This window comes from Rhodovulum strictum (assembly GCF_009649175.1).
GTDB lineage: Bacteria > Pseudomonadota > Alphaproteobacteria > Rhodobacterales > Rhodobacteraceae > Rhodovulum > Rhodovulum strictum.
This window is the reverse complement of record NZ_WJPO01000001.1, coordinates 56118-166792: the sequence shown is the minus strand read 5'-3', so window position 1 is coordinate 166792 and position 110675 is coordinate 56118. Positions and strand designations below refer to the sequence as shown.

The 110675-nt window shown below is 67.7% G+C and carries 113 protein-coding genes, 1 tRNA gene and 3 pseudogenes (1 of these 117 only partly in view); 59 read left to right on the top strand and 58 right to left on the bottom strand.

Annotated features, from left to right (window positions below; genetic code table 11):
- From GH815_RS00835 to GH815_RS00795, 9 genes are all read left to right on the top strand, one after another.
- On the top strand, positions 1-1088 hold the 3' portion of the coding sequence (locus GH815_RS00835) for a cobyric acid synthase (RefSeq protein ID WP_153746989.1). The gene continues 373 nt to the left of window position 1, outside the view; the window shows 1088 of its 1461 coding nt (coding positions 374-1461); its start codon lies beyond the left edge, outside the window; its stop codon occupies positions 1086-1088.
- Positions 1089-1140: 52 nt separating this feature from the next.
- Positions 1141-2196: a glycosyltransferase family 2 protein gene (locus tag GH815_RS00830; RefSeq protein WP_343030594.1), complete on the top strand. Its 1056-nt coding sequence runs from the start codon at positions 1141-1143 to the stop codon at positions 2194-2196.
- A complete protein-coding gene (locus tag GH815_RS00825) occupies positions 2193-4358 on the top strand; it encodes a glycosyltransferase family 2 protein (RefSeq protein WP_153746836.1) in 2166 nt (721 codons plus the stop codon). Before GH815_RS00830 ends, GH815_RS00825 begins: the two co-directional genes overlap by 4 nt.
- Positions 4359-4418: 60 nt before the next feature.
- Entirely contained in the window at positions 4419-5276 is an 858-nt protein-coding gene (locus GH815_RS00820) for a hypothetical protein (protein WP_153746835.1), read from the top strand.
- Between the two features lie 116 nt (positions 5277-5392).
- A complete protein-coding gene (locus tag GH815_RS00815; protein ID WP_211365025.1) occupies positions 5393-6535 on the top strand; it encodes an ABC transporter substrate-binding protein in 1143 nt (380 codons plus the stop codon).
- Positions 6536-6584: 49 nt separating this feature from the next.
- The gene (locus GH815_RS00810) at positions 6585-7502 is read left to right on the top strand and encodes a branched-chain amino acid ABC transporter permease (protein WP_153746834.1); all 918 of its coding nucleotides are present in this window, start codon (positions 6585-6587) and stop codon (positions 7500-7502) included.
- Position 7503: 1 nt separating this feature from the next.
- Positions 7504-8487, top strand: a complete 984-nt coding sequence (locus GH815_RS00805; protein WP_153746833.1) for a branched-chain amino acid ABC transporter permease — start codon at positions 7504-7506, stop codon at positions 8485-8487.
- Positions 8480-9235, top strand: a complete 756-nt coding sequence (locus tag GH815_RS00800) for an ABC transporter ATP-binding protein (RefSeq protein ID WP_153746832.1) — start codon at positions 8480-8482, stop codon at positions 9233-9235. The genes GH815_RS00805 and GH815_RS00800 overlap by 8 nt, the downstream gene beginning before the upstream one ends.
- Before the next feature lie 14 nt (positions 9236-9249).
- Positions 9250-9924: an ABC transporter ATP-binding protein gene (locus GH815_RS00795; RefSeq protein ID WP_153746986.1), complete on the top strand. Its 675-nt coding sequence runs from the start codon at positions 9250-9252 to the stop codon at positions 9922-9924.
- A gap of 38 nt (positions 9925-9962) precedes the next feature.
- On the opposite strand, the gene cydX is transcribed toward GH815_RS00795, so the two are convergent.
- From cydX to cydD, 5 genes are all read right to left on the bottom strand, one after another.
- Positions 9963-10082: a cytochrome bd-I oxidase subunit CydX gene (gene cydX / locus GH815_RS00790; protein WP_153746831.1), complete on the bottom strand. Its 120-nt coding sequence runs from the start codon at positions 10080-10082 to the stop codon at positions 9963-9965.
- Between the two features lie 15 nt (positions 10083-10097).
- Complete coding sequence (gene cydB, locus GH815_RS00785; RefSeq protein WP_153746830.1) at positions 10098-11249, bottom strand: cytochrome d ubiquinol oxidase subunit II; 1152 nt, start codon at positions 11247-11249, stop codon at positions 10098-10100.
- Positions 11250-11254: 5 nt separating this feature from the next.
- Positions 11255-12853 (bottom strand): cytochrome ubiquinol oxidase subunit I, encoded by a 1599-nt coding sequence (locus tag GH815_RS00780; protein ID WP_153746829.1) that lies wholly within the window; start codon positions 12851-12853, stop codon positions 11255-11257.
- 133 nt (positions 12854-12986) lie between these two features.
- A complete protein-coding gene (cydC, locus tag GH815_RS00775; protein ID WP_153746828.1) occupies positions 12987-14645 on the bottom strand; it encodes a thiol reductant ABC exporter subunit CydC in 1659 nt (552 codons plus the stop codon).
- Positions 14642-16345, bottom strand: a complete 1704-nt coding sequence (gene cydD / locus GH815_RS00770; RefSeq protein WP_246176237.1) for a thiol reductant ABC exporter subunit CydD — start codon at positions 16343-16345, stop codon at positions 14642-14644. The genes cydC and cydD overlap by 4 nt, the downstream gene beginning before the upstream one ends.
- 140 nt (positions 16346-16485) lie before the next feature.
- Here cydD and GH815_RS00765 point away from each other — a divergent pair, with 140 nt between their 5' ends.
- Together GH815_RS00765 and GH815_RS00760 are read left to right on the top strand one after the other, a co-directional pair.
- Positions 16486-16935: an RrF2 family transcriptional regulator gene (locus GH815_RS00765; protein WP_153746827.1), complete on the top strand. Its 450-nt coding sequence runs from the start codon at positions 16486-16488 to the stop codon at positions 16933-16935.
- Positions 16936-17089: 154 nt separating this feature from the next.
- Positions 17090-18289, top strand: coding sequence for a glycerate kinase type-2 family protein (locus tag GH815_RS00760; RefSeq protein ID WP_246176254.1), 1200 nt, complete (start codon positions 17090-17092; stop codon positions 18287-18289).
- 13 nt (positions 18290-18302) lie between these two features.
- On the opposite strand, the gene GH815_RS00755 is transcribed toward GH815_RS00760, so the two are convergent.
- The 4 genes from GH815_RS00755 to GH815_RS19100 all read right to left on the bottom strand — a co-directional run bounded on the left by GH815_RS00755 (position 18303) and on the right by GH815_RS19100 (position 20601).
- A complete protein-coding gene (locus GH815_RS00755) occupies positions 18303-18818 on the bottom strand; it encodes a periplasmic heavy metal sensor (protein WP_153746825.1) in 516 nt (171 codons plus the stop codon).
- A 2-nt stretch (positions 18819-18820) separates the two neighbouring features.
- Complete coding sequence (locus GH815_RS00750) at positions 18821-19174, bottom strand: dihydroorotate dehydrogenase (RefSeq protein WP_153746824.1); 354 nt, start codon at positions 19172-19174, stop codon at positions 18821-18823.
- A gap of 7 nt (positions 19175-19181) precedes the next feature.
- The gene (locus tag GH815_RS00745) at positions 19182-19766 is read right to left on the bottom strand and encodes an RNA polymerase sigma factor (protein ID WP_153746823.1); all 585 of its coding nucleotides are present in this window, start codon (positions 19764-19766) and stop codon (positions 19182-19184) included.
- A gap of 76 nt (positions 19767-19842) precedes the next feature.
- Positions 19843-20601 (bottom strand): EF-hand domain-containing protein, encoded by a 759-nt coding sequence (locus GH815_RS19100; protein WP_153746822.1) that lies wholly within the window; start codon positions 20599-20601, stop codon positions 19843-19845.
- Between the two features lie 206 nt (positions 20602-20807).
- Here GH815_RS19100 and GH815_RS00735 point away from each other — a divergent pair, with 206 nt between their 5' ends.
- Both GH815_RS00735 and GH815_RS00730 read left to right on the top strand, forming a co-directional pair.
- Entirely contained in the window at positions 20808-21206 is a 399-nt protein-coding gene (locus GH815_RS00735; protein WP_153746821.1) for a DUF983 domain-containing protein, read from the top strand.
- Positions 21167-21874, top strand: coding sequence for an NUDIX hydrolase (locus GH815_RS00730; RefSeq protein ID WP_153746820.1), 708 nt, complete (start codon positions 21167-21169; stop codon positions 21872-21874). Before GH815_RS00735 ends, GH815_RS00730 begins: the two co-directional genes overlap by 40 nt.
- On the opposite strand, the gene GH815_RS00725 is transcribed toward GH815_RS00730, so the two are convergent.
- Complete coding sequence (locus GH815_RS00725) at positions 21871-22254, bottom strand: hypothetical protein (RefSeq protein ID WP_211365024.1); 384 nt, start codon at positions 22252-22254, stop codon at positions 21871-21873. The genes GH815_RS00730 and GH815_RS00725 overlap by 4 nt on opposite strands.
- Positions 22254-22673, bottom strand: coding sequence for a tellurite resistance TerB family protein (locus GH815_RS00720; protein WP_153746819.1), 420 nt, complete (start codon positions 22671-22673; stop codon positions 22254-22256). Before GH815_RS00720 ends, GH815_RS00725 begins: the two co-directional genes overlap by 1 nt.
- A 115-nt stretch (positions 22674-22788) precedes the next feature.
- Here GH815_RS00720 and GH815_RS00715 point away from each other — a divergent pair, with 115 nt between their 5' ends.
- The 8 genes from GH815_RS00715 (at position 22789) to GH815_RS00680 (ending at position 30278) form a co-directional block, all read left to right on the top strand.
- Positions 22789-24360: a lysine--tRNA ligase gene (locus GH815_RS00715; protein WP_153746818.1), complete on the top strand. Its 1572-nt coding sequence runs from the start codon at positions 22789-22791 to the stop codon at positions 24358-24360.
- A 335-nt stretch (positions 24361-24695) separates the two neighbouring features.
- Complete coding sequence (locus GH815_RS00710) at positions 24696-25871, top strand: ABC transporter substrate-binding protein (protein WP_153746817.1); 1176 nt, start codon at positions 24696-24698, stop codon at positions 25869-25871.
- Positions 25872-25973: 102 nt separating this feature from the next.
- Positions 25974-26837, top strand: a complete 864-nt coding sequence (locus tag GH815_RS00705; protein WP_153746816.1) for a branched-chain amino acid ABC transporter permease — start codon at positions 25974-25976, stop codon at positions 26835-26837.
- A gap of 36 nt (positions 26838-26873) precedes the next feature.
- Positions 26874-27836 (top strand): branched-chain amino acid ABC transporter permease, encoded by a 963-nt coding sequence (locus GH815_RS00700; protein ID WP_246176235.1) that lies wholly within the window; start codon positions 26874-26876, stop codon positions 27834-27836.
- On the top strand, positions 27829-28572 hold the full coding sequence (locus tag GH815_RS00695) for an ABC transporter ATP-binding protein (RefSeq protein ID WP_153746814.1): 744 nt from the start codon (positions 27829-27831) through the stop codon (positions 28570-28572). Before GH815_RS00700 ends, GH815_RS00695 begins: the two co-directional genes overlap by 8 nt.
- Positions 28565-29257: an ABC transporter ATP-binding protein gene (locus GH815_RS00690; protein ID WP_153746813.1), complete on the top strand. Its 693-nt coding sequence runs from the start codon at positions 28565-28567 to the stop codon at positions 29255-29257. Before GH815_RS00695 ends, GH815_RS00690 begins: the two co-directional genes overlap by 8 nt.
- A 98-nt stretch (positions 29258-29355) precedes the next feature.
- Positions 29356-29826, top strand: coding sequence for a GNAT family N-acetyltransferase (locus GH815_RS00685; RefSeq protein ID WP_153746812.1), 471 nt, complete (start codon positions 29356-29358; stop codon positions 29824-29826).
- The gene (locus GH815_RS00680) at positions 29823-30278 is read left to right on the top strand and encodes an Rrf2 family transcriptional regulator (protein WP_153746811.1); all 456 of its coding nucleotides are present in this window, start codon (positions 29823-29825) and stop codon (positions 30276-30278) included. Before GH815_RS00685 ends, GH815_RS00680 begins: the two co-directional genes overlap by 4 nt.
- A gap of 9 nt (positions 30279-30287) precedes the next feature.
- Here GH815_RS00680 and cueR read toward each other — a convergent pair whose 3' ends face one another.
- The 3 genes from cueR to GH815_RS00665 all read right to left on the bottom strand — a co-directional run bounded on the left by cueR (position 30288) and on the right by GH815_RS00665 (position 34152).
- Complete coding sequence (cueR, locus tag GH815_RS00675; protein WP_153746810.1) at positions 30288-30680, bottom strand: Cu(I)-responsive transcriptional regulator; 393 nt, start codon at positions 30678-30680, stop codon at positions 30288-30290.
- Positions 30677-33130 (bottom strand): heavy metal translocating P-type ATPase, encoded by a 2454-nt coding sequence (locus GH815_RS00670; RefSeq protein WP_153746809.1) that lies wholly within the window; start codon positions 33128-33130, stop codon positions 30677-30679. Before GH815_RS00670 ends, cueR begins: the two co-directional genes overlap by 4 nt.
- A gap of 101 nt (positions 33131-33231) precedes the next feature.
- Positions 33232-34152 carry a LysR family transcriptional regulator gene (locus GH815_RS00665; RefSeq protein WP_153746808.1) on the bottom strand — a complete coding sequence of 307 codons (921 nt, stop codon included), beginning with the start codon at positions 34150-34152 and terminating at the stop codon, positions 33232-33234.
- A gap of 104 nt (positions 34153-34256) precedes the next feature.
- Here GH815_RS00665 and GH815_RS00660 point away from each other — a divergent pair, with 104 nt between their 5' ends.
- The 8 genes from GH815_RS00660 (at position 34257) to rpe (ending at position 43695) form a co-directional block, all read left to right on the top strand.
- Positions 34257-35264 carry a class 1 fructose-bisphosphatase gene (locus tag GH815_RS00660; RefSeq protein WP_153746807.1) on the top strand — a complete coding sequence of 336 codons (1008 nt, stop codon included), beginning with the start codon at positions 34257-34259 and terminating at the stop codon, positions 35262-35264.
- Positions 35265-35283: 19 nt separating this feature from the next.
- Positions 35284-36156, top strand: coding sequence for a phosphoribulokinase (locus tag GH815_RS00655; protein WP_153746806.1), 873 nt, complete (start codon positions 35284-35286; stop codon positions 36154-36156).
- 11 nt (positions 36157-36167) lie between these two features.
- The gene (gene tkt, locus GH815_RS00650; protein ID WP_153746805.1) at positions 36168-38159 is read left to right on the top strand and encodes a transketolase; all 1992 of its coding nucleotides are present in this window, start codon (positions 36168-36170) and stop codon (positions 38157-38159) included.
- 13 nt (positions 38160-38172) lie between these two features.
- Entirely contained in the window at positions 38173-39174 is a 1002-nt protein-coding gene (gene gap / locus GH815_RS00645; RefSeq protein ID WP_153746804.1) for a type I glyceraldehyde-3-phosphate dehydrogenase, read from the top strand.
- Complete coding sequence (locus GH815_RS00640; protein WP_153746803.1) at positions 39174-40382, top strand: phosphoglycerate kinase; 1209 nt, start codon at positions 39174-39176, stop codon at positions 40380-40382. Before gap ends, GH815_RS00640 begins: the two co-directional genes overlap by 1 nt.
- A gap of 12 nt (positions 40383-40394) precedes the next feature.
- Positions 40395-41459 carry a class II fructose-bisphosphate aldolase gene (gene fba / locus GH815_RS00635; RefSeq protein WP_153746802.1) on the top strand — a complete coding sequence of 355 codons (1065 nt, stop codon included), beginning with the start codon at positions 40395-40397 and terminating at the stop codon, positions 41457-41459.
- Positions 41460-41548: 89 nt separating this feature from the next.
- Positions 41549-42940 (top strand): ribulose-bisphosphate carboxylase, encoded by a 1392-nt coding sequence (locus GH815_RS00630; protein WP_153746801.1) that lies wholly within the window; start codon positions 41549-41551, stop codon positions 42938-42940.
- A gap of 59 nt (positions 42941-42999) precedes the next feature.
- A complete protein-coding gene (rpe, locus tag GH815_RS00625; RefSeq protein ID WP_153746800.1) occupies positions 43000-43695 on the top strand; it encodes a ribulose-phosphate 3-epimerase in 696 nt (231 codons plus the stop codon).
- 9 nt (positions 43696-43704) lie between these two features.
- On the opposite strand, the gene GH815_RS00620 is transcribed toward rpe, so the two are convergent.
- The gene (locus GH815_RS00620) at positions 43705-45174 is read right to left on the bottom strand and encodes a leucyl aminopeptidase (protein WP_153746799.1); all 1470 of its coding nucleotides are present in this window, start codon (positions 45172-45174) and stop codon (positions 43705-43707) included.
- A 129-nt stretch (positions 45175-45303) separates the two neighbouring features.
- On the opposite strand from GH815_RS00620, the gene lptF reads away from it, so the two are divergent.
- Genes lptF through rsmA form a run of 7 tightly spaced genes read left to right on the top strand, consistent with a single transcriptional unit; the run spans position 45304 to position 53310 of the window.
- Complete coding sequence (gene lptF, locus GH815_RS00615; RefSeq protein WP_343030592.1) at positions 45304-46428, top strand: LPS export ABC transporter permease LptF; 1125 nt, start codon at positions 45304-45306, stop codon at positions 46426-46428.
- The gene (lptG, locus tag GH815_RS00610) at positions 46425-47525 is read left to right on the top strand and encodes an LPS export ABC transporter permease LptG (RefSeq protein WP_153746798.1); all 1101 of its coding nucleotides are present in this window, start codon (positions 46425-46427) and stop codon (positions 47523-47525) included. The genes lptF and lptG overlap by 4 nt, the downstream gene beginning before the upstream one ends.
- A complete protein-coding gene (locus tag GH815_RS00605) occupies positions 47525-49690 on the top strand; it encodes an LPS-assembly protein LptD (RefSeq protein WP_153746797.1) in 2166 nt (721 codons plus the stop codon). Before lptG ends, GH815_RS00605 begins: the two co-directional genes overlap by 1 nt.
- Positions 49691-49716: 26 nt before the next feature.
- Positions 49717-50937, top strand: a complete 1221-nt coding sequence (locus tag GH815_RS00600) for a peptidylprolyl isomerase (protein ID WP_153746796.1) — start codon at positions 49717-49719, stop codon at positions 50935-50937.
- A complete protein-coding gene (pdxA, locus tag GH815_RS00595) occupies positions 50934-51908 on the top strand; it encodes a 4-hydroxythreonine-4-phosphate dehydrogenase PdxA (protein WP_153746795.1) in 975 nt (324 codons plus the stop codon). Before GH815_RS00600 ends, pdxA begins: the two co-directional genes overlap by 4 nt.
- 33 nt (positions 51909-51941) lie before the next feature.
- On the top strand, positions 51942-52466 hold the full coding sequence (locus GH815_RS00590; protein ID WP_153746794.1) for an HXXEE domain-containing protein: 525 nt from the start codon (positions 51942-51944) through the stop codon (positions 52464-52466).
- Positions 52467-52470: 4 nt separating this feature from the next.
- Positions 52471-53310, top strand: a complete 840-nt coding sequence (rsmA, locus tag GH815_RS00585; RefSeq protein WP_153746793.1) for a 16S rRNA (adenine(1518)-N(6)/adenine(1519)-N(6))-dimethyltransferase RsmA — start codon at positions 52471-52473, stop codon at positions 53308-53310.
- 37 nt (positions 53311-53347) lie between these two features.
- On the opposite strand, the gene GH815_RS00580 is transcribed toward rsmA, so the two are convergent.
- The 5 genes from GH815_RS00580 to speB form a co-directional block, all read right to left on the bottom strand.
- Positions 53348-53944, bottom strand: a complete 597-nt coding sequence (locus GH815_RS00580) for a DUF4167 domain-containing protein (RefSeq protein ID WP_153746792.1) — start codon at positions 53942-53944, stop codon at positions 53348-53350.
- Between the two features lie 257 nt (positions 53945-54201).
- A complete protein-coding gene (prmC, locus tag GH815_RS00575; RefSeq protein ID WP_153746791.1) occupies positions 54202-55038 on the bottom strand; it encodes a peptide chain release factor N(5)-glutamine methyltransferase in 837 nt (278 codons plus the stop codon).
- A complete protein-coding gene (gene prfA / locus GH815_RS00570) occupies positions 55035-56087 on the bottom strand; it encodes a peptide chain release factor 1 (RefSeq protein WP_153746790.1) in 1053 nt (350 codons plus the stop codon). Before prfA ends, prmC begins: the two co-directional genes overlap by 4 nt.
- Positions 56088-56117: 30 nt before the next feature.
- Positions 56118-56588 (bottom strand): DUF1499 domain-containing protein, encoded by a 471-nt coding sequence (locus tag GH815_RS00565; protein ID WP_153746789.1) that lies wholly within the window; start codon positions 56586-56588, stop codon positions 56118-56120.
- Complete coding sequence (gene speB, locus GH815_RS00560) at positions 56585-57565, bottom strand: agmatinase (RefSeq protein ID WP_153746788.1); 981 nt, start codon at positions 57563-57565, stop codon at positions 56585-56587. The genes GH815_RS00565 and speB overlap by 4 nt, the downstream gene beginning before the upstream one ends.
- A gap of 116 nt (positions 57566-57681) precedes the next feature.
- Here speB and mazG point away from each other — a divergent pair, with 116 nt between their 5' ends.
- The 4 genes from mazG (at position 57682) to GH815_RS00540 (ending at position 62175) form a co-directional block, all read left to right on the top strand.
- On the top strand, positions 57682-58509 hold the full coding sequence (gene mazG / locus GH815_RS00555) for a nucleoside triphosphate pyrophosphohydrolase (RefSeq protein ID WP_153746787.1): 828 nt from the start codon (positions 57682-57684) through the stop codon (positions 58507-58509).
- 125 nt (positions 58510-58634) lie between these two features.
- Positions 58635-59621, top strand: a complete 987-nt coding sequence (locus tag GH815_RS00550) for a Fe(3+) ABC transporter substrate-binding protein (protein WP_407072150.1) — start codon at positions 58635-58637, stop codon at positions 59619-59621.
- Positions 59622-59738: 117 nt separating this feature from the next.
- Positions 59739-60677, top strand: coding sequence for a nucleoside hydrolase (locus GH815_RS00545; RefSeq protein WP_153746785.1), 939 nt, complete (start codon positions 59739-59741; stop codon positions 60675-60677).
- A gap of 61 nt (positions 60678-60738) precedes the next feature.
- On the top strand, positions 60739-62175 hold the full coding sequence (locus GH815_RS00540; protein WP_153746784.1) for a protein adenylyltransferase SelO: 1437 nt from the start codon (positions 60739-60741) through the stop codon (positions 62173-62175).
- Here the strand turns inward: GH815_RS00540 and GH815_RS00535 are convergent.
- Positions 62154-63063: pseudogene (locus GH815_RS00535) on the bottom strand (DMT family transporter). The gene GH815_RS00540 and the pseudogene GH815_RS00535 sit on opposite strands and share 22 nt — an antisense overlap.
- Positions 63064-63221: 158 nt before the next feature.
- On the opposite strand from GH815_RS00535, the gene GH815_RS00530 reads away from it, so the two are divergent.
- The 3 genes from GH815_RS00530 to eno all read left to right on the top strand — a co-directional run bounded on the left by GH815_RS00530 (position 63222) and on the right by eno (position 65897).
- Complete coding sequence (locus GH815_RS00530) at positions 63222-63635, top strand: Fur family transcriptional regulator (RefSeq protein WP_153746783.1); 414 nt, start codon at positions 63222-63224, stop codon at positions 63633-63635.
- Between the two features lie 66 nt (positions 63636-63701).
- Entirely contained in the window at positions 63702-64577 is an 876-nt protein-coding gene (locus tag GH815_RS00525) for a DMT family transporter (RefSeq protein ID WP_153746782.1), read from the top strand.
- Between the two features lie 45 nt (positions 64578-64622).
- Complete coding sequence (gene eno / locus GH815_RS00520) at positions 64623-65897, top strand: phosphopyruvate hydratase (protein ID WP_153746781.1); 1275 nt, start codon at positions 64623-64625, stop codon at positions 65895-65897.
- A gap of 37 nt (positions 65898-65934) precedes the next feature.
- Here eno and GH815_RS00515 read toward each other — a convergent pair whose 3' ends face one another.
- The gene (locus tag GH815_RS00515) at positions 65935-66204 is read right to left on the bottom strand and encodes a hypothetical protein (RefSeq protein ID WP_153746780.1); all 270 of its coding nucleotides are present in this window, start codon (positions 66202-66204) and stop codon (positions 65935-65937) included.
- Positions 66205-66438: 234 nt separating this feature from the next.
- On the opposite strand from GH815_RS00515, the gene GH815_RS00510 reads away from it, so the two are divergent.
- The gene (locus GH815_RS00510; RefSeq protein WP_153746779.1) at positions 66439-66873 is read left to right on the top strand and encodes a cupin domain-containing protein; all 435 of its coding nucleotides are present in this window, start codon (positions 66439-66441) and stop codon (positions 66871-66873) included.
- A gap of 3 nt (positions 66874-66876) precedes the next feature.
- On the opposite strand, the gene GH815_RS00505 is transcribed toward GH815_RS00510, so the two are convergent.
- On the bottom strand, positions 66877-67983 hold the full coding sequence (locus GH815_RS00505) for an anhydro-N-acetylmuramic acid kinase (protein WP_153746778.1): 1107 nt from the start codon (positions 67981-67983) through the stop codon (positions 66877-66879).
- 66 nt (positions 67984-68049) lie between these two features.
- Between GH815_RS00505 and tyrS the strand changes: the two genes are divergently transcribed.
- Entirely contained in the window at positions 68050-69303 is a 1254-nt protein-coding gene (gene tyrS / locus GH815_RS00500) for a tyrosine--tRNA ligase (RefSeq protein ID WP_153746777.1), read from the top strand.
- A gap of 133 nt (positions 69304-69436) precedes the next feature.
- Here the strand turns inward: tyrS and GH815_RS00495 are convergent, their stop codons facing one another.
- The gene (locus tag GH815_RS00495) at positions 69437-69586 is read right to left on the bottom strand and encodes a hypothetical protein (RefSeq protein WP_170290266.1); all 150 of its coding nucleotides are present in this window, start codon (positions 69584-69586) and stop codon (positions 69437-69439) included.
- Between the two features lie 45 nt (positions 69587-69631).
- Here GH815_RS00495 and GH815_RS00490 point away from each other — a divergent pair, with 45 nt between their 5' ends.
- The gene (locus GH815_RS00490; RefSeq protein WP_153746775.1) at positions 69632-70600 is read left to right on the top strand and encodes a GNAT family N-acetyltransferase; all 969 of its coding nucleotides are present in this window, start codon (positions 69632-69634) and stop codon (positions 70598-70600) included.
- Here the strand turns inward: GH815_RS00490 and GH815_RS00485 are convergent.
- Both GH815_RS00485 and GH815_RS00480 read right to left on the bottom strand, forming a co-directional pair.
- Positions 70590-71138 (bottom strand): peptidylprolyl isomerase, encoded by a 549-nt coding sequence (locus GH815_RS00485; protein ID WP_153746774.1) that lies wholly within the window; start codon positions 71136-71138, stop codon positions 70590-70592. The two genes, GH815_RS00490 and GH815_RS00485, sit on opposite strands and share 11 nt — an antisense overlap.
- Positions 71131-71637, bottom strand: a complete 507-nt coding sequence (locus GH815_RS00480) for a peptidylprolyl isomerase (protein WP_153746773.1) — start codon at positions 71635-71637, stop codon at positions 71131-71133. The genes GH815_RS00485 and GH815_RS00480 overlap by 8 nt, the downstream gene beginning before the upstream one ends.
- A gap of 145 nt (positions 71638-71782) precedes the next feature.
- Between GH815_RS00480 and GH815_RS00475 the strand changes: the two genes are divergently transcribed.
- The 5 genes from GH815_RS00475 to GH815_RS00455 all read left to right on the top strand — a co-directional run bounded on the left by GH815_RS00475 (position 71783) and on the right by GH815_RS00455 (position 77238).
- Complete coding sequence (locus GH815_RS00475) at positions 71783-72973, top strand: phosphoglycerate kinase (RefSeq protein WP_153746772.1); 1191 nt, start codon at positions 71783-71785, stop codon at positions 72971-72973.
- A gap of 92 nt (positions 72974-73065) precedes the next feature.
- Positions 73066-73368, top strand: a complete 303-nt coding sequence (locus GH815_RS00470; RefSeq protein WP_153746771.1) for an FtsB family cell division protein — start codon at positions 73066-73068, stop codon at positions 73366-73368.
- Between the two features lie 134 nt (positions 73369-73502).
- Complete coding sequence (pdhA, locus tag GH815_RS00465) at positions 73503-74519, top strand: pyruvate dehydrogenase (acetyl-transferring) E1 component subunit alpha (protein WP_153746770.1); 1017 nt, start codon at positions 73503-73505, stop codon at positions 74517-74519.
- Between the two features lie 15 nt (positions 74520-74534).
- A complete protein-coding gene (locus tag GH815_RS00460; RefSeq protein ID WP_153746769.1) occupies positions 74535-75899 on the top strand; it encodes a pyruvate dehydrogenase complex E1 component subunit beta in 1365 nt (454 codons plus the stop codon).
- A 10-nt stretch (positions 75900-75909) separates the two neighbouring features.
- Entirely contained in the window at positions 75910-77238 is a 1329-nt protein-coding gene (locus GH815_RS00455) for a pyruvate dehydrogenase complex dihydrolipoamide acetyltransferase (protein ID WP_153746768.1), read from the top strand.
- Positions 77239-77271: 33 nt separating this feature from the next.
- Here the strand turns inward: GH815_RS00455 and cysE are convergent, their stop codons facing one another.
- The 27 genes and pseudogenes from cysE to GH815_RS00330 all read right to left on the bottom strand — a co-directional run bounded on the left by cysE (position 77272) and on the right by GH815_RS00330 (position 99397).
- Positions 77272-78084 carry a serine O-acetyltransferase gene (gene cysE, locus GH815_RS00450; RefSeq protein ID WP_153746767.1) on the bottom strand — a complete coding sequence of 271 codons (813 nt, stop codon included), beginning with the start codon at positions 78082-78084 and terminating at the stop codon, positions 77272-77274.
- A gap of 103 nt (positions 78085-78187) precedes the next feature.
- On the bottom strand, positions 78188-78496 hold the full coding sequence (locus GH815_RS00445; protein WP_153746766.1) for a DUF7742 family protein: 309 nt from the start codon (positions 78494-78496) through the stop codon (positions 78188-78190).
- A gap of 4 nt (positions 78497-78500) precedes the next feature.
- A complete protein-coding gene (locus tag GH815_RS00440; protein ID WP_153746765.1) occupies positions 78501-79220 on the bottom strand; it encodes a DUF2793 domain-containing protein in 720 nt (239 codons plus the stop codon).
- Positions 79213-81297: pseudogene (locus tag GH815_RS19570) on the bottom strand (baseplate multidomain protein megatron); the annotation flags it as partial. The pseudogene GH815_RS19570 and the gene GH815_RS00440, both read right to left, overlap by 8 nt.
- A 567-nt stretch (positions 81298-81864) precedes the next feature.
- Positions 81865-83670 (bottom strand): annotated as a pseudogene (locus GH815_RS19565) (baseplate multidomain protein megatron); the annotation flags it as partial.
- Between the two features lie 3 nt (positions 83671-83673).
- Positions 83674-84117 carry a C40 family peptidase gene (locus GH815_RS00430; protein ID WP_153746763.1) on the bottom strand — a complete coding sequence of 148 codons (444 nt, stop codon included), beginning with the start codon at positions 84115-84117 and terminating at the stop codon, positions 83674-83676.
- Positions 84114-85001 carry a DUF2163 domain-containing protein gene (locus GH815_RS00425; RefSeq protein WP_153746762.1) on the bottom strand — a complete coding sequence of 296 codons (888 nt, stop codon included), beginning with the start codon at positions 84999-85001 and terminating at the stop codon, positions 84114-84116. Before GH815_RS00425 ends, GH815_RS00430 begins: the two co-directional genes overlap by 4 nt.
- Positions 85001-85645 (bottom strand): DUF2460 domain-containing protein, encoded by a 645-nt coding sequence (locus GH815_RS00420; protein ID WP_153746761.1) that lies wholly within the window; start codon positions 85643-85645, stop codon positions 85001-85003. The genes GH815_RS00425 and GH815_RS00420 overlap by 1 nt, the downstream gene beginning before the upstream one ends.
- Before the next feature lie 15 nt (positions 85646-85660).
- The gene (locus tag GH815_RS00415) at positions 85661-86314 is read right to left on the bottom strand and encodes a phage tail tape measure protein (RefSeq protein ID WP_153746760.1); all 654 of its coding nucleotides are present in this window, start codon (positions 86312-86314) and stop codon (positions 85661-85663) included.
- Between the two features lie 3 nt (positions 86315-86317).
- Complete coding sequence (locus tag GH815_RS00410) at positions 86318-86515, bottom strand: rcc01693 family protein (RefSeq protein WP_153746759.1); 198 nt, start codon at positions 86513-86515, stop codon at positions 86318-86320.
- Positions 86502-86834, bottom strand: coding sequence for a gene transfer agent family protein (locus GH815_RS00405; RefSeq protein ID WP_153746758.1), 333 nt, complete (start codon positions 86832-86834; stop codon positions 86502-86504). The genes GH815_RS00410 and GH815_RS00405 overlap by 14 nt, the downstream gene beginning before the upstream one ends.
- A 2-nt stretch (positions 86835-86836) precedes the next feature.
- Entirely contained in the window at positions 86837-87250 is a 414-nt protein-coding gene (locus GH815_RS00400) for a phage major tail protein, TP901-1 family (protein WP_153746983.1), read from the bottom strand.
- 23 nt (positions 87251-87273) lie between these two features.
- Positions 87274-87684, bottom strand: a complete 411-nt coding sequence (locus GH815_RS00395; protein ID WP_153746757.1) for a DUF3168 domain-containing protein — start codon at positions 87682-87684, stop codon at positions 87274-87276.
- On the bottom strand, positions 87681-88022 hold the full coding sequence (locus GH815_RS00390; protein WP_153746756.1) for a head-tail adaptor protein: 342 nt from the start codon (positions 88020-88022) through the stop codon (positions 87681-87683). Before GH815_RS00390 ends, GH815_RS00395 begins: the two co-directional genes overlap by 4 nt.
- A complete protein-coding gene (locus tag GH815_RS00385; protein WP_153746755.1) occupies positions 88019-88618 on the bottom strand; it encodes a head-tail connector protein in 600 nt (199 codons plus the stop codon). The genes GH815_RS00390 and GH815_RS00385 overlap by 4 nt, the downstream gene beginning before the upstream one ends.
- A gap of 150 nt (positions 88619-88768) precedes the next feature.
- Positions 88769-90043, bottom strand: coding sequence for a phage major capsid protein (locus GH815_RS00380; RefSeq protein WP_153746754.1), 1275 nt, complete (start codon positions 90041-90043; stop codon positions 88769-88771).
- Positions 90003-90566 carry an HK97 family phage prohead protease gene (locus tag GH815_RS00375; protein ID WP_153746753.1) on the bottom strand — a complete coding sequence of 188 codons (564 nt, stop codon included), beginning with the start codon at positions 90564-90566 and terminating at the stop codon, positions 90003-90005. Before GH815_RS00375 ends, GH815_RS00380 begins: the two co-directional genes overlap by 41 nt.
- A 14-nt stretch (positions 90567-90580) precedes the next feature.
- Positions 90581-90823, bottom strand: a complete 243-nt coding sequence (locus GH815_RS00370) for a GTA head formation protein, RCAP_rcc01685 family (protein WP_153746752.1) — start codon at positions 90821-90823, stop codon at positions 90581-90583.
- On the bottom strand, positions 90820-91995 hold the full coding sequence (locus GH815_RS00365; protein WP_153746751.1) for a phage portal protein: 1176 nt from the start codon (positions 91993-91995) through the stop codon (positions 90820-90822). The genes GH815_RS00370 and GH815_RS00365 overlap by 4 nt, the downstream gene beginning before the upstream one ends.
- Positions 91996-92121: 126 nt before the next feature.
- Positions 92122-93492 carry a terminase large subunit domain-containing protein gene (locus GH815_RS00360; RefSeq protein WP_153746982.1) on the bottom strand — a complete coding sequence of 457 codons (1371 nt, stop codon included), beginning with the start codon at positions 93490-93492 and terminating at the stop codon, positions 92122-92124.
- Positions 93395-93745, bottom strand: coding sequence for a hypothetical protein (locus GH815_RS18790; protein ID WP_170290262.1), 351 nt, complete (start codon positions 93743-93745; stop codon positions 93395-93397). Before GH815_RS18790 ends, GH815_RS00360 begins: the two co-directional genes overlap by 98 nt.
- Positions 93746-93918: 173 nt before the next feature.
- Complete coding sequence (gene mltG, locus GH815_RS00355) at positions 93919-95079, bottom strand: endolytic transglycosylase MltG (RefSeq protein ID WP_153746750.1); 1161 nt, start codon at positions 95077-95079, stop codon at positions 93919-93921.
- A complete protein-coding gene (gene fabF, locus GH815_RS00350) occupies positions 95079-96341 on the bottom strand; it encodes a beta-ketoacyl-ACP synthase II (protein ID WP_153746749.1) in 1263 nt (420 codons plus the stop codon). Before fabF ends, mltG begins: the two co-directional genes overlap by 1 nt.
- A gap of 167 nt (positions 96342-96508) precedes the next feature.
- Complete coding sequence (locus GH815_RS00345) at positions 96509-96742, bottom strand: acyl carrier protein (RefSeq protein ID WP_153746748.1); 234 nt, start codon at positions 96740-96742, stop codon at positions 96509-96511.
- Positions 96743-96949: 207 nt separating this feature from the next.
- Entirely contained in the window at positions 96950-97687 is a 738-nt protein-coding gene (fabG, locus tag GH815_RS00340; RefSeq protein WP_153746747.1) for a 3-oxoacyl-[acyl-carrier-protein] reductase, read from the bottom strand.
- Positions 97688-97697: 10 nt separating this feature from the next.
- Positions 97698-98633 (bottom strand): ACP S-malonyltransferase, encoded by a 936-nt coding sequence (gene fabD / locus GH815_RS00335; RefSeq protein ID WP_153746746.1) that lies wholly within the window; start codon positions 98631-98633, stop codon positions 97698-97700.
- 125 nt (positions 98634-98758) lie between these two features.
- Entirely contained in the window at positions 98759-99397 is a 639-nt protein-coding gene (locus GH815_RS00330; RefSeq protein WP_170290265.1) for a hypothetical protein, read from the bottom strand.
- Positions 99398-99657: 260 nt separating this feature from the next.
- Here GH815_RS00330 and rpsF point away from each other — a divergent pair, with 260 nt between their 5' ends.
- The 3 genes from rpsF to rplI are packed head-to-tail and all read left to right on the top strand — an operon-like array spanning position 99658 to position 100906.
- Positions 99658-100020 (top strand): 30S ribosomal protein S6, encoded by a 363-nt coding sequence (gene rpsF / locus GH815_RS00325; RefSeq protein ID WP_153746744.1) that lies wholly within the window; start codon positions 99658-99660, stop codon positions 100018-100020.
- Between the two features lie 28 nt (positions 100021-100048).
- A complete protein-coding gene (gene rpsR, locus GH815_RS00320; RefSeq protein WP_153746743.1) occupies positions 100049-100276 on the top strand; it encodes a 30S ribosomal protein S18 in 228 nt (75 codons plus the stop codon).
- A gap of 12 nt (positions 100277-100288) precedes the next feature.
- Positions 100289-100906 (top strand): 50S ribosomal protein L9, encoded by a 618-nt coding sequence (gene rplI, locus GH815_RS00315; RefSeq protein WP_153746742.1) that lies wholly within the window; start codon positions 100289-100291, stop codon positions 100904-100906.
- 186 nt (positions 100907-101092) lie between these two features.
- Here the strand turns inward: rplI and tig are convergent, their stop codons facing one another.
- The 3 genes from tig to GH815_RS00300 all read right to left on the bottom strand — a co-directional run bounded on the left by tig (position 101093) and on the right by GH815_RS00300 (position 104307).
- Positions 101093-102424 carry a trigger factor gene (tig, locus tag GH815_RS00310; RefSeq protein WP_153746741.1) on the bottom strand — a complete coding sequence of 444 codons (1332 nt, stop codon included), beginning with the start codon at positions 102422-102424 and terminating at the stop codon, positions 101093-101095.
- A 24-nt stretch (positions 102425-102448) separates the two neighbouring features.
- Positions 102449-102533, bottom strand: a tRNA-Leu gene (locus GH815_RS00305).
- A 184-nt stretch (positions 102534-102717) separates the two neighbouring features.
- Positions 102718-104307, bottom strand: coding sequence for an NAD(P)H-hydrate dehydratase (locus GH815_RS00300; RefSeq protein WP_153746740.1), 1590 nt, complete (start codon positions 104305-104307; stop codon positions 102718-102720).
- 175 nt (positions 104308-104482) lie between these two features.
- Between GH815_RS00300 and GH815_RS00295 the strand changes: the two genes are divergently transcribed.
- Both GH815_RS00295 and glnA read left to right on the top strand, forming a co-directional pair.
- A complete protein-coding gene (locus GH815_RS00295) occupies positions 104483-104821 on the top strand; it encodes a P-II family nitrogen regulator (RefSeq protein ID WP_343030590.1) in 339 nt (112 codons plus the stop codon).
- A 73-nt stretch (positions 104822-104894) separates the two neighbouring features.
- Complete coding sequence (gene glnA / locus GH815_RS00290; protein WP_153746739.1) at positions 104895-106301, top strand: type I glutamate--ammonia ligase; 1407 nt, start codon at positions 104895-104897, stop codon at positions 106299-106301.
- A gap of 398 nt (positions 106302-106699) precedes the next feature.
- Here glnA and GH815_RS00285 read toward each other — a convergent pair whose 3' ends face one another.
- Together GH815_RS00285 and GH815_RS00280 are read right to left on the bottom strand one after the other, a co-directional pair.
- A complete protein-coding gene (locus GH815_RS00285) occupies positions 106700-107299 on the bottom strand; it encodes a biotin transporter BioY (RefSeq protein WP_153746738.1) in 600 nt (199 codons plus the stop codon).
- Positions 107300-107331: 32 nt separating this feature from the next.
- The gene (locus tag GH815_RS00280) at positions 107332-107781 is read right to left on the bottom strand and encodes a DUF6314 family protein (protein WP_153746737.1); all 450 of its coding nucleotides are present in this window, start codon (positions 107779-107781) and stop codon (positions 107332-107334) included.
- A 74-nt stretch (positions 107782-107855) separates the two neighbouring features.
- On the opposite strand from GH815_RS00280, the gene purB reads away from it, so the two are divergent.
- The 3 genes from purB (at position 107856) to GH815_RS00270 (ending at position 110607) form a co-directional block, all read left to right on the top strand.
- The gene (gene purB / locus GH815_RS00275; RefSeq protein WP_153746736.1) at positions 107856-109166 is read left to right on the top strand and encodes an adenylosuccinate lyase; all 1311 of its coding nucleotides are present in this window, start codon (positions 107856-107858) and stop codon (positions 109164-109166) included.
- Between the two features lie 82 nt (positions 109167-109248).
- Positions 109249-109416: a hypothetical protein gene (locus GH815_RS18785; RefSeq protein ID WP_170290264.1), complete on the top strand. Its 168-nt coding sequence runs from the start codon at positions 109249-109251 to the stop codon at positions 109414-109416.
- A gap of 153 nt (positions 109417-109569) precedes the next feature.
- On the top strand, positions 109570-110607 hold the full coding sequence (locus GH815_RS00270; RefSeq protein ID WP_343030589.1) for a FliG C-terminal domain-containing protein: 1038 nt from the start codon (positions 109570-109572) through the stop codon (positions 110605-110607).
- Positions 110608-110675 lie beyond the last annotated feature (68 nt).

The window sequence follows — 110675 nt, the reverse complement described above, 5'->3', positions numbered from 1 at the left end:
TGGTCGAGGGCGCGGGCAGCCCGGCCGAAATCAACCTGCGCCGCGGCGATATCGCGAATATGGGCTTTGCGCGGGCGGCGGGCGTGCCGGTCGTTCTGGTCGGCGATATCGACCGGGGCGGGGTGATCGCGCAGATCGTCGGCACGCAGGCGGTGCTGGATCCGGCGGATGCCGCGATGATCCGGGGCTTTGCCGTCAACAAGTTCCGCGGCGATCCGCGGCTTTTCGAGGATGGCTATGCAGCGATCGAACGGGCGACCGGCTGGCGCGGCTTCGGCCTTGTGCCGTGGTTCCCGCTGGCCCATCGGCTGCCCGCCGAGGATGCGGTCGATCTGGGTGCGCCGGGGGGCGACGGAACATTCCGCATCGTCTGCCCGATGCTGTCGAGGATCGCGAATTTCGACGATCTGGACCCGCTGAAACTGGAACCCTCGATCCGGCTCGACATGATCCCGCCCGGCAACCCCTTGCCCGGCGATGCCGATCTGGTGATCCTGCCCGGCACGAAATCGACCCGGGGCGATCTGGATTTCCTGCGCGCGCAGGGCTGGGATATCGACCTCATGGCCCATGTCCGGCGCGGCGGGCGGGTGCTGGGGCTGTGCGGCGGATACCAGATGCTGGGGCGGCGGATCCTCGACCCCGAGGGGCGCGAGGGTCCGGCGGGCGAAACCGCGGGGCTGGGTCTTCTGGATGTCGAGACGGTGATGGCGGCGGACAAGACGCTGACCCGCGTCGCCGCCATCCATGAGGCGACGGGCACGCCGCTGGACGGCTACGAGATCCATATCGGCCGCACCGAGGGCCCCGACCGCGCCCGCCCCTTTGCCCGGATCGAGGGTCGGCCCGAGGGCGCGGTGTCGCCCGATGGGCGGATCGTGGGCACCTATCTGCACGGGCTGTTCACCGGGGACGGGTTCCGCCGGGCCTGGCTTGACCGGCTGGGCCTTGCGCCCGGTGCGCTGTCCCATGCGGCGGCGGTCGACACGGCGCTGGACGCGCTGGCCGAGCATCTGGAACGGCATCTCGACATTGAGGCGCTGTTAACCGTCGCAGATGTAGTTCCGTCCGGACAGGCCCCCGTCTAGGGCCGGGACATCCGGTTCCGGTCGCAGGGGGCGGCCGCGAAAAGGCATCCCGGTGACGCAGCGTCTTCTGATCGTCACGACCGCGCGCAACGAGGGTCCGTTCCTGCTGGAATGGCTGGCCCATCACATTGGCGCGGGGGCCAGCGATTTCCTGGTCTATTCGAACGATTGCGACGACGGGACCGATGCGCTGCTCGATGCACTGGCCGCGGCGGGGGTGCTGTGCCATGTCGCGCATGACGCGCCTGCGGGCAAAAGCGTGCAATGGCAGGCGCTGCGCGCCGCCTGGGCGCATCCGCTGCGCAAGGCCGCCGATTGGGTGCTGGGTATCGACCTTGACGAGTTCACAAACATCCACGTCCCCGGCCACCGCTTTGCCGACCTGATCGCCGCGCTGCCCGAGGGCACGGATGCCATCGCCCTGCCCTGGCGGTTCTTCGGCGACAATGGCGTGGCCGCGTTCCATGACCGGCCGGTGACTGGACAGTTCACCGCCGCGATGCCGCCCGATTGCGGCTATCCGGTCTCGGCCACCTTCTTCAAGACGCTGTTCCGCAGCGCGGGGCCGTTCAACCGGCTGGGCGTGCACCGCCCGCGCCAGAAACCCGATGCGCGCCCGGTCTGGGTCGACGGATCGGGCACACCGCTGCCCGCGGCCATTGCGGCCCATCCCGAACGGCTGTCGCTGATCGGCCGAGAGGGCGCGCGCGGGCTGGCCGAGATCAATCACTACGCGGTGAAATCGGCCGAAAGCTTCATGCTGAAACGCGCGCGCGGCCTGCCGAACCGGGGCTCGAAGCCCATCGACCTGGCCTATTGGGTCGAGCGCAATTTCAATACTGTCGAGGACCGCTCGATTGCCGCGATGGCGCCTGCGACCGCGGCCGCACTGGCGCAGCTTCGGGCGATCCCGGGCGTGGCCGCGCTGCATGGGGCGGCGGTCGACTGGCACCGGGCGGCATTCCGGCGGATCGTGGCGCAGCCCGAGGAACACGCGCTTTACGCGCATCTGCTGTTGGCGGGCGGCAGCCGGGTGATCGGCCCCGACCTGCGCGCCCAGGTCTTTGCGGGCTATCACCGCGCCCAGGCTGCGGAGGCTGCCGGATGACCCTGCGCGCCCCGCCCCCCGGTCAGCTCGTGCGTCGGCATCTGCGGGCGCGGCCGCTTGGGGCGCGGCTTTGCCTTGATGCCATTGCCCGCGAGACGGCTGGCGGGCGCATGATCTGGCTGGTCTTCCCCACCGGCACCCCGCCCGAGGCGGTCGCGGCCAGCGGGCGAACGACAATCCGCGCGGTTGGCGGCGGGCTGGTTGTCGGGTTGGCCGATGCCGATGGCGGGGCGCTGATCCTTGACGGGCAGCCGGTCCGGATAGCGCCGCGTCCGGCCGAAACCATGCTGTTTGCCGGGCTGAACACGCTGGTTGCGGTGCGCAATGGCGAAAGCGCGGCCCAGATCGCCGAATGGCTGGACTATCATGTGCAGGACCACGGTGCCGAGGCGGCGCTGATCCTTGATCGCAGCCCGGGTGACAACGATTTCGACGCGGCGCTGGCGCGCAAGACCGCCGCGATCCCAGGTTTGCGGCGGCTGGTCCTTGTCGATCCCGACCGCCCCCCGCCCGATCCCCAAGGCGCTACGCCCGACGAGGGGCCGGTCTACGAATGGTTGCGCCACGCCTTTCTGGACGAGGCCCGCGCGGTGGCCAATCTGGACCTTTGCGACCTGCTGGCCCCTGCCCCCGGCGCGTCGATCTTCGACCGGGCCGCCGCCGCGCCCGCAGGCATGATCCTGCTGACGGGGCGCCATGCCTTTCCCTGGCGGCCGCGCGACCCCGCCAAGCCGGGCTTTGCCGATCATGTCTGCGTGGCCTTCGACCGGCCGCAGGACGCGCGGCGCTGGTGCGTGGCGCCCGTCAAGTGCGGCCCCGACACCATCTGGCGCGTGAACCGCATCGCCGGCACCGCGCCCCGGGCGCAGGATGTGGCGCATTTCTACCGCTGCATGGCGCTGCGCCATCCCGGCCAGCCGGTTTCACGTCTTGCGCCGCGCGCAAGCCTGGTCGAGGAACCCGCGCTGATCGCGCTGGCCGAAACCCGGTTCGGGCAGACGCCGTTGCGCATGCCGCAGATCGCCCCGCCCCGCATCGACCCCACCGCCAACCGCACCGCGATCGTGACCACGATGAAGAACGAAGGCCCCTTCATCCTGGACTGGCTGGCCTATCACCGCGCCATCGGGGTGCAGGATTTCCTGATCTACACCAATGATTGCAGCGACGGCACCGACCGGCTGCTGACGCTGTTGCAGGCGCGCGGGATCGTGCAGCACCGCGACAACCCCTATCGCGCCATGGGTCTGAAACCCCAGCATGCCGCCTTGCAGGTTGCGGCGGACGAGCCGGTTGTCCGGGCTGCGGACTGGCTGATCTGCATGGATGTGGACGAGTATCTGAACATCAAGGCGGGTGACGGGACGCTGGCCGCGCTGTTCGCGGCGACGGGCGGGGCGAACATGATTTCCTGCACCTGGCGGCTTTTTGGAAATGGCGACATCCACTGCTTCGACGATGCCCCGGTGATCGCCCAGTTCACCCGCTGCGCCGCCGAGATGACGCGCAAGCCGCATCAGGCCTGGGGCTTCAAGACGCTGTTCCGCAATGTGGGGCTCTTTCGCAAGCTGGGCGTTCACCGGCCCAAGGGGCTGACGCCGCAGCATCTGGACCGGATCGCCTGGGTGAACGGCTCGGGCCAGCCGATCCCGCGCGGGATGTATCGCAGTGCCTGGCGCTCGACCGCCGAGACGGTGGGCTATGATCTGGTACAGCTCAACCATTACGCGGTGCGCTCGGCCGAAAGCTTTCTGGTCAAGCGCGACCGCGGCCGGGTCAACCATGTCGAGCGCGACCAGGGGCTCGCCTACTGGTTCCGGATGAACCACAACGCCGAGGAGGATCGCTCGATCCAGCGCATGATCCCGGCGATGGAGACCGAACGCGCGGGCCTGTTGGCCGACCCCGCGATCGCTGCGGCCCATGCGGACTGTGTCGCCGCGCATCGCGCGAAGATCGCGGAACTCAGGGCGCGGCCCGATCAGGCGGCCTTTCATGCCGCGCTGACCGGCCCGCGGATGCAGCTTCTGTCGCGGATGCTGGGCCATTTCGGGACGAATGTCTTCCTCGCCGGTCCCGAATCGATCCCCGACGCGGTGGTGCAGACCGACCCCGCGCCGGGCTTCTTCTTTACCGTCGAGCGTGCGGAAACCCGGCATTAACCGCGTCGTGCCAAGACGGGGCAAACGGCCGGAAAACCCGCGCCGGAAAGGGGATGGCGGATGGGCCTGCCAAGGATTGCCGCGCTCTGGCTTGAGGGGCCGCTCAGCTTTCTGGAACAGCTTTGCCTGACATCCTTTGTCGATGCCGGGCATGAGGTGGTGCTTTTCCATTACGGTCCGCTCGAGAATGTCCCCGGCGGGATCGCGCTTGAGGACGCGGCCACGATCCTGCCGCGCACCGATTTCCTGACGCACAGGCGCACCGGCAGCCCGGCGCTGCATTCCGACCTGTTCCGCTACCGGATGCTTGAACGAAGCCGTAACACCATCTGGGCCGATACCGATGCCTATTGCCTGCGCCCGTTCGAAACCGGGACCGGGCATTTCTACGGCTGGGAATCGCGCCGCCACATCAATGGCGGCGTCCTTGGCCTGCCTGCCGACAGCCCCGCATTGTCGGCGCTGCTGGCCTTCACCGCGGACGAGTACGGTATTCCGCCATGGTTCGCACCGGACGAGCGGGCGGAGCTGGAAGCGCAGCGCAAGGCGGGCAGCCCGGTGCATGCCAGCGACCTGCCCTGGGGGGTCTGGGGGCCGCATGCACTGACCCATTTCCTGCACGAAACCGGCGAGGCCGCCCATGCCTTTGCGCAGGAGGTGCTGTATCCCTTCAGCTTCCGGGATCGGGGCAAGATGCTGCGACGTCGGCTGGACACCTCGCCTTGGGTGACCGGGCAGACGCGGTCGGTCCACCTCTATGGGCGGCGGATGCGGGCGCGGCTTGTCAGGAAGGAGGGCGGCGCACCGCCGCCGAACAGCTTTCTCGGCCGGCTTCTGAAAAAGCACGGCATCGACCCGGACCGCGCGCCCCTGCCCCCCCTTCCCGCCGCCGCCGAGATCGAGGGCGACGAGGACTGAGCCCGCACCGGGGCGCGGATTCGCCGCTTGCCGCGCCGCGGCCGGGCGGCATAGATTGCCCCCGATCCGCGCGGGCCAGATGCGCCCGTCGGCACAAGAATGACGGGGAGAGGAAGATGAACCTGAAGGCAACGCTTGTGGCGGCGGCGGCCGCGTCGCTGGGGCTTGGCGGGCCTGCGCTGGCCGATCCGGTCAAGGTGGGCATGATCACCACGCTGTCGGGCGGCGGCGCGAGCCTGGGGATCGACACGCGCGACGGCTTCATGCTGGCGGTGAGCCGGGCGGGCAATCCCGATCTGAGCGTGGTGATCGAGGACGACCAGCAGAAACCCGACATCGCGGTGCAGATCGCCGACAAGATGATCCAGTCCGACAAGGTCGACGTGCTGACCGGCATCGTCTGGTCGAACCTTGCCATGGCGGTGGTGCCTGCCGCGACCGCACAGGGCAAGTTCTACCTTTCGACCAACGCCGCGCCCTCGCAACTGGCGGGCAAGGGCTGCAATCCGAACTATTTCTCGATCAGCTACCAGAACGACAACCTGCACGAGGCCGCCGGTGCCTATGCCGCCAAGGCAGGCATCACAAAGGCGTTCATCATGGCGCCGAACTACCCCGCCGGGCAGGATTCGCTGGCCGGTTTCAAGCGGTTCTACGAAGGCGAGGTGGTGGCCGAGGTCTATACCCAGCTTGGCCAGACCGATTACGCGGGCGAGATCGCGCAGATCCGCGCCTCGGGGGCCGATGGCGTGTTCATCTTCCTGCCCGGCGGCATGGGGATTTCCTTCGTCAAGCAATATGCGGATTCGGGCGTGGGGCTGAAGCTGATCGGCCCGGCCTTCAGCTTTGACCAGACGATCATCCAGGCGATGGGCGATGCGGCGCTGGGCGTTCTGAACGGCGCGAACTGGTCGCCCGATCTGGACAACGACGCCAATGCGGCGTTCGTTCAGGCGTTCCGCGCCGAATATGGCCGCCTGCCCTCGGTCTATGCGGCCTATGGCTACGACACGGCGAACCTGCTTCTGTCGGCGATGGACAAGGCCAGCATCAGCGATCCCGATGCCTTCCGCGCCGCGCTGCGCGAGGCCGATTTCGACAGCGTCCGGGGCAAGTTCTCGTTCAACGCCTCGCAGCACCCGGTGCAGGATCTGTTCATGCGCGAGGTGGTGCGCGACGGCGACATCCTGACCAACCGGATCGTGGGCGTTGCGATCGAGGATCGCGGCCACGCCTACGAGGACGAGTGCAAGATGTAACCGGCGCGGGCGGGTGCCCTGCGCACCCGCCCCAGCGAGGGACCGCCCCTTGTCCTTGATGCTTCTGATCGAGCAGGCGCTGAACGGCCTGCAATACGGCGTCATGCTGTTCCTGATGGCGGCGGGCCTGACGCTGGTCTTTGGCGTCATGGGGCTTATCAACCTTGCCCATGGCTCGCTTTACATGATCGGCGCCTTTGCCTGTGCCGCGGTGGCCGCCGCGACGGGCAATTTCTGGCTGGGGCTTGCCGCCAGCCTAGCTGCCGCGGCGGCGGCGGGCGCGCTGATGGAACTGACGGTGATCCGGCGGCTTTACGCGCGCGACCATCTGGACCAGGTGCTGGCCACCTTTGCGCTGATCCTCGTCTTCTCCGAAGGCACGCGCTGGGTGTTCGGCTCGTTCCCGCTTTACCTCGACATCCCGCGCGCGCTGGCAGGCCCCGTCCGGCTGCCCGGCGGCATCGACTATCCGCTGTACCGGCTGGTGCTGATCGGCGTGGGGCTGAGCGTGGCGGCGGGGCTGTTCTGGCTGATCGGGCGCACCCGGCTAGGCATCCGGATCCGCGCGGGCGAGGCGGATCGCGAGATGATCGGGGCGCTGGGTGTCGACATATCAAGGCTTTACACCATCGTCTTCGCCCTGGGCGCGGCGCTGGCGGGGCTGGCGGGGGCGCTGGTCGGCGCGCTGCAATCGGTGCAGGTGGGCATGGGCGAGCCGGTGCTGATCCTGGCCTTCGTGGTGATCGTGATCGGCGGCATCGGCTCGATCAAGGGGGCGCTGGTGGGCGCGATCCTGGTGGGAATGACCGACACGCTGGGCCGGTTCCTGCTGCCGATCGCGTTTTCCACCTTCATGGAACGCTCGCAGGCCATGTCGGTCGGGGCGGCGCTGGCCTCGATGCTGATCTACATCCTGATGGCGTTGGTGCTGGTGGTCCGCCCCGGCGGCCTGTTCGGGCGGGCCTGAGATGCGGCGCGAGACGGTTCTGAACATCGTTCTGGCGCTGGGCCTGCTGGCGGTGCCGCTGGCCGCGCAGGCGATGGGCGAGCCCTTCATCGTGACGCTGGCCACCAAGGTCGCGATCCTTGCGCTGGCGGGTGTGGGGCTGAACATCGCGCTGGGGCTGGGCGGCATGGTCTCGCTGGGTCATGCGGCGTTCTTCGGGATCGGCGGCTATACGATGGCGGTGCTGGCCGCACCGGTGCAGGCCTATGAGCCGCTGATGACCTGGCCGTTCGAGCTATCGGGCACCAAGTCGATGCCGGTGATCTGGCTGGCGGCGATGGTCGCGGGCGCGCTGGGGGCGCTGGCGATCGGGGCGCTGTCGCTTCGGACCAGCGGGGTCTATTTCATCATGATCACGCTGGCCTTCGGCCAGATGCTTTACTATTTCGCGATCTCCTGGCCTGCCTATGGCGGCGAGGACGGCATCTCGATCTATGTGCGCAACGGCTTTCCGGGGCTGAACACGCTGGACCCGATCCAGTTCTTTGCGCTGGCCTATGGGGTGCTGATGGCGGCGCTGATGGTGTCGTGGATGCTGGCGCGTTCTGGCTTCGGGCTGGCGCTGGCGGGGGCGCGGCAGAACCCGGCGCGCAGCGCGGCGCTGGGCATAAGGCCCTATTCGGTCAAGCTGACGGCATTCGTGATCTCGGGCGCGATGACGGCGCTGGCGGGGGCGCTGTTTGCCGATCTGAACCGCTTCGTCAGCCCCTCGATGCTGAATTGGCAGACCTCGGGCGAGATCATGGTCCTTGTCATCCTGGGCGGCGTGGCGCGGCTGTTCGGTCCGGTGGCGGGGGCGGCGCTTTTCATACTTCTCGAACATTGGCTGGGCGGTTTCAGCGAGTACTGGAAGCTTTTCCTTGGGCTTGCTCTTCTGGGAATTGTCCTTTTCGCACGCGGCGGGCTGATCGGCACGCTGGCCGGGCGCGAGGTGGCGCATGACTGAACCGGTGCTGGAGGTGCGCGATCTGCACCGCGCCTTTGGCGCCCTGAAGGCCACGGACGGGGTATCGCTGAGCTTGCGGCGATCCGAGATCCACGCGCTGATCGGGCCGAACGGGGCGGGCAAGTCCACGCTGATCGGGCTGATCGCGGGCAATCTGAAACCCGATGCCGGGCAGGTGCTGCTGAACGGGCGCGACGTGACGCAGGCGGATGTCGCCGCCCGCGCCCGGGCCGGGCTGGCGCGCAGCTTTCAGGTCTCGGCGGTGGCGGCGGATCTGACGGTGTTGCAGAATGTGGTGCTGGCGGTGCAGGGCGCGCGGGGGCAAAGCTTTCGGTTCTTTCGCCCGGCACTGGCCAATGCGGACCTGCGCGCGGCGGCCGAGGCGCATATCGCCCGCGCGGGCCTGTCCGGGCGGCGGGCGATACCGGCGGGCGATCTGGCGCATGGCGAACGGCGGCGGCTGGAACTGGCGATGGCCCTGGCACTGGCGCCGCGCGTCTTTGTTCTGGACGAGCCGATGGCGGGCATGGGGCCCGATGGCGCGCGCGAGATGACCGCGCTGCTGGACGATCTGCGCCACGAGGCGCCGATCCTGCTGGTCGAACATGACATGGACGCGGTCTTTGCACTGGCCGACCGGGTCAGCGTGCTGGTTTCCGGCCGGATCATCGCCAGCGGCACGGTGGCCGAGATCCGCGCCGACGCCGAGGTACAGCGCGCCTATCTGGGCGAGGAGCGGCTGGAGTGAGCGCGCTGTTGCAGATGCGCGGCGTGACCGCCTTTTATGGCCATTCGCAGGCGCTGTTCGGCGTCGATCTGGACATGGCCGAGGGCGAGGTCGTGGCGCTGATGGGGCGCAACGGCATGGGCAAGACCACGACGATCCGCACCCTGACCCGGCTGATGCCGCATCGCGAGGGTACGATCCGCCTTGCCGGGCAGCCGCTTGAGGGGATGGCCTCGCATCGCGCGGCGCGGCTGGGCCTTGGGCTGGTGCCCGAGGGGAGGCGGGCCTTTCGCGGGCTGAGCGTGACCGAGAACCTGATCGCCGCCGCGCGCCCCGGCCATTGGGATCTGGCGCGGGTCCATGCGCTGTTCCCGCGGCTGGCCGAGCGGGCCGGGCAGGATGCGGGCTCGCTGTCGGGGGGCGAACAGCAGATGCTGGTGATCGGCCGCGCGCTGATGACCAACCCGCGGCTGCTGATCCTTGACGAGGCGACCGAGGGGCTGGCGCCGCTGATCCGGGCCGAGATCTGGGCCGCGATCCGGGTGCTCAGGGCCGAAACGGGGCTGTCGATCCTGGTCGTGGACAAGTCGCTGAAGGAACTGGTGCAGATCGCCGACCGCGCGGTGATCCTGGAAAAGGGCCGTACGGTCTGGGCCGGGCCGATGGCCGACATGACGCAGGCGCTGGCCGACCGTTATCTGGGCGTCTGACGCCGGGGCGAGGGTCAAGCCCCCGCCCCGGCGAAGTCTCAGGCGTCGTCGACCTCGTCCATCAGGACGCTGTCGCCATGCAGTTCCAGCCAGATCGCGTTCACCACGGCGAAAAGCGCGGCAAGCGGCAGGCCGAGCATCCAGGCAAAATACCACATCTTGCGGCTCCTTTCTCAGTAGACGCTATCGCTATTGTCCATCACGTCGCGGGCCGTGACCTTGCCCCAGAGCACCTTGTAGACCCATGCCGTGTAGAGAAGGATGATCGGCATGAAGATGACCGCCGAGACCAGCATCACGAACAGCGTCAGATGCGAGGACGAACTGTCCCAGACCGTGAGCGACGAAGTCGGGTCGATGCTGGAGGGCAGGATGAAGGGAAACATCGTCAGCCCCACGGACGCGATGATGCCGGTGATCGACATCTTCGAAGCCAGCATCGTCCAGCCCTCGCGCCGCGCGCGGAACCCCAGCACGGCCATCGCCGCGCCGAGGAAGCCCATCACCGGGGCGACGATGATCCAGGGCCGCTCGGCATAGGCGGCCATCCACGACCCGCCCCGGACGACCTCGTTCATCAGCGGATTCGAGGGACCGTCATGCGCCACCGCGCCGGTGAAGGCATAGGCGTCGATGCCCGCCGCCAGCCACAGCCCGGCCAGCGCATAGGTCGCGAAGGTGGCCATCGCCGCATACATGCCAAACTCGCGCGCGCGGTCGGCCACCAGCCCTTCGGACTTGAACACCAGCCATGCCGCGCCGTGCATCACCAGCATCGACACCGACACCAGCCCCGCGAGCAGCGCATAGGGGTTCAGCAGGCCGAAGAAACCGCCCTCGTAGATCGGCATCAGGTCTTCGGTCAGCCGGAAGGGCACGCCCTGAAGCACATTGCCCACCGCCACGCCGAACACCAGCGCGGGCACGAAACCGCCGACGAACAGCGCCCAGTCCCAAGCGCTGCGCCAGGTTTCGGAGTCGCGTTTCGAGCGGTACTTGAACCCCACCGGCCGCAGGATCAGCGCAGCCAGGATCAGGAACATCGCCAGATAGAAGCCCGAGAAGCTGACCGCGTAAAGCGGCGGCCAGGCGGCGAAGATGGCGCCGCCGCCCAGGATGAACCAGACCTGGTTGCCTTCCCAGACGGGCCCCACGGTGTTGATCGCCACGCGGCGTTCCAGATCGGTCCGGGCGACGAAGGGCAGCAGCGTGCCCACGCCCAGATCGAACCCGTCGGCCAGCGCAAAGCCGATCAGCAGCACGCCCAGAAGCGCCCACCAGATCACGCGCAGAACCTCGAAATCCATGAATTCATGCAGGATCATTGGTCTTACTCCGCCGGTTGCTGGCTGGTGCGGCCCGACAGGCGGTCATTGTGCCGCCGGTTCCACGCCTCGGTTTCGGCCACGTCCATGAACGGGCCCTTGCGGATGTATTTCAGCATCAGCCCCATCTCGATGATGAACAGCACCGAGTAGAAGGTGACGAAGCCCGCCAGCGTCAGCGCGACCTGGCCCACGCTGAGATGGCTGACCGACAGCGCGGTGGGCAGCACGCCATCCACCGTCCAGGGCTGGCGGCCGAACTCGGCCACGAACCAGCCCGCCTCGGCCGCGATCCAGGGGGTGGGGATGGCGAAGACCGCCGCCCAGAGCGACCAGCGCGGAAAGCGCATGCCGTAGAAGTTCGCCCGGATGAAGAAGAACAGCATCACCCCGATGAACATGAAGCCAAGCCCCACCATCACCCGGAACGCCCAGAACAGCGGCAGGACACCGGGAATGGTATCCTCGGCCGCCTGGGCGATCTGTTCGGTCGTGGCCTCGCGCGGGTCATCGACATAGCGTTTCAGCAGGAAGGCATAGCCCAGATCGGCGCTGTGATCCTCGAACCGGGCGATCTGTTCGGGCGTGGCGGCGCCCTTGGCTGCGCGGATATCCATCAGCGCGTCATAGGCGAGGATGCCGTTCAGGATGCGGGCCTCGGCCTCGATCACCAGATCGTTGATGCCGCGCATCTCCTCGGTCAGTGACCGGGTTCCCAGAAGGCCCATCGCCACGGGGATCTGTACGGCATATTTCGTCTCGCGCGCCTCCTGATCGGGGATGCCGACCAGCTTGAAGGGTGCGGGCGCCTTGTAGGTGTCCCACATGCCCTCGACCGCGGCGAGCTTCATCTTCTGCGAATGGGTGGCCGAATAGCCCGACTCGTCGCCCAGCACCACGACCGACAGCGCCGAGGCAAGGCCGAAGCTGGCCGCCACCGCGATCGAGCGTTTCGCCAGTGCCTCGTGCCGGCCCTTGATCAGATACCAGGCCGAGACGCCGATGACGAAGATCGCAGCAGTGACGTAACCGGCCGAAACCGTGTGAACGAACTTGGCCTGGGCGACATGGTTGAACATCACCTCGAAGAACGAGGTCATCTCCATCCGCATGGTCACCGGGTTGAACACCGCGCCGACCGGATTCTGCATCCAGCCATTGGCGATCAGGATCCACAGCGCCGAGAAGTTCGACCCGATCGCCACCAGCCAGGTGACGATGCAATGCGCGACCTTCGACATCTTGTCCCAGCCGAAGAACATCAGCCCGACAAAGGTCGCCTCGAGGAAGAAGGCCATCAGCCCCTCGATGGCCAAGGGCGCGCCGAAGATGTCGCCGACATAGTGGCTGTAATAGGCCCAGTTCATGCCGAACTGGAATTCCATGGTGATGCCCGTCGCCACGCCCAGGACGAAGTTGATCCCGAAAAGCGTGGCCCAGAACTTGGTCATCTGCCGCCAGATGGGGCGGTTGGTCATGACATAGACCGTCTCCATGATCGCCACGATGACCGACAGGCCCAGCGTGAGCGGCACGAAGAGAAAGTGAAACATGGCTGTCAGGGCGAATTGAAGCCGGGACAGCTCGACGATGTCGAGTTCCATGGTGGCGGGCCTCCTTGGCCGTTACCCGTGCGATTCCCAAAGATACACCAATCGCGTACCTTTAGACCTGTTCTAGGTATACATTTGTGTGCGGACTTTGACCTGAATCAAAAGTCATGTCGCAGATATACCTTCAGGTCATGCGAATCAGCCGGTCCGCCCAGTCGCGTTCGGCCCGGCGATGCGACGCGGTCAGGATCGTCGCCTGCGGCAGCATTTCGCGGATGCCCGCGAGCACGCGGATCGCGGTGGGCCGGTCAAGCCCCTCGGTCGGTTCGTCAAGCAGCAGAAGGCGGGGCTTGCGCAGCAGCGCACGGGCCAGCGCAAGCCGGCGCTGTTCGCCCCCCGACAGCCCCGCGCCGTTCTCGGACAGGGTGGCATGCAGCCCGCCGCGGCCCGCAACCGTGCTGGACAGCGCCACCGCCTCGAGCGCGGCCAGCGCGTCGCGCTCGTCCAGCCCCGGCGCGCCCAGCGCCAGCATGTCGTGGAAGCTTGTGCCCAGCAGCATGCTGCGCTGGGGCAGATAGGTGATCTCGGCGCGCAACTGGCCTTCGGGCAGGTCGCCCAGCGCGCGGCCCGAAACCAGGATACGGCCCCGGTCGGGCGCGATCAGCCCCGCGGCCAGCGCCAGAACGGTGCTCTTGCCCCGGCCCGAGGCGCCGGTCAGCGCAACGCTTTCGCCCGGTGTCAGGTGCAGGTCGAAACCGTCGATCACCGGCGTCTCGGCGCCCGGATGGCGATAGGCGATGTCCGCCATCTCCAGCGCCGGGGCCTCGGGGCGCGGCGGCGCGGCAGGCTTGGCGGGAAGCGTGGCCGCGCCATTCGCGGGCAGCAGGCGGCGCACGCGGCGCGCGGCATCCAGCATCCGGCCCAGATCGGCAAGGCCGCGGCGCACCGGCTGCACCGTCTCGGACAGCGCCAGCGCCGCAAAGAAGCCCAGCGCCGCCTGAGCAGGGCTGATCGTGCCCCGTGCGACCAGCGCGCCGCCCAGCCACAGCGCAATCCCGGCCGAAACCGTGGTGGTCAGCGCCAGCATCAGCCCCGCGCGCCGTTCCAGCCGGTCGACCGCGCCCAGATTCTCGCGCAGGCGCATCTCGGCGGCGCCGACCGCGGCGGTCTGGTCGGGCAGGCGGCCATAGACCACCAGATCGTCGCGCGCCCGCAACAGGTCGATCAGCCGGATGCGGAACGCCTGCAACGCCTTTTCGGCCCGGCGCGAGGGCGCCATCGCGAAGCGCCCGGTCCAGACCAGCACGACCCCGGTGCCCAGCGTGAAACTGGCCACGATCCATATCGCCAGCACCAGATCGGTCAGCCACCACAGCGCCAGGAAACTGCCCAGATAGACCGTCACCGCCGCAATCGCGGGGATGAACAGGCGCAGCGATATCCCGTCCAGCGCATCGACATCGGCCACCAGCCGGTTCATCGTCTCGGCACCGCGCAACCGCGCAAGCCGCTGGAACGGCAGCCCCAGCACGCCGCGCAACAGGCCCACGCGGATATCGGTCAGGCTTTTCAGCGTCGCGTCATGGGTCAGAAGCCGTTCGCCATAGCGCGCCGCGGTGCGGGCAAGCGCCAGAAAGCGGACCCCGGCCGAGGGCTGGAACACGTTGAAGGCAATGCCGATCCCGGCCAGCCCCGCCGCGCCCGCCGCGGTGATGAACCAGCCCGACAGCCCCAGCAGCGCCACCCCCGCGACCAGCACAGCGACGGCCAGCACGGTGCCGCGGATCAGGGCGGCGGGCTGCGCGCGCCAGATCAGGCGCATGATGAACAGCAGATGGCTCATGCCGCCTCCTCTGCCCGCATGGCGATCTGGCGGTCCATCCGCGCGGCCAGCGCCGGGTCATGCGTCGCCACAAGCAGCGCCGAGCCGCTGGCAACAAGGCCCAGAAGCCCCTCGGTCACCAGCGCAGCGGTTTCCTCGTCCAGATCGGCGGTGGGTTCGTCGGCCAGCAGCAGATCGGGATGGGCATGGGCTGCGCGCGCTACGATCAGCCGCCGCGCCTCGCCGCCCGAGACGCCCATGCCGAACTCGCCCAACTGGGTGTTCAGCCCGCGCGGCAATGTCGTGACGATGCGATCAGCGGCGGCCAGTTCCAGCGCCGCGGGCAAGGGCAGCGCACGGCCCGGCCGCACCGCAAGCGTCAGGTTCTTGCGCAGGCTACCCGAGACGAAGCGCGGCTGTTGCGGCAGCCAGCCCAGCCGGCCGCGCCAGGCATCAGCATTCTCGGGGCAAAGCACGATGTCGCCCAGCCGGATCTCGCCCTCGGTCGGAACCGCCATTCCGGCAATCAGCCGCAACAGCGAGGACTTGCCGATCCCGCTGGGTCCGGTGATCGCCAGCGTCTCGCCGGGACCGAGGTCGAAATCGGGAAAGCGGATCAGCCGCCCGCCGGGCGGGCGATAGGCCAGTCCCCGGACCGACAGCGCGTCGGCGGTGTCGATCGGACGGGCCGCGGCACCGACACCCAGAAACGCGCTTTCGCCCCTGGACTCAAGGTCGTCCAGTTCGCGCGCAACCGCGCTGGCATCGGCCTTGTCATGCCAGGCCGCCGACAGATCGCGCAGCGGCTGGAAGTAATCCGGGGCCAGAAGCAGAAGAAAGACCCCCTGCGCCACCGTCATCGGCGTGCCCCAGGTGCCGAAACTCAACTCGCCCAGCAGCGTGAAGCCGACATAGACCGCCACCATCGCCACCCCGATCGCGGCGAACAGTTCCAGCACCGTCGAGGACAGGAAGGCGATGCGCAGCACCTCCATCGTGCGGCGGCGCAACCGGTCGGCGGCCTCGCGAAAGCTGGCCAGCGTGCGCTCGGAGGCGTCGAGGAGCCGGATATCGACCAGCGCCGTCAGCCGCTCCAGCAGCAGCACGTTCATGTTCGACAGCTCTTCCATCTGCCGCTCGCTTGCCTTCTTGGCGGCGATGCCGACCAGCGCCATGAAGACCGGGATCAAGGGCCCCGCGATCAGCAGAACCAGCCCCACCGCCCAGGAAAACCAGAACGACACCGCCAGGATCACCAGCGGCACCACATGGGCGCGGCGCTTTGCAATGGCATAGCGGGTCAGGAAAGGGGTCATCGCCGCCAGCTTTTCGGCGGCCAGCGTGGCGGTGCGCGCGGCGGGAGGGCGGGCGGCATCGTCGGTGGCGCGCCGTGCCTCGCGGGTGATGAGCCGTGCGCGTTCCAGCGCCAGCACCGTATCGGCAGCGCTGAAGGCCATGGCCCCCGCCCGGTGGTCGAGCAGCGCCCGCATCAGCCCCACCGCGATGAAGATCAGCGCATAGACCGCGACATGGCCGCCAACCCGGTCAGGTTCCAGCATGTGGCCGATTGCCAGCGCGACCGCGCCCGCCTGCACCAGCCACAGAAGCGAGGCACCCGTGGCAAGCGCCCCTGCCCGTTCGAGCCTGCTCATCACCGGGGCTGTCATCCGGGCCAGCCGCTTTGCCGCGGGATCGTCCTTCTTCGCGCGTTTCCGGCCCAAGCCCTGCCCCGCTCGTCTGTTCCCACCCGCCCCCGGCTTGCGCGCAAGAGGCTTGCCTGATCTTTAGCAGGCTCTATGCTCGATTGAACCCGTATGTGAGATAGATCATTATCCGCAGCGCTTTGCAAAGAGAACCGCCGATGAGGTTGACGACCCGCACCAATATCGCAATGCGCGCACTGATGTATTGCGCGGTGAATGGCGGGCGGACGGTGCGCAAGTCCGATATCGCGCTGTCGTGCAACACCTCCGAGAACCACATGGCGCAGGTCATCAACGCGCTGGCCCATCACGGACTGGTCAAGACGACGCGCGGGCGCAATGGCGGGCTGACGCTGAAACGCCCGCCCGAGCAGATCACCGTGGGCGAGGTGTTCCGCCATCTGGAATCGGGCGTGCCCTTTGCCGAGTGTTTCGACCCCGAGACCAACACCTGCCCGATCTCGTGCTGCTGCAAGTTGCAGGGTACGCTGCACAAGGCAATAGACGCCTTCTACGCCACGCTGGACGAGGTGACGCTGGCCGATCTGGTTTCGGACAACCATGCGCTGGCAAGGATGCTGCTGCTGGACGAGATCCGCGTCGCCTGAGCCCGGGCCGGGTGGGTCTGGCCAGCGCGTCGGCGCGCGGTTAGAACCGGTCCAGACACCGCAACCGGAGCGCCCGCCCGTGACCGCCGCCCTGCCCTTGCCTTCCGTCTTCCTGCGCAGCCTGTTCGATGCCGCGGTGGCCGCGGCCGATCCGATGCGCGCGGTGCCTGCGGCCTTGCCGCCGAAACCGGCGGGCCGGGTTGTGGTCGTGGGTGCTGGCAAGGCGTCTGCCCGGATGGCCGAGGCGGTCGAGGCCGCCTGGGGCCCCTGCGAGGGGCTGGTCATCACGCGCTATGGCTATGCACGGCCGACGCAGGGCATCGAGATCGTCGAGGCCGCCCATCCGGTGCCCGATGCGGCGGGCGTTGCGGCGACCGACCGGATGCTGGCGCTGCTGGACGGGGTTGGCGAGGGCGATTTCGTGCTGGCGCTGATCTCGGGCGGGGGCTCGGCGCTGCTGATCCGGCCCGCAGGCGCCATCACGCTGGCCGAGAAGCAGAAGGTCAATGCCGACCTTCTGGCCTCGGGCGCACCGATCGGGCAGATGAACCTGCTGCGCAAGCATCTTAGCCGGGTCAAGGGCGGCCAGCTTGCCGCCGCGGCCTATCCGGCGCGGATGCTGGCGCTGATGATCTCGGACGTGCCGGGCGACGATCCGGCCTTCATCGCCTCGGGGCCGACGGTGGGCGATGCCACCACACCCGCCGATGCCCGCGCCGTTCTGGCGCGCTGGAACATCGCCCCGCCCGCCGCGGTCGCCGAGGTGCTGGCGGGGGAAACGGGGGTGCTGCGCCCCGGGGATCCGCGGCTGGCGCGGGTCGAGAACAGGGTGATCGCCGCGCCCTCGCAATCGCTGGAGGCGGCGGCCGGGATTGCCCGCGCAGCCGGGTGCCGGGCCGAGATCCTGGGCGATGCGCTGGAAGGCGAGGCGCGCGAGTTGGCCGCCGGACATGCCGCGCTGGCGCTGGCCCGGCAGGCCGCGATGGCGCCGGGCGCGGCGCCGCTTGTGCTGCTGTCGGGCGGCGAATGCACGGTGACGCGCCGGGGCGACGGGGTGGGCGGGCCGAATGCGGAATATGCGCTGGCGATGGCCACGGCGCTGGATGGCGCGGCGGGGATCCATGCGATTGCCTGCGACACCGACGGGGTCGATGGCGCGGCCGAAGTCGCGGGCGCGGTGATCGGCCCCGACACGCCCGCCAGGGCACGCGCGGCAGGGCGCGACATGGCCGCGGCGCTGGCCATCAATGACAGCCACGGGTTCTTTGCCGCGCTGGGCGATCAGGTGATCCCTGGGCCCACCCTGACCAATGTCAACGATTTCCGCGCGATCCTGATCCTGCCGCGGGGATGATCGTTCCCTCGGCTCAGGGCCGCCCGCCCTGCCGCTCGCGCTCGTGCTCGCGCGGCGGGCCGCGGCGCAGCACCCGCTCCAGACGGTCGGCAAAGGCGGCGCGTTCTTCGGGGTTCATCGCCGCGACGCGGTCCAGCGTCAGTCCGCGCATCAGCGTTGCATGGTCCTGAACCCGGGCCTGCTGGGCCTCGACCAGGGCAACGACGCGGGCGTGATCGTAGGGCTCGGCCCGAAGCGCGGCCTGCAAGTCGCGAAAGCTCTGGCGCACGGCTTCGCGATTCTCGCGCAGGCGGGGTGCCTCGGCCCGGTAGGCGGCGCGCAGCGCCTCGCGGTCGGGCTCGCTCAGCGCGCGGCTGTAAGGGCCGTAATCGCCGGGCACGAACCCCGCGCGCGGCGGCATGTCGCGTTTCAGCACCGCGCCGCCCACGACCCCCAGCACCATCAGGTTCAGCGCAAGGCTTGCGACCAGCGCCACGCGCACCCAGACAGGCGTGCGGGGCGTGACGGCGGCCTTTTCGGTTCCGGCCATGCTCAACCCTCCGTCAGATAGGCGTCGAGGCCGGGCATCATGTCGGAGACATCGTAGCCGCTGCCCAGCATCGTTGCGGTCACCGCGTCAAACCCGCCCGGCGCGGCATAGCCGATCCAGACGCCCATCAGCCCGGCGGTCGCAAGCCCGCCCATCGCCGGCCAGCCGCCGATCAGGCCGAGGATCCGGGCAAGCCCGCCGCGCGTCGGCCGGGCACGCGGTGCGGGGGCCGGGGCGGCGCGCGCCTCGGCCTCGGCCATCGCGTCCGCCATCACCCGGGCCAGCAGCGCCGCCGACGGCTCGGGCCGGTCGGTGCGGGCCGCCGAGAACAGCGCCTCGAGTTCGGTGTCGTTCATCTGCCGGTCAGTCATCCTCGAACCCCAATTCGCTGCGCCGCCCCGCCAGTGCCAAGGCCAGCGCCCTCTTGCCCCGGGCGGTCAGGCTTTCCACCGCCTCGATGCCGATCTCCATGATCCCCGCGATCTCGGGGTTGGACAGCCCCTCGATATGACGCAGGATCACCGCCTGTCGCTGCCGCTCGGGCAACGCGGCCAGCGCCGCATCCAGCGCATCGGCCCGTGCCTGCGCGATCAGCCGCGCCTCGGCGCCCGGCGCATCGTCCTCGGGCTCGGGCACCTCGTCCAGCCCCTGCCCGCGCCGCCGCCGCAGCCGGTCGGTGCACAGGTTGGTGACGACGCGGTAAAGCCATGTCGTAACCTTCGCCTCGCCCGCGCGCCACTCGGGCGCGATCCGCCAGAGCCGCAGCATCGCCTCTTGCGCGACGTCCTCGGCCTCGGCCGTGTCGCGCAGGAGACGCGCGGCATAGCCCAGGGCGCGCGGCGTCAGCCGCAACGTCAGCACGCGCGCCGCCCGCGCGTCGCCCTGGCCATAGGCCAGCAGCAAATCCTCGTCGGACCCGCCGCTCTCGGCATCGAAAGGCATCAGCATCCTTCCCCCGGCCTAGCGCCACAGGCGGCGCAAGGCAATGGCGGCGGGGCGCGACATGGCCCCGCCGCAGCCCGTGTCAGCGATTGCCCCGACGGTTCCCGAAGCGATCCACCGCGGCGTCGAACTCTTCCTTGCTGATCACGCCATCGCCATCGGTGTCGATCCGGTCGAACATCATCTGCGGACCGGGCCGGACGGCCAGTTCCTCGGCGCTGAGCATGCCGTCGCCATCGGCATCCAGCATCTCGACCAGCGCCTGGGCTCGTTCGGCGCGCTGTTCGTCGGTCAGCCCGGGATCGCCGAACCCGCCATAGCCCATCGGCCCCGAACCATCCATGCCGCCGAACATGCCATAGCCGCCGCGCATCCCCGGCGCCTTGCCCTGGCCGGCGCCCATACCGTAGCCGCAGGCCGGGCCGGGCATGCAGCCCTGCATGCCCATGTATCCGCGGTCATGGCCGCGCCAGCCCTGCCCGCGCCCGTCGCGATAACCGCCGTCGCGATAGCCGCGGCCCCGGGTTTCGGACATCTCGCGCCGACGCGGTGCGGGGCCGAGTTTCTGCGCCTCCTCGGCCGAGATCATGCCGTCGCCATCGGTGTCGAGCTGTTCGAACCGGGCACGCGCGCGGGCGGTGAACTCGTCCAGACTGATCGCGCCATCCCCATCGGCGTCGAGCCGCTGGAACAATGCCGTGCCGGGGTTATTGGCGGGCGCTGCACCGGCTTCCGGTCCGGCACCGCCCTGCTGCGCGGCAGCCGGAACCGCGAAGGCCAGCATCGCCGCCGTGCCAAGTGCAAGCGCCAGCATCGAAACGCGCCCTTTTCCGTCCGTCATGGAACCTCTCCTTCTGTCTGTCTCTTGCCTGCGACCTTGGGGCGCTTTCGCCCGCTGTCGGACCTGTTACGCAGGACCCCGCCGGTTCCGTCGCAAGGGTCCACGACTTTTTTGCGACATCCCGCCGCAAGGACAGTCAGTCCTCTTTTAACCACTTGCGGATTCACTAGCTTGGAACTGCACGCGACGCCGGAGGCGTGCCCATCATGACCACGACTGACCATTCGATGTTCGACATGCACCCGAGGCCAATCGGCACAGCGATTCTGCGCGGCTGGTGCAAGCGTTGCCCCAATTGCGGCGCTGGCCCCATGATGTCGGGCTATCTGAGCGTGCGCGAGCATTGCCCGGTCTGCATGGAAGAACTGCACCACCATCATTCCGATGACGGCCCGGCCTATCTGACCGTGCTGATCGTGGCCTTCCTGGCCTCGCCGCTGGTGCTGTGGGCGCATCTGGTCTTTCGGCCCGATCCGCTGGTGCTGGCCTCGGTTTTCACCATTGGCTGCATCGGGCTGGCACTATACCTTCTGCCCCGACTGAAGGGTGTGATGGTGGCGTTGCAATGGGCCAGACGGATGCACGGATTCGGGAGCGGGAGCTGAGCGACCCGCCGATCCGCGACGCGGCAACGGTGATCGTGCTGCGCGACGCCCGCACGGCGCCCCGCGTGCTGATGGGCCAGCGCGGCGCCTCGGCCGCGTTCATGCCCAACAAGTTCGTCTTTCCCGGCGGTGCCGTCGATCCGGTGGATGCGACCGTTCCGCTGGCCCATCCGCTTGCGCCCGGCTGCGCGGAACGGCTATGCGCGGACGCGGATGCCGCGCTTGCCCCCGCGCTGGTCGCCGCCTGCATCCGCGAGTTGTGGGAAGAAACCGGCCTGATCCTGGGCCGACCCGGAGAATGGCAGACGCCCGCGCCGAAGGGCTGGCGCGGGTTTGCCGGAACCGGGCATCTGCCGGCCGCCGAGGGGCTGCATTTCATCTTTCGCGCGATCACCCCGCCCGGCCGCCCGCGCCGCTTCGACGCGCGCTTTTTCCTGGTCGAGGCCGAGGCGGTGGCAAACGATCTTGACGATTTCTCGCGCGCCGAGGACGAGCTGGGGCTTCTGCAATGGATCCCGCTGGCCGAGGTGCGCGGCTTCAACCTGCCTTTCATAACCGAGGTGGTGCTGGCCGAGGTTGCGGGATTGCTGAAAAACGGCCTGTCGCCCTCCAGTGTGCCGTTCTTCGACAACCGCAGCCCGCGATCCAGCTTCGCCCGGCTGCGCTAGACCCCGTCGGGCCGCAGGATCAGCGCACCCGCCACCCAGTCGGCCTGATTGTGGAACAGCCGGATCGTTTCCATCTCGTCTGCGGTGCAGCCGAGCAGCAGCTTCAACTCGCCATCCCGCCGCGTCAGGTCGAGCGAGGCCAGCACGCCCCCCACGCGCGCCCGGTCGCCCGAGCCGCACCACACATCGACCCCGCCGCCGTCGATGGCGCGGGTGCCTTCGAGATAGCCGTAATCCAGCGGATAGACGATCTGGGGAAAGCGCGGATGGGCGCTGCCGCGGGGCCGGTCGATCACCACCCGCGCCCCGGCCACGAAGCCGTCGGCAAAGGGCCAGAAGCGTTCGGGCCGATCAAGCGCGATCCTGCCTTGCGCAAACATCAAAGGACCATGTGCCGCGCCCGGGCGGCGCGTTCGATGGCTGCGCCCGCCAGCCGGTCGATATTCAGCTCGTAGCGGATTTCGGCCAGCAGGCGCAGTTCCTCTTCGCCGAGCTTGCCATCGGCGGCGGCCACGTCGCAGGCCAGCACATAGGCGGTTTCGTGCAGCTTTTCGGGCAGCGCATCGCGGACCAGCCCGAACAGCGCATCCAGCCCTTCGTATTCCTCGAACAGGTCGAACACGGTCTGCGCCACCACGCGGATGCGATCCTGATCGTATTCCGCGAAGATCGGCAGGTGGTTCACCATCCGCTCGATCGTGACCAGTTCGGCGGTGCGGATCGTCTCGTCCGAGGCCGAGATCGCCACCATGATGGCGATCAGCGCATCCTGCGCGGTCAGGGGCGTCTCGGTGCGCATTTGGGGTTCTCCTGGGTGGGTGTTGCGGCGCAGAATATTGACGCCAGAGAAGACGGGCAATAGGACACGAGGCTTGCCGGGCATGGGGTCCGGTCCTTCAGGAAGGCGACAAGAGATGTCCGAACTGCGCGACGCCGCGATGAGCGCGAAAGCCTGGCCCTTTGAAGAGGCCCGCCGGCTGGTCAAGCGCTACGAGAAGGCGCCGCCTAAGAAGGGTTACGTGCTGTTCGAGACGGGCTATGGCCCCTCGGGGCTGCCCCATATCGGTACCTTCGGCGAAGTGCTGCGCACCACGATGATCCGCCGCGCCTTTGAGGCGATCAGCGATATCCCGACGCGGCTGATCTGTTTCTCGGACGACATGGACGGGATGCGCAAGGTGCCCGGTAACGTGCCGAACCAGGATATGCTGCGCGAGCATCTGCAACGCCCGCTGACCGCCGTGCCCGACCCGTTCGAAGAATATGAAAGCTTCGGGCATCACAACAACGCGATGCTGCGCCGGTTCCTCGACACCTTCGGGTTCGAATACGAGTTCTATTCGGCGACCGAGTTCTACAAGGCGGGCCAGTTCGACGAGACGCTGCGGCTGGCGGCCGAGCGCTATGACGACCTGATGGCGGTCATGCTGAAATCGCTACGCGAGGAACGCCAGCAGACCTATTCGATCTTTCTGCCGATCCACCCGGAAACCGGCCGTGTGCTGTATGTGCCGCTGAAGAATGTCGATGCGGTGAACCACACGATCACCTTCGACGACGAGGACGGGCGGGAATGGACGCTTCCCGTGACGGGCGGGAACGTGAAACTTCAGTGGAAGCCCGATTTCGGCGCGCGCTGGGCCGCGCTGGATGTCGATTTCGAGATGTATGGCAAGGACCATTCCACCAACACCCCGATCTATGACCGCATCTGCGAGATCCTGGGCGGCCGCAAGCCCGAGCATTTCACCTATGAACTGTTCCTTGACGAGAATGGCGAGAAGATCTCCAAGTCGAAGGGCAACGGGCTGACCATCGACGAGTGGCTGGCCTATGCCGCGACCGAAAGCCTGTCCTATTTCATGTATCAGAAACCCAAGACGGCGAAACGGCTGTGGTGGGACGTGATCCCCAAGGCGGTCGACGAGTATCACCAGCAATTGCGCGCCTTCCCCGATCAGGATCTGAAGGCGCAACTGGAAAACCCGGTCTGGCACATCCATGGCGGCACGCCGCCCGAAAGCCGGATGGTGGTGCCGTTCTCGATGCTGCTGAACCTGGCCTCGGTCGCGGGGGCCGAGGACAAGGCGGGGCTGTGGGGCTTCATCCGCCGCTATGCGCCCGAGGCCAGCCCCGAGACCCACCCCGATCTTGATGCCGCGGCGGGGTTCGCGGTGCGCTATTTCCGCGATTTCGTCGCCCCGACGCGGGAATTCCGCGCCCCCGACGCGCAGGAACGCGCCGCGATGGAGGATCTGGTGGTACGGCTCAGGGGCTGGCAGGGCGGGCTGGACGCCGAAGAACTTCAAAGCCTGGTCTTTGCCGTCGGCCGCGAGCATGGGTTCGAGAACCTGCGCGACTGGTTCAAGGCGCTTTACGAGGTGATCCTGGGCGCCAGCCAGGGCCCCCGCTTTGGCGGTTTCATCGCGCTTTACGGCGTGGACGAGACCATCAAGCTGATCGAGGGCGCGCTGGCGCGGGGCTGACCGCCCGACATCGCAGGCGGCATAGGGGCGTCCGGGCCGAACCCGGGTGCCCTTTCCTTTTGCAGCCCGTCATCCGAACGGGCGGCGGCCTCGGCGGCTTGACATAAAGCAAATAGGTACGATAATGCTATATTAAGACTCGTCCAGACGACACACCGCCATGCCCCGGGCGCCAGGAACCGCGCAGGACCGGCCATGCGGGCAAGGATCGCGGCGCCTTGGCGCGTCGCGACAATGAATGATCTTTTGGCCGCGCCATCCCCGATGGCCGGACGCACGCATCCGGGACAGATCGACGACGTTACCCAGAAAAGACGATCCAGGGAGGAAAACACATGAAGGACAAGGCGATCGGGGCCCTTGCGGGGCTCTGCGCGGGCGCTCTGGCGCTGCCGGCTGCGGCCGACGAGATCAAGGTGGGGCTGCTTCTGCCCTATTCCGGGGTCTATGCCGCGCTTGGCAACGATATCGAGGCGGGCTTCCGGCTGGGGCTTGCGGCCTTTGCCGACGAAACCGAGGCCCGCTTTGCCATCGTGCGCGAGGATACCGAGGTCAAGCCGCCGGTCGGGCTGGCCAAGGCGCGCAAGCTGGTGCTGGACGATCAGGTGGACGTGATCGCCGGTGTGGTCAGCTCGGGCGTTCTGGGCGCGATCCGCGATTTCGTGCACAATAGCGGCGTGCCGCTGATCGTTGCCAATGCGGGCAATGACGAGGCGACGGGCGAGCAATGCAGCCCCTTCATCACCCGGATGTCGTTTTCGAACCGGCAGGTGAACAGGCCGATGGGCGAATGGCTGCATGCGCAGGGCGTGCAGAAGGTCTATACCATCGCGCCCGATTATGCCGCCGGCCGGCAGATGATCGGCGCCTTTGTCGACGGCTTCACCGCGGCGGGCGGAGAGGTGGTCGGGCAGGAATTCACGCCGTTCCAGACCACGCAGGATTTCGGCCCCTATCTTGCCAAGGCCCGGGCCAGCGGCGCCGAGGCGGTCTATGCCTTCTTCGCCGGGGGCGAGGCGATTTCCTTCGTCAAGCAATATGACAGTTTCGGGCTGAAGGAGGCGATGCCGCTTTACGGCGCGGGTTTCCTGACCTCGCCGCTTTATGTCGAGGCCGAAGGCCCCGCGGCCGAGGGCGTGATCGCGGCGCTGCATTACGTGCCCACCATCGAGAACGCGGCCAATGCGGCCTTTGTCGCGGCGTTTCAGGCCGAAACCGGGCGCGTCCCCTCGGAATACGCGGTGCAGGGCTATGACGCGGCCCGCGCGCTGGTGCAGGCAACCGCGACGGGCGCGGCCGACCGGGCAAGCCTGGCGCAGGCGCTGGCCAAGGTCTCGTTCGAGGGGCCGCGCGGGCCGACCGCCATCGACCCAGCAACAAACAACATCGTCCAGCCGATCTATGTCTACGAGACGGTGGCGGGCGAAACCGGGCTGACCCAGAAGGTTCTGGCGCAATTGCCGGCCGAGGCCGACCCGGCCAATGGCTGCACCCTGTCGGCCACCAACTGAGCCGCACCGGCCGGTCCCGGGCCACCCGCCCGGACCGGCCCCTTCGCCTGCGCATCCGCCCCGCCCGGGGCGGCCCCCTGCCCGCCCGCGACGGAGGACCGGATGGATTTCGGATTCTGGCTGTTCCAGACGCTGAACGCGCTGCAACTGTCGATGCTGCTTTTTCTGCTGTCGGTCGGGCTGACCGTGATCTTCGGCCTGATGCATTTCGTCAACCTCGCCCATGGCGCGCTGTACGCCGTGGGCGCCTATGTGGCGGCAACCGTCGCGGGCATGGTGGGCTACTGGGCGGGGCTGCTGGTCGCCCCGCTGATCGTGGCGGAACTGGGCCTGCTGCTTTACTGGCTGCTGATCCGGCGGATGCGGCAAAGCGGGCCGATGGCGCAGGTTCTGGTCACCTTCGGGCTGATCTTCGTGCTGCTCGACCTGACGCGGATCATCTGGGGCGACATCGCGCTGGGCATCGAGGTGCCCGACCTGCTGTCGGGCCGGATCGAGATCGGGGGCGTGACCTATCCGGTCTACCGGCTGTTCATCATCGCGCTGGGGGCGGCGATCTTTGCCGCGCTGGCGCTGGTGCTGGCACACACCCAGATCGGGGCGATGATCCGGGCGGGGGTGGACAACGACCAGATGGCCGCCTGTCTCGGGATCAATGTCGAGCGATTGTTCCTGCTGGTCTTCTGCATCGGCTGCGCGCTGGCGGGGCTGGCCGGGGCGGTCGCGGCGCCGGTCCTGTCGGTGACGCCCGACATGGGGCTGAAGATCCTGATCCCCACGCTGATCGTGGTGGTGATCGGGGGGCTGGGCAGCCTGTGGGGCGCGATGGCGGGCTCGCTGATCTTCGGCTTCGTGCAGACCTTTGGCGCGGTGCTGATGCCGGGGCTTGCCTCGGTGCTGATCTATGCGCTGCTTGCGGCGGTGCTGATCCTGCGGCCCGCCGGGCTGTTTCCGGCGCGGGGCTGAGCGATGTTCCACCTTTCGCCCCTTCGTCTTGGGACTTTGGCGCTGCTGTTCGCGGGCGCGCTCTTCTCGGCCTTTGCCAGCGGCTATGCCGGGCTCGAAATCCTGACCGAGATCCTGATCCTTGCCATTCTGGTGATCGCGCTGGACATGGTGGCGGGCTTCGGCGGCATGGTGTCGCTCTGCCATGGTGCGCTTATGGGCGCGGGGGCCTATGCCTTTGCCATGGCCGGCATGTCGCTTGGCCTGCCGGTCTGGGCGGCGATGCTGTTCGCGGTGCTGTTCACCGGCGCCGTGGGCTGGATCATCGGCGCGATCTGCGCGGGCAGCCACGGCATCTATTTCATCATGGTGACGCTGGCCTTCGGTCAGATGGGCTATGCGCTGGTGTTCGAAAGTCCGTTCTTCGGCGGCGATGACGGGCTGGCGGGGCTGGCGCGGCCGGACCTGTCGGCGCTGGGGATCGACCTGAACCGGTCGCGCGCCTTCGCGCTCTATTGCCTGGCGGCGCTGGTGCTGGTGGCGCTGGCCGCCGCGCAGATCCTGCGCTCGGGGCTGGGGCGGGCACTGGTGGGCATCCGCGACAACGAAAGGCGGATGCGCGCGCTGGGGCTGACCGTGTGGCGGACCAAGGCGCATCTGTTCGGACTGTCGGGGATGATTGCGGGGCTGGCGGGGGTGCTGGCGGCGCAGCATGTGATGTATATCTCGCCGGGGCTCATGGCCTGGACCGTCTCGGGCGAGGCGCTGGTGGTGGTGATCCTGGGCGGGCTTGGCACCTTTGTCGGGCCGATCCTTGGCGCCGCGGCCTTTGTGGTGCTGCGCCACGAAATCGGCGCGCTTACCCCCTACTGGCATCTTGTCGTCGGCCTGATCCTGATCGCGGTTGTGATGAGCCGGGCCAATGGCCTGTTCGGCTTTGTCGAGGGGAGGTTGGCCCGGCTGGCCGCGCGCCGCACGGCAAAGGCGGACGCCCCGCACCGGGAGCCCCGCGATGCTTGATGTGCGCAATCTCGACAAGAGCTTCGGTGCGATCCATGTCACCCGCGACGTGTCGTTCCGGCTGGACAAGGGCGAGCGGCGGGTGATCCTGGGCCCCAACGGTGCGGGCAAGACCACGCTGTTCAACCTGCTGGCCGGGGAGATTGCGCCCGATGCGGGCCGGATCCTGCTGGACGGGCGCGACATCACCGCCGCCCCCGTGGCCGAACGCGCGCGGCTGGGACTGGCCCGCAGCTATCAGAAGAACACCCTGTTCGACGGGCTCACCGTGGCCGAGAATCTGGGCCTTGCCGCCGCGGTCGCAAGCGGTGCCACCCGCTCGATCCTGCGCGATGCACTTGCCGCGCCCGCGGTGCGCGAGACGGTGAGCGAGGTCGCGGCCCGGCTACACCTGACCCCGCATCTGGGGGCGCAGGTCTCGGCCGTTTCCTACGGCGTGCGCCGCCAGCTTGAGGTGGGGCTGGCGCTGGCGACCCGCCCCCGGGTGATCCTGCTGGACGAGCCCACATCCGGCATCGGCCCGGAAATGGCGCATGGCTTTCATCACATGCTGTCCTCGTTGCCGCGCGATCTGACGCTGCTGATTGTCGAGCATGACATGGACCTTGCCTTTGACGTGGCCGACCGGATCACCGTGCTGAACTATGGCGAGGTCGTCTTTGACGGCGCCCCCGACGACGCGCGCAACTCGGCGCTGCTGCGGGACATCTATCTGGGATCGTGGGAAAATGCTTGAGCTTGACGGCGTCGATTCCGGCTATGGCGAGACGCAGGTTCTGCACGGCATGACGCTATGCGCACAGCCCGGCCGCGTGCTGGCGATCCTGGGCCGAAACGGCGCGGGCAAGACCACCACGCTGAAGACAGTGATGGGCCTGTTGCCGCTGAAGAAGGGCACGATCCGCTTTGCCGGGGCGCCGCTGGACCGGCGGCCCTATCACATCGCGCGCTTCGGCATCGGCTATGTGCCCGAAACGCGCGACATCTTCCCCTCGCTCAGCGTGCGCGAGAACCTGATGCTGGCCGCCCGCGTGGCCCGAAAGGGCGAGTGGACGCTCGAGCGGGTGATCGAGCTGTTCCCGCGGCTGGGCGAGCGGCTGGAAAACGGCGGCACCCAGCTTTCGGGCGGCGAACAGCAGATGCTGGCGATCGCGCGGGCGCTGCTGATGAACCCGCGCCTGCTGATCCTCGACGAACCGACAGAGGGGCTGGCGCCGATCATCGTCAAGCTGATCCATGACAAGCTGGCCGAACTGCGCGCGGCGGGCATGTCGATGATCCTGGTCGAACAGAATTTCGGCTTTGCCACCTCGCTGGCCGATGACGTGGCGGTGGTCGGCCGGGGCCGTGTCGTCTGGTCGGGCAGCCCCGCCGCGATCCGCGCCGATGCCGAATTGCAGCACCGCTGGCTGGGGGTGTGATACCGCCACCGGGGCGGTTGCCATTCCTGCATACCGGTACTAGTTTAGGATGAATCCAGAAAGGCGCGGCAAGGACCGGGCCGGAAATCGTGCAGGACATGGCAGAGCTTCAGACCCTTTCCGACACCGCCCAGGTCGTGATCGACCCGGTCGCCGAAGCCGATCTGGCCTGGATCGAGGCGCTGGACGCCCAGATCACCGGTCGGCCGAAACCCGACTACTGGCGCCGCCTGTTCGAGGGCGCGCGCAGCGAACCGGGCCGCAGCTTCTTTCTGGTCGCGCGCAACGGTAGCGGCCGGGTCGGCTTCATCGCGGGCGAGATCCGGGCCTGGGAATTCGGTTCAGAACCCTGCGGCTGGATATTTGCCATCGGGGTCGATCCCGACAACCGCCTGCGCTCGGTCGGCACGCAATTGTTCGACGCGGTCTGCGACCGCTTCCGGCAGGCGGGCGTGACCAAGGTGCGCACCATGATCGCGCGCGAGGCGCAGTTGATCCTGTCCTTCTTCCGCGCGCACGGGATGATGGCCGGCCCCTTCGTGGAACTGGAGAAGGACCTGGACGAATGAAACTCCAGCTTGCCACGCGCCACGCGCTGTTCGCCATCCTGGAACTGGCCTCGGAACCCGAACGCCAGCTTTCCGCCGCCGAGATCGCCGAGAAATACGACCTTTCGACCAACCATCTGGCCAAGGTGCTGCGCACGCTCGGCCGCGCCGGTCTGGTCGAAGCCTCGCGCGGGGTCGGTGGCGGCTATCGCTTCTGCGGCAATGCCAAGCGGCTGAACCTGCTGGACATCGTGCAATTGTTCGAACCGATCTGGCCGATCGGACAGGGCATGTCGGAACCCGGCGACCGCACCCGCAAGGGTCAGGCGCTGCGCCGCGTGCTGGGCGAGATCGAGGAGGCCACCCGCGCCACGCTGTCCTCGATTACGGTGGACACGATGCTGAAGATCGCCCGCCGCATTCCCGACGCCCCCGCCGAGGACATGATCCGCCGCGCCGCGGCCCTGCGCTAGGACAGAACCCTAGCCATCCTCGCCCGCCAGACCGCGCAGGATCGGGCAATCGGGCCGGTGATCGCCCGCGCAGGCCTCAACCAGATCGGCGAGCGTCGCGCGCATCTCGCGCAGTTCGGCGATCTTGGCGTCGATCTGGGCCAGATGTTCGCTTGCGACCCGTTTCACATCGGCGCTGGCCCGGCCCTGATCGGCGTAAAGCGCGAGCAGCACCCGGCATTCCTCGATGGTGAAGCCCAAGGAACGCGCCCGGCCGAGAAAGGCAAGGTTATGGGCGTCGCGTTCGGAGAAGTGGCGATAGCCGTTCTCGCCCCGCATCGGGCGGATCAGGCCGATCTCCTCGTAATAGCGGATGGTCTTGGCCGGAAGGCCGGTGCGCGCGGCCACCTGTCCGATATTCATGCGACCCTCCCGGTCACGGGGCGCAGGTGCCGCAGCCGCAGCGCGTTCGACAGCACGAAGAGGCTGGAGGCCGCCATCGCCCCCGCCGCCAGCATCGGCGAGAGCAGCATCCCCCAGAGCGGATAGAGGAGCCCCGCCGCCACCGGGATCAGCGCGGTGTTGTAGGCGAAGGCCCAGAACAGGTTCTGGCGGATGTTGCGCAGGGTGCGGCGGCTGAGGTTCAGCGCCTCGGCCACGCCCTGCGGATCGCCCGCCATCAGCACCACATCCGCCGCCTCGATCGCGACATCGGTGCCGGTGCCGATGGCGATGCCGATATCGGCGGCCGCCAGCGCAGGGGCGTCGTTCAGCCCGTCGCCGACAAAGGCCAGCGGGCCGTCGGCGCGCAACGCGTCCAGTGCCGCGACCTTGCCGCCGGGCAGAACGCCCGCCGTGACCCGGTCGATGCCCAGTTCGGCGGCGACGGCATGCGCGGTTGCCTCGGTATCGCCGGTGATCAGCGCGGTCCGCACGCCCATGCCATGCAGCGCGGCGATGGCGGCGCGTGCGGTGGGCTTGACCGGATCGGCCAGCGCGAGCACGGCAATCGCGCGGCCATCGCGGGCGACATGGACAGGCGTTGCGCCGCTGGCCGCGATGCGGGCGGCAGGGTCTGCCAGATCGCCGGGCGCGATGGCGTGCTGGTCCATCAGCCGGGCGGCGCCCACAAGGATTTCGGCACCCTCGACCCGGCCCCTGAGGCCGAAGCCCGGCAGCGCCTCGACGGCTTCGGCCGGGGGCGGGGCGCCGGGGGCGGCGTCAAGGATGGCCCGCGCGATGGGGTGTTCGGAGCGGGATTCGAGCGCGGCGGCAAGGCGCAGCGCCTCGTCCCGCGTGACGCCGGGGGCAAGTGCCACCTCGGTCACGGCGGGGTGCCCCTGGGTCAGCGTGCCGGTCTTGTCGAAGGCGACGGTCGCCACGCCCGCCAGCGCCTGCAAGGCCGCGCCCTTGCGAAACAGCACGCCCAGTTCGGCCGCGCGGCCGGTGCCGACCATGACCGAGGTGGGCGTGGCCAGCCCCATCGCGCAGGGGCAGGCGATGATCAGGACCGACACGCCCGCGACCAGCGCCAGCCCCAGCGCGGGGGCAGGACCAAGGGCCAGCCACAGCGCGACGGTGACGGCGGCGACGGCCAGAACCGCGGGGACGAAAACCGCGGTCACGCGGTCGGCCAGCGCCTGCACGGGCAGCTTGGCGCCCTGTGCGGCCTCGACCATGGCCACGATCCGGGCAAGCGCCGTGTCCGCCCCCACCGCCGTCGCGCGGAAACGCAGCGCAGCAGGGCCGTTCACGGTGCCGCCGGTGACCGGATCGCCCGGCGCCTTGTCCACCGGCATCGGCTCGCCCGTCAGCATGGATTCGTCGACCGGCCCCTGCCCCTCGACCAGCTCGCCATCGGTGGCGAAGCGTTCGCCGGGACGCACCTCGATCAGATCGCCGGGCACCAGCGCCTCGACCGGGCGTTCCTCGATACCCGCATCCGTCACCACGCGGGCGGTGTCGGGGCGCAGCGCCATCAGCCGCCGGATCGCGGCCCCGGTGCGGCCCTTGGCGCGGGCTTCGAGCATGCGGCCCAGCAGGACCAGCGTGACGATCACCGCCGCGGCCTCGAAATAGACATGCGCGGTGCCGGGGGGCAGCAGGCCGGGGGCGAAGGTCGCGATGGTGGAAAACCCCCAGGCGGCACCGGTGCCCAGCGCCACCAGCGCGTTCATGTCCGGCGCCCCCTTCAGCAGAAGCGGCAGGCCGCGGGCGAAAAAGACCCGGCCCGGCCCGGCCAGCAGCAGCGTGGTCAGCAGGAAGGACAGCATCCGCAGCGGCTGTTCGCCCACCGCCCCGGCCAGCGCGGCATGGAAGCCGGGGATCATGTGGCCGCCCATCTCGATCGCGAAGACCGGCAGGGCCAGAATAGCTGCAAGCGCGGTGCGCCGGGCCAGCGCGCGGGCCTCGGCGGCCTGCGCGGCGCCGGGGTCGCGGGTGCTACCGGCCAGCGGGGTGGCGGGATAGCCCGCATCGGCCAGCGCGCGGGCCAGTGTCGGGGCATCCGCCAGCCCCGCGATCACCTGCGCGCGCGCCTCGCCGGTGGCAAGGTTCATGCGGGCCGCGGTGACACCCGGTTGCGCCAGCAGCGCGCGTTCGATCCGGGCGACGCAGGAGGCGCAGGTTGCCCCCTCGACGGCCAGCGCGATCTCGGCGCGGGTGACGCCGAAACCGATGGATTCAACGGCTGCCACCAGGGGCGCGACCGGGCCGCGATGATCGACCTCGGCGGTGGCGGTCGCCAGGTTGACGCGGGCGGCGGCAACCCCGGGCTGGTCGGCCAGCGCGCGCTCGACCCGGCGCACGCAGCCTGCGCAATGCAGCCCCTCAAGCCGCAGCCGGGTGGTGGTGGTCGTGACGGTCGCGTCCATCGGCCTCTCCTGCATATGCATGCGCCCCAGATAGGGCTTCCAGCCGCTGGAAGGTCAAGGCCGGGGAAGGCGCGGGCGCCGGAACGCCCTGCCTGCGCGCATCATTTCGGCAGGAAAGCGCCCTGAAGCCCCACGATATGGCCATGCACGCGCCGCCCCGCCGCGCTGAGGGCGGTATCGGCGCGATGGACAAGGAACCATTGGCGCACCAGCGGCAGCGCCTCGGCCTCAAGCTCGACCAGACGGCCTGTGCGCAATTCCTCGATCACCGTATGGCGCGAGATCAGCGCGATCCCGAGCCCCGCCATGACCGCCTGTTTCATCGTCTCGTCGCCGTCGAACTCGATCACCCGGGCGGGCCGGCCGCGGCCCAGCCGTTCCAGATAGCGGTCCAGCAGGATGCGGGTGCCCGAGCCTTCCTCGCGGGTGACAAGCGGTTGGGTCAGGATCGCCTCGGGCGGCAGACGCCCCTGCCCCGCCAGCTTGTGGCCGGGCCGGGCGATCAGGATATAGGGGTGCGGACCCAGAACGGTGGCCTGCACCTCGGGATGGCGCGGCGGGCGGCCCATGATGGCAAGATCTACGCTGGCGCTGGCCAGCGCGTTGACGACGAAATCGCGGCTGCCCACGCGCAGGATCACGTCGATGGTGGGAAAGGCGCGCTGCAACCCGGCGACGATGCCGGGGGCGAAATACTTGGCGGTTCCGACAACGCCCAGGCTGACCATCCCCTCCATGCCTTCGTTCACCGCGCGGACGTGATCGGCGCAGGCTTCCAGCGCGGTCTCGATGGCGCGGGCGCCGACCAGAACCGCCTCGCCCTGGCGGGTAAGCCGGGCGCCGCCCTGGGGGCCGCGCTCGACAAGGCGGGCGTTGAAATTGGTCTCGAGCTGGCGCAACTGGCTGTGGACCGCGGGCGGGGTGAGGCGAATTGCCTCAGCCGCGGCGGTGATCGAGCCATGCTCGGCAAGGGCCTGCAAGGCCCTGAGTTGCTTGAGTGTGACGGCTTCGGGCTTGGGCATTAAATTTTATCTAATGCAGCTTCGGACTTTTTAAATTCTGTAGACCCCGTCTTCTCATCTAGCAACCGACAACGGCATCCCGCCGCCAGATTCGGGAGAAAATTATGCAGACGAAAAATCCGATCCGGGATTTGCAGCATATCCCCGCCGCGCTTCAGCCGCTGATGAACGCGCTTTGCGAGGTCGGCGCCGACCTTTCGAACACGATCCAGCGCGGACCGCTGGGCGGTGCGCTGGGCGCCGAGGTCGGCGAGAATACCGGCGGCGACACGCAGAAGGCGCTGGACGTGCTCGCCGACGAAGCATTCGCCCGGCGCCTGGCCACGGCGGATGTGCGCTGGTATGCGTCCGAGGAACAGGATGCGGTGGTCGAGCTTGACCCCAAGGGCCGCTTCGCGCTGGCCATCGACCCGCTGGACGGCTCGTCGAATATCGACGTGAACGTTTCGATCGGCACGATCTTCTCGATCTTCGACGCGAAGGAAGACGGCGATGCCAGCTTCCTGCGCCCGGCGAACGAACAAGTGGGCGGCGGCTACATCATCTTCGGGCCGCAGACCATGCTGGTCGTGACCTTCGGCAAGGGCACGCAGGAATACCTGCTGGACCCCGACAGCAAGCAGTTCGTGCTGGTGCAGGAGGCGGTCAGGGTGCCCACGACGGCGCGCGAGTTCGCGATCAACGCCTCGAACTACCGGCACTGGGCCAAGCCGATCCGCGCCTATATCGACGACTGCATCGCCGGCGACGAGGGGCCGCGCGCCCAGAATTTCAACATGCGCTGGGTGGCCTCTCTGGTGGCCGAGACGCACCGGATCATCAGCCGGGGCGGCGTGTTCCTCTACCCCGCCGACTCGCGCAAGGGCTATGAGAAGGGCCGGTTGCGCATGGTCTATGAATGCGCGCCCATCGCCTTTGTCATCGAACAGGCGGGCGGTCTGGCGACGGATGCGCAGGATCGCATCCTCGACAAGACCGCGACCGAACTGCATGCCCGCACGCCCTTTGTCTTCGGCTCGACCGACAAGGTCAGCCGGGTGGCGGCCTATCACGACCTTCCCGAACAGGAAGTCAACGCACTCTTCGGCAATCGCGGCCTGTTCCGCGTCTAACGCCCCAGGGAGAACAGACATGAGCAAGAAACACCCGATCATCTCGGTCATCGGCTCGTCGGGCGCCGGGACGTCCACGGTCAAGCACACCTTCGACCAGATCTTTCGCCGCGAAGGCGTGAAGGCGGTCTCGATCGAGGGCGACGCCTTTCACCGGTTCAACCGCAAGGACATGAAAACCGAACTCGACCGGCGCTATGCCGCGGGGGACTTCACCTTCAGCCATTTCAGCTACGAGGCCAACGAGCTGAAGCAGCTGGAGAATGTCTTCCGCCAGTATGGCGAGACCGGCACCGGCCGGACGCGCCACTATGTCCATGACAATGACGAGGCCGAGCTTTACGGCGTGCCGCCCGGCGAGTTCACCGAATGGGCCCCGTTCGAGGACGGCTCGGACCTGCTGTTCTACGAGGGGCTGCATGGCGCGGTCGTCAATGACGAGGTGAACCTTCCCCAGCATGCGGATCTGAAGATCGGTGTCGTGCCGGTCATCAACCTTGAATGGATCCAGAAGATCCACCGCGACAAGGAAAAGCGCGGCTACACCACCGAGGCCGTGACCGATGTCATCCTGCGCCGGATGCATGCCTATGTGCATTGCATCATCCCGCAATTCACCCAGACCGACATCAACTTCCAGCGCGTGCCCGTGGTCGACACCTCGAACCCACTGGTGGCCCGCTGGATCCCCACGCCCGACGAAAGCCTTGTGGTGATCCGCTTCAAGAACCCGCGCGGCATCGACTTTTCCTATCTGGTCTCGATGATCCAGGGCTCGTGGATGAGCCGGGCGAACTCGATCGTGATCCCGGGCGGCAAGCTCGACCTTGCGATGCAGCTGATCCTGACGCCGATGATCGAGCGTCTGGTCCTTGAATCGAAACGCGCCTGAGGAGGCAAGACATGAACGCCCCCACCAAGATCGACACCGGCGCCGAGGCGCTGATGGCCACGGCGATCCGTGTGCTGACCATGGACGCGGTGCAGGCCGCCAATTCCGGCCATCCGGGCATGCCGATGGGCATGGCCGATGTGGCGGCGGTGCTTTACAACCGTTTCCTGAATGTCGACCCGACCCGGCCCAACTGGCAGGACCGCGACCGCTTCGTGCTGTCGGCGGGCCATGGTTCGATGCTGATCTACGCGATCAACCACATGCTGGGCTATGCCGACATGGACATGGACCAGGTGCGGAACTTCCGCCAATGGGGCTATCGCACCGCCGGACACCCCGAATACGGCCATGCCGACGGGATCGAGACCACGACGGGCCCGTTGGGCCAGGGCATCACCACCGCGGTCGGCATGGCGCTGGCCGAGCGGATGCACAATGCCCGCTTCGGTGACGATCTGGTGGATCACTACACCCATGTCATCGCAGGCGACGGCTGCCTGATGGAGGGCATCTCGCACGAGGCGATCGACATGGCGGGCCATTGGGGTCTGGGCCGGATGATCGTGCTGTGGGACGACAACAAGATCACCATCGATGGCTCGACCGATCTGTCGACCTCGGTCGATCAACTGGCCCGGTTTGCCGCCGCGAAATGGCATGTTCAGTCGGTCGACGGCCATGACCGCGAGGCGGTGGCCGCCGCCATCGAGGCCGCGCGCAACGATCCCCGCCCCTCGCTGATCGCCTGCAAGACGGTGATCGGCCAGGGCGCGCCGAACAAGGCGGGCAGCCACAAGGTGCATGGCGCACCGCTGGGGGCCGAGGAAATCGCCGCGACGCGCGTGGCGCTGGACTGGCCGCACGAGGCGTTCACCCTGCCCAAGGCGGTCTATGACGCCTGGGGGGCCGTCGCTGCCCGCGGCCGCGCAGCCCGCGAAGGCTGGGAGGCGCGGCTGTCGGTGTCCGAAAAGGCCGGTGCGTTCGAGCGGTCCATCGCGGCGCCGGACAAGGCGGCGCTGGCCGCGGCCATCGACGCTTACAAGGCGAAGCTGTCGGCCGAAAAGCCCAAGGTCGCGACCCGCAAGGCGAGCGAAATGGCGCTGGAAGTCGTGAACGCCACCCTGCCCAACACCGCGGGCGGCTCGGCCGACCTGACCGGCTCGAACCTGACGGTGACTGCGGGCATGCAGCCGGTGTCGAAGGACAATTACGGCGGCAGCTACATCCATTACGGCATCCGCGAATTCGGCATGTCGGCGGTGATGAACGGCATCGCGCTGCACAAGGGCTTTGTCGCCTATGGCGGCACCTTCCTGGTCTTCGCCGATTATGCCCGCCCCGCGATCCGGTTGTCGGCGCTGATGGGGCTGCCGGTCAGCTATGTCATGACGCATGATTCGATCGGTCTGGGCGAGGACGGGCCGACGCACCAGCCGGTCGAGCATCTGGCGTCCCTGCGGGCGATCCCGAACCTCAATGTCTTCCGCCCGGCCGATGTGGTGGAAACCGCCGAGGCCTGGGAAATCGCGGCAACCGCCACGACCACGCCCAGCCTGCTGGCGCTGTCGCGCCAGAACCTGCCCTGCCTGCGCACCGAGCATGTGTCGGAAAACCGGGTGGCGAAGGGCGCCTATGTCCTGCGCGAAGCCGAGGGCGCGCGCGATGTCACGCTGATCGCCACCGGGTCCGAGGTCGAGATCGCGGTGAAGGCCGCCGATCTGCTGGCCGAGGAGGGGATCAGGGCCGCCATCGTCTCGGCCCCCTGTTTCGAGCTTTTCGCCGCGCAGGACGCAGGCTACAAGACCGCCGTGCTGGGCAGCGCGCCCCGCGTGGGTGTCGAGGCCGCCATCGAACAGGGCTGGGCGCCGCTTCTGGGCGAAAGGTCCGCCTTCGTGGGCATGTCGAGCTTCGGCGCCTCGGCGCCGGCCGAGACGCTTTATGCCCGGTTCGGCATCACGCCCGAGGCCGTGGCCGCGGCCGCCAAGAAACTGATGAAGTAGGAAGGGTCCATTAATGACTGTGAAGGTTGCTATCAACGGCTTCGGCCGGATCGGCCGCAACGTGCTGCGCGCCATCGTGGAATCGGGCCGCACCGATATCGAGGTGGTCGCGATCAACGATCTCGGCCCGGTCGAGACCAATGCCCATCTGATGCGCTATGACAGCGTGCATGGCCGGTTCCCCGGCACCGTGACGGTGAACGGCGACACCATCGACGTGGGCCGCGGCCCGATCAAGGTGACGGCGATCCGCGATCCCAAGGAACTGCCCTGGGGCGATGTCGACATCGCGATGGAATGCACCGGCATCTTCACCGCGCGCGACAAGGCGGCGTTCCACCTGGAGAACGGGTCCAAGCGGGTTCTGGTCTCGGCGCCGGCCGACGGGGCGGACAAGACCATCGTCTATGGCGTGAACCATGACACCCTGACCGGCGCCGATACGGTCGTGTCGAACGCGTCATGCACCACGAACTGCCTGAGCCCGGTGGCCAAGGCGCTGAACGACGCCATCGGCATCAAGCGCGGCTTCATGACCACGATCCACAGCTATACGGGCGACCAGCCGACGCTGGACACCATGCACAAGGATCTGTATCGCGCCCGCGCCGCGGCGATGAGCATGATCCCGACCTCGACCGGTGCGGCCAAGGCCGTGGGTCTGGTGCTGCCCGAACTGAAGGGCAAGCTGGATGGCGTGGCGATCCGGGTGCCGACGCCGAACGTCTCGGTTGTCGATCTGGTGTTCGAGGCCAGCCGCGCGACCAGCGTGGACGAGGTCAACGCCGCGATCCGTGCCGCCGCGGATGGCCCGATGAAGGGGATCCTCGGCTATACCGACGAGTCGCTGGTCAGCATGGATTTCAACCACGACCCGCATTCCTCGGTCTTCCACATGGACCAGACCAAGGTGATGGACGGGACCATGGTCCGCATCCTGACCTGGTATGACAACGAATGGGGCTTCTCCAACCGCATGGCGGATACCGCCGTGGCGATGGGGGCGCTGATCTGATGGCGTTCACGCCCCTGACATCGCTGGATGTTGCGGGCAGGCGCCTGGCGGTGCGGGCCGATCTGAACGTGCCGCTGACGCGGGATGGGGTGGGCGATGCCACGCGCATCGCCCGCTTTGCCCGCGGGATGACACCGCTGCTGGATCAGGGCGCGCGGCTGATCGTGCTGACCCATCTGGGCCGGCCGAATGGCGAACTGACCCCGGCGCTGACCACCGAACGTCTGGTGCCCACATTGTCCGAGGCGCTGGGCCGTCCGGTGCTGTTCAAGGATAGCTGCGTCGATCCCATGGTCGAACGCACAAGCCAGCGGCTGGAACCGGGGCAGGTCATGCTGTGCGAGAACCTGCGTTTCGAGCGGGGCGAGGAACTGAACGATCCCCGCCTTGGCGCGCAGCTTGCACGCCTTGGCGACATCTATGTGAACGACGCGTTTTCCTGCTGTCACCGGGCGCATGCCTCGACCACGGCGGCCGTTCTGGCAGCCGAGCGGGTGGCGGTGGGGCCGCTGTTCCTTGAGGAACTCTCGGCGCTCGAAGGGGCGCTGGACGATCCGCAACCGCCCTCGGTCGCGCTGATCGGCGGGGGCTCGGTCGCGCCGCGGCTGGGGGTGTTGCGGCGGCTGGTGCCGCGGATCAACACGATCCTGCTGGGCGGGGGCATCGCCAATACCTTCCTGTTCGCGCGGGGCTATTCCGTCGGCCGGTCCTATGTCGAGCCCGAATATGCCGAGGATATCCTGGAGCTTGCCGCGCTGGCCGAGGTGGCAGGCTGCCGGATCGTGACGCCGGTGGATTTCGTCGTCGCAGGCTTTCAGCGGGCGGGGATCAATTCCTATCCGGTTCCGCTGGGCGGCGTGCGGGCGAACCGGCGCATCCTGGATATCGGGCCCAATACCGTCGCGCTCTATCAGGATCTGTTGAGAACCGCGCGCACCATCGTCTGGAACGGACCGATGGGCACCTATGAAACGGCCCCCTTCGATGCCGGAACGCGGGCGCTGGCGCAAAGCGTTGCGGAACTGACGCGCGCGGGGCTGGCGGTGTCGGTTGCGGGCGGCGGCGATACGCTGGTCGCGCTGAACCGCACCGGGGCAGCGCATGACTTCACCCATGTCTCCACCGCCGGTGGGGCCTTTCTCGAATGGCTGGAGGGCCGGCAGATGCCCGGCCTCGACGCCCTTGAACGCAAAGCAGATGCAGCCTGACGGAGGACTTTGATGGCACTGATTACCCTGAGGCAACTTCTGGATCACGCGGCCGAACATGGCTACGGCGTGCCCGCCTTCAACATCAACAACATGGAACAGGGCATCGCGATAATGGAGGCCGCCAAGGCCTGTGACGCGCCCGTGATCATCCAGGCGTCCCGCGGCGCCCGGCAATATGCCAACGACATCATGCTGGCCAAGATGATCGAGGCGCTGTCGATGATCTATCCCGACATCCCGCTTTGCATGCATCAGGACCATGGCAACAACGAAGCCACCTGCATGTCGGCGATCAAGCATGGCTTCACTTCCGTCATGATGGACGGCTCGCTGGAAGCCGACGCCAAGACGCCCGCCAGCTACGAGTACAATGTCGAGATCACCGAGCGCGTCTCGACCATGGCGCATTGGGTCGGTGCCTCGGTCGAGGGCGAACTGGGCGTTCTGGGCAGCCTGGAAACCGGCGAGGGCGAGGCCGAGGATGGCCATGGCGCCGAGGGCAAGCTGGATCACAGCCAGCTTCTGACCGATCCCGATCAGGCCGTGGATTTCGTCAAGAAGACCAAGGTCGACGCGCTGGCGATCGCCTGCGGCACCAGCCACGGCGCCTACAAGTTCTCGCGCAAGCCCGATGGCGAGATCCTGGCGATGAGCGTGATCGAGGCGATCCACAAGAAACTGCCCGACACCCATCTGGTGATGCACGGATCCTCGTCCGTGCCGCAGGAATTGCAGGACATCATCAACGCCTATGGCGGCGGCATGCCCCAGACCTTTGGCGTGCCGGTCGAGGAGATCGTGCGCGGCATCAGGATGGGCGTGCGCAAGGTCAATATCGACACCGATTGCCGGATGGCGATGACCGGCCAGTTCCGCAAGATCGCGACCGAAAACCCCAAGGAATTCGACCCGCGCAAGTTCCTGAAACCCGCGATGGACGCCATGCGCGACCTCTGCAAGCTGCGGCTGGAAGCCTTTGGCACCGCCGGGAATGCCAGCAAGATCAAGGTGATCCCGATGGACGACATGGCGAAACGCTATGCCTCGGGCAGCCTGGACCCCAAGACGAACTGAGACACCGGGCGCCCGGCCTCGGAAACGGCCGGGCTGCCTCCACGGAAACGCGCGCTCAACGGAATCACCATCCCAAGGGAGGAAACGACATGGATCAGTCGAACCGCTACGCGCGTCTCGATCTTGACGAGAAAGACCTGATCGCGGGCGGCCGCCATGTGCTGTGCGCCTATATCATGAAGCCGAAAGAGGGCTTTGGCGACTACCTGTCCGTCGCCGCCCATTTCGCCGCCGAAAGCTCGACCGGCACCAATGTCGAGGTCTGCACCACCGACGAGTTCACCAAGGGCGTGGATGCGCTGGTCTACGAGATCGACCCGGCGCGCGAGCTGATGAAGATCGCCTATCCGGTGGAACTGTTCGACCGCAACATCATCGACGGGCGCGCGATGCTGTGCTCGTTCCTGACGCTGACGATCGGCAACAACCAGGGCATGGGCGATGTCGAATACGCCAAGATGCACGATTTCTATGTGCCGCCCGCCTATCTGCGCCTGTTCGACGGCCCGGCGATGAACATCGCAGACATGTGGCGCGTTCTGGGCCGCAGCGTCACCGATGGCGGCATGGTGGTCGGCACGATCATCAAGCCCAAGCTCGGCCTGCGCCCGCAACCCTTTGCGGATGCCTGCTACGAATTCTGGCTGGGCGGCGATTTCATCAAGAATGACGAACCGCAGGGCAACCAGGTGTTCGCGCCGCTGAAGGAAACCATGCGGCTGGTGTCGGATGCGATGAAGCGCGCGCAGGACGAAACCGGCGAGGCCAAGCTGTTCTCGGCCAACATCACCGCGGACGATCCGTTCGAGATGATCGCGCGCGGCGAATACATCCTTGAAACCTTTGGCGAAAACGCCGATCACGTCGCCTTCTTGGTGGATGGCTATGTCACCGGCCCCGCGGCGATCACGACCTGCCGCCGCCAGTTCCCGCGCCAGTTCCTGCACTATCATCGCGCGGGCCATGGCGCCGTCACCTCGCCCCAGTCGATGCGCGGCTATACCGCCTTCGTGCTGTCCAAGATGTCCCGCCTGCAAGGCGCGAGCGGTATCCATACCGGCACGATGGGCTTCGGCAAGATGGAGGGCGAGGCCGCCGACAAGGCCATGGCCTTCATGCTGGAACGCGACAGCGCCGAGGGGCCCTATTACCCGCAGGAATGGCTGGGCATGAAGGCGACGACGCCGATCATCTCGGGCGGGATGAACGCGCTGCGGCTGCCGGGCTTCTTCGACAATCTGGGTCATTCCAACATCATCCAGACCTCGGGCGGCGGCGCCTTCGGGCATCTGGATGGCGGCACGGCGGGGGCGAAATCGCTGCGCCAGGCGCATGATGCGTGGAAATCGGGCGTCGATCTGGTGACCTATGCCAAGGAACACCGCGAACTGGCCCGCGCCTTCGAGAGCTTCCCGAACGATGCCGACCGGTTCTATCCGGGCTGGCGCCAGAAGCTGGGCGTGGTCGCAGCAGCCGAGTAAATCCCCGCGCGGCGTCTTCGGGCGCCGCGCTTCATCACCCTTTCGGGAGGAAACGCAAGATGTTCGACCGTTCGATCAAGATCGCCCCCTCGATCCTGTCCGCCGATTTCGCGAATTTCGGGGCCGAGATCCAGGCCATCGAGGCGCAGGGCGCCGACTGGGTGCATGTCGATGTGATGGACGGGCATTTCGTCCCGAACCTGACCTTTGGCCCCCCGGCGGTCAAGGCGTTCCGCAAGCATGTCAAGACCTTCATGGACGTGCATCTGATGATCGCGCCGGTGGATCCCTATATCGAGGCCTATGCCGAGGCGGGCGCCGACATGATTTCCGCCCATGTCGAGGCGGGCCCGCATATTCACCGCACGCTTCAGGCGATCCGCGCGCAGGGCGTCAAGGCGGGCGTCGTGCTGAACCCCGGCACGCCCGCCGAGGCGGTGGCCGATGTGCTGGACCTGTGCGACATGGTGCTGGTGATGACGGTGAACCCCGGCTTCGGCGGGCAGAAATTCATCCAGTCCGGCGTGGAAAAGACCCGCAAGATCCGTGCCATGATCGGGGATCGCCCGATCCATATCCAGATCGACGGCGGCGTGACGCCCGACACCGCGCCGCTGGTCGCCGCGGCAGGGGCGGATTGTCTGGTCGCGGGGTCGGCGGTGTTCTCGGGCGGGTCGGTCGACAACCCCGAGGTCTATGGCGCCAATATCCGGGCGATCCGGGCAGCCGCCGAAGCGGCGCTGAAGGCGGCCTGAGCGGCCGCCCTACCCCTCGAACCGGTCCCGCACCAGCCGGTCGAGCGCCAGCACGCCCCAGCCCGTCGGCCCCTTGGGGGCCAGCGGCGTTTCCTCGGGGGTGCGGGCGACGCCGGCGATGTCGAGATGGATCCACGGCGTTTCGGGCTTGACGAAGCGTTGCAGGAACTGCGCCGCGGTGATCGAACCTGCGGTGCGTCCGCCGCTGTTCTTGATGTCGGCGATCTGCGACTTGATGAGCTTGTCATAGGCCTCGCCCAGCGGCATCCGCCAGGCGCCCTCGCCCTCGGCAGCGGCGGCGGTCAGGAACGCCTCGCAGAACGTATCGTCATTCGAGAACACGCCCGCATTGGCATGACCCAGCCCGACGATGATGGCGCCGGTCAGCGTGGCCAGATCGACCATCGCGGCGGGCTGGAAACGGTCCTGCGCATACCAGAGCACATCGGCCAGCACCATGCGCCCCTCGGCATCGGTGTTGATGACCTCGATCGTGTCGCCCTTCATGCTGCGCACGATGTCGCCGGGGCGCTGGGCACGGCCGTCGGGCATGTTCTCGACCAGACCGACAAGGCCGACCACATTGGCCTTGGCCTTGCGCAGCGCCAGCGTGCGCATCACGCCCGCCACGACGCCCGCGCCGCCCATGTCCATGGTCATTTCTTCCATGCCCTGCGCAGGCTTGATCGAGATGCCGCCGGCGTCGAACACCACCCCCTTGCCGATCAGCGCCAAGGGGGCCGCATCCGTCGCGCCGCCGTTCCAGCGGATCACGACAACCTTGGAGGGGCTTTCCGAGCCCTGCCCCACGGCCAGCAGCGCGCGCATGCCGAGCTTGCGCAGATCGTCCTCTTCGAGGATTTCGACATCGAGGCCAAGCTCCTGCATCGCGGCGAGGCGGGCGGCGAAATCGTCGGTGGTCAGGACATTGGCGGGTTCGTTGACCAGATCGCGGGTGAAGAACACGCCCTCGGCACGGGCGGCCATGGGACCGGCCTCGGCGGCGACGGCTTCGGGCTTGGCGACCATGACGCGGACCTTGCCGGGCAGGGTCTTGTCGCCGGTCTTGTGGTCGGAGAACTCATAGGCGCGCAGCGCGAAGCCAAAGGCGATGTCGGCCGCGCGGACCTGCGCCCCGGCCAGCATCAGCACATTGGCCGCCCCCTGCCGCTTCGCCAGCGCAGCACCTGCGCGCCGCGCCTCGTCCAGGGTGGGGCGCTTGTCGAGCCGCACGACATCCACCGCCTCGGCGGCAATCCCGGCGGGCCAGGCCAGCGTTGCGGCCTCGGCCGGTTTCAGCCTGGCGAACGCCTCGCTTGCGACGAAGCGTTCCAGCGCGCCCTTGATCAGGCGGTTGAGTCGGCGGGCGGCAGGGTCCAGCTTGCCATCCCCGCCGACGAAGACCGCGATCCGGCCCGATACCTCGGCAATGGCCTCGAGATCGGTTTCGGCAAAGCTGATCGCGACGGGTGTGGTCATGGCTGGGCTCCCTTGGTCCTGTGCTTGGCCCTACCTAGCCCCCTGCCCAGCACTTGACCAGATAGCAGTTTCCGGCCCAGCCCGATTGGTCTAGTGTCCGTCCCGACCCTAGACCGCCCCGGGAAAGACGTGCCCAGATTCGACCGATACCTGCTTGCGCAGCTGACTGTCCTGTTCGGCTTCTTCGCGCTTGTGCTGGTCTCGGTCTACTGGGTGAACCGCGGCGTGTCGCTGTTCGAGCAACTGATCGGCGATGGCCAGTCGGCGCTGGTCTTTCTGGAATTCGCGGCACTGACGCTGCCCAACGTGATCCGGCTGGTGCTGCCGGTGGCGGCCTTTGCGGGCACGGTCTATGTGATCAACCGCATGACCTCGGAAAGCGAACTGGTGGTGATGCAGGCGCTGGGATGCAGCCCCTGGCGGCTGGCGCGGCCGGTGGTGCTGTTCGGGCTGGCGGTCGCGTTGCCGATGGCGGTGCTGACCCATGTGCTGGTGCCCGCCAGCCGCGCCCAGCTTGACGACCGGCGCGACGAGATCTCGCGCGATGTGGCGGCGCAGTTCCTGAGCGCGGGCCAGTTCCTGCATCCTGCGCGCGGCATCACCTTCTATATCCGCGAGATCACCGACCGGGGGGAACTTTACGACATCTACCTGTCGGATGCGCGCAGCCTCGGAACGCGGGTGACCTATACCGCCCGGCGCGCGTTGCTGGTCGAGGGCGAAACCGGGCCGAAACTGGTGATGTTCGAGGGGATGGCGCAATCCTACCGCACCGGCGACCGGCGGCTGGCGGTCGCGAGTTTCGAGGATTTCGCCTATGATATCGGCGCGTTGATCGACACCGCGCGGCTGCGCCCGCCAAGACTGGAGACGCTGCCGACGCGCGCGCTGTTATCGCCGAGCGATGAATTGATCGAGCAGACCGGGCTGACGCGCGCAGTCATTCTTGTCGAGGGGCACGAGCGGACCGCGCAGCCGCTTCTGGCGCTTGCCGGGGCGCTGATCGGCTATGGGGCGCTTCTGGTGGGCGGGTTCAGCCGGTTCGGGCTGGGCCGGCAGGTGCTGCTGGCGATCGTGCTGCTGATCGGGGTGAACCTGCTTGGCAATGTCGCCGCCGATCTGGCCCGGCGCGATGCCGCGCTCTGGCCGGTGACCTATCTGCCGCCGCTGGCGGGGGCTGCGATGGGCGCGGCGCTGATCGCGTTCTCGGCGCGGCGGCGGCGGGTGGCGGCGGGAACGGGGGCGCCGGGATGACGCTGCATCTGTATTTCGCGCGCAAGTTCACGCTTCTGTTCTTCGGTCTTTGCGGCATCTTCGGCGCGATCCTCGTTCTGTTCGACATGGTCGATCAGATCCGGCGCTTTGATATCGGCACCATCGGTTTTCGCCAGGCGTTGCAGCTGTCGGCGCTGAAGGTGCCTGCCGATCTGTACGCGATCCTGCCGCTGGTCGTGCTGCTGGCCACGGTGGCGCTGTTTCTGGGGCTTGCCCGGACCTCGGAACTGGTGATCACGCGCGCCTCGGGGCGGTCGGCACTGCGGGCGCTGGTCGCGCCGGTGCTGGCGGCGCTGGTTCTGGGCGGGTTGGCGGTGGCGATCATGAACCCGATCGCGGCGGCGACCTCGAAACAGTACCGCCTGCTCACCGAACGCTACAAGACGGGCGAGACCAGCGTGCTGTCGGTCAGCGCCGAGGGGCTTTGGCTGCGCGAGGGAAGCGACGAGGGCCAGATGCTGATCCGCGCCGCCCGCGCCAATCCGGAAGGTACGCGGTTCTTCGACGTCACCTTCCTGGCCTTCGGCATGGACGGGCAGCCCGGCTGGCGGATCGAGGCGGCCGAGGCGGCGCTGGCGGGCGGGGAATGGACCTTGCAGGATGCCAAGCGCTGGCGCTTTGACGCGAACACGCCCAATCCCGAACTGGCCGCCGTCGAACAGGCGCAGATGTCGTTGCCCTCGGACCTGACCAGCCAGCGCATCCGCGACGGGTTTGCCCAGCCCTCTGCCATCTCGATCTGGGACCTGCCCGAGTTCATCGCCTCGCTGGAACGCGCGGGGTTTTCGGCACGGCCGCACCGGGTCTGGTTCCAGATGGAACTGGCGCGACCGCTGATCCTGGCGGCGATGGTGCTGCTGGCGGCGGGCTTCACCATGCGCCACGCCCGGTTCGGACGAACGGGGATGATGGTGATGCTGGCGCTCGGGCTCGGGCTCGGTCTATTCTTCCTGCGAAATTTCGCGCAAGTCCTGGGCGAGACCGGCCAGCTCCCCGTGGCACTTGCCGCCTGGAGCGCGCCGGTGGCCGGCATCCTGCTGTCGCTGGGGCTTTTGCTGTACCTGGAGGATGGCTGATGCGGCGCGCCCCTGCCCCCCTAGCGGTCCTGACCGCGGCGCTGCTTGGCGCGGGCACGCTGACGCCCGGCGCGGCCACGTCCCAGACCGCCCCGACCGCGTCCGCGGACCTGCCGACAACGCTGATCGCCGACCGTGTCAGCGTGGGCGAGTTGAACCGGCTTGTCGCCGAGGGCAATGTCGAGGTGCTGCATGGCCAGACGCGCCTGAGCGCCGCGCGCATCGTCTATGACCGCGACGGCGACCGTCTGACGATCGAGGGGCCGATCCTGCTGACCACGGGCGATGACACGGTGCTGGTGGCCGACAGTGCTGCGCTGTCGCGCGATCTGTCCGAGGGGATCCTGCGCTCGGCCCGGATGGTGCTGAACCGGCAGCTTCAGATCGCGGCGGCCGATATCCAGCGCGTTTCGGGGCGCTACACGACGCTGGACCGGACCGTGGCCTCGGCCTGCCGGGTCTGTTCGGAGTCCGAGGTGCCGCTGTGGCAGATCAGGGCGCAGCGCATCGTGCATGACGAACAGGAGCGGCAGCTTTATTTCAACCATGCGCGGTTCGAGCTGATGGGCGTGCCGGTCTTCTACCTGCCCCATCTGCGTGTGCCCGATCCCTCGGTCGAGCGCGCCACCGGCTTTCTGACGCCGAAGCTCCGGGTGACCGACCGTCTGGGGACCGGGCTGAAACTGCCCTATTTCCTGACGCTGGGCGATCATCAGGATCTGCTGATAACGCCCTATGTCTCGACCAGCCAGACGCGGACAGTGGAATTGCGCTATCGCCGCGCCTTGCGCAACGGGGATATCGAGGCCCAGGGCGCGATCTCGCGCGATGACCTTCGGCCCGGCGAAACGCGCTATTACCTGTTTGCCGGGGGCGGGTTCGACCTGCCGCGCGATTTCCGGCTGGACTTCGACATCGAGGGGGTGTCCGACCCCGCCTATCTGCTGGATTACGACTATTCCGACAAGGACCGGCTGGACAGCGCGCTGTCGCTGACCCGGGCGCGACGGGACGAACTGATCGCCGCCGATCTGGTCTATTTCGAAACGCTGCGCGAGTCCGAAAGCAACCAGACGATCCCGTTCCTGGTGGGCGATCTGAGCTATACGCGCAGGCTGGAACCGCCAGTGATCGGCGGGATTGCCGGGTTCACGCTTGCGGCCCACGATCATCAGCGCCGGTCCAGCGATCCGGCGGACGGGCTGGATCTGGCGCGGTTCTCGGCCGGGCTTGACTGGCGGCGCGACTGGGTGCTGGGCAATGGCGTGGTTCTGGGCGTTCTGGGCGCGCTGGACATCGACCATTTCAGGATCGGCGACGACACGGTTTTCGAGGGCAACCGCACCCGGACCACGCCCGCCGCCTCGGTCGAACTGCGCTGGCCGCTGGTCAAGGCGGGCGCGGACGGCGCAACCCATGTGCTGGAACCCGTCGCGCAACTGGTCTGGAGCCGCGAGGACCGGGACGGCGTGCCCAACGAGGACAGCGTTCTGGTCGAGTTCGACGAGGCCAACCTGTTCTCGCTGACCCGCTTTGCGGGCGAGGACATGCGCGAGGAAGGGCTGAGGGCCAATCTGGGGCTGGGCTGGACACGGCACGATCCGGCGGGCTGGTCGATGGCGCTGATGGTGGGGCGGATCTGGCGCGAGACCGATCCGGGCCAGTTCGCGCCCGGTTCGGGGCTGGACGGGCACAGCTCGGACTGGCTGGCGGCGCTGCGGCTGGATCTGCCGGGCAATCTGAGCCTGTCGAACCGCGCGCTGTTCGATGACGGGTTCGATTTCACCCGCAACGATCTGCGGATCGCGTGGAATGCGGACCGTGTCGCGCTGGCCTCAAGCCTGCTCTGGGCCGAGGCGAACCCGGCCGAGAACCGGCCCGAGGACCGGTCGGAATGGGTGATGGATGCAGCCTACCGGTTCCGCGACAACTGGACGGGCAAGACCGACTGGCGCTACGATTTCGTCGCCGAACGCGCTGCGCGTGCCGGTATCGGTCTGGAATACCGCAACGAATGCGTCACCGTCGATCTTTCCCTCTCGCGTCGGTTCACCTCCTCGACTAGTGTGGAGCCGACCACGGATTTCGGCGTCACCGTATCGCTGGCAGGCTTTGGCGCGCGCGGAGACGGGGCGGGCCTGGCGCGGCGTTGCGCCCGGTTCTGAGAGCAGGAAGAAGACGGAGGAACGGGATGATCCGACGGATGGGCCTGGCGGTTGCGGCTGCCTTGGCGCTTATGGGCGCCGGAATGGCCGCCGCGCAGCAGGGCAGCCCCTTCGCGCCCCGGATGATCGTCAATGACCGGGCGATCACCAATTTCGAGGTCGAGCAGCGCATCCGCTTCCTGCGGCTTCTGGGCAACCCGCCCCAGATCGAGAAGGTCGCGATGGACGGGTTGATCGACGACCGGCTGCGCATGGCCGAGGCCAGGAGGCTTGGCATCGCGATGACGCCCGAGCAGATCCAGGAAGGCATGGCGGAGTTTGCCTCGCGCGCCAACCTGACGACCGAGCAATTCGTGGCCGCCATCGGACAGGGCGGGGTCGAGGCCGAGACCTTCCGCGATTTCGTCGAGGCGGGGCTGGCCTGGCGCGAGGTGGTGCGCGCCCGTTTCGGACCGCGCGCCCAGATCACCGAGGCCGAGATCGACCGGGCGCTGGCGATCACCTCGCCGCGCGCGGCGGCGGCCGGTGCGCAGGTGCTGCTTTCGGAAATCGTGCTGCGCGCCGACACGCCGGAATTCCGCGCCGAGGCCGAGCGGCTGGTCCGCGAACTGCGCGGCTCGATCCGGGACGAAAGCACTTTCGCCGCCGCCGCGCGGCAACATTCCGTCTCGCGTTCGCGCGCCGAAGGCGGGCGGATGGGCTGGCTGCCGCTGACAAGCCTGCCGCCTGCGCTGGCCGGTCAGGTGCTGACACTACGGCCGGGCGAGGTGTCGGAACCGATCGAGCTTGAAAACGCCATCGCGCTGTTCCAGTTGCGCGCGCTGCGCGAAGGCGGCGCCGCCACGCCCGAGGCGGTATCGGTGGAATATGCGCGCTTCCTGATCCCGGGCGGCTCGCTGGCCGATGCGATGCGCGTGAGCGCCCGGGTGGATACCTGCGACGATCTTTACGGTGTCGCCAAGGGCCTGCCCGAGGAAAGGCTGCTGCGCGAGGTGCTGCCAGTGGCGCAGGTCCCGCAGAACGTGGCGCTGGAACTGGCGCGGCTTGACGAGGGCGAGGTGTCCTATGGCCTTTCGACGCCGCAAATGGCGGTGGTGCTGATGCTCTGCGCGCGCACGCCCGATCTGGGCGATGGCGAGGTCGACCGCGAGGCGGTGCGCCGTCAGCTTGTCAACCAGCGGCTGGGCGGGTACGCTGAAAGCTATCTTGCCGAGCTGAAGGCCGACGCGATCATCCGCGAACCATGACCGACCGCCCCATCGCGCTGAGCTGCGGCGAGCCCGCGGGCATCGGCCCCGAGATCGCCGCCAAGGCGTGGCGCACGCTTGGGGCGCGGTTGCCCTTTTTCTGGATCGGCGATCCCGCGCATCTGCCCGAGGGCACGCCGCATGCCGAGATCCACGCCCCCGAGGATGCGCTGCATGTCTCGGCCCGGGCGCTTCCGGTGCTGCGGCTGCCCTTCCCCGCCCCGGCCACGCCCGGCCGCCCCGCGGCCGAGAATGCGGCCTGCGTGATCGAGGCCATCGCACGGGGCGTTTCGCTGGTGCAGTCGGGCCATGCCGCCGCGCTGTGCACCGCGCCGATCAGCAAGCAGGCGCTGAAGGAAGGCGCGGGGTTTGCCCATCCCGGCCATACCGAATACCTGGCCCATCTGGCGGGGGTCGACCGGGTGGTGATGATGCTGGCCTGCGACAGCTTGCGCGTCGTGCCGGTGACGATCCACATTCCGCTGTCGGCGGTGCCCGCGGCGCTGGATGCGGCCCTTCTGGAACAGACGATCCGCATCACCCATGCCGCGCTGATCCGCGATTTCGGCATCGACGCGCCGCGGCTTGCGGTTGCCGGGCTGAATCCCCATGCCGGCGAGGGTGGCACGATGGGGCGCGCGGAAATCGACCTGATCGCCCCGGTGCTGGATCTGTTGCGCGCCGAGGGCTTCGCGCTGACCGGCCCGCTGCCCGCCGACACGATGTTCCATGCGGGCGCGCGGGCGGGCTATGATGCGGCGATCTGCATGTATCACGATCAGGCGCTGATCCCGATCAAGACGCTGGATTTCGCGGGCGGGGTGAATGTGACGCTGGGCCTGCCCTTCATCCGGACCTCGCCCGATCATGGCACCGCCTTTGACATCGCGGGCCAGGGCCGGGCCGATCCCTCCAGCCTGATCGCGGCGCTGGAGATGGCGCAGCGGATGGCGCGGGCACGCGCGTCGTGACCGGGTTCAGACGAGTGCAGAGGTGTCGCGGCCGTGAAACGCATCGCATGGACGGAACTTGCCGCCAGACGCATCGGCCTGCACGCCCGGGCGAGCCTGCTGTTCGTGGCCGTCCTGATCCAGAACGCGGAACAGGTGCTGTATCTGCCGGGCTGGCTGACCGCGCAGCGGCCGGATTTCGTCTGGCCGGGTCCGGCGCAATATGCGGTGGCGGCCGTTCTGATGACGCTGGTTGCGGCGGCTGTCGTGATTGTCGGCCAGCAGCGCCGCTTTGCCGTGGTGCATGCCTGGGCGCTGGCGATCCTGGCCGGGACGCTGGTGATGAGCGCGGCGGGCCATGTGCTGATGTCGGTGGCCACGCTGGGGGTGATGCCCGGCGTGGTGACGGGCGTGGCGCTGCTGGGGCCGGTCGCGCTGTGGGTGCTGACGGGGCTGGTCGCAGAGCGGCGTCTGTCGGCGCGGGGCGCGGCGATTGCCACGGGCATCGGCATCGTCGCCATGCCGCTGGCTTGGGGGGCGGCGCTGCGGCTGGCGGAACGGATGCTGGCGCAGGGGTGAGCGGATGAGCACGATTGACGGCCTGCCGCCACTGCGCGAGGTGATCGCGACGCATGGGCTTTCGGCGAAGAAGGCGCTGGGGCAGAATTTCCTGCTCGATCTGAACCTGACCGCCAAGATCGCGCGGGCGGCGGGCGATCTGTCGGGGGCGGATGTGCTGGAAATCGGCCCCGGCCCCGGCGGGCTGACCCGCGGGTTGCTGGCAAGCGGCGCGCGGCGGGTGCTGGCGGTCGAGAAGGATGCCCGCTGCCTGCCCGCGCTGGCCGAGATCGCGGCAGCGCATCCCGGGCGGCTGGATGTCGTCAATGCCGATGCGCTGGAAATCGACCCGCTGGCGCGGCTGACGCCACCGATCAAGGTGGTGGCAAACCTGCCCTATAACGTGGGCACCGAACTCCTGGTGCGCTGGCTGACCCCGCCCGTCTGGCCGCCCTTCTGGCAAAGCCTGACGCTGATGTTCCAGCGCGAGGTGGCGGAACGGATCGTGGCCGATCCGGGGTCCAAGGCTTACGGTCGGCTGGCGATCCTGGCGCAGTGGCGCTGCGAGGCGCGGATCGTGATGCGCCTGCCGCCCGAGGCGTTCACGCCCGCGCCCAAGGTGGCCTCGGCCGTGGTGCATCTGACCGCCCTGCCCGCGCCGCGCTTTCCGGCCGATCCGGCCGTGCTGGAACGGGTGGTGGCGGCGGCCTTCAACCAGCGGCGCAAGATGCTGCGGGCAAGCCTGAAGGGGCTGGCGCCGGATATCGAGGACCGGTTGAACGCCGTGGGCATCGCGCCGACCGAGCGGGCCGAACAGGTGTCAATCGAAGGGTTCTGCACCCTCGCCCGGGCGCTGGGGGGCTAGAAGGCAGCGTTCGGCCGACTGGAGGGGCTGGGGCGGCCTATTCGGCCGCCGGGGCCTGCTGTGCCGGGCTTTCGCCATCCTCGCGCGGTTTGGGTGCCCTGGGCTTGCGCGGGCGGCGCGGTTTTTCGGCGGGCCGCTCGGCCACCGGACGATCCTCGGCGGTTTCGACGGGGCGTTCCTCGGGGGTGTCGACGAGGGTGCTTTCGCCCTCATCGGTATCGTCAAGCTCGATGACTTCGGCCGCGCCATTGACCTGGTGATAGGCGGGCTCGTCGGCCATCATGTCGCGCCGGGGCTGATGCTCGCCCTCGGGCCGATCGTCGGTACGATCCTCGCGGCCCCGGTCGCGGCCCTGCTGGGCCTCGTGCTGTTCGCGGCGGGCGTCCTGCTCGCGCATCGCCTCGCCCAGAAGCCGTGTGTAATGCTCGGCGTGCTGCTGGAAATTCTCGGCCGCCACGCGGTCATTGCCAAGCTGGGCGTCGCGGGCAAGCTGATTGTATTTCTCGATGATCTGCTGCGGCGTGCCGCGGACCTTGCCCTCGGGGCCCGAACTGTCGAAGACCCGGTTGACAATATTGCCCATCGAGCGCTGACGGTTCGACTTGGAGCGCGAACGTGACTTGGATGGTCTCATGCGATTTCTGGTTTCCAGCCTTGTATTGGCGAATCCGGCAGGCCCTGCGCCGCGCGGGCGCCGAAGCCTCGTCCGTGTCCTGTCTGCCGACCTGTGTCTGGCTTGTGCTGCGCGGGAGCGCCGATCGGGTTCGTCCCGCGTCCCGTCCCGAGCCTGCGCGGCCTGAGTAAGCATGCCGCAAGCGCGCTGACAAGGGGAATTTACACCAAATGCGGCGTTTTGGCGAGGGGTGCGCGCGGCGCGCAACGTGGTTTTCGTCACGCCCCCGGTGCCGCGGCGCGGGCCTCGACCGCACGGTCACGTCTGTCCAGATCGGCATGGATCGCAACGATTTCAAGCCCCGCCCCTTGCAGCAAGGATGCAACCGCCGCCCCCTGGGTCGGGCCGATCTCGACGATCAGGCGCCCGCCCGGGTCCAGATGCGCCAAAGCGCCACGGGAAATGGCCCGATAGGCCGAAAGCCCGTCACCATCGTCGGTCAGGGCCTTGCGGGGTTCATGCGCCAGTTCCGGGGCGAGGCCGGGCATTTCCGCCGCCGCGATATAGGGCGGGTTCGACACGATCAGGTCGAAGCGCCCGGAAAGGCCCCCGAACCAGTCGGCCTGCACGAATTCGGCGCGCGCGATGCCCAGCGCCCGGGCGTTGTCGCGCGCGACGGCAAGGGCGGGTTCGGAAATGTCTGTGCCGATACCTTTGGAATCGGGGCGTTCGGCCAGCAGGGTCAAGAGGATGCAGCCCGACCCGGTGCCAAGGTCTAGCACGCGCGAAAAAGGCGCGGCCAGGGCGGCCTCGATCAGCGTCTCGGTTTCGGGGCGGGGGTCGAGCACGTCGGGGCAGACGCGGAATTCGCGGCCATAGAAAGCGCGGCTGCCGGTGATATGCGAGACGGGTTCGCGGGCGGCGCGACGGGCGATGGCGGTCCGGAACCGGGCAGCGGCCTCGGGCGGGAGGGGGTCGGGCAGGACCAGCGTCAGCCGACCGGGCGCGATCCCGAGGGCATGGGCCAGCAGGCGGCGGGCATCGCGGGGGGCGTCGGGGATGCCGGCCTCGGTCAGGGCCCGGACGGCCTCGGCCAGCGCCTGCCCGGCGGTCATCCTTCCATCTCGGCCAGCAGGCTGGCCTGATCGTCGGCGATCAGCGCGTCGATCACCTCGTCCAGATCGCCCTGCATCACCTGGTCCAGCCGGTAGAGCGTCAGGTTGATCCGGTGATCGGTCATCCGGCCCTGCGGGAAATTGTAGGTGCGGATGCGTTCGGAGCGGTCGCCCGAACCGACCTGCGACTTGCGCGTTGCGGCGCGGTCGGCGGCGGCCTTCTGGCGTTCCATGTCGTAAAGCCGCGCGCGCAGCACCGCCATGGCGATGGCGCGGTTCTGGTGCTGGGATTTCTCGGAACTCGTCACCACGATGCCGGTCGGCAGGTGGGTGATCCGCACGGCGGAATCGGTGGTGTTGACATGCTGCCCCCCTGCCCCCGAGGCGCGCATCGTGTCGATGCGGATATCGGTGGCGGGAATGTCGATATCGACCTCCTCGGCCTCGGGCAGGACGGCGACGGTGGCGGCCGAGGTGTGGATGCGCCCACCCGATTCCGTTTCGGGCACGCGCTGGACGCGATGCACGCCCGATTCGTATTTCAGCCGGGCAAAGACCCCCTCGCCCTGCACATTCGCCACGACCTCGCGGATGCCGCCCAGTTCGGTCTGGGATTCTTCGAGGATCGTGAATTTCCAGCCCCGCGCCTCGGCATAGCGCTGGTACATCCGCAGAAGATCGCCGGCGAACAGCGCCGCTTCCTCGCCCCCCGTTCCGGGGCGGATCTCGACGATGGCGGGGCGGGCGTCGGCGGCGTCGCGCGGCAGAAGCGCGACGCGCAGGGCCTGTTCCAGCTCGGGCAGGCGGGCGCGCAGCGTCGGCAGTTCGTCCTCGGCCAGCGCGCGCATCTCGGGGTCGGCCAGCATCGCCTCGGCTTGGGCGATTTCGTCCAGCAGATGGCGATAGGCGGCGATCTGCTCGGCCACCGGCTTGAGATCGGCATATTCGCGGCCCACCTGCGCGAAATCGCCGCCTGCGCCTTCGGCAAGCCGGGCTTCGAGGAATTCGAAGCGGCGGGTGATCTGGTCGAGTTTGTCGAGGGAAACCATGCCGCTCTGTCGCCCAGCGACGCGCCGCGGTCAAGGCCCGAGCCGGGCGCGTAACTGCTCTTGCCAGCGTGCGAGCCGCGCGGCGTTCACGCCCAGATCGGACTGCCCGAAGCGCGAGCGCGAGAACGCGGCCCAGGTCGCGCCATCGTCTTTCGGCAGGGCCTTGATCGAGATGTAGTCGGGAAATCCCATGATCCGCGAGCGCTGGACATAGGTCATCCACAGTTCTTCGGGGCTGCCCGCGATGCGGCTGGTGTTCGGCTCGGACAGCGCGACGGCCTCGATGGCGCGGGCCAAATCCTCAGGGCTGACGGCATAGGCGGGTGCGGTGCGGTCGCCGCCCTCGGGACGGACGAGGATCGCGTTGGGCGTGCCGGGCTTTTCGGCGGTCAGCGGGTCGACATGCCAGAGCGCCGGATCATCGGCCACCTTGCGGAAATAGACCGCCCCCGCGGCCGAGGCCAGCAGCAGGAGGATCACGAGATACATGAGTATTTTCATTTGCCTGCACCCCTTTCTTCGCGTTTTTTCCAGGCCCAGAGGCAGATCAGTTCGACCGCCACATGCGCCCCTGCGACGGCCGTGATGCCCGAGGGGTCGAAGGGCGGCGAGACCTCGACCACATCGCCGCCGACCATGTTCAGGCCCCTCAGCCCCCGCAGCATCGCCGCCGCCTGCGCGCTGGTCAGCCCGCCCCAGACCGGCGTGCCGGTGCCGGGCGCAAAGGCCGGGTCCAGCGCGTCGATATCGAAGCTGAGATAGGCGGGCGCCTCGCCCACCACCTGACGGATGCGGGCGACGGTGGCGGCGGGGCCGTTTTCATGGACGAAGGGGGCATCCAGAACCGTGATGCCCATCGGGTCGGGATTGTCGGTGCGGATGCCGATCTGCACGGATCGCGCGGGGTCGATCAGCCCCTCGCGCACCGCCTTGCGGAACATGGTGCCATGGTCGATCCGGTTCGGGCCACCATCCTCCCATGTGTCGGAATGGGCGTCGAACTGGACCAGCGCCAGGGGCCCGTGGCGCGCGGCATGGGCGCGCAGGATCGGCAGGGAAATCGAATGATCGCCGCCCAGCGCAATGCAGGCTGCACCGGCATCGAGGATACCCGCGACATGGGCCTGAAGCACCGCGGGGAAGTCGGACACGGTGGCATAGTCGAAGGCCAGATCGCCGTAATCGACGATGTCGAAATCCTCCAGCGGGTTGAAGCCCCAGCCATAGGGCGCGTCGCAGGCCTGAAGCACGCTGGCCTCGCGGATCGCCCTTGGCCCCAGCCGGGTGCCGGGGCGGTTGGTCACCGCCTGATCGAAGGGGATGCCGGTCACCGCCAGATCGACGCCCGCCAGATCCTTGGTCAGCGTGCGCCGCAGGAACGAGGTCACGCCGCCGAAGGCGTTTTCATAGGACAGCCCCCGGTGCCCCTGCCGGGTGATCGCGGTGTCCACCTGCCGTTTCGCGTCTTCGAGTACCATGCCGCCTCCGTTCGGGCGCCACGATACCGCCCCGCGCGCCGCTTGCCAGCCCTGCCTTTACATCCGCGCGCGCATTTGCCCAACTCCCCCCGCACGCCCCCAGCCGGAGATTGCCGATGCGCCCCGACGAATCCGATGCCCTGGTTCACGACCCAAGGGGCGGCATGCCCCGGCTGATCGAGATCATGCGACGGCTGCGCGACCCCGCGACCGGCTGCCCCTGGGATATCGAGCAGGATTTCGCGTCCATCGCGCCCTATACGATCGAGGAAGCCTATGAGGTGGCGGATGCCATCGCGCGCGAAGCCTGGGGCGAGTTGGAGGGCGAGTTGGGCGATCTGCTGTTGCAGACCGTCTATCACACGCAGATGGGGGCCGAACGGGGCCTGTTCGATTTCGACTCGGTCGCGAATGCGATTGCCGACAAGATGGTGGCGCGCCATCCGCATGTCTTCGGCAACGAGAGCCGCGACAAGAGTGCGGACCAACAGACAAGCGACTGGGAGGCGATCAAGGCGGCCGAGCGGGCGGGCAAGGCCGCGCATGGGGTGCTGGACGATGTGGCGCTGGCGCTGCCTGCGCTGACCCGCGCGGTCAAGTTGCAGAAGCGCGCGGCGCGGGTGGGATTCGACTGGCCCGAGATCGGCCAGGTCGTCGACAAGATCGCCGAGGAAGCCCATGAACTGGCCGAGGCGCGCGCGAGCATGACCGAGGCCGAGGTGGTCGAGGAATTCGGCGACATGCTGTTCGCCATCGCCAATCTGGCGCGTCACCTGAACCTTGACCCCGAGGAGGCGCTGCGCGCAACGAACGCGAAATTCACCCGCCGTTTCAATGCCGTGGAGGCCGCCCTTCGGGCACAGGGCAAGCGGCCCGAGGACTCGGATCTGGCCGAGATGGATGCGCTGTGGGAGGCGGCGAAGGCCGCCGAGCGGGCGCCCTGAGCGGCGGGCGGACCAATTTTCCGACAGAAACGATCATGTATTGACCTGACATTTTTTGTCGGATTTAACGGGGGCACGGGATCCGCCAAAGGACAGGAGATACCATGACTTTCCGCACCGCCCTGATGGCCAGCGTCGCCGCCGCCACGCTGGCCCCGGCCGTTCAGGCCGATGTCAACATCTATTCCTACCGCCAGCCCGAACTGATCCAGCCGCTGCTGGACGCCTTTACCGCCGAGACCGGGATCGCGACCAATGTGGCCTTTCTGGACAAGGGGCTGGTCGAACGGCTTCAGGCCGAGGGCGCGCGCAGCCCGGCCGACATCATCCTGACCGTCGACATCGCGCGGCTGTCCGAGGCGGTCGCGGGCGGCGTGACCCAGGCCGTCGAGAGCGAGGCGTTGTCCGCCAACATCCCCGAAGCGTTCCGCGACCCTGAAAACCATTGGTTCGGCGTGACGACGCGGGCGCGGATCGTCTATGCCTCGAAGGACCGCGTGGATCCGTCCGAGGCGACCACCTACGAGGATCTGGCCGATCCGAAATGGAAGGGCCGGATCTGCACCCGGTCGGGCACGCATGACTACAACCTCGCCCTTTTGTCGGCGGTGATCCATCACCATGGCGAGGAAGCCGCGAAGACCTGGGTCGCTGGCGTCAAGGCCAACCTTGCCCACAAGCCCGAAGGCAATGACCGCGCGCAGGTCAAGGCGATCTGGGCCGGGCAATGCGACATCTCGCTGGGCAACACCTATTACATGGGCCAGATGGTCGCCGATCCCGAACAGCAGGCTTGGGCGGACTCGGTCAATGTGCTGTTCCCGGTCTTCGAGAATGGCGGCACCCATGTGAACGTCTCGGGCGTGGCGATGACCAAGGCCGCGCCGAACCGCGAGGAAGCGTTGAAATTCATGGAATTCCTCGCCTCGCCCAAGGCGCAGGAAATCTATGCCGAGGTGAACAACGAATACCCCGTCGCGCCCGGCGCGCAGCCGTCGGCTCTGGTGGCAAGCTGGGGCGAATTCACCCCCGACGATGCCAACCTGATGGATCTGGCCAAGCTTCGGCCCGTGGCGCTGCGTCTGATGGAAGAAGTCGATTTCGACGGCTGACCCTCATGGCCGTCCGCCGCGGTCCCTCTGCGGGGCGGGGCTGCGGCACCGGCGCGGGCGCTTTACTTCTTCTGGCGCCCGCGCCAGTCTCTGCCGCGGATTTCCCCGGAGACCGCGATGCCCCGCAAGATCATCATCGACACCGATCCCGGCCAGGATGACGCCGTGGCGATCCTGCTGGCGCTGGCCAGCCCCGACGAGATCGAGGTGCTGGGGATCACCGCGGTCGCGGGCAATGTGCCGCTGGCGCTGACCCAGAAGAATGCGCGCATCGTCTGCGAACTGGCGGGGCGAGCGGATGTGCCGGTCTTTTCGGGCTGCGAGCGGCCGCTGAAACGCGCGCTGGTCACGGCCGAACATGTGCATGGCAAGACCGGGCTGGACGGGCCGGTGCTGCCCGACCCGACGATGCCCTTGCAGGACACCCATGCGGTCGAGTTCCTCATCCGGACGCTGCGGCGCGAGCCGGCGGGCAGCGTGACGCTCTGCCCGCTGGGGCCGCTGACGAATATCGCGACCGCGATGATGGCCGCGCCCGAGATCGTGCCGCGGATTGCCCAGATCGTGCTGATGGGCGGGGCCTATTTCGAGGTGGGCAACATCACCCCTGCGGCCGAGTTCAACATCCATGTCGATCCGGAAGCTGCTGAAATCGTGTTCGGTTCCGGCGTTCCGCTGACGGTGATGCCGCTCGATGTGACGCATAAGGCGCTGGTGACGCCCGCGCGCAACGCGGCGTTCCGGGGGCTTGGCACGCGGGTGGGAGTCGCGGTGGCCGAGATGACCGATTTCTTCGAGCGGTTCGACAAGGCGAAATACGGCTCGGACGGGGCGCCGCTGCATGATCCCTGCGTGACGGCCTATTTGCTGAAGCCGGAGCTGTTCACGGGGCGGCACATTAATGTCGAGATCGAGACCGAGGGGCGATTCACCGCGGGCATGACGGTGGCCGACTGGTGGGGCGTGACCGGCAAGGCGCCGAACGCGATGTTCATGGGGGATCTGGACGCGGACGGGTTCTTTGTGCTGCTGACCGAGCGCCTTGGGCGGCTGTGACCGGCGCCGCTTTGCCGGATGACCCCCATGGAAAATCCCGGCCTTGCGCTATGTTCAGCGCATGGCGCTGACGATCCCCTTCGACAATTCCTATGCCCGCCTGCCCGAGCGGTTCTTTGTGCGGCAGGCCCCTGTCCCGGTGCGCGCGCCCCGGCTGGTGATGCTGAACGCGCCGCTGGCGGCCGAGCTGGGGCTGGATGCCGGGGCGCTGGCCGCCGAGGGGGTGGAGATGCTGGCCGGAAACCGCCTGCCCGAGGGGGCCGAGCCGCTGGCGCAGGCCTATGCGGGCCATCAGTTCGGCGGCTTCGTGCCGCAACTGGGCGACGGTCGCGCGATCCTGCTGGGCGAGGTGGTGGCGCCTGACGGGCGGCGGTTCGATCTGCAACTCAAGGGGGCCGGGCGCACGGCGTTTTCGCGGATGGGCGACGGGCGGGCCTGGCTGGGGCCGGTGCTGCGGGAATATGTCGTCTCCGAGGCGATGCACGCGCTGGGCATCCCGACCACGCGCGCGCTGGCCGCGGTGACGACGGGCGAGGAGGTGATCCGCGAGGCGATCCTGCCCGGCGCGGTGCTGACAAGGGTGGCCGCAAGCCATATCCGCGTCGGCACCTTTCAGTTCTTCGCCGCCCGCCGCGATACCGAGGCGTTGCGCCTGCTGGCCGGGCATGCCATCGACCGCCACTATCCGCAGGCGGACGGTCCACTCGGGCTGTTGCAGGCGGTCATCGCGGCGCAGGCGCGGCTGGTGGCGCAATGGATGGGGGTCGGGTTCATTCATGGGGTGATGAACACCGACAATACCGCGATCTCGGGCGAGACCATCGATTTCGGCCCCTGCGCCTTCATGGATGGCTATCACCCGGACACGGTGTTCAGTTCGATCGACGCCTATGGCCGCTATGCCTATGCGCGACAGGCCGATATCGCTGCGTGGAACCTGGCGCAACTGGCCTCGGCGCTGGTGCCGCTGATCGACCCGGACGAGGAAACGGCCATTGCCCGGGCAACCGAGGCGATCCGCGCCTTTCCGGCGCTGTTCCGCGAGGGATGGCTTTCGGTGTTCCGGCCCAAGATCGGGCTTGCGGCGGCGGAACCGGGTGATGCCGAACTGATCCACCGGCTGCTGGACCTGATGGCGACGGAGCGGGCGGATTTCACCAATACATTCCGCGTGCTGGCCGAGGGTCAGGCGGGGGCCGGGCTGAAGAACCACGACGGTTTCAACGACTGGGCCGCGGAGTGGCGCGCGCGGTTGCGGCGCGAGGGGGTGACGGAGGCAGAGGCGGCTGCGCGGATGCGGGCGGCCAACCCGGCCCATATCCCGCGCAATCACCGGGTCGAGCAGGTGATCGCGGCCGCGGTCGCGGGCGATTTCGTACCGTTCAAAAGGCTGGTCGGGGTCACGGCGCGGCCCTTTGACGACCAGCCGGAGCATGCCGCCTATCGCGCGCCGCCCGAGCCCGGGGAGGAAGTGCGTCAGACCTTTTGCGGCACCTGAGCGCGCGGGGGGCGGTTGATAAGAACGATGCCGCAGGCCACCAGCACCAGCGCGCCCAGCACCGAGGCGCCGACATGCTCGCCCAGAAGCGCCCAGCCAAGGCCGACGCCGAAGACAGGGGTCAAGAAGCTGAAGCTGGCAACGCTGGCCGCCGGATAGCGGGCCAGAAGCCAGAGCCAGGCAACGAAGCCGAAGCTGACGATGACGACGATCTGGAAACCGAGGCCCCAGAGGTGCAGCGGCGCCAGATCGCGCAGCAGCGGGCCGAACAGGGGCGACAGCGCCAGCAGGATCGGCGCCGAGACCGCGACCTGCCAGAACAGCTGCATCTCGGGCGCGACGCGGTTGAGCGGTGTGGCGCGGGGCACAAAGCGCGATGCACGCCCAGCCCAGCGCCGCGCCCAGCGCGCAAAGATCGCCCGCCAGGCTGGCCTGTCCGCCCGGCCCGCCCCGGTCGAGGATCGCCCAGGACACACCGGCAAAGGCCAGCGCCAGACCCAGCGACTTGCGCCGGGTGAGGCGTTCGCCGGGCAGCAGGAAATGCCCCGCCAGCGCCAGCCAGACCGGCATCGAGTAGAAGATCACCGAGGTCCGGGTGACGGTGGTCAGGTCGAGCGCAAGGAACAGGAAGACGAATTCGACCGAGAACACGACCCCGATCAGAAGCCCCGCCCAGAGCGTGCCGGGCGCGATCCGGGGCGGCCGCCCCCGAAGCGTCATCCAGAGCCCGAGGATCAGCACCGCACCGGCCGAGCGCAGGCCCGCCCAGAAGACCGGCTGCAAGCCCTCGTTCACCATCTTGATGACGACCTGGTTGAAGGCCAGCAACATGGAAAAGCCGATCAGCGCCACTGCGCCGAAGGCGTCGATCTGCGTCTTGCGGTCCATGAGGCCCTCCTGCACCCCCCTTGCCGCCGCGCGGGGGGCGGGGTCAAGCCACAGGGGCTGTGCGAAAACCGGCAGGGCCGGGTTCTGGCGGCGTTTTCCGGCTGGCAGGACAGGACGCAATCGCCTAGAAAATCGGCCATCATGGGAAGCGAGGTGCCATGACCGACACCATCGAAACCCGCGCCGAGGCCAGGGGCCTGCGCATGACCGATCAGCGCCGGGTGGTGGCGCGAGTGCTGGAGGCCAGCGACGACCATCCCGATGTCGAGGAACTTTATGCCCGCGCCAGCGATGTCGATCCGCGGATCTCGCTGGCGACGGTCTATCGCACGGTCAAGCTGTTCGAGGAATCGGGCATCATCGAGCGGCTGGAGTTCGGCGACGGGCGGGCGCGCTACGAGGATGCCGAGCGCGACCATCACGATCATCTGATCGACCTGAACACCGGCGCGGTGATCGAGTTCTGCGACCCCGAGATCGAAGCCTTGCAGGAACGTATCGCGGAAAAGCTGGGCTATCGGCTCAAGGGCCACCGGCTGGAGCTTTACGGCGTGCCGATCCGCAAGGGCTGAGCCCCCTTCCCTCTGGCCCCTGCGCGGGGTAAGCCGGGGCGGACACCCCCGACCGGATTCCCCCCGATGGACAACATGCGCGGCATCGCGCTGATGGTGGCCGCGATGGCCGCCTTTGCGCTGGAAGACATGTTCGTGAAAAGTGCCGCCGCCACGCTGCCGGTGGGCCAGATCCTTGCGATGCTGGGCGCGGGCGGTGCGGTGATCTTCGGCGTGATGGCGCTGGCGCGCGGGCAACGGCTGTGGTCGCGCGTGCTGCTGACACGGCCGGTCCTTTTGCGCAATCTGGGCGAGGTTTCGGGCACGCTGGGCTTTGTCTATGCCATTGCGCTGACGCCGCTTTCGACGGCTTCGGCGATCTTGCAGGCGACGCCGCTGGTGGTGACGCTGGGGGCTGCGCTGTTCATGGGCGCGCAGGTCGGCTGGCGGCGCTGGGTCGCGATTCTGGTCGGGCTTTGCGGGGTTCTGCTGATCATCCGACCGGGACTTGAGGGGTTCCAGCCCGCCTCGCTGTTTGCGGTGCTGGGGGTGTTCGGGCTGGCGCTGCGCGATCTGGCCACGCGGGCAACACCGCGCAGCGTCTCTTCGCTGCAATTGTCGGCCTATGGCTTCGGGATGCTGGTGCCGCTGGGTCTGTTGGTGATGGCGGTCGAGCGGGGGCCGGTGGCGCTGGACGCGCCGCTTGCGGGGCTGATGGCGGGTGCGCTGGTGCTGGGAGTGGCGGGCTATTACGCCATCGTCGAGGCGATGCGGGTGGGCGAGGTCGCGGTGGTCACGCCGTTCCGCTACACGCGGCTTGTCTTTGCGCTGGGGATCGGGGTCGTGGTCTTCGGCGAGCGGCCCGATGCGGCGACCCTGTGCGGGGCGGCGATCATCATCGGCTCGGGGCTCTATACGCTGTGGCGGGAACGCGCACTTTCCAAGGCCCGCGCCCGGCGCTAGAAGACGCGCGAGTGTGCAGTCGCAGCAAGGGAAGGACGCCCGCCCATGAGCACCATCATCGACATCATCGGCCGCGAGATTCTCGACAGCCGGGGCAATCCCACCGTCGAGGTGGATGTGATCCTCGAAGACGGCACGATGGGCCGGGCCGCCGTGCCCTCGGGCGCCTCGACCGGCGCGCATGAGGCGGTGGAACGGCGCGACGGCGACAAGGCGCGCTATCTGGGCAAGGGCGTGCTGGAGGCGGTGGCCGCCGTCAATGGCGAGATCGCCGAGGCGCTGGTGGGCATGGACGCGACCGAGCAGGTCGCCCTGGACCAGACGATGATCGAACTGGACGGGACCGACAACAAGGGCCGTCTGGGCGCGAACGCGATCCTGGGCGTGTCGCTGGCCGCGGCCAAGGCGGCGGCGGATTACACCAGCCAGCCGCTTTACCGCTATGTCGGCGGCACCTCGGCGCGGGTGCTGCCGGTGCCGATGATGAACATCATCAATGGCGGCGAACATGCCGACAACCCGATCGACATCCAGGAATTCATGATCATGCCGGTCAGCGCGGGCAATATCCGCGATGCGGTGCGGATGGGATCCGAGGTGTTCCACACGCTGAAAAAGGAACTGTCGGCCGCGGGCCACAATACCGGCATCGGCGACGAGGGCGGCTTTGCGCCCGCGCTGAACTCCACCCGCGAGGCGCTGGATTTCATCCTGAAAAGCATCGACAAGGCGGGCTACAAGGCGGGCGAGGATATCTACCTCGCGCTTGACTGCGCCTCGACCGAGTATTTCCGCGATGGCCGGTATGAGATGGCGGGCGAAGGGCTGTCGCTGTCGGCGGCCGAGAATGTGGACTATCTGGCCAAGCTCTGCGCCGATTATCCGATCATCTCGATCGAGGATGGCTGCGCCGAGGATGACTGGGACGGCTGGAAACTGCTGACCCAGGCGCTGGGCGACAAGGTGCAACTGGTCGGCGACGATCTGTTCGTGACCAACCCCGCGCGGCTGGCCGAGGGGATCAGGGCCGGTGTCGCGAACTCGATGCTGGTGAAGGTGAACCAGATCGGCAGCCTGACCGAGACGCTGGCGGCCGTCGATATGGCGCATCGGGCGCGCTATACCAATGTCATGTCGCACCGTTCGGGCGAGACCGAGGATGCAACCATCGCCGATCTGGCGGTGGCGACGAATTGCGGGCAGATCAAGACCGGCTCGCTGTCGCGCTCGGACCGGCTGGCGAAATACAACCAGTTGATCCGGATCGAGGAAATGCTGGGCGAAACGGCGGTCTATGCGGGCCGGTCGATCCTGAAATGAGGCATTGGCGCCCGCTGGTGCCGGCGGGCGCGCGCCCTCAGACCGGCAGGCGGTAGACGCCGTAGGCGCAATCGCGGCTGGTCAGGGCGGCGATCAGGGCGCAGCCATCCGCCGTCGGGCGGCCCTGTTCGTCGATCCAGCCGCGGCTGAGCGCGGCCTGTTCCAGCCGCTCGCCCGCCTGCACCGCGCAGAAGCGGGTGAAGCCCAGGATGCGCGAGGCAATATCCTCGGCGCTGAGAGGGGGCGGCGCGTCGGCGATCTGTGCCGCGTCTTCGGTGCCGTCCGGTTGCCGTGCATCCATATCCATCTTTTTCATCCTTCGCGCCGTCCTGCCCCGCACGGATCCCGGGCCATCCGCCCGAGAGACCGCCTGTTGCCCGAAATGCTGCGCCGCAGCAAGAGAGTCGCGCATATAATTCTGCAATGCAGCATATCCTGGCGGAGGAAATGTCGCTTTTCATGACGGCAAGATGGCGTTTTCGGCAAACTTCCAGTAAATCGAGCACATTGCAGCGCCGCGCCGGGCGGCCGGAGGGGCGCCATGACCGCCGACGAGATCATCACATTGCTGGGCTTGCAGCCCCATCCCGAGGGCGGATGGTATCGCGAGACATGGCGTGCGGGGGCCGAAGGCGGCGCGCGGCCCATGGGCACCGCGATCTATTACATGCTGGCCGAAGGGCAGCAGAGCCATTGGCACCGGGTCGATGCCGCCGAGATCTGGCATTTCCATGCGGGGGCGCCGCTGGAGTTGCGGATCGCCGAAAGTGCCGATGGTCCGGCGGTGGCGCATCGACTGGGTGTCGACCTTGCGGCGGGCGAACGGCCGCAGATCCTGGTGCCCGCCCATCACTGGCAGGCGGCGCGCCCGCTGGGCGGCTGGACGCTGGTCGGCTGCACGGTCAGCCCCGGATTCAGCTTCGACGGGTTCGAGATGGCGCCGCCCGGCTTCGATATTCCGGCTGCGGCGGGCTGAGCCTCAGGCCGCCCGCGACGGGCGGCTGACGATACCGCCCCCCACCGCCGCCGCAACGCCCGTGGTCGCGGGACAGGAGGTCGGCAACCCGCGCGCCACCCGGACCGCCAGATAGGCAAACGCCTGCGCCTCGAGCATGTCGCCATCCAGCCCCACCGCCTCGACCGGATCGACCGGCAGGCCGCTGCGCGCGGCAAGCATGGCCATCATCACCGGGTTCAGCCGCCCGCCCCCGGTGACAAGCAGCCGGTCGGGCCGCGTCGGACAATGGTCAAGCCCGGCGGCAACCGCAGCGGCGGCCGCGGCGGTCAGCGTGGCGGCAGCATCGGCGTCGGAGAGGTCGGCCACCTGTGCCGAGAGCGTGGAAAAATCGTTCCGGTCCAGAGATTTGGGCGGCATCCGCCGGAAATGCGAATGGGCAAGGAAGGCCGCGATCACGGCCTCGTCCACCCGGCCGGATGCAGCCAGCGCCCCGTCGCGGTCGCACCCCTGCCCCAGCCGCGCCCGCACCAGATCGTCGATCGGCGCATTCGCAGGGCCCGTGTCAAAGGCCAGCAGCGCGCCCGGGGCGTCGGGCCGATCAAGCCGGGGATCGACCCAGGTCAGGTTGCCCACGCCACCCAGATTGACAAAGGCCAAGGGCGCCCGCGCGCCGATCCATTTCGCACAGGCGAAGTGGAAGAACGGGGCCAGCGGCGCCCCCTGCCCGCCCAGCCGGATATCGGCCGAGCGGAAATCCCACACCACCGGCAGGCCCAGCACCTCGGCCAGCACACGGCCAGAGCCCACCTGATGCGTGCCCCGCCCCTGCGGGTCATGCGCCAGCGTCTGGCCGTGAAAGCCCGCAATGGCCAGATCGGAGAACCGCGCCATCACCTCGGCATGGGCGGTCTCGACGATCTCGGCGGCCTCATCCACCCCCGTCTCGCCCGGCCAGCGGCCCAGGGCTGCGGCCAGCACGGCGCGTTCCGCGGGCGCATAGGGGCGATAGGCGGTTTCGCCGAAGCCCATGATCGCCTCGCCATCGGTCAGCAGGACGGCGGCATCCACGCCGTCAAGCGAGGTGCCCGACATCGTGCCCAGCGCGCGCACCGGCCCCGGTTTCAACATCGGCTTTCCCTTCTGCGGCCTGCCCGATATATCACTGGCCAAATCCATCCCAGGGGACAAGAGGCGATGACCTACCACCCGAAATCGGACTTCCTGCGCGTGATGATCGAGCGCGGCTACATGGCCGACTGCACCGATTATCAGGCCCTCGACGAGGCGCTGAGCAACGGGGTGGTGACCGCCTATATCGGCTATGACGCCACGGCAGCCTCGCTGCATGTGGGGCATCTGCTGAACATCATGATGCTGCGCTGGCTGCAAAGGACCGGGCACAAGCCGATCACGCTGATGGGCGGCGGCACGACCAAGGTGGGCGATCCGTCCTTCCGCTCGGACGAACGCCCGCTCTTGGGCCCCGACCAGATCGACGCCAATATCGCGGGCATGAAGCAGGTCTTCGGCAAGTATCTGGACTATGGCGCGGGGCCGACCGACGCGCTGATGCTGAACAATGCCGAATGGCTGGACAGCCTGAACTACCTGGATTTCCTGCGCGATATCGGGCGGCATTTCTCGGTCAACCGGATGCTGTCCTTCGAATCCGTGAAATCGCGGCTGGATCGCGAGCAGTCGCTGTCCTTCCTCGAATTCAACTACATGATCCTTCAGGCCTATGACTTCCTGGAGCTGAACCGCCGCTATGGCTGCCGGTTGCAGATGGGCGGGTCGGACCAGTGGGGCAATATCGTCAACGGCATCGACCTGACGCGGCGCATCCTCGATCACGAGGTCTACGGGCTGACCTCGCCGCTGCTGACCACGGCGGACGGCGCCAAGATGGGCAAGAGTGCGGGCGGCGCGGTCTGGCTGAATGCCGAGATGCGCTCGCCTTACGAGTTCTGGCAATTCTGGCGCAACACGGCCGACGCCGATGTGGGCCGCTTCCTGCGGCTTTACACCGAATTGCCGCTCGACGAATGCAACCGGCTGGGTGCATTGGAAGGGGCCGAGATCAACGCGGCCAAGATCGTCCTGGCCAATGCGGTGACGACGCTCTGCCACGGGGCCGAGGCTGCCGAAACGGCCGAGGCCACCGCGCGCGAGGTGTTCGAGAAGGGCGGGCTGGGCGAGGATTTGCCCACGCTTGCGCTGAGTGCCACAGAGATCGCAGAGGGCATCCCGGTAGTGCAGCTCATCACCCGGGCGGGGCTGGCGAAATCCGGCAAGGAGGCCAAACGGCTGATCGCCGAAGGCGGCGCGCGGCTGAATGACGAATTGCTGTCCGATGCCGGGCTGATGATCGACGCCGCGATGCTGGCCGAGCCGATCAAGCTGTCGGCCGGCAAGAAGCGCCACGCGCTGGTCCGGCTGGCAGGCTGAGGGCGGCCCGGGTACACCCACCTCTGCCCGCCGCATCTTCTTCTTGGCCAAAATACCCCGGGGGGTCGCGGGGGGCAGCGCCCCCCGCGCGGGTCGCCGTGCGCAAGCACGGCGAAACCCGAAGCAGCCCGGCTCAGCCGATCAGCCAGCGCAGAATCTCGACCAGCCCCATCAGGCCCGCCAGCGGCAGCGTGACCGCAAGCGCCAGCCACAGCGCCCCCGCGCGGGTGGGCCGGGGGGGCGGGGCGTGGATGCCCATGACGGTCTTGCGGGGCTTGGCCATGGCGCCGTTTACCATGCCTTAGCTTGTCTCATGGTTAACAGGGGCATGACGATCACCTGGACCGAGGCCAACCTGCCCAACCCGCCCGAAGGCGCGGATCTGCCGATGCAGCAGCATCCGACCCATGGCGCAGTCTGTGCCGCGCTGGGCCGCGCGGTCTATTGGCTGGAATGGCGTGACGGCAGGCGGGTGATGGCCACGGCGCAGGTGCTGCGACGGGACTGGCCGCTGATCGGCGGGGTGGCGCTGGTCTCGCGCGGGCCGGTCCTTGCGCCCGGTTTGCCGACCGAAACCGCGCGGGACGCGCTTGCGGCGTTGATCGCCACACTGCGGGCCGGGCATCGGGGGGTGATCGTGACGCCCGAGCCGGTGGCGGGGGCCGATCCGATGGCGGGCGGGCCGTGGCTTTCCATGATGACGGGGGGCCATGTGGCACGGCTGTCGCTGGCGCCCGGGCTCTGCGCGCTGCGCGCGGGGCTGCATCAGAAATGGCGCAACCGGCTGCGGCGGGCCGAATCGGGGGGGCTGGCCGTGGCCGAAACCGCCCTGCCCGACGATCCCGGCCATTGGCTGTTGCGCGAGGAAGCGGCGCAGGCGCGCGCACGCCGCTATGGCCGCCTGCCGCCCGCCTATGCGCTGGCCTGGGCGCTGGCTGGCGAAACGCTGCTGGTCAGCGCCCAGGCCGGGGACAGGTCGATTGCGGGGATGCTGTTCCTGATCCACCGCCCCTGGGCAAGCTATCATCTGGGTTGGAGTTCGCCCGAGGGGCGTGCGGCGAATGCCCATACGCTGCTGTTGTGGCGCGCGATGATCGCGCTCAAGGCGCGCGGTATTGCGGCACTGGAGCTCGGGTTGCTCGACACGGAAACCGCGCCCGATCTGGCGCGGTTCAAGCTGGGCACGGGCGCAGCAGCGGTGCCACTGGGGGCAAGCTGGCTGGATGCGCCGGGCAGCCGGGCGGTGGCGGCCCTGGCCCGGGCCGCCGCCTTGCCGCTGCGCAGGCTCAGTCGGTGACGGTCACCTTCACCATCCGGTCGGGCTGGCCCGTGACCGCGCCATTGCGCCCGGTGCCGCGCTTGATCGCGTCGACAACCTCCATCCCCGACCGGACCTGACCAACCACGGTATATTGGCCGTTCAGATGCGGCGCGGGCGCGAACATGATGAAGAATTGCGAATTGGCACTGTCGGGATCGGTGGCGCGCGCCATGCCGATCACGCCGCGCTCGAAGGGCCGGTCCGAAAACTCGGCAGCGAGGTTGGACTGATCCGACCCGCCCATGCCCGCGCGGCGCATGTCCGAACCGAGTTTGCCGAATTCCACATCGCCGGTCTGGGCCATGAAGCCGTCGATCACCCGATGGAACACCACATCGTCATACGCCCCGGCCCGGGCCAGTTCGGTGATCCGCGCCACATGATTGGGCGCGACATCCTCGAACAGGTCGATCACGATCCGGCCATTCGCCCCCTCGCCCGCCACCTCGATCTGAAGGCCGGTGGCGGCCGCCGGACCGGCGGCGAGCATCAGCGCAAGGATCAGGTTACGCATCGGCCGCCACCTTGACGCTGAGCATCCGGTCGGGATTGGCAGGCGGCTCGCCGCGGGTGATGGCATCGACATGCTCCATCCCCTCGATGACGCGGCCATAGACAGTGTACTGCCCGTTCAGGAAATGGTTGTCGGTGAAGTTGATGAAGAATTGCGAATTCGCCGAGTTGGGATTGGACGAGCGCGCCGCCCCCAGCGTGCCGCGGTCATGCGGCAGTTTCGAGAATTCGGCCGGCAGATCGGGCAGGTCGGACCCGCCGGTGCCCGCCCGGCGCAGGTTGAAATCCTTTTCGGCATTGCCGTTCTCGACATCGCCGGTCTGCGCCATGAAGCCGTCGATCACGCGGTGGAACACCACGTTGTCATAGGCGCCAGCGCGGGCAAGTTCCTTCATCCGCTCGCAATGTTTCGGCGCCACGTCGGGCAACAGTTCGATGACGACGCGCCCGCCCTTCAGTTCCATCACGATGGTATTCTCGGGGTCCATGATCTCGGCCATCTGCGCCTCCTGCTGCGTGGGAATTTGCCGCGGACCCTAGTGCGACGGTTTGCCGATGAAAAGGGTCTTCGCGGAACCGAGCATTGACCTTGCCACCCGGTTCGGGCGATCTAGCGCCAACCTGAACGCCTCGGGAGGACGACAGATGGCCTGGAAGACACTCGACGACATGGAGCTTGCCGGGAAGGTCGCGCTGGTGCGCGTGGACATCAACGTGCCGGTCGAGGATGGCCGCGTGACCGACGCGACCCGGATCGAGCGGATCGTGCCGACCGTGACGGACATCCTTGCCAGGGGCGGCAAGCCGGTGCTTCTGGCGCATTTCGGCCGCCCCAAGGGCGAGGTCGTGCCCGAGATGAGCCTGAAGGTCACGCTGCCCGCGCTGGAAGCGGCCTTCGGGCGCGGCGTGATCTTTGCCGAGGACTGCATCGGGCTGCCCGCCAAGCAGGCGGTCGCGGCACTGAGCGAGGGCGATATCCTGCTGCTTGAGAATACCCGCTTTCATGCGGGCGAGGAAAAGAACGATCCGGCACTGGCCGCGGCGCTGGCCGCGCTGGGCGATGTCTATGTCAACGACGCCTTTTCCGCCGCGCACCGGGCGCATGCCTCGACCGAGGGGATCGCGCGGCTGCTGCCCTCCTGCGCGGGCCGCAACATGGAGGCCGAGTTGAAGGCGCTGGAAAGCGCGCTGGCAACGCCCGAGCGGCCGGTGGTGGCCGTGGTCGGCGGCGCCAAGGTATCGACCAAGCTCGACCTCCTGGGCAATCTGGTGGCGAAGGTCGATTACCTGGTGATCGGCGGCGGGATGGCCAACACCTTCCTTGCCGCGCAGGGAGTGGCCGTGGGCAAGTCGCTTTGCGAGCATGACATGGCGGGCACCGCGCGCGACATTCTGGACAAGGCCAAGGCGGCGGGCTGCGAGATCGTGCTGCCGGTCGATGTGGTCTGCGCGCGCGAGTTCCGCGCAGGCGCCGAGAACGAGACGGTGGCGGCCGATGCCTGCCCACCGGATGCGATGATCCTTGACGCGGGCCCCGAGACGGTGAAGCGGATCGAGGACGTATTCGGCAAGTGCAGGACGCTGATCTGGAACGGCCCGCTGGGCGCCTTCGAGATCGACCCTTTCGATGCGGCGACCAATGCGGCGGCCCAGAAGGCGGCTGAACTGACGAAGGCGGGGGCGCTGGTTTCGGTCGCGGGCGGCGGCGATACGGTCGCGGCGCTGAACGGGGCCGGCGCGGCCGAGGCGTTCAGCTATATCTCGACCGCGGGCGGCGCCTTCCTCGAATGGATGGAAGGCAAGACGCTGCCGGGCGTGGCTGCCCTGGAAGGCTGACCTGCAACGCGACGTGGGGGATTCCCTCAGCGAGTCTGATGGGTTAGAGTGGCCTCGGCCGCCCGCGAGAGGCGGCGCCAGAGGCATGCGACATGAGCGGTCAGCGCGGGCGCCCGGCATTGGGGGCGCTACTCTTTCTGGGGGTCGGGGCGACGCTGGCGACCTATTTCACCTTTGCCGCGGTGCAGGGCGATTACGGGCTGTTCCGCCGCATCCAGATCGAGGCCGATGCCGAGCGGTTGCGCGCCGAAAAGGCCGTACTGGAAGCGGAGCTTGCCGATCTGGAGAACCGCACGCGTCGGCTGTCGGACGGATTTCTGGATCTTGACCTGCTGGACGAACGCGCGCGCGTCGTTCTGGGCCTGATCCGCGCCGACGAGATCGTGGTCCGCTGACTTCCGGCGCAAGGGTCTTGCTTGAAACTCTTGTGGCGCAGTGCGGCACGGAAAACCGCTCGCCCTTCCCGCACGGGTCTGCTAGGATTTAGTTCAACGCTAAACTATTTGCCGCGCAAGGGAGGCGCCGCCCGATGGCAACGCGCAAGTCGCCCGCGAAAACCACTTCTCAATCAAATACTTCCCGCGAAGAACTGCTGAAGTTCTACCGCGAGATGCTGCTGATCCGCCGATTCGAGGAAAAGGCCGGCCAGCTCTACGGCATGGGCCTGATCGGCGGGTTCTGTCATCTCTATATCGGTCAGGAGGCGGTGGTGGTCGGGCTCGAGGCCGCCGCCGAGGAGGGCGACAAGCGCATCACCTCCTACCGCGATCACGGCCACATGCTGGCCTGCGGGATGGACCCAAAGGGGGTGATGGCGGAACTGACCGGGCGCGCGGGCGGCTATTCCCGCGGCAAGGGCGGCTCGATGCACATGTTCTCGAAGGAGCGCCATTTTTACGGCGGCCACGGGATCGTCGGCGCACAGGTGCCGATCGGGGCGGGGCTGGCCTTTGCTGACAAGTATCTGGGCAACGGGCGCGTGACATTTACCTATTTCGGCGATGGCGCGGCGAACCAGGGCCAGGTCTATGAAACCTACAACATGGCCCAGCTCTGGGAGCTGCCGGTGATCTTCGTGATCGAGAACAACCAGTATGCGATGGGCACCGCGGTCAAGCGGTCCACCAGATCGCCGAACCTGTGGGAACGCGGCGCGGCCTATGGCATCGCGGGCGAGGAAGTCGACGGGATGGACGTGCTGGCGGTCAAGGCCGCGGGCGAAAAGGCCGTTGCGTACTGCCGGGCGGGCAAGGGGCCCTATATCCTCGAGGTGATGACCTATCGCTATCGCGGCCATTCGATGTCGGATCCGGCAAAGTACCGCTCGCGCGAGGAGGTGCAGAAAATCCGCGAGGAACGCGACGCGATCGAGCATGTGCGCGAGTTGATCCTGCAAGGCACCCACGCGACCGAGGATGAGTTGAAAGAGATCGACAAGGAGATCAAGGCCATCGTCAACGCCGCCGCAGAGTTCGCCCGCGAAAGCCCCGAGCCTTCGGTGGACGAGCTTTTCACCGATATCTATGCCGAAGCGGCGAATGGCTGAGGGGGGATCAGCGACATGGCAACCGAAATCCTGATGCCCGCGCTCTCGCCCACGATGGAAGAAGGCACGCTGGCCAAATGGCTGGTCAAGGAGGGCGACAAGGTGGCGGCGGGCGATATCCTCGCCGAGATCGAAACCGACAAGGCCACGATGGAATTCGAGGCGGTGGATGACGGCATCCTCGGCGCGATCCTGATCACGGCGGGCACCGACGGGGTCAAGGTCAACACCCCCATCGCGCTGCTCTTGGCCGAGGGCGAAACCTCCGACGCCGTGCCCGAGGCCCGACGGGCCGACGCGGCCGGCAAGGCGGCCCCCAAGGGGGGCCCCGCGCCGGCCGCCCCCCCGGCCCAGCCGAAGGCACCCGCCCCGGCCCCGGAAATCCCCGCGGGCACGGCGATGAAATCCACCACCGTCCGCGAGGCGCTGCGCGACGCCATGGCCGAGGAAATGCGCCGCGACGGCACGGTGTTCCTGATGGGCGAGGAGGTTGCCGAGTATCAGGGTGCCTACAAGATCAGCCAGGGGCTTCTGGACGAATTCGGCGCGCGCCGCGTGATCGACACGCCGATCACCGAACATGGCTTTGCCGGGCTCGCGGTCGGCGCGGCGTTCGGGGGACTGCGCCCCATCGTCGAATTCATGACCTTCAACTTCGCCATGCAGGCGATGGACCAGATCGTGAATTCGGCCGCCAAGACGCTCTACATGTCGGGCGGGCAGATGGGGTGTCCCATCGTCTTCCGCGGCCCCAACGGCGCGGCCGCCCGCGTCGCCGCCCAGCACAGCCAGGATTACGCCGCCTGGTACGCCCATATTCCCGGGCTCAAGGTGGTGCAGCCCTATTCCGCGGCCGATGCCAAGGGGCTGCTCAAGACCGCGATCCGCGATCCGAACCCGGTGATCTTCCTCGAGAACGAAATCCTCTATGGCCGAACCTTCGAGGTGCCGCAGCTTGACGATTTCACCATCCCCTTCGGCAAGGCCCGGATCTGGCGCGAAGGCTCGGATGTCACCCTTGTCAGCTTCGGCATCGGCATGACCTATGCGCTCGAAGCTGCGGACGCGCTGGCGAAAGAGGGCATCGCGGCCGAGGTGATCGACCTGCGCACGCTGCGCCCCATCGACACCGCAACCGTGATCGAAAGCGTGAAGAAGACCAATCGCTGCGTCACCATCGAAGAGGGCTTCCCGGTCTGCTCGATCGGCAACCACATCTCGGCGGTGCTGATGCAACAGGCGTTTGACTGGCTGGATGCGCCGGTGATCAACTGCACCGGCAAGGACGTGCCGATGCCCTATGCGGCGAACCTCGAAAAGCTCGCGCTGGTGACCACGAAAGAGGTCATCGAGGCGGCGCGCGCCGTCTGCTATCGCTGAGGAGGCGCGGATGCCGACGGAAATCCTGATGCCCGCGCTGTCGCCCACGATGGAAGAGGGCACGCTCGCGAAATGGCTCATCAAGGAGGGCGACAGGGTCGCGGCAGGCGATCTGATCGCCGAGATCGAGACCGACAAGGCAACGATGGAGGTCGAGGCCGTCGATGAAGGCCGCGTGGGCAAACTGCTCGTGGCGGCCGGAACCGAGGGCGTCAAGGTCAACACCCCGATTGCCCTCCTGCTCGATGACGGCGAAAGCGCCGCCACGCTGACCGCGGACGCGCCCCCGGCACCACAGGCCTCGGAGGCCGGAACGGCCGACGCGGCCGGCAAGGCGGCCCCCGGCGGGGTCCCCGCGCCGGCCGCCGCCCCCCGCGCGCCGACGACCGGCACGGGCGGGCGCGTCTTCGCCTCGCCGCTTGCCCGCAGGATCGCCGCGGAAAAGGGGATCGAGCTTGCGCAGATCGCGGGAACCGGGCCCCGCGGGCGGATCGTCAGGGCCGATGTCGAGGCTGCCGAACCCGGCGTCGTGCCCCCGCGCGCAGCCTTGGCGCCTTCGCCCGTCCCCGCGCCAGAACCTGCCGCCGCCCTTGCCCCCCTCCCCGCCGCGGCCGATGCGGCGGCGGTCGCGCGGCTTTATGCCGACCGAGAGTATCAGGAAATCCCGCTCGACGGGATGCGCAAGACCATCGCCGCGCGGCTCAGCGAGGCCAAGCAGACCATCCCGCATTTCTACCTGCGCCGGGATATCCTGCTCGACCCGCTGCTGGACTTCCGCACGCAGCTCAACGCGCAACTGGACAAGCGAGGCGTCAAGCTCAGCGTCAACGATTTCATCATCAAGGCCTGCGCCCTGGCGCTGCAACAGGTGCCCGCGGCAAACGCGGTCTGGGCAGGCGACCGGATCCTGCGGCTGAAGCCGTCCGACGTGGCGGTGGCCGTCGCGATCGAGGGCGGGTTGTTCACGCCGGTCCTGCGCGATGCCGAGGCCAAGAGCCTCAGCCAGCTTTCGGCGGAGATGAAGGATCTGGCAACCCGCGCGCGCGAACGCAGGCTCGCGCCGCAGGACTATCAGGGCGGGAGCTTTGCGATTTCGAATCTGGGGATGTTCGGCATCGACAGTTTCGATGCGGTCATCAACCCGCCCCATGGCGCGATCCTGGCTGTCGGGGCAGGCGTGCGAAAACCCGTCGTCACCGCGACCGGCGAGATTGCCGCCGCCACAATCATGTCGGTGACGCTGAGCGTCGATCATCGGGTGATTGACGGGGCGATGGGCGCCGAACTGCTTCAGGCGATCAAGGACAACCTGGAAAACCCGATGGCGATGCTGGCCTGAGACGCCGGGCGGGGGATCCCGCCCGGATCGGTCCTACACGCCCTTGCCGCCGAGCAACTGGTCCATCGTGACCGAGGGTTGTTCGCAACCCGCCTCGCCCACGATCCGCGCCGGAACACCGGCAACCGTCGATTTCGGCGGCACGTCCTGCAACACCACCGACCCGGCCGCGATGCGCGAGCAGCAGCCGACCGTGATGTTGCCCAGCACCTTCGCGCCCGCCCCGATCAGCACGCCATTGCCGATCTTGGGATGGCGGTCGCCCTTGTCCTTGCCGGTGCCGCCCAGCGTCACCGAATGCAGCATCGAGACATTGTCGCCCACCACCGCGGTTTCGCCGATCACGATGGAATGGGCGTGGTCGATCATGATGCCCTTGCCCATCCGCGCGGCGGGATGGATGTCGACGCCAAAGGCTTCGGAGACGCGCATCTGCACGAAATAGGCCATGTCGCGCCGCCCGCTCTGCCAGAGCCAATGGCCCACGCGATAAGCCTGCAATGCCTGGAAGCCCTTGAAGAACAGGATCGGCTGGATGAAGCGGTGGCAGGCCGGGTCACGGTCGAAGACGGCCGCAAGATCGGCGCGCGCGGCCTTGCCGAGGCCGGGATCGGCAGCATAGGCGGCATCGGCGATCTCGCGCAGCAATTGCTCGGACATCTCGCCCGAGGACAGTTTCAGCGCGAAGCGGTAGGCCAACGCATCGTCAAGCCCGCCATGGTGCAGAAGGCTCGAATGCATCAGCCCGCCCAGAAGCGGCTCTTCCGCGACGGCCGCCTCGGCCTCGTCGCAGATGCGTTTCCAGACGGGATCGAGTTCGGTCAGCCTGGGTTTCGTCTTGGCCATGTGCGTTCCCTTCCCTTGAGGGGCCATTCTACACAGCCGGATCGGGAAAACAAAGTCGAGACATGCGGCCGGGCGCGGGGTTCGGAACTGCGCAACGGCGCGCTCAGGGATGATTTCCGGGCGTTGCCCTGACATCGCGGCGGTCTGCGAGGGTGCCGAAGACGATCGCCAGACAGCGGCAATAGTCGGGGTCATCCAGCGACGGTTCGGGCGGCAGGGCTTCGCGCTGGGCAAGGGCCATGAGCGAGCCGTTGCCCCAGACCGGATGCGCGCGGCCGAAGCGCTTGCGATAAGCATCCGCCGCCTCGGCATGCACCAGCATCAGCGACATGGCGGCTTGACGCTCGGTCGATGGCCGCGCGTAGAGGGCGCGCGCGGCCGCCACCGCGTCGCCGGGAAGAACCGGGCGCATCGGCTCAGACCGCGGCCGGCAAGCCGAATTCGGCATAATGCAGTGCGAAACGCACCTTGCCGCCCGCGAACACCCCGCCCTCGGGCGACAGGACCAGCGGCGCGGGCGCATAATAGGTCATGGGCCAGCCGAGAACGCCCCTGGCATAGGAATTGAGCCCGATCCCGAGATCGCGGCCGAACCGGTCGACCGCCCCCTCGGTGCCAAGGCTCCATTTGACCAGCGTGCCCGTGATCGGCTCGATCACCCGCGCGGTAACCGCAAAGACCGTCGCATGAGAGGGGATCACCTGGGTCGTGGCCTGGGCTCCGCCCGCCACGACGACGTGATCGAACACGACAACCCGGGTTTCAAAGGCCGCGCCGGTCGGCGACACCGCCCCGGAGGTCGCAACCGGCAGCCAGCCGGTCCCGTCATGGCGCATATCGGTGCCCGTATCGACGGCCCAGGCCCGCCAGCCCGCGCGCGGCACCACGAAGACCCAGCCGCCATTGTCGGCGATCGCGATGCGCCCGGCCTGCCCGGCCCAAAGACCGGCGGCGTCTGCTGCGACGGCCCAGACCTGCCCATCAAGTGCGGTGACGGGCGGGGCACTGAGACTGGTGCTTTGCAGGCGCAACTGCACCAGTGCATCCAGCCGGACCAGCGCCTCGTTCAGGGTGACATGCTTCTGGGCCTGCGCGGCCTGCATCAGCGGCAGGGACAGGTTTGCGGTCTCACTCATGGATCATGATCCTTTGATAAGGTCCGGGTCCGAACTGGTCGGACAGTTGCGCCACCTCGATGGCGACGGGCTGCGCCCCGGCATCTGCGGCGCGCATCTGGGCGGTGTAGGTCCAGGCCGGGATCTGGGTCGTGCCCTCGCGCAGCACCGTCCCACCCGCCCCGATCACCCGCAGATGATAGGCTTCGCGCGTCTCGCCCAGCGGCACCTCGACCGAGGCCCAGTTGTCCCCGTCGATCCGCGTCCGCCGGACCCAGCCGATGGCAAGACCGCCCTGCCCGTCCGGCCGGGCGGTCAGTTGGCAAGGGGCATAGGGTCTGAGACCGATCCCGTCGAAGGCGGCGACAAGATGGATGAACGAGGCATCGTCCAGCGGCCGCGTCACGGGGCCGATCCGGTAATGGCGATCCAGCCCGCGCGCCGAAAGCGGCATCGAAACCTGCGTCGGCGCACCATCCAGCAGAACGAAGCGGCTGCCCGTGGGCCACAGCGTCGGCATCACCCCGTCTGTACCCGCCTGCCCGCGAAGCCTGAGACGCAGATCATAGGTCAGGGGCGCCACAAGCTCGGCTTGCGCGAACTGGAAGACCTCCCAATTGCCGGTGCTGCCATCGCCGATTGCCGCGGCATTCGCCCCGGCCAGCAACTCGGCCATGCCCACAGACGACAGCGCGCCCGACGACAGACGAACCCGAAGCGCTCCCCCCCGATCCCAGCGCGAGGGCGCGGCGGCGGCAAGCGGGCTTTCGGTGACCCCGACGATTGCGGGCTGGCCGATCATGGCATTCAGCTCGTAACCCGCGTCGCTGACGGCACCATAAACCGCGACGGTGCCGGGCCAGGGCGTGGCTGCCACCGCCAGATGGGGCGCATGCGGAACCTCTTCCCCGGTCAGGATCGGCAGGTCCAGGAATTGCGGATGCACCGGCATCGGCGGCACGAAGGTCGCCTGACGCACCGGCGACTCGTCGCGGTTGGGCGGCGGGTAGACGCCGCGCTCGACCCGGACGGCCTCGATCTCGCGCGCGCCCGACAGATCCACCCGGTCGATGCGGAAATCACCCCCGGGCAGGCGCAGCACATCGCCCGGCCCCAGCCCCATCATCGAAGGTGGCAGCGCAAAGCGCGCGCGGTCGCGGGCGACGCGGGCTTCGGCAAGCCAGCGTTCGACCACCGCCTGCCCCTCGCCGCCGGTCAGCACCAGCGCCAGTTCGCTTGACGCGACCGTGCGGCTGCACTCGTCGGGCAGGATCGCCTCGGCGGCGCGGGTCTCGTAGCAACCATCGGATTCGATGAAGGACAGCCGCACCCGGCCAGCGGTTTCGGCCTCGGGGCTTCTAAGATGCTCGATATCGCCCGGCGAACGGTCGGTCATGGCGCAGGTGCCCGGCTCGATGACCCGCTTGTGCCGCCCGTCGCGGTTGAAGAAGACAAGCTGCCCCTCGCGTTCCGCCGCCTCTGCGCCATAGGCGAGCATCAGGGGCTGCAAGACGCTGCGGGCGCCCTCGGTGCCAGTCACAGCAAAGCCGCGCACAAGGCCGTAAAGCCGTTCGACATCCGGCGCCTGCGCACCCGATGCCGCGCAGATCTCGGCCACGACGGCATCCAGCGCCTGCGCCGAGGCACGCCCGTTCAGCCAATGGCCGCGGGCATAATTGTCACCATCGGCCCAGAGATCACGGTTGCCCGGGAATTGCGGGAAGGGACGCGCGTCCCAGGCCCAGACATGGGCGCGGGACAGGTCGATCATCGGCCCGCCATAGACATCCGACACCGGGTTCTTCGCCGGGTCGGACCAGTAGCTCAGCACAGCGCGCAGATACTGGTGCTGGATCAGGTCGTCACGCGCACCTGTCGAATAGGGCGGCAGGGCGTTCTCAGAGGATTTCGGATCGACGAACAGGTTCGGGGCATTGGTGCCCTTGTCGACGGCAGCACAGCCGAATTCGGTGAACCAGACCGGCTTCGAGCGCGGCACCCAAGGCGTCGGCATCGCCCTGCGCACGCCGCCGATGCGCTCGTGATGCGGATTGTCCCACCAGTTGCGGATGTCCTTGTAGCGCCAGATCCAGGGCTCTTGCGTCCCCATGCCGGTTCCGAAGGCGGCGGCATGATAGTGCAACGGGTTCGGGCAAGGCACCGGCCAGCCGACCGTCGGTTCGCCCGTCATGTTCGTGGCGACACCGGATGCGCCGCCGAAAAAGCCCGTGCTGGAGCCTGCCCATTGCGTAAAGGGTCTGCCATTTGTGGTCGAAGCGACGCCCATCAGCACCCCGTCGCACCAAAGACGGATCGTCCCCGTGGCGACCGTGACATCCCAGGCGAGCAGATGTTCCTCGCCGTCGAAAGGCAGGCTTGTTACCGGGATATCGAGCAATGCGGTATCGTCGTTGGATTCCGAGACTGCGTCCCCGGCCCCCGCACGGTAGCGCAGGACGGTTCCATCATCGCGCACGCAGACCAGCATCCCGATAGACCAGGCGCCCTTTTCGAAGAGGACGGCATCGACCGGAGAGGAGGGAAGCGTCACCCGGACCGTGAAACCGGCATCCGCCGAGCGGACAGCCGCACCTCCGAAAGCGGTGTCGGAAATGCTGGAACTCTGGGCAAAGCTCCGCACCGGCGTTCCGTAGTCCATCGTCTCGGCGCCGTCGGTGATCGGCACACGGTTCTGGCCATCACGGGCCTCGGCACTGGGATAGTACCACTCGTATCCCTCGCCGCCCTCTACATTGGATTTCAGATAGTCGAGGGAGTGGATCGCGCCCCAATGGGCGTCGGCATGCTCCTCGCCCTCACGCCAGTCCGACAGGGGCATGTAGTTGTCGATGCCGATGAAGTCGATATTCGGATCGGCCCAGAGCGGATCGAGATGAAAGAACCGATCGCACGGCTGATGGGCCGGTTGATAGCCCAAATACTCGCTCCAGTCGGCGGCATAGCTGATCTTCGCGGCGGGCAGCGCAGCGCGGACATCGGCGGCCAGTGCGCACAGCGCCTCGACCGCGGGAAAGCTGTTGCCGGGGCCGCGGATCGTGGTCAGCCCGCGCATTTCTGACCCGATGCAGAAGGCTCCGACGCCGCCCGCGGCAGCGCAAAGATGGGCATAATGCAGGATGAAGCGGCGATAGCTCCAGCCATCGGACCCGTTATAGCGGACAGTCTGGCCGTCAAACGCGAAATCCTGGGGCCGGGCCGTGCCGAAGAACTCGGCCACCTCGGCGGCGGCCTCGTGGGTGCCGTCCGGCGACAGGGGATGGCCCGGCGCGTAAGACAGCGTGATCCGGCCCCGCCAGGGCAGATGCGGCTGACCAGCCTTGCCCGAATAGGGATCGGTCAGCGCATTTCCCGCCAACTGATCCATCAGAATGAACGGGTAGAACACCGCCTCCTGCCCGGCGACGGCCAGCGCGCGAATGGATTCGATCACGCTTTGATCCGATGGCGTGCCGCCATAGATCGCGCGGCCGTCAATGCGCGGGATCACCGGCGCCTGAGCCCGCGACAGCCCCGCCACGCGCCAGCGCATCGGCTTGCCGTCAACTTCGTTCTGTTCGACCCCGGGCCGGATGTCGGCCATCCCCGCGCGAAGATCGCCCGAGAACCAGCTGACGACCAGAACGACCGAGCTGACGCGCGGAAGCTCTCCGACCAGAGTATCAAGCGACACCGCAAGGTCGGTCTTGCCGCCAGGCGTGTTGACATTGGCAGAGCGCGAAACGCCCGGTGCATCCTCGAAACGGACCGGCGTGGTCGCAAGCGCGTATTCGCCGGTGCCGGGGATCAGCGCCACGCCCTGAACCAGATGGGCCAGATCCTCGACCTCGCCGGCGGCCGCGCGCACGACCTCGAACGAGAATTGCGGCACCCTATTGCCGAACCGGCCCAGATCGAGATCCTCGATCACGACATAGGCGATGCCGCGATAGGCCGGTGCCCTGCCCATGCCCTCGACCGCCTCGATCAGCGGGTCGGGCAACTGATCCTCGCTGCCCGGGTAGACGCGCAGGTTGATCTCGTCGGGGGCAATCTCGGCGCCGTCAGCCCAGATCCGGCCAACGCGCGCGATCCCGCCCTCGCACAGTGCAATCGCCAAGCTGACGGAATAGCTGTATTCGCGAACCTTCGGCTGCGAGGGCGCACCCTTGCCGCCGCCCGACTTGCGCACATGCTCCTTGAAGCGCGAGGCCCATATCACCTGCCCCGAAAGGCGTGAGCGGCCCCAAAGCCGGGTGACAGGCGCTCCCTCGCTGGCACCGGTCAGGCGGAAACGCTCGACCCGGCCGGTCTCGATCGCCTGCGAGCCGGTGCCGAGCAGTTGCTGGTCGATCACCCGGCCGATGGTGGCACCGACGGCGCGGCCGATCACCGCGCTCGACAGCCCCAGCACAGAGCCGCCCAAAGCCGAGCCCGCAGCCGCACCGGCCGCGGACAGAACGATTGTCGCCATGCTCTATGTCCTTTCGGGAAACTCGAACCGCGCCACGATCCGTCGCGCCCAGGGAGAAGAAAGCGGGCTCTCGACCACCCCATGGCCGTGGTAGGCATGGATGAACGACGCCTGCGCGCCGGTCGCCCCCTGAATGCCGACATGCTTGGCAACGCCCGCCTCGCGCAGCCGGAACAGGATCACGTCGCCCACGGCCTCGTCCGAAAGCGGCTTTGCGATCAGATGCCGCTGCGCCGCCGCCCAAAGCGTTTCCTCGCCCTGCGGTTCGGACCAGTCCGGCGTATAGGGCGGGATGTCCTCGGGTTCGGTGCCATAAAGTTCGCGCCAGACCCCGCGCAACAGCCCCAGGCAATCCGCCCCCGCCCCCGGCGTCGATGCTTGGTGACGGTATGGCGTGCCGATCCAGCGCCGCGCCTCGGCAGCGGCCCGCTCCGCGATTGCGCTCATCGGCTCAGGCTCCCACCGTCATTGAGCCCGGATTGAGACGGATAGCTCATCAGCCAGTCCTCGCCGGGGATATGGGGGAAGCCGCGGAAATTGATGAAATTGTTAAATTTCCAGCGGCAGGTGTCGGCTGAACGATCGCATCCCGCGACAAGCCGCAAGGCATCGCCGGGGCCAACCGCGCCGCGTATCTCGGACCACAGCTCGACAATCCGGGCCCCGCCCGCCTCTCGGTCGGCCTTTATCGCGCCGGACAGCCCCATCGCGGGTCCGGACAAGACCTCAAGTCGGCCATGTTCGAACCAGCGCGGCAGGAAGTCGCCAAGGCCCTCGATCCGGAAGATGCGCCGTGCCTCGATCGCGGCCGCCGTTACATTGGCCGAATAGCCGGGCCGGGTCGTGTCGAACCCGCAAGCGGCATCGCCCAGAACCGCGGGACAGGGCGTCTGATAGACCCGGCCCTGGGGTTGGTTCAGCACCTCGGCCTGACCGCGGATCTCGACCTCGAAACCGCCCCCCAGATGCGAGAACTCGCCCAGCGAGCCCATGAACAACACCAGCCGTTGCGTCACATCTGCCCAGTTCACCAGCCAGATGCACAGCCCCGCCCCGTCATAGCGCCCCGCCGCGATGTCACCCTCGGAGATCGCATCGGAACTCAGCGCGCCCAGCGCGGCTGAGTTGTCCACCGACAAGCCGGTGGACTGCGATAGCGCGCGCGCGCTCATCCCGGTATCGGCGCGAAAGGTGATGCCCTCAAAGACCAGATCCCGGTCATGGTCGGTAAAGCCCAGAACCACCCCGTCGCGCCGCGTGATCGCCCAGGACCGGGCCAGGGTCGTTGCGCCACTGGCCAGATGTGTCTGCAATTCCGCAGAAATTCCCATCAGACCCGCACCTCCACAACCGGCACCGACGGCACATCGCCCGCATTGAAGCTTGCCACCGAAGTCTGGATCCGGTCGGTGTCGAACCGCACCGGCACGTCGAACTCGAACCCTGCAGTCACCGCCGCGCCGGGTTCGGGCACCACAGCCAGGCTTACCAAACCCGTCGTGGTGTCGACCGTGAACCCCATGCCGTCGACCAGTTCGACCCCGTCGACCCCGATCCTGACGCTTCCTGCAACGGGCTTCGTGATCGGGCGCACATAGGAATGGGCGCCCGAGACATAGGTCTTGGTCAGTTGAAACACCGTCGCCGCGCCATCGCCATTGCCATTGCCATTGCCGATCGGCTGATCGCCAAAGGCCGGATCACGCGACGGCGGGCAGGACTTGAAATCGGACCAGTCCTTCCAGCGGAAGCCGCAAAGCTGGCCGCGCCGCGCCTCGAAGAAGGCGATCATCGCCTCGACATCGTCCAGCGAGCGCATCCCGGCACCCGCATCATAGCGCCGTCGCGCGTGTTCCCAGGGCGTGTTGCGCTCCTCGAACCCGCTGGCGAGCGTCACGATCTCGGTGCGCCGCTCGGGTCCGCCAAACGAGCCAAAGCTCAGATTGGCCGGGAACCGGACCTCGTGAAATGCCATGCCTCTTCCTCCGGATTATCGGTTGCGCTGGCCGCGCGCGATCAACCGGCTCATCTCGGCGGCGATCTGACTCTGGCTGCGGGCAAAGCCCTGTACGTCGGGCGTGGTGATGTTCATCACGATCTGGACGGGCCGCCCGCCCCCCTCGGTCCTGACCCCCAACCGGCCATCCGGCCCGCGCGACAGCGGCAGGATCGCCTCTGGTCCGGCCTCGCCCATCAGCCCCGTGCCGCCGCGCATCGGAAACTGCGTGGCCCGGTCGACAACCCCGCCATTCGCAAAGGGGATCACCCTGCCCTGGGAAAAAGCCCCGCCCTTCGCAAAGGGCATCGCCGCGTTCACCAGACCCTCGATCCCACCCGCGATCAGCCCGCCGAAATGGTTCTGGACCGGCTTCATCGCGGCCGAATAGGTGGCGTTGACGAATGAGTTCGCGACGCCTTTCAGCGCGTCCGACAGCTTCATCCCGTCGAAAACAAGCCCATCAAACGCCCGCCTCAGCCCGCCCCCGATCGCCCGCGACAGCCCGCCCACCTCGCGGTGGGTCAGCGTCATGCTCTCGCGCATCCGGACCAGTTCGCCCTCGAACGCCGCCGCGGTTCCCCGCGCGCCGCCCAGCGTCTTCTCCAGCGCCTCGATCTGCGCGTCGAAATCCTCTGCCTGGGCCATCGGTTATCCTTGATCCAACCTGTTGTCGGGAAAGGCGCGCGCAAGCTCTTCAAGCCGCGCGCGGCTCATCGGCGCCGGACCGCCCGCGGCGCCAAGCATCAGCATCAGTTCCGCAGGCGTCAGCGCCCAGAATTCCGAGGGCTTTAGACCAAGCCCCCGGATTCCCGCCCGCATCAGCGCGCCCCAGTCAAAGCCCGTCATGGTTCGTCTCCGGCAGGGTGAATGCGCGCGCCAGCAACTGGGCCGCCGCCCGCGCCGCCATGATCGGGCCGCCTGCGATATCGGCGCGCGCCAGTTCGGCGGCCGAGCCCTGCCAGCCCCCGCCGCGCAGCCCGGCCAGCAACAGGGCCAGCACATCGCGGGTGGCGAACGCGCCCTCCTCATAGCGCTCGATCAACGCCACAAGGGTGTCCGCCCCCAACGCCGCCTCAAGCTCGGCCAGCGCACCCAGCGTCAGCTTGAGCACCCGGCGCTCGCCATCGACAATCAACGCCACCTCGCCTGCATGGGGATTGGCCATGCTCAGAACGCCGTAAAGGTCAGCCGACCGGCCGAGGCCAGCGTCAGCTCATAGGTCGCCTCGCCGTTGTGGCTGCCGGAATATTCCAGCGAGGTGATCTGGAAAGGCCCCTCGACCACTCCGAACCCCGGGATCACGACCTGAAAGGCCGGTGTCTCGGAGGCAAAGAAGACCTCCCGCGCCCGGGCGTCCGTCGAAGCATCCTTGAAAACGCCGCCACCGGAAATTCCGGCCGACTTGACACCGGCGCCCGCCAGAAGCTCGCGCCAGCCGCCCGCGCTTTCCAGGCTGGTGACATCCACCTGTTCCGCGTTGAAACTGATGCGCGTGGCCCTCAGCCCCGCGATGGTCTCGAACTGGCCCGCCCCATCGAGGTCGAGCTTGATCAGAAGGTCTTTGCCGAATTGCGCCGTCATGTCGATCACTCCAGATTTGGTGTTCAGTCGTCCTCGACCCGCGCGCCAAAACGCAGGTCGATCCGGCGCTCGCCCTGGGTGCCCACCCGGCGGGCACGGGCGCGGTCGAACCACAGGCCGACGAGCCGACCGCGGGACATCGCCAGGGGCGCGCCCACCAGCGCATCGGACACCGCCGCAGCCGCCGCCTTGGCCTGGGCGAACCCGGCCTCCCGGCTGACAATCGTGATGGTGAACAGATGCAGCGCCCCGCCGCCGGTCTTGTCCGAGGCATCGCGCACCTCTTCCGGACCCAGACTGACATAGGTCGGCGGCAGTTCGCCCGCCGGAACCACGTCAAAGATCGCCCCGCCCACCAGCGCCGCAAGGTCCAAATTACCCGCCAGCCGCTGGTAGATCGCCGCCTGAAGCGCGGCTGCCGCGCCATAGCTCATGACGGTTTCTCCTCTTCGGCAAAGCAGAGCAGGTAATGCCCTTTCCGGTCCGCCTCGGTCACCGCGCGGATGTGAAAGATCCGCGCGCCCTCGCGAAACCGCGCGTCGGGCGCGGGCCGCCGGGCCGACCCAGGCGGGGCGGCCCGAACGACGATGTGATAAGGCACCCGGGTCAGCGTCAGTTCCTGCCCCGCACGCTCGCCGCCCGTGCGCGGCGTGATCTCGGCCCACAGGATTCCAAGCTCGCCCCATGTCTCGGAAAAACCGCCGGCCCCGTCGGGCAGCCGCTGCGCCGCCTCAAGCACAAGGCGGCGGTTCAGGATGGGGGGGCGCTTCATGAAGCGCCTCCCGCCGTCATCCGCAACCGCCGCCAGCGTCCGATCAGCGCCGCGACCCCGAACGGCATATGGCCTGCGCCCGACGCCGCCTCGTGTCGATTCTCGTGGTAATGCGCCGCCAGCAAGAACACCGCCTGCCCCAGATCGGGGGGCACGCTGTCCCAATCCTCGCCGAAGCCGGCTTCGAAATCGACCTCGGCGCCGCCTCCCTGCGGAATCGTCGGCAGATGGGTCCGTCCCGCCACGATCCGCGGATAGGTACCGTCCCGCTCCAGCCGGTAGGTGCCCGGATCGCAAACGCAAACGGTGCCGCGGCGATCATGGACCCGCAGCTCGGTAATGCGGCTTACCGGCGCCACAGGCAATGTCTCCCGCTCCCCATCGCGCCAACCATGCACCCCCCAGGTGAAGCTGCGCGCCGACAGCACCTTCGACGTCCGTTCCTCGATCGTCGCAATAGCCGCCCGCAGGAATGCCTCCAGCAACGCGTCTTCGGCCCCGCCATCGGAGAACCCCGTTCCCAGCCGCAGATGCGCCTTGAACCGGTCCAGCGGCAGCGCGGCAGCGGGCAGCGTCGTCTGCTCGATCAGCATCATCTCGTCATTTCTCCGCTTGGCCCCCCGCTGAATGCTGGCGCGCGCCGGCCCGGCCATCCCGACGGAGGGAACAGCTGGACAGACCGGGCGAACCCGGCGCGCGCCTGGCCGCCCCGGGGATCACCCGGAGGCAGCGTCTCGGTCAGACGATCAGGCGGTGGCGAACTTCAGCAGCTTGATCGCGGCATAGTCGCTCACATCGCCGCCCACCCGCTTGGTGGCGTAGAACAGCACATGCGGCTTGGCCGAGAACGGGTCGCGCAGCACCCGCAGGTCGGGACGCTCGGCGATGGTGTAGCCCGCCTGAAAGTTGCCGAAGGCGATCGCCACCGCACCCGAGGCGATATCGGGCATGTCCTCGGCGATCAGGACCGGATAGCCCAGAAGCCGCGCGGGCTCGCCCGCCGACAGACCGTCCGACCACAGGAAGCGGCCATCGGCATCCTTCATCTTGCGCACCGCACCCGCCGTGCGCGAGTTCATCACGAAGGCCGCCCCCGCGCGGTATTCGGCACCCAGCGAATAGACCAGATCCAGGATCGCATCCGCAGGCGCCACCGCATCGAAATCGCCATCGGTGCGCGTCGCGACATAGCCCAGGCTACCCCAGCTCCACGCATCTTCGGGGACTTGGGGATGCGACAGGAAGCCTGTCGGCTTGTCGATGCCGTTTCCATTGATGAAGGCCGCCGCCTCGGCGCGGGCGAACTTGTCTGCGATGCGCGAGGCAAGCCAGCCCTCGATATCGAACGCGGAATCGTCCAGCAGCCGCTGGCTGGCCTTCGGCATCGCCGACAACTCGTGCAGCGGGATCGAGACCCGCTCGATCAGCGGCGTGCCGGTCTCGACCTGCGTGGCGGTCTCGGTCGCCCAGCCCGAACCGATGTCCGAATGGTCCACCAGCACATCGAACGAAGTCGCCTCGACCGTGACGACCTGCGCGATCGAGCGGATCGAGGCAGTCGAGCGCAGCACCGACTTGATCGCCTCCGACGTCTCGGGATCGACGAGATAGCCGCCCTCGGCCGCAACCGAGGTGCCCAGCGCCTTGCCCTCAAGCTCCAGCCCACGCAGCCCATCATCGTCGCCATTGCGCAGATACGAGGCAAGCGCCTTCTTGTGCGGCGCGTCGATATCGGCGGCCCGTGAAAGCGCAGGCCGTTTGGCGGCGGTCATTTGGGATTTCCGGTCCAGCATGGTCAGTCGCTCTTCCTGTTGTTGCAGTCGGGATTTCATGTCAGCCTGGAACTCTCTGAAATCGTGAAGAAATGAGTTCAGCGCCTGCTTCACTTCCGCCGCCGGGGCATGGCTCCCGCCGGACTTGGTCTCGGTCTCGGTCATCTCGCTTGTCCTTGTTGAGATCGGTCCTCGCGGCCTCTGGTAATCAACCCTCGGCCAACATTCGGCGGGCGCCCGCGAAGGCATCCGCCAGGTCGCGCAAGAGCACTTCGGCAGGGTCTCCCCCTTTGGCGCCGACCCGCGCTTCGGCAAGCATCGGGAAAGTCACCAGCGACACCTCCCAAAGCTCCAGCTCCGCCAGAAGCCGGCGCCCGCTTGCATCCCGTTCGGCCCGCTTGGTGCGATAGCCGATCGACAAACCGTCGATCGCACCGGCCGAAACCAGCACAGCCGCCTCGCGGGCCTGCGCCACCTCGGGCAGCAACCGCCCCTTGACGAAAAGCCCGCGATTGTCCTCCCTGACTTCGTCCCAGACGCCGATGGGCTGGGCGGGATCGTGCTGCCACAGCATCTTGACCCGCCGACCCTCGGCCGCCATCCGCTTCAGGCAGGCGCCATAGGCGCCGGGTTGCACCACATCGCCGCCCTGGTCCGTGGCACCGAAAAGCGAGGCATAGCCCTCGATGATGGCCCCCTCGCCCAGCGCAAGCGGCCCGTCCGGCTGGCAGAACTTGCGCTCCAGTCCGGTGTCCCTGTCGTATCCTTTCATCCGAACTCCCCTTTTCACGGCGAGATCGCCAAGAGCGATGCCACGCCTTCCGTCAAGATCACCGCGACCACGCCGTAGACGATCAGCCACATGCGTCGTTCCAGCCGCTCAAGCGCCGTCTCGATCCGGACAAGCCGGAACTCGAGCGCCGTCCAGCGCTCATCCCAGACGCGTTCGTTGGCTTCGATCCGTGCATTCGCCACCTCGAACGGCGCATAGAGAAACCGCGATCCCGACCTCTCGGCCGGGGGCTTCATTCCCCCTCCGGCCGGGTGGGCAGACCCAGAAGGGCGCGTTTCTCGTCTTCTGTCAGGAACCCGGCGCTGGCGATCCGCAGCCATTGCGCATCGCGTTCGGCGGCAAGCGCCGGCACCTGGTCGAGATCGGGCTTGAGGCTCACCGCCTCACCCCCGAAGCGCGACAGGAAATCGGCAACGGCACCGGCAACCTTGGCCACCATCGGCAGCACCGTCAGCCGATAGAAGGCGCGGTTCGCTTCCTGATAATTCGCGTAGGTCGCATCCCCCGGAATGCCCAGCATCATCGGCGGCACCCCGAAGGCCGTCGCGATCTCGCGCGCCGCGGCCTCCTTGGTGCGGTGGAACTCCATGTCCGAGGGCGAAAAGCCCATCGGCTTCCAGTCAAGCCCGCCTTCCAGCAGCATCGGCCGCCCAGCATTGGCCGCGCCCTGGTGATAGGACAGCATCTCGTCCTGAAGCCGCGCGTACTGGTCCTCGCTCAGCGTCGAGTTGCCGTCCGAGCCGCGATAGACGATGGCGCCCGAGGGACGCGCGGCATTGTCCAGAAGCGCCTTGGACCAGCGCGAGGCCGAGTTATGCACGTCGATCGCGGTCGCCGCCGCCTGCATCGGCGAAAGCCCGTAATGGTCGTCCTGCGGATGGAAGCTCTTGATATGGCAGACCGGCGGCAGCGGCCCGGTCATGTCGAAGCGGTGCTTGCGCCCGCCCACCGTGTAGTCATAGGCCACCGGCCAGCCGTCCCGCCCCGGCACCAGATGCATCCGGTCCGAGCGCAGCACATGCAGTTCCAGCGGCAAGCCATCCTCGCCGCCCACCGCCTCCAGATAGGCATTGCCCGACAGCAGCAACTGGCCGTACAGCGCCTCGAACAGCTCTGCCCGTCCCTGCGCCGGATTGGGCCGCGCGATCAGATCGAGCAGCGGGTGGGTCTCATAGCGCCGTTCGGCGTCCTGGCAGACCAGCGGCAGCGCCGCCGCCGCCTCGGCGATCAGCTTGACCGCCCGAAAACCCACCGGGTTGCCGACAAAGCCGTTGCGGGTCAACGAGACCGTGTCCCGCGGGCTCCAGGCCACGCGCCCCGACCCGGCCCAGGCAATCACCGGCCCGGAGGCTGAGGCTTTCGCCTCCGGCGCGGCCCGCTCGGCACGGCGAAAGATGTTCAGTTTCATGGGCAAAGCACCTCCGGTTTCGCTGTCGCCGCCCATCCAGGGCCCAAAGCAAAGGCCCGGCCCCCGGGGATTCCGGGGCCGGGCCTTGTCATTCCGTCAGGGCCGCATCGTTGCGGCCGAACTTCTCTACAGGCTGCGCACCCGCGGTCGGCGCCAATGGGCGGCCGGGGCAATCATCAGCTCATGGATCGCCCAGACCAGCGCATCTACACGGTCGGGGCTGCCACGCCCCTCATAACCGCGCGCGGTCATGCGGCACATCTGATCCTCCAGCGTGGTCATCCCGCGCAGATGCTTGACCCGCCCCTGCTCGTACAGTGCGGCCACCGGCTCGGCCCGCGCGGCCTTCCCGCGCGATGCACGCACCGCCCGGAACGGCACCAGCGGATCAAGCTGGCGGATCACCGTCTCGACCAGATCGCCGCCCTGGTTGACCTCGGCCACCAGCCGTTCGGCGCCGAACCGCTCCATCGCCTCGATCGCCGCCTGCGCCCAGACCGTCGGCGCCGCACCCCGCAGACTGGCATCCTCCAGCACCACCGCAAACCAGTCCTGCGGCGGCCCCTTGCTCTGCACGCCCACGACCACGATCCCGCATTCATCCGATCCGCCATGCCCCGTGACCGGCGGATCGACCGCCACCACGATCCGGTCAAGCGGCGGCGCCGTGTCGATCCGCGCGGCCTCTATCGCCGCCAGCGACCAAAGCGCACCCTCGGATTCCTCCAGCAGAACGCCATCCAGTTCCTGCCGCCCCAATCGCGTGCCCGCATAGCGCGTCCGCACCGCCTCAAGGAACGAGGCCGCCAGATTGGCCCGGTTCGCCTCGGTCGGCGCATGCGTGACAACCGTCGTCGGGTTCGCCAGGATCGACCGCAGCACGCCCACATTCCGGGGTGTCGTGGTAACGCATTGCCGGGGCGACGGCCCCAGCCGCAACCCGAACTGCAACATGTCCCAGGTTTCTTCGGCCTTCTTCCACTTCGCCAGTTCGTCTGCCCAGGCCGCATCGAATTGCGGCCCCCGCAATCCCTCGGGGTCATGCGCCGAAAACACCTGCGCGACCGCCCCGTTCGGCCAGACCAGCCGACGCCGCGTCGCTTCCCAGCGCGGGCGGCGATCAGGCGGCGAACAGGCCATCAGCCCGCTGTCGCCAAAGACCATCACCTCGCGGACCTGATCCACCGTCTCGCCCACCAGCGCCACCCGCCGCGACCGGCCCGGATCCAGCGGCCGCGGCCCCTCGACCTCGGCGCGCACCCATTCGGCACCCGCCCGTGTCTTGCCCGCGCCCCGGCCGCCCAGCACCACCCAGGCCCGCCAATTGCCCTCGGGCGGCAACTGGTGCGGCAACGCCCAGAACTCGAACAGGAAGGGCAGCGCCATCAGCGTGCCGTCATCAAGGCTGTTCAGAAAGGCCGTCTGTTCGTCGCGTGGCGCGCATGCGATCCAGTCTGCGCCCGACCTCAAGACGTGCCTCATCGAGGTCGAGGGCATAGTCGCAGGCGCCGCCCGCTTCGTCTCGGAGAAGCTTTCCAACTCGTAACCTTTCGTCGAACGCGGTCTGGACCGCCTTGCCGAGATCACTCAACGCGCCCCTCAGCGCGCGTGCCCGTTCAGTATGGCCAGCCTCAACTTCTTCGATGATCCCGTTCAGAACGCGAATCGTGCGTCTGTAATGCTCTTCGGCCTCCTCAAGCACCGCCCGGGCAGCCGCCTCGCCCGCTTGCGGGGCCGTTATCGTTCCCATGCTGTCCTTGCTTGCTTGTCCTGACGGCCCCCCGTCGCAGGAGAAGACACGAAAAAACGGCCTCGGGGGATGCCCCCGGGCCGCTAACCCACGTCTTCCAGCTTGCCTGAAGGTATAGATCAGACCGCGCGGAGAGTCAAGAAGTTTATCTTTAACAAAGGGTTAACAGAAACCTACTGACCCTGCCCCCGCTGCTCGGCCTCGATCTGGCGCCAGCGCGCCACGTTCCGGTTATGCTCGGCCAGCGTCCGGGCAAAGGCATGCCCCCCGGTCCCATCGGCCACGAAGAACAGGAAATCCGTATCGTCCGGGTTCAGCGCCGCCTCGATCGAGGCCCGCCCGGGATTGGCGATCGGCGTGGGCGGCAACCCGTCGATGACATAGGTATTCCAGGGCGTCGCCCGGCGCAATTCGCTTTGCCGGATGCCCCGGCCCAGCGGCTCCTTGCCCAGCGTGACCCCGTAAATCACCGTAGGATCGGTCTGCAACCGAATCCCCTGCCGCAGCCGGTTGACAAAGACGCTGGCCACCCTGCCCCGTTCGTCGGGCACGCCGGTCTCCTTCTCGACGATCGAGGCTAGGATCAACGCCTCCTCCGGCGTCGTGATCGGCAAGCCATCGGCCCGCCTTTCCCACAGCTCGCCCAGGATCACCGCCTGCCGCCGCTGCATCTCGGCGATCAGATCGCCCCGCGCCATGCCGGGCTGCACCTCATAGCTGTCCGGCGCCAGACTGCCCTCTGCGGGCAGGTCGACCACCGCACCCTCCAGAAAATCCGCTGCCTTCAGTTCCTCGACGACCTGCCAGCTCGTCACCCCCTCGGCCAGCGTCACCCGGAACCGCAGATCCTGCGCAGCGCGCAACGCGGCATAGTCCTCGGGAATCTCGCCACCCGCCGGATCAAAGGCCAGCACCTCGACATAGCGCCCCGTGGCGGGATCGACCTCGCGCAGCTGCAACTGGGCGCTCACCACGCCGATGCGGAAATTCAGCTCGGTCCCGCAGGTCGACCGCCCGCCGCGCGTCACGATATCGACGATTTCCTCCATCGAGGCGCGGGGCGGAACCAGGAAGCTTCCCGCCTTCAACAGGCCGGACTTCTCGGAATATTTCGCCCCCAGCCGGAAGATCGTGGCATTCGAAATCGCCCTCTGCCCCTCAAGCTCGCGCGAGATCACGGCCATCGAGGCCCCGGGCTCGACCCGCAGACAAATCGGTTCCGCCAAGGGCCCCGGCCCTTCGTATTGCCGCTTTGCCCACAGCAACAGCCCGCCCGCCATCAGGAACAGCGCAATGAACAGCGTCAGCGCGTTCGAGGCGACCGAGCGCCACATCACAGATCACCGCGGCCCATCACAAGCGTCGCATTGGTGCCGCCAAACCCGAACGAGTTCGACAGGGCCACCGCGATCTCACGCTGCCGCGCCGCCTTGGGCGCCAGATCGATCCGCACGCCCTCGGGCGGGGTGTCAAGGTTCAGCGTGGGCGGCGCCACCTGATCGCGCAGCGCAAGGATGCAGAAGATCGCCTCGACCGCGCCCGCCGCGCCCAGCAGATGCCCGATCGAGGATTTCGTGGACGACATCGTGACAGACCCGGCCGCCTCGCCCAGCAGACGTTCGACCGCGCCCAGCTCTATCGTGTCGGCCATGGTCGAGGTGCCATGCGCGTTGACATAGTCGATATCCGATGCCGCCAGACCGGCCCGCTTCAGCGCCGCGGCCATCGACCGGTAGCCGCCTTCGCCATCCTCGGACGGGGCGGTGATGTGATAGGCGTCGCCCGACAGCCCGTAGCCCAGCACCTCGGCATAGATCTTCGCCCCGCGCGCCCTGGCGTGTTCCAGTTCCTCAAGCACCACGACGCCCGCGCCTTCGCCCATCACGAACCCGTCGCGATCCGTATCCCAGGGCCGCGACGCCGCTTGCGGATCGTTGCCCCGCTTGGTGGACAGCGCCTTGCAGGCATTGAACCCCGCGATCCCGATTTCCGAGATCGGGCTTTCGGCGCCACCGGCCACCATCACGTCCGCATCACCGAACTGGATCAGCCGCGCCGCATCGCCGATGGCATGGGCCCCGGTGGAACAGGCAGTCACCACCGCATGGTTCGGCCCCTTGAACCCGAACCGGATCGAGACCTGCCCCGAGACCAGGTTGATCAGCGCAGACGGAATGAAGAAGGGCGACACCCGCCGCGGCCCCTTCTCCTGCAACAGGATCGCCGTATCGGCAATCGCCGACAAGCCGCCGATACCCGATCCGATCATCACGCCGGTCCGCTCACGCTCGGCGTCGGTCCCGGGCACCCAGCCCGAATCCTTCACCGCCTGGGTCGCGGCGGCCATGCCATACAGGATGAAATCGTCGACCTTGCGCCGTTCCTTGGGGTCCATCCAGTCATCGGGGTTGAACGTACCGTTCGTCCCGTCGCCAAACGGTATTTCGGCGGCATAGGTGGTCACAACGCGCGAGCAGTCGAACCGCGTGATCGGGCCGACGCCCGACTGCCCGGCGATCAGCCGTGTCCAGGTTTCCTCGACCCCGCAGGCCAGAGGCGTGACCATCCCCAGACCCGTGACCACCACTCGACGCATCCGCCCCTCCAAGACTGCCTACGGTCCTTTCCGGTGCCCCTGATAGCGCGCTTTGGGCGGGCTCGGCAAGTCGGGCAGGGCGGGCCCGCCCACCTGAACCACAATCCCCCGCAAAGAGAAACGGCGCCCCATGGGACGCCGTTCCAAATCCGATGTGGCTGTGCGCCTCAGGCGGCGTTCTGGATGAACTTCACCGCATCGCCAAAGGTCTGGATGGTCTCGGCAGCGTCGTCCGGGATCTCGATGCCGAACTCTTCCTCGAAGGCCATGACCAGCTCGACCGTATCAAGGCTGTCCGCGCCCAGATCGTCGATGAACGAGGCGTTCTCGGTCACCTTGTCTTCCTCGACGCCCAGATGCTCGACGACGATCTTCTTAACGCGATCCGCGATGTCGCTCATGTGTGTTCCTCACATTTGTTCAGGCAGCACGCCCGTCTTTGTTCTGTCGGCCACGAGGGGCCACCACCGACCCCAAGCAGCGGGGTTCTCGCAAGCGCGGGGAACGCCCCCCGACGAACTCGCGCCGCCTATAACACATCGCAAGTTCTTGGCAAACGCTTTCCCGTCGCAGACCGCGGCCCGCTTTCGCGGCCGGTCCCGCGGTCCTCAGACCATCGCCATCCCGCCATTCACATGCAGCGTGGCGCCGGTCACATAGCCGGCCTCGGAACTGGCCAGATAGACCACGGCCGCGGCAATATCGACAGGCGTGCCCATGGCGCCCATCGGCACAGCGCCCAGGATCCCGGCCTTCTGATCGTCGGTCAGCTTGTCGGTCATCGCCGTCGCGATGAAGCCGGGCGCGATGCAGTTCACCGTGATCCCCCGCGCCGCAACCTCCTGCGCCAGCGATTTCGACAGTCCCACCAGCCCCGCCTTGGCGGCGCAATAATTCGCCTGCCCCGGATTGCCCGTCGTGCCCACGACCGAGGTGATGTTGATGATCCGGCCCCAGCGCGCCTTGATCATGCCCCGCACCGCGCCGCGGCACAGCCGCATCGCCGCGGTCAGGTTCACGTCGATGACCGCCTGCCAGTCCTCGTCCTTCAGTCGCATGAACAGCGTGTCGCGCGTGATCCCGGCATTGTTCACCAGGATATCCAGCGCGCCCATCGCCTCGATGGCCGCCTTGGGCAGCGCCTCGACCGCCTCGGCGTCGGACAGATCGCAGGGCAGCACATGGGCACGCTCGCCCAGTTCGTCCGCCAGTTCGCGCAGCGGCGCCTCGCGCGTGCCCGACAGGCCCACCACCGCGCCCCGCGCATGCAGCGCCCGCGCGATCTCGGCCCCGATCCCCCCCGACGCGCCGGTTACCAGCGCGCATTTTCCGCTCAGATCGAACATGTCCCCCTCCTCAGTTCATGCTGTCCACGGCCGCGACCACCTCTTCGGGTGTGCCGACCTGCCGCGTGGCAACGTCGCGCGCGATCCGGCGGACCATGCCCGACAAAGCCTTGCCCGCGCCGATCTCCCAGATCTCGGTGACGCCCTGACCGGCCATCCACGCGACCGATTCCCGCCAGCGCACTGCACCCGTCACCTGCTCGACCAGCAGCGCGCGGATCTCGTCGGGATCGCTGACGCCCTGGGCGCGCACATTGGCCACCACCGGCACCAGCGGTGCCTCGATCGTCACCTCGGCCAGACGCTCGGCCATGACCCGGGCCGCGGGTTCCATCAGCGCACAATGGAACGGCGCAGATACGGGCAGCATCACCGCCCGCTTGGCACCCCGCTCCTGCGCCAGCGCAACCGCGCGCTCGACGCCCGCCTTGTGGCCGGAAATCACCACCTGCGCCGGATCGTTGTCATTCGCGGCCTGCACCACCTGCCCCTCGGCCACCGCCGCAGCCACCGCCTGCACCGCCTCAAGATCAAGCCCCAGGATCGCCGCCATGGCGCCCTCGCCCACCGCAACCGCCGCCTGCATCGCCTCGCCGCGCAGACGCAACAGCCGTGCGGTATCGGCCAGGCTGATCGCCCCTGCCGCGCACAGCGCCGAATATTCGCCCAGAGAATGGCCCGCAACGAAGGCCGCCGCATTGACCGTGACGCCTTCGGCCCCCAGCGCCGCCATCGCCGCCATCGAGGTCGCCATCAACGCAGGCTGCGCGTTCCGGGTCAGCGTCAGTTCATCCTGATCGCCCTCCCAGATCAGCGCCGAGAGCTTTTCGCCCAACGCCTCGTCCACTTCCTCGAACACTTCGCGCGCCAACGGATAGGCCTCGGCCAGCGCCCGGCCCATCCCGATGGTCTGCGCCCCCTGACCCGGAAACACGAATGCACGCATTGGTACACTACTCCCTCGCCGATTTCGGCGTGGTCTATCGGCTAAGGCGGGGCTTCACAACCCGCCCGAAACGGCAGGGGGCCTTCGGTCGCGGATGCGCGCCGGAAACGGATGACGGCCCGCGCTCAGGCCGCGTGGCTCAGCGGCCGGGCAAGCCCCCGTCGCCCCCGCGCCCGCCGCCCGAGATTGACCTTGCGCAGGCTCGACCCCTGAAAATCCCGCGCCATCCGGCTTTGCAGCGCACTCAGGACTGCCTCGCGCCCGCGCGCAGCCTCGATCAGGTCGTCCCCCGTCCCTACCCGCACGAACAGCTTCGATGGCACGCCCGGCCGCTCGGCGCGCTGCACGAAGACCGACCCGATCTCGTCAAAGGCCACCTCGCGCCGGATGCGCAACGCCCCGCGTGCATTGCTCAGCGTGCAGCGCAGCGCGCGCGCCTCCAGGTCCACCTGCACTTCCTCCAGCAGCCCCCGCTCGGCAATCCGGATCAGCGCCACTCCCGCCACAAGCGAAAGCCCCCCGCCAAGTGCAAGCTGCATCGACAGCCCGAACCCGATGAGCGGCGGCACCAGCCAAAGCCCGCCCGCCATTGCGAACAGGGTCAGCCCGCCGATCCCGGCAGCCAGTTCGATCGCCGCGGCATTGCGCGAGACATCCCCGCCTGCGGTCACAACATATCCCCAGCGGGTCTCGGTTACCCCGGGCAACACCGCTCGCGCGCAGTCCGAAAGGGCCTCGTCCCGGATTTCAGGGCCGGTCGTCATGTCGGTCGCACTCTTGTTGCAAAGCTCGGCACGAACCTCCTGCGCGAAAGCGGCATCAATGCGCCGGACCGGGGCAGATTTCCGGGCAACCGCGTGGCAAGGCCCGATCCGGCCGGGCCAGGCTTGCATCGCGCGGGCGCATCTGTATAAGGCGCAGGTCTTCCGCAACGATATTGACCGGTGCGGCCTCTCGTGGGCGGGATGCGGAAGACCTTCGGACCCGCCCTTTGAAGCGCACCCGTAACAGGACTGGAGACAGCATGCCGCTTTACGAGCATGTGTTCATCGCGCGTCAGGATCTGTCCAACGCGCAGGCCGAGGGCCTCATCGAACATTTCGGTGCCATTCTCGCGGATAACGGCGGCAAGGTCGTCGAGCACGAGTATTGGGGCGTCAAGACGATGGCCTTCAAGATCAACAAGAACCGCAAGGGGCATTACGCCTTCCTGCGCACCGACGCGCCCGCGCCCGCCGTGCAGGAGATGGAACGTCTGATGCGGCTGCATGAAGACGTGATGCGCGTGCTGACCGTCAAGGTCGAGGCCCATGAAGAGGGCCCCTCGGCGCAGATGCAGAAGCGCGAAGAGCGTGGTGAACGCGGCGAACGCCGCGAGCGTCGCTGATCCAAGCCTGCCAACAGGAGCCTAACCCATGGCCGCAAAACCGTTTTTCCGCCGCCGCAAGGTCTGCCCCTTCTCGGGCGAGAACGCGCCCAAGATCGACTACAAGGACGTTCGCCTGCTGCAGCGCTACATCTCCGAGCGGGGCAAGATCGTGCCCTCGCGCATCACCGCCGTCTCGGCCAAAAAACAGCGTGAACTGTCGCGCGCGATCAAGCGCGCCCGCTTCCTCGCGCTGCTTCCTTACGCCGTGAAATAAGGAGCGAGATCCATGCAAGTGATCCTTCTGGAACGCGTGGCCAAGCTCGGCCAGATGGGCGAGGTCGTGAACGTCAAGGACGGCTTCGCCCGCAACTTCCTGCTGCCCCAGGGCAAGGCCCTGCGCGCCAGCGCGGCGAACATCGCCCGCTTCGAGGCCGACAAGGCCCAGCTCGAGGCGCGCAACCTTGAAACGAAGAAAGAGGCCGAGGCGCTGGCCGCCAAGCTCGACGGACAGCAATTCGTCGTGATTCGTTCGGCCTCCGATTCGGGTGCGCTCTACGGCTCGGTCACCACCCGTGACGTGGCCGACGCGGCCACCGCCGACGGCTTCAGCGTCGACCGCAAGCAGGTTGCCCTGACCGGCCCGATCAAGGAACTGGGCCTGCATGACGTCACCGTGACGCTGCACCCCGAGGTCGAGGTCACCGTCAAGGTGAACGTCGCCCGCTCGGTCGAGGAAGCCGCGCTTCAGGCGTCCGGCAAGTCGATCCAGCAACTCGCCGCCGAGGAAGAGGCCGCCGCCGAATTCGAGATCTCGGAACTGTTCGACGAGATCGGCTCGGCCGCCGACGACTACCTCGCCGATGTCGCCGAGACCCAGGGCTCGGGCGAGGAACAGCCGCGCTAAGGCCCCGGGGCCGCGCCCGGTCAATCCCGGCCGTTCTCCGCCACAAGACATGGACGGGCCGCACCCCAGGGGTGCGGCCCGTTTCGTTTCAGCCGTGCCCGGATCGTTGCGCCCACGCCCCCAGCCCAAAAGAAAAAGGGCCGCCCAAAGGCAGCCCCTTCCCGGCGACGCGCGATGGCGCTGCTCTCATTCCTCGTCGAGCTTCTCGACCGCCTTCTCCAGATCGGCCTTGGTCACTTCCTTCTCGGTCACCTCGGCCAGTTCGAAGATGTAGTCCACCACCTTGTCCTCGAACAGCGGCGCCCGGATCTGCTGCTGCAACGCCTGGTTCTGGCGCACGAAATCGAAGAACTGCCGCTCCTGGCCCGGGAACTGGCGCGCCTGGGCCAGCACCGCCTGGGTCATCTCGTTGTCCGACACGTTGACCTCGGCCTTGCGCCCGATCTCGGCCAGAAGAAGCCCCAGCTTCACCCGCCGCCCGGCCAGCTTCTGATGCTCGTCGGTCGCGGCGATCTCGCCATGCTCGTGGCCGTGGACCTCGGGATGCTCCTCGTGCCAGAGTTGATGCGCGATCTGCTTGGCCTCCACCTCGACCAGGCTCGGCGGCAGATCGAAGCTGATGGTCTCGTCCAGCACATCCAGCAGCGCGCGCTTCATCACCGCACGGGCCGCGCCGCGGAACTCGGCTTCCAGACGCTCGGCAACCTGCCCCTTCAGCGCCTCGAGGCTTTCGGCCCCGAACTGCTTGGCCAACTCGTCGTCGATCTCGGCCGCCTTCGGCGCCTTGACCGCCTTGACCGTGACATCAAAGGTCGCTTCCCGGCCCTTCAGCTTCTCGGCGCCGTAATTCTCGGGGAAGGTCACCGTGACCGTCACCTCGTCGCCTGCCTTGGCACCGACCAACTGATCCTCGAAGCCGGGGATGAAGCTCTGCGAGCCCAGCACCAGCGGGTAATCCTCGGCTGCGCCGCCCTCGAAGGGCTCGTCGCCCAGCTTGCCGACGAAGTCGATCACGACCTGATCGCCTTCCTTCGCCTTCGAGCCCTTGCGCCGATCCTCGAAAACCTGCGCGGTCTCGGCCAGCTTGCCCAGCGCCTCGCCGATCTCGTCCTCTCCGGCCTTGACCACCAGCTTTTCAAGCTTGATCGCCTTCAGGTCGGGCTCGGGGATCGCGGGAAGCGCCTCGTAGGTCATCTCGACAACGATATCGTCGCCTTCCTTCCAGCCCTCGTTGGTCATCTTGACATCGGGCTGAAGCGCGGGGCGGTCTCCGGTCTGCTCGAAATGCGCGCTCATCGCGCCGTCGATCGTCTCCTGCATGACCTCGCCCATGACGCGCGGACCGAACTGCTTCTTCAGCAGCGGCATCGGCACCTTGCCCTTGCGAAAGCCCTTGATCTCGACCTGGGGCCGGAATTCCTCGAGCTTCGCGTTGACCTTTTCGTCAAGCTCGGCGGCGGTCACGGTGATCGTGTAGCCGCGTTTCAGGCCGTCATTCAGGGTCTCGGTGACCTGCATCTCGTTGTCCTTTTCATCCCATCCTGGTGCGGGTGGAGGGACTTGAACCCCCACGCCTTTCGGCGCCAGAACCTAAATCTGGTGCGTCTGCCAGTTCCGCCACACCCGCAAAAAGCGCAAGGGCAGCCCGTGACGCAAAGGGCCGCCCCTCAAATCCGCGTCCTTCTAGCAAAGCGCCGCACGGTATGCGAGCGGAAAAAGCGGGCCGAAACCCCCGCCCGCCCCTGTCTTCTGCTTGGCCCAAATACCCATCTCCGGCCGGCGACGAGCAACACCGATGGACCAGTGCGCCATCACAGGCCAAGATCGCGGAACACCACCGACAGCGCCTCGGGCAGATCCTCGGCGATCAGCCCCGGCCCGAAGCGGCGCGCCGCCTCCACATGCAGCCAGCCCCCCGTACAGGCCGCGTCAAACGGCGAAAAGCCCCGCGCCAGCAGTCCTGCGATGAACCCCGCCAGCACATCGCCCGACCCCGCAGTGGCCAGCCAGGGCGCGGCGCGCTCGCGCAGCGCCGCGTTCACTGCACAACGCCCCGCGGGATCGGCAATCACCGTATCGGGGCCCTTGAACAGCACGACACAGCCCGCCCGCGCCGCCGCAGCGCGCGTCGCATCCAGCCGCGAGAAGGCAGGCCCCGTCACGGCGGGGGCCGCAAGCCTTTCGGCGATGTCGGGAAACAGCCGCGCGAACTCGCCCGCATGCGGGGTCAGAACACAGGCCTCGTGGAGCAGGGCGAACAGCTCGGGATGCCGCGCCACCAGCGTCAGCGCATCGGCATCCAGAACAACCGCCCGCCGCTGCGCATCCCCCAGCGCCGCCGCAACCAGGTCCATCTCGCGCGCGCCCGTCCCCAGCCCCGGCCCCAGACAAACCGCATTGACCCGCGGGTCCACAAGAAGCTCCGCCAGCGCATTGCCATCCGCAACCGGTCGCAACATCACCGCATCCAGCCGCGCGGCATTCTCCGGCATGGCATCCGGCGGGCAGCCCAGCGTCACCAGCCCCGCCCCGATCCGCAGCGCCCCCCGCGCCGCCAGCCGCCCCGCCCCGGCCCGGCCCGGCGGCCCCGACAGGATCAGGGCATGGCCATGGGTATACTTGTGGCCGCCGGACTTCCGCAGATCACCCGACCAACGGCAGATCAGGTCCGCAGCAGACGTCGATTCCCGGCACGCCGCGCCGCGCCCCATCCTGTCCGCGATGCCATCCAGCCCGATATCCTTGACAACCAGCCTCCCGACGGACGGTTCCCCGACGAAATGACCAACGCGCGGGCGATGAAAGGTCACGCAAAGGTCCGCCTGCACACCCGACCACCCCTCATCCTCGCCCAGAAAGCGCCCGCTATCGCTGTCGATGCCGCTGGGCATGTCCACCGCCACGCTGTGCAGACCGCAGAACTGGCCTTGCGCGCGAAACTCGGCCAGCCGTGCCCGCACGCGCGCATCCAGCGGCCGGGCAAGCCCCGTGCCGAACAGCGCATCGACCACGACCCCGTCACCGGAAGGACCGGCATCGAACAGCCCTTCGGGAATCTCTCCCAGGAAATCGCGGACCTCGCCCGTCCCGCACCAGCGCAGGTAATTCGTTCGCGCATCGGGCGGCAGCCGCGCCGGATCACCATACAGGAACAGCGCCACCTCCCAGCCCCATTCCTTCAACAGCCGCGCCACCACGAACCCGTCGCCGCCATTGTTGCCCGGCCCGCACAGCACCACCGCACGCTGCGGCGCCGCCCGAAGCGCAGGCCATTCCTCGAAGATCGCCTCGACCACGCCACGCCCGGCGCGCTCCATCAGTTCCAGCCCCGTGACCATTCCCGAGGCAATCGCCGCCGCCTCGATGGCGCGCATTTGGGCGGAAGTTAGAAGCTCGGTCATTCCGGGCAGCACCTCTTTTCACAAACTGCCATCCAAATCGGCAACTCGCACAAAAAACAGGCACACCTCAAGGATTCAGGAAAGCGCCCCTCGGGGCGTCATCCTACCCAATTGTGCGCCTTCGGGGAAAGTGATCTGTCGGGCAACGAACGTCACCGAGAAGGAGTCTCGCGCCGTGAAGAAGATCGAGGCGATCATCAAGCCCTTCAAGCTCGACGAGGTCAAGGAGGCGCTGCAGGAAGCCGGCGTCCAGGGCCTCTCTGTCATCGAGGTCAAGGGCTTCGGCCGCCAGAAGGGCCATACCGAGCTGTATCGCGGCGCCGAATATGTCGTCGACTTCCTGCCCAAGGTGAAGATCGAGGTGGTGCTGCCCGACGACCAGGTGGATGCCGCCATCGAGGCCATCGTGAACGCCGCCAAGACCGAGAAGATCGGCGACGGCAAGATCTTCGTGTCGTCCGTCGAACAGGCGATCCGGATCCGCACCGGTGAAACCGGCGAAGACGCGCTCTGAACCACACCCACGGACCGGCCGGGCTTTGCCCCGGCACAAAGCGACCAACCTAAGCAGAGGGAAAAAAGGTCACATGAGCAAGGACAACGTTCTCAAGACCATCAAGGACGAAGATGTCGAATATGTCGACATCCGCTTTACCGACCCGCGCGGCAAGCTTCAGCACGTCACCGTCATGGCCGACCAGGTGGACGAGGACTTCCTCGACGAAGGCTTCATGTTCGACGGTTCCTCGATCGCCGGCTGGAAGTCGATCGAAGCCTCGGACATGAAACTCATGCCCGACACCGAAAGCACCTATCTCGATCCGTTCTACGCCGAAAAGACGCTCTGCATCCATTGCTCGGTGGTCGAGCCCGACACCGGCGAACCCTATGAGCGCGACCCGCGCGGCACCGCCGAAAAGGCCGAGGCCTACCTGAAATCCTCCGGCATCGGCGATGTGGCCTATTTCGGCCCCGAGGCCGAGTTCTTCATCTTCGACGACGTGCGCTACGCGGTCACCCCGAACAAGGTGTCCTACGCCCTCGATGTCGAGCATGCCGCCTGGAACACCGACACCGAATATGAAAGCGGCAACCTTGCCCACCGCCCGACCTACAAGGGCGGCTATTTCCCGGTGAACCCCTCGGACGAAGGCCAGGACATCCGCTCGGAGATGCTCTCCACGATGAAGCGGATCGGCATGAAGGTCGACAAGCACCACCACGAGGTGGCGACCTGCCAGCACGAGCTGGGCATGATCTTCGACAGCCTCAAGAAGCAGGCCGACAACCTTCAGAAATACAAGTATGTCATCCACAACGTTGCGCTGGCCTATGGCAAGACCGCGACCTTCATGCCGAAGCCCATGGCGGGCGACAACGGCTCGGGGATGCACTGCAACATGTCGATCTGGAAGGACGGCAAGCCGCTGTTCGCGGGCGACAAATATGCCGACCTGTCGCAAGAGGCCCTGTGGTATATCGGCGGCCTGCTGAAACATGCCAAGACGCTGAACGCCTTCACCAACCCCTCGACCAACAGCTACAAGCGCCTGATCCCCGGCTTCGAGGCCCCCGTTCTGCGCGCCTATTCGGCCCGCAACCGTTCGGGCTGCATCCGTATCCCGTGGACGGAATCGCCCAAGGCGAAGCGCGTCGAGGCCCGCTTCCCCGACCCGTCGGCCAACCCCTATCTGTGCTTCTCGGCGCTGCTGATGGCCGGTCTCGACGGGATCAAGAACAAGATCGACCCGGGCGAGGCGATGGACAAGAACCTCTACGACCTGCCGCCCGAGGAACTGGAAGGCATCCCCACCGTCTGCGCATCGCTGCGCGAGGCGCTGGACAGCCTTGCCAAGGATCACGACTTCCTGCTCGCGGGCGACGTGTTCACCAAGGACCAGATCGCCGGCTACATGGAACTCAAATGGGAAGAGGTCTACGCTTTCGAGCACACCCCGCACCCGGTCGAGTTCAAGATGTATTACAGCTGCTGATCCCCTTAACGGGACAGCTTCTGAAAGGGGCGCCTTCGGGCGCCCCTTTTTTCTGTCTGCGGCCGGCCGGGTTCGGACGACAAGCCGCAACGCCGGTCAAGGCCGAGCGGATGATCCGCCAGCGCCTCGCGTTGCTGCGCCATCAAGTCTGGAACCACATCGCCGCGGCGCCCGCTTCAGCCAGCCGCGGCTGGTACAGCGCCCGAACCGCACGTCATGCGCGTCTGCCCGCCAAAGCAACGCCCCGGCCACGGCCCCGCTCGACCCGCGCCACAGGGCACCGCCCTGCCCTTCTTCTTGGCCCAAATACCCATGGCGCAACGCGCAGGGCCGCGGCAAACGTGAAAGGGGCGCGGCCCGACCGGCCACGCCCCCTTTTTCCGTCCAGTCGGTCGCGATCAGCCGCGCGCGCGGCCGATCAGCGCCCAGAGCCCCGGGATCAGCAGCGCCGCCAGACCCAGTTTCAGTGCATCCCCGATCAGGAAGGGCGTCAGGCCCCAGGCCAGGATCGGCTGCTCCCAGCCATAAAGATGGCCCAGCCACAGAAGCCCCGGCACATAGATCAGCACGTTGCCCAAGAGCATCGCCGCCGCCATCCGCCCCATCGAGCGGTCCCAGCCCGCGCGCGCCGCCATGCCCAGCGCCACGACCGCCAGAACATAGCCGACCAGGTAGCCGCCGGTGGCGCCCATCATGTAGCTCACGCCCGAAAGCTCGGCGCTGGAGCCCACGAACACGTCATAGCCCAGCGCGCCGACCAGCATGTAGCCAAGGATCGTGACCAGACCCAGCCGCGCGCCATAGGCCGCACCGATGGTCAGCACCGCAAAGGTGCCCATGGTGATCGGCACCGGCCACATCGGCACCTTGATCTTCGCGGCGATGGCAAGGGCGACGATGCCCGCCACCACCAGCAGCGCCTGTTTCACGCGCAGCGCAACGCCGCCTTCGGGCAGCAGGGTTTCGGCAAGAACCTTGCCGGTCAGGGCCTTTGCCATCTCGCTCTCTCCGTTCGGATGGTTGCGTCAGTTCACCAGTCTTCTGCCCCAGCGCCAGTTCCCGCGCAAGCCCCGAGCCGCGCATAGGCCGAACGCATCGCATAGTCCTTGCGCGGCCCCGCGACGCGCCAGAGGCTGGACCAGTCCGGCCAGCGGGCGAAATCATAGCCGACCTCGTAGCGGTCGGGCGGGCAGTCATGCAGCGCCTGCGCGCGCGGCCCCGGTGCAATGGCGTGAAAGAACCGCCCATCCTCGAAGAAGACCTCGATCCCCGACGCGCCCTGCCGCCAGAGATAGCGCCGCTCGGCGGTCATGGGCGCCTGCCCCGGCAGATGCAGCCGGCCACTCTCGGCATGAACCAGCCCGTCTGCGTCCGGGGTAAAGACCGCTTGCCCCTCGAACCGGGCGACATGGCCCGCGCGGGCGTCCTCGATCACCCGCTCGATCCGCCATGCCCCGGCAAAGGCCCCCAGATCCGGCATCCCTGCCCCCGCTGCTTGTCGCGCCCCGTCCCAACGGGTATCAGACCGCGGAAATCCTGTCCAAGAGGCCGCCCATGATCCCCCGCTATGCCCGCCCCGAGATGACCGCCATCTGGGAGCCCGCGACCCGGTTCCGCATCTGGTTCGAGATCGAGGCCCATGCCTGCGACGCCATGGCCGAGCTTGGGGTCATCCCCCGGGAAAACGCCGAAGCGGTCTGGAAGGCGAAGGACGTGGAATTCGATGTCGTCCGCATCGACGAGATCGAGGCCGTGACCAAGCATGACGTGATCGCCTTCCTCACCCATCTGGCCGAGCATGTGGGCAGCGAGCAAGCGCGGTTCGTTCACCAGGGCATGACCTCGTCCGACGTGCTGGACACCTGCCTGAACGTGCAGCTCACGCGCGCCGCCGACATCCTGCTGGCTGATCTGGACCGCGTGCTCGCCGCCCTGAAACGCCGCGCCTATGAACACAAGGACACGGTGCGCATCGGACGCAGCCACGGCATCCACGCGGAACCCACCACGATGGGTCTGACCTTCGCCCGTTTCTACGCCGAGATGGACCGCAACCGCGCCCGCCTTCGGGCCGCGCGGGCGGAAATCGCCACTGGCGCGATTTCCGGCGCGGTCGGCACCTTTGCCAATATCGACCCGCGCGTTGAGGATCATGTCTGCAAGATGCTGGGCCTCAGCCCCGAACCGATCAGCACGCAGGTCATCCCGCGCGACCGGCATGCGATGTTCTTTGCCACGCTGGGCGTGATCGCCAGTTCGATCGAGAACATCGCGATCGAAGTGCGCCACATGCAGCGCACCGAGGTTCTGGAGGCCGAGGAGTTCTTTTCCGCTGGCCAGAAGGGCAGCAGCGCCATGCCGCACAAGCGCAACCCGGTGCTGACCGAGAACCTGACCGGGCTGGCGCGGCTGGTGCGCATGGCGGTGATCCCGGCGATGGAGAATGTCGCGCTGTGGCACGAGCGGGACATCAGCCATTCCTCGGTCGAGCGCGGCATCGCGCCCGATGCAACCGTGACGCTGGATTTCGCGCTGAACCGGCTGGCGGGGGTGATCGACAAGCTGGTGATCTACCCCGAGAACATGTTGAAAAACATGAACAAGTTCAGGGGGCTGGTGATGTCCCAGCGGGTGCTTCTGGCGCTGACCCAGGCCGGTGTCTCGCGCGAGGATGCCTATCGGCTGGTGCAGCGCAACGCGATGAAGGTCTGGGAAGAGGGCAAGGATTTCCGCGAGGAATTGCTGGCCGACCCGGAAGTGACTGCCGCCCTCTCGCCCGCCGAGATCGACGAGAAATTCGACCTCGGCTATCACACCAAGCATGTCGAAACGATCTTTGCCCGGGTTTTCGGCGCTCCGGCATAGGGTTGCACAGCGGGGTCCGCGCGGGTTTGGAAATCGCGCAGAATGTGCTACGTTGTGTCACACCTCACCAGGGAGATGCACCATGACCTTCAAGACGATCCTCTCGGCGGCCCTTCTGACGCTCGCCCCGACGCTCGCGCTGGCCAATAGCGGGTGCGGCTGGGAAAAGCGGATGAACGCCAGCCAATGCGCCGACGGCAAGGTGTTCGATTCGGCCTCGGGAACCTGCGTGGACCGGGCCACGAGCTGAAAGCCGGATATCCGGAAGTTTCCTGCGGCGCGGCCTTATCCGCGCCGTATTTTTTTGATTTCCTTTGCGTTCTGCACCGCCGGGCAGGCTAACCCGTCAACCCCGGTTTAACGGTCGTCGGCCAATGTGACGCCCAAGCAGACGGAGCGCATTGTGAACAGCCTTACCCCCAGCATACCCGGTCACATCCGCTCGGCCGCCGGTCTGACGCGGCGGCGCAAGGCGGCGATCATCGTGCGCCTGCTCCTGAACGAAGGGATCACGCTGCCGCTGGGCGATCTTCCGGCAGAGCTTCAGACCTGCCTCGCCGACGAGATCGCGGGGCTTCGTTACATCGACTCGCCGACGCTCGAATCCGTCGTCGAGGAATTCGTTGCCGAACTGGAACTGGCCGGGCTTGCCTTCCCCGGCGGCATGGACGGCGCGATCGCGCTTCTGGGCGAACATCTCAGCCCCGATGCCGCCGCCGCCCTGCAAGCCCAGCTTGACCGCAGCCGACCGACCGACCCCTGGGCGCTGCTCTCCGACCAGGAACCGAAGAAACTGGCCGACCTGCTGAGTGCCGAAAGCCCCGAGGTTGCGGCCATCGCACTGGCCAAACTGCCCAGCAACGTCTCGGCCGCAGCACTCGGCCAGATGCCCGGCCCCGAGGCGCGTCGCGTCGCGCTGGCGATCTCGCGCACGTCTGCCGTGCCGCCCGCCGCCATTGCCCGGATCGGTGCCGCGCTGGCCCGCCGCCTGCGCGAGGCGCCGGTGCTGGCCTTCGAACAGCCAACCGAAAAACGCATGGGTGCCATCCTCGACGCCGCCCCGGCGGCCACCCGCGACGACGTCCTTCAGGGCCTTGCCGAAACCGATGCAGACCTTGCCGAGCGGGTGCGCCGCGCGATCCTGACCTTCGCCGACATCCCCGAGCGGCTGGCGCCCCTGGACCTGCAGGCCCTGACCCGAACCGTGGACCAGCCCGTGCTCATCACCGCTATGGCCGGCGCCGACGAGAAGAATACGCCGACGGTGGAATTCATCCTGTCCAACATGTCCCAGCGCATGGCCGCCCAACTGCGCGAAGAGATCGCCGAACGCAGCACCCCCACGACCGAAGAGACCGAAGCCGCCATGTCCACGATCACCGCCGCGCTTCGCGGGCTTGAAGCCGCAGGCGAGATCCGGCTCAAGGCGCCCAAGGGCTAACCCCGGCGCAAGCCGCGCAGCAGGCGTGTCCCCCGCAATCCCCGCCGTTTCTGGATCCGGTCCCGCAT

Excerpts from the sequence above, each read along its gene's own strand:
- GH815_RS00415 (WP_153746760.1), bottom strand. The coding sequence starts at position 86,314 with ATGGCCCAGGCAGAGGATTTCGACGCGCAGATCGAGGCGCTGGAGAAG.
- rpe (WP_153746800.1), top strand. The coding sequence starts at position 43,000 with ATGTTCGACCGTTCGATCAAGATCGCCCCCTCGATCCTGTCCGCCGAT.
- GH815_RS00600 (WP_153746796.1), top strand. The coding sequence starts at position 49,717 with ATGATCCGACGGATGGGCCTGGCGGTTGCGGCTGCCTTGGCGCTTATG.
- gap (WP_153746804.1), top strand. The coding sequence starts at position 38,173 with ATGACTGTGAAGGTTGCTATCAACGGCTTCGGCCGGATCGGCCGCAAC.
- GH815_RS00820 (WP_153746835.1), top strand. The coding sequence starts at position 4,419 with ATGGGCCTGCCAAGGATTGCCGCGCTCTGGCTTGAGGGGCCGCTCAGC.
- GH815_RS00430 (WP_153746763.1), bottom strand. The coding sequence starts at position 84,117 with ATGAGCGCAATCGCGGAGCGGGCCGCTGCCGAGGCGCGGCGCTGGATC.
- fabG (WP_153746747.1), bottom strand. The coding sequence starts at position 97,687 with ATGTTCGATCTGAGCGGAAAATGCGCGCTGGTAACCGGCGCGTCGGGG.
- GH815_RS00725 (WP_211365024.1), bottom strand. The coding sequence starts at position 22,254 with ATGTTTGCGCAAGGCAGGATCGCGCTTGATCGGCCCGAACGCTTCTGG.
- rsmA (WP_153746793.1), top strand. The coding sequence starts at position 52,471 with ATGAGCACGATTGACGGCCTGCCGCCACTGCGCGAGGTGATCGCGACG.
- GH815_RS00525 (WP_153746782.1), top strand. The coding sequence starts at position 63,702 with ATGGACAACATGCGCGGCATCGCGCTGATGGTGGCCGCGATGGCCGCC.
- GH815_RS00470 (WP_153746771.1), top strand. The coding sequence starts at position 73,066 with ATGAGCGGTCAGCGCGGGCGCCCGGCATTGGGGGCGCTACTCTTTCTG.
- GH815_RS00825 (WP_153746836.1), top strand. The coding sequence starts at position 2,193 with ATGACCCTGCGCGCCCCGCCCCCCGGTCAGCTCGTGCGTCGGCATCTG.
- GH815_RS00410 (WP_153746759.1), bottom strand. The coding sequence starts at position 86,515 with ATGACGGGCTTTGACTGGGGCGCGCTGATGCGGGCGGGAATCCGGGGG.
- GH815_RS00690 (WP_153746813.1), top strand. The coding sequence starts at position 28,565 with ATGCTTGAGCTTGACGGCGTCGATTCCGGCTATGGCGAGACGCAGGTT.
- GH815_RS00515 (WP_153746780.1), bottom strand. The coding sequence starts at position 66,204 with ATGGATATGGATGCACGGCAACCGGACGGCACCGAAGACGCGGCACAG.
- GH815_RS00370 (WP_153746752.1), bottom strand. The coding sequence starts at position 90,823 with ATGAAGCCCCCGGCCGAGAGGTCGGGATCGCGGTTTCTCTATGCGCCG.
- tig (WP_153746741.1), bottom strand. The coding sequence starts at position 102,424 with ATGCAGGTCACCGAGACCCTGAATGACGGCCTGAAACGCGGCTACACG.
- GH815_RS00755 (WP_153746825.1), bottom strand. The coding sequence starts at position 18,818 with ATGGCCGGAACCGAAAAGGCCGCCGTCACGCCCCGCACGCCTGTCTGG.
- GH815_RS00795 (WP_153746986.1), top strand. The coding sequence starts at position 9,250 with ATGCGCGGCGTGACCGCCTTTTATGGCCATTCGCAGGCGCTGTTCGGC.
- GH815_RS00425 (WP_153746762.1), bottom strand. The coding sequence starts at position 85,001 with ATGGGAATTTCTGCGGAATTGCAGACACATCTGGCCAGTGGCGCAACG.
- GH815_RS00655 (WP_153746806.1), top strand. The coding sequence starts at position 35,284 with ATGAGCAAGAAACACCCGATCATCTCGGTCATCGGCTCGTCGGGCGCC.
- prfA (WP_153746790.1), bottom strand. The coding sequence starts at position 56,087 with ATGGTTTCCCTCGACAAACTCGACCAGATCACCCGCCGCTTCGAATTC.
- GH815_RS00805 (WP_153746833.1), top strand. The coding sequence starts at position 7,504 with ATGCGGCGCGAGACGGTTCTGAACATCGTTCTGGCGCTGGGCCTGCTG.
- cueR (WP_153746810.1), bottom strand. The coding sequence starts at position 30,680 with ATGAATATCGGACAGGTGGCCGCGCGCACCGGCCTTCCGGCCAAGACC.
- fabD (WP_153746746.1), bottom strand. The coding sequence starts at position 98,633 with ATGCGTGCATTCGTGTTTCCGGGTCAGGGGGCGCAGACCATCGGGATG.
- cydB (WP_153746830.1), bottom strand. The coding sequence starts at position 11,249 with ATGATCCTGCATGAATTCATGGATTTCGAGGTTCTGCGCGTGATCTGG.
- GH815_RS00720 (WP_153746819.1), bottom strand. The coding sequence starts at position 22,673 with ATGCGCACCGAGACGCCCCTGACCGCGCAGGATGCGCTGATCGCCATC.
- GH815_RS00530 (WP_153746783.1), top strand. The coding sequence starts at position 63,222 with ATGACCGACACCATCGAAACCCGCGCCGAGGCCAGGGGCCTGCGCATG.
- GH815_RS00545 (WP_153746785.1), top strand. The coding sequence starts at position 59,739 with ATGCCCCGCAAGATCATCATCGACACCGATCCCGGCCAGGATGACGCC.
- cysE (WP_153746767.1), bottom strand. The coding sequence starts at position 78,084 with ATGGCCAAGACGAAACCCAGGCTGACCGAACTCGATCCCGTCTGGAAA.
- fba (WP_153746802.1), top strand. The coding sequence starts at position 40,395 with ATGGCACTGATTACCCTGAGGCAACTTCTGGATCACGCGGCCGAACAT.
- GH815_RS00395 (WP_153746757.1), bottom strand. The coding sequence starts at position 87,684 with ATGAGCTATGGCGCGGCAGCCGCGCTTCAGGCGGCGATCTACCAGCGG.
- GH815_RS00705 (WP_153746816.1), top strand. The coding sequence starts at position 25,974 with ATGGATTTCGGATTCTGGCTGTTCCAGACGCTGAACGCGCTGCAACTG.
- GH815_RS00375 (WP_153746753.1), bottom strand. The coding sequence starts at position 90,566 with ATGAAAGGATACGACAGGGACACCGGACTGGAGCGCAAGTTCTGCCAG.
- GH815_RS00510 (WP_153746779.1), top strand. The coding sequence starts at position 66,439 with ATGACCGCCGACGAGATCATCACATTGCTGGGCTTGCAGCCCCATCCC.
- GH815_RS00640 (WP_153746803.1), top strand. The coding sequence starts at position 39,174 with ATGGCGTTCACGCCCCTGACATCGCTGGATGTTGCGGGCAGGCGCCTG.
- GH815_RS00440 (WP_153746765.1), bottom strand. The coding sequence starts at position 79,220 with ATGAGTGAGACCGCAAACCTGTCCCTGCCGCTGATGCAGGCCGCGCAG.
- cydC (WP_153746828.1), bottom strand. The coding sequence starts at position 14,645 with ATGAGCCATCTGCTGTTCATCATGCGCCTGATCTGGCGCGCGCAGCCC.
- speB (WP_153746788.1), bottom strand. The coding sequence starts at position 57,565 with ATGGTACTCGAAGACGCGAAACGGCAGGTGGACACCGCGATCACCCGG.
- GH815_RS00630 (WP_153746801.1), top strand. The coding sequence starts at position 41,549 with ATGGATCAGTCGAACCGCTACGCGCGTCTCGATCTTGACGAGAAAGAC.
- GH815_RS00695 (WP_153746814.1), top strand. The coding sequence starts at position 27,829 with ATGCTTGATGTGCGCAATCTCGACAAGAGCTTCGGTGCGATCCATGTC.
- GH815_RS18790 (WP_170290262.1), bottom strand. The coding sequence starts at position 93,745 with ATGGGAACGATAACGGCCCCGCAAGCGGGCGAGGCGGCTGCCCGGGCG.
- GH815_RS00815 (WP_211365025.1), top strand. The coding sequence starts at position 5,393 with ATGAACCTGAAGGCAACGCTTGTGGCGGCGGCGGCCGCGTCGCTGGGG.
- GH815_RS00475 (WP_153746772.1), top strand. The coding sequence starts at position 71,783 with ATGGCCTGGAAGACACTCGACGACATGGAGCTTGCCGGGAAGGTCGCG.
- fabF (WP_153746749.1), bottom strand. The coding sequence starts at position 96,341 with ATGCGTCGAGTGGTGGTCACGGGTCTGGGGATGGTCACGCCTCTGGCC.
- tkt (WP_153746805.1), top strand. The coding sequence starts at position 36,168 with ATGAACGCCCCCACCAAGATCGACACCGGCGCCGAGGCGCTGATGGCC.
- GH815_RS00730 (WP_153746820.1), top strand. The coding sequence starts at position 21,167 with ATGGGCCAGACGGATGCACGGATTCGGGAGCGGGAGCTGAGCGACCCG.
- GH815_RS00505 (WP_153746778.1), bottom strand. The coding sequence starts at position 67,983 with ATGTTGAAACCGGGGCCGGTGCGCGCGCTGGGCACGATGTCGGGCACC.
- GH815_RS00365 (WP_153746751.1), bottom strand. The coding sequence starts at position 91,995 with ATGAAACTGAACATCTTTCGCCGTGCCGAGCGGGCCGCGCCGGAGGCG.
- GH815_RS00490 (WP_153746775.1), top strand. The coding sequence starts at position 69,632 with ATGACGATCACCTGGACCGAGGCCAACCTGCCCAACCCGCCCGAAGGC.
- mazG (WP_153746787.1), top strand. The coding sequence starts at position 57,682 with ATGCGCCCCGACGAATCCGATGCCCTGGTTCACGACCCAAGGGGCGGC.
- GH815_RS19100 (WP_153746822.1), bottom strand. The coding sequence starts at position 20,601 with ATGACGGACGGAAAAGGGCGCGTTTCGATGCTGGCGCTTGCACTTGGC.
- GH815_RS00715 (WP_153746818.1), top strand. The coding sequence starts at position 22,789 with ATGTCCGAACTGCGCGACGCCGCGATGAGCGCGAAAGCCTGGCCCTTT.
- GH815_RS00360 (WP_153746982.1), bottom strand. The coding sequence starts at position 93,492 with ATGCCCTCGACCTCGATGAGGCACGTCTTGAGGTCGGGCGCAGACTGG.
- GH815_RS00455 (WP_153746768.1), top strand. The coding sequence starts at position 75,910 with ATGCCGACGGAAATCCTGATGCCCGCGCTGTCGCCCACGATGGAAGAG.
- mltG (WP_153746750.1), bottom strand. The coding sequence starts at position 95,079 with ATGTGGCGCTCGGTCGCCTCGAACGCGCTGACGCTGTTCATTGCGCTG.
- GH815_RS00550 (WP_407072150.1), top strand. The coding sequence starts at position 58,635 with ATGGCCAGCGTCGCCGCCGCCACGCTGGCCCCGGCCGTTCAGGCCGAT.
- eno (WP_153746781.1), top strand. The coding sequence starts at position 64,623 with ATGAGCACCATCATCGACATCATCGGCCGCGAGATTCTCGACAGCCGG.
- GH815_RS00735 (WP_153746821.1), top strand. The coding sequence starts at position 20,808 with ATGACCACGACTGACCATTCGATGTTCGACATGCACCCGAGGCCAATC.
- GH815_RS00800 (WP_153746832.1), top strand. The coding sequence starts at position 8,480 with ATGACTGAACCGGTGCTGGAGGTGCGCGATCTGCACCGCGCCTTTGGC.
- cydX (WP_153746831.1), bottom strand. The coding sequence starts at position 10,082 with ATGTGGTATTTTGCCTGGATGCTCGGCCTGCCGCTTGCCGCGCTTTTC.
- GH815_RS00670 (WP_153746809.1), bottom strand. The coding sequence starts at position 33,130 with ATGGACGCGACCGTCACGACCACCACCACCCGGCTGCGGCTTGAGGGG.
- GH815_RS00405 (WP_153746758.1), bottom strand. The coding sequence starts at position 86,834 with ATGGCCAATCCCCATGCAGGCGAGGTGGCGTTGATTGTCGATGGCGAG.
- GH815_RS18785 (WP_170290264.1), top strand. The coding sequence starts at position 109,249 with ATGACCTTCAAGACGATCCTCTCGGCGGCCCTTCTGACGCTCGCCCCG.
- pdxA (WP_153746795.1), top strand. The coding sequence starts at position 50,934 with ATGACCGACCGCCCCATCGCGCTGAGCTGCGGCGAGCCCGCGGGCATC.
- GH815_RS00710 (WP_153746817.1), top strand. The coding sequence starts at position 24,696 with ATGAAGGACAAGGCGATCGGGGCCCTTGCGGGGCTCTGCGCGGGCGCT.
- GH815_RS00665 (WP_153746808.1), bottom strand. The coding sequence starts at position 34,152 with ATGCCCAAGCCCGAAGCCGTCACACTCAAGCAACTCAGGGCCTTGCAG.
- GH815_RS00300 (WP_153746740.1), bottom strand. The coding sequence starts at position 104,307 with ATGACCGAGCTTCTAACTTCCGCCCAAATGCGCGCCATCGAGGCGGCG.
- GH815_RS00285 (WP_153746738.1), bottom strand. The coding sequence starts at position 107,299 with ATGGCAAAGGCCCTGACCGGCAAGGTTCTTGCCGAAACCCTGCTGCCC.
- prmC (WP_153746791.1), bottom strand. The coding sequence starts at position 55,038 with ATGACCGCCGGGCAGGCGCTGGCCGAGGCCGTCCGGGCCCTGACCGAG.
- GH815_RS00495 (WP_170290266.1), bottom strand. The coding sequence starts at position 69,586 with ATGGCCAAGCCCCGCAAGACCGTCATGGGCATCCACGCCCCGCCCCCC.
- rpsR (WP_153746743.1), top strand. The coding sequence starts at position 100,049 with ATGGCCGCAAAACCGTTTTTCCGCCGCCGCAAGGTCTGCCCCTTCTCG.
- GH815_RS00330 (WP_170290265.1), bottom strand. The coding sequence starts at position 99,397 with ATGACGACCGGCCCTGAAATCCGGGACGAGGCCCTTTCGGACTGCGCG.
- GH815_RS00745 (WP_153746823.1), bottom strand. The coding sequence starts at position 19,766 with ATGCTGATGCCTTTCGATGCCGAGAGCGGCGGGTCCGACGAGGATTTG.
- GH815_RS00660 (WP_153746807.1), top strand. The coding sequence starts at position 34,257 with ATGCAGACGAAAAATCCGATCCGGGATTTGCAGCATATCCCCGCCGCG.
- GH815_RS00765 (WP_153746827.1), top strand. The coding sequence starts at position 16,486 with ATGAGGTTGACGACCCGCACCAATATCGCAATGCGCGCACTGATGTAT.
- GH815_RS00345 (WP_153746748.1), bottom strand. The coding sequence starts at position 96,742 with ATGAGCGACATCGCGGATCGCGTTAAGAAGATCGTCGTCGAGCATCTG.
- rplI (WP_153746742.1), top strand. The coding sequence starts at position 100,289 with ATGCAAGTGATCCTTCTGGAACGCGTGGCCAAGCTCGGCCAGATGGGC.
- purB (WP_153746736.1), top strand. The coding sequence starts at position 107,856 with ATGATCCCCCGCTATGCCCGCCCCGAGATGACCGCCATCTGGGAGCCC.
- GH815_RS00750 (WP_153746824.1), bottom strand. The coding sequence starts at position 19,174 with ATGAACGACACCGAACTCGAGGCGCTGTTCTCGGCGGCCCGCACCGAC.
- GH815_RS00780 (WP_153746829.1), bottom strand. The coding sequence starts at position 12,853 with ATGGAACTCGACATCGTCGAGCTGTCCCGGCTTCAATTCGCCCTGACA.
- GH815_RS00420 (WP_153746761.1), bottom strand. The coding sequence starts at position 85,645 with ATGGCATTTCACGAGGTCCGGTTCCCGGCCAATCTGAGCTTTGGCTCG.
- GH815_RS00445 (WP_153746766.1), bottom strand. The coding sequence starts at position 78,496 with ATGCGCCCGGTTCTTCCCGGCGACGCGGTGGCGGCCGCGCGCGCCCTC.
- GH815_RS00400 (WP_153746983.1), bottom strand. The coding sequence starts at position 87,250 with ATGACGGCGCAATTCGGCAAAGACCTTCTGATCAAGCTCGACCTCGAT.
- GH815_RS00565 (WP_153746789.1), bottom strand. The coding sequence starts at position 56,588 with ATGAAAATACTCATGTATCTCGTGATCCTCCTGCTGCTGGCCTCGGCC.
- GH815_RS00485 (WP_153746774.1), bottom strand. The coding sequence starts at position 71,138 with ATGCGTAACCTGATCCTTGCGCTGATGCTCGCCGCCGGTCCGGCGGCC.
- GH815_RS00380 (WP_153746754.1), bottom strand. The coding sequence starts at position 90,043 with ATGCCTTCGCGGGCGCCCGCCGAATGTTGGCCGAGGGTTGATTACCAG.
- GH815_RS00385 (WP_153746755.1), bottom strand. The coding sequence starts at position 88,618 with ATGATGCTGATCGAGCAGACGACGCTGCCCGCTGCCGCGCTGCCGCTG.
- rpsF (WP_153746744.1), top strand. The coding sequence starts at position 99,658 with ATGCCGCTTTACGAGCATGTGTTCATCGCGCGTCAGGATCTGTCCAAC.
- GH815_RS00540 (WP_153746784.1), top strand. The coding sequence starts at position 60,739 with ATGGCGCTGACGATCCCCTTCGACAATTCCTATGCCCGCCTGCCCGAG.
- GH815_RS00480 (WP_153746773.1), bottom strand. The coding sequence starts at position 71,637 with ATGGCCGAGATCATGGACCCCGAGAATACCATCGTGATGGAACTGAAG.
- pdhA (WP_153746770.1), top strand. The coding sequence starts at position 73,503 with ATGGCAACGCGCAAGTCGCCCGCGAAAACCACTTCTCAATCAAATACT.
- glnA (WP_153746739.1), top strand. The coding sequence starts at position 104,895 with ATGAGCAAGGACAACGTTCTCAAGACCATCAAGGACGAAGATGTCGAA.
- GH815_RS00620 (WP_153746799.1), bottom strand. The coding sequence starts at position 45,174 with ATGACCACACCCGTCGCGATCAGCTTTGCCGAAACCGATCTCGAGGCC.
- GH815_RS00390 (WP_153746756.1), bottom strand. The coding sequence starts at position 88,022 with ATGAAGCGCCCCCCCATCCTGAACCGCCGCCTTGTGCTTGAGGCGGCG.
- GH815_RS00680 (WP_153746811.1), top strand. The coding sequence starts at position 29,823 with ATGAAACTCCAGCTTGCCACGCGCCACGCGCTGTTCGCCATCCTGGAA.
- GH815_RS00280 (WP_153746737.1), bottom strand. The coding sequence starts at position 107,781 with ATGCCGGATCTGGGGGCCTTTGCCGGGGCATGGCGGATCGAGCGGGTG.
- lptG (WP_153746798.1), top strand. The coding sequence starts at position 46,425 with ATGACGCTGCATCTGTATTTCGCGCGCAAGTTCACGCTTCTGTTCTTC.
- GH815_RS00580 (WP_153746792.1), bottom strand. The coding sequence starts at position 53,944 with ATGAGACCATCCAAGTCACGTTCGCGCTCCAAGTCGAACCGTCAGCGC.
- GH815_RS00760 (WP_246176254.1), top strand. The coding sequence starts at position 17,090 with ATGCGCGCGGTGCCTGCGGCCTTGCCGCCGAAACCGGCGGGCCGGGTT.
- GH815_RS00685 (WP_153746812.1), top strand. The coding sequence starts at position 29,356 with ATGGCAGAGCTTCAGACCCTTTCCGACACCGCCCAGGTCGTGATCGAC.
- GH815_RS00460 (WP_153746769.1), top strand. The coding sequence starts at position 74,535 with ATGGCAACCGAAATCCTGATGCCCGCGCTCTCGCCCACGATGGAAGAA.
- GH815_RS00605 (WP_153746797.1), top strand. The coding sequence starts at position 47,525 with ATGCGGCGCGCCCCTGCCCCCCTAGCGGTCCTGACCGCGGCGCTGCTT.
- tyrS (WP_153746777.1), top strand. The coding sequence starts at position 68,050 with ATGACCTACCACCCGAAATCGGACTTCCTGCGCGTGATGATCGAGCGC.